Source organism: Paenibacillus sp. ACRRY (assembly GCF_022346995.1).
Taxonomy (GTDB): Bacteria; Bacillota; Bacilli; order Paenibacillales; family Paenibacillaceae; genus Paenibacillus.
In genome coordinates this window covers 1-115,343 of the sequence record NZ_JAKRNM010000002.1, presented here as the reverse complement: position 1 = coordinate 115,343, position 115,343 = coordinate 1, and the positions used below count along the sequence as shown (strand labels likewise).

General features: G+C 48.3%; 95 protein-coding genes, 5 tRNA genes and 2 riboswitches (1 of these 102 running past the window's edge). Of the genes, 16 read left to right on the top strand and 84 right to left on the bottom strand.

Annotated features, from left to right (window positions below; genetic code table 11):
• From MH144_RS09715 to MH144_RS09665, 11 genes are all read right to left on the bottom strand, one after another.
• Positions 1-705, bottom strand: partial view of a helix-turn-helix transcriptional regulator gene (locus MH144_RS09715; RefSeq protein WP_239299411.1) — the 5' portion only. It extends 261 nt beyond the left edge of the window; 705 of the gene's 966 nt are visible here — the first part of the coding sequence; its start codon is at positions 703-705; its stop codon lies beyond the left edge, outside the window.
• A gap of 272 nt (positions 706-977) precedes the next feature.
• The gene (locus MH144_RS09710; protein ID WP_239299410.1) at positions 978-1,496 is read right to left on the bottom strand and encodes a hypothetical protein; all 519 of its coding nucleotides are present in this window, start codon (positions 1,494-1,496) and stop codon (positions 978-980) included.
• 178 nt (positions 1,497-1,674) lie between these two features.
• Entirely contained in the window at positions 1,675-2,310 is a 636-nt protein-coding gene (locus tag MH144_RS09705; RefSeq protein WP_239299409.1) for a 50S ribosomal protein L25, read from the bottom strand.
• A gap of 285 nt (positions 2,311-2,595) precedes the next feature.
• Positions 2,596-5,472, bottom strand: coding sequence for a type I pullulanase (pulA, locus tag MH144_RS09700; RefSeq protein WP_239299408.1), 2,877 nt, complete (start codon positions 5,470-5,472; stop codon positions 2,596-2,598).
• 291 nt (positions 5,473-5,763) lie between these two features.
• Positions 5,764-7,833, bottom strand: a complete 2,070-nt coding sequence (pulA, locus tag MH144_RS09695) for a type I pullulanase (RefSeq protein ID WP_239299407.1) — start codon at positions 7,831-7,833, stop codon at positions 5,764-5,766.
• Between the two features lie 173 nt (positions 7,834-8,006).
• Positions 8,007-9,518, bottom strand: a complete 1,512-nt coding sequence (locus tag MH144_RS09690) for an extracellular solute-binding protein (protein WP_239299406.1) — start codon at positions 9,516-9,518, stop codon at positions 8,007-8,009.
• Positions 9,519-9,614: 96 nt separating this feature from the next.
• Positions 9,615-10,718 carry a glycoside hydrolase family 88/105 protein gene (locus MH144_RS09685; protein WP_239299405.1) on the bottom strand — a complete coding sequence of 368 codons (1,104 nt, stop codon included), beginning with the start codon at positions 10,716-10,718 and terminating at the stop codon, positions 9,615-9,617.
• A 23-nt stretch (positions 10,719-10,741) separates the two neighbouring features.
• The gene (locus MH144_RS09680) at positions 10,742-12,241 is read right to left on the bottom strand and encodes an extracellular solute-binding protein (RefSeq protein WP_239299403.1); all 1,500 of its coding nucleotides are present in this window, start codon (positions 12,239-12,241) and stop codon (positions 10,742-10,744) included.
• Between the two features lie 83 nt (positions 12,242-12,324).
• Entirely contained in the window at positions 12,325-13,197 is an 873-nt protein-coding gene (locus tag MH144_RS09675; RefSeq protein ID WP_095289558.1) for a carbohydrate ABC transporter permease, read from the bottom strand.
• Between the two features lie 44 nt (positions 13,198-13,241).
• On the bottom strand, positions 13,242-14,195 hold the full coding sequence (locus MH144_RS09670) for an ABC transporter permease (RefSeq protein ID WP_095289557.1): 954 nt from the start codon (positions 14,193-14,195) through the stop codon (positions 13,242-13,244).
• A gap of 284 nt (positions 14,196-14,479) precedes the next feature.
• Positions 14,480-16,816, bottom strand: a complete 2,337-nt coding sequence (locus tag MH144_RS09665; protein ID WP_239299401.1) for a helix-turn-helix domain-containing protein — start codon at positions 16,814-16,816, stop codon at positions 14,480-14,482.
• 557 nt (positions 16,817-17,373) lie between these two features.
• Between MH144_RS09665 and MH144_RS09660 the strand changes: the two genes are divergently transcribed.
• Both MH144_RS09660 and MH144_RS09655 read left to right on the top strand, forming a co-directional pair.
• Positions 17,374-19,383, top strand: a complete 2,010-nt coding sequence (locus tag MH144_RS09660) for an endonuclease MutS2 (RefSeq protein ID WP_239299400.1) — start codon at positions 17,374-17,376, stop codon at positions 19,381-19,383.
• A 52-nt stretch (positions 19,384-19,435) separates the two neighbouring features.
• On the top strand, positions 19,436-19,705 hold the full coding sequence (locus MH144_RS09655) for a cysteine-rich CWC family protein (protein ID WP_239299399.1): 270 nt from the start codon (positions 19,436-19,438) through the stop codon (positions 19,703-19,705).
• 67 nt (positions 19,706-19,772) lie between these two features.
• On the opposite strand, the gene MH144_RS09650 is transcribed toward MH144_RS09655, so the two are convergent.
• From MH144_RS09650 to gcvH, 5 genes are all read right to left on the bottom strand, one after another.
• Positions 19,773-20,918 carry a mannitol-1-phosphate 5-dehydrogenase gene (locus MH144_RS09650; protein ID WP_239299398.1) on the bottom strand — a complete coding sequence of 382 codons (1,146 nt, stop codon included), beginning with the start codon at positions 20,916-20,918 and terminating at the stop codon, positions 19,773-19,775.
• Entirely contained in the window at positions 20,915-21,349 is a 435-nt protein-coding gene (locus MH144_RS09645; protein ID WP_095359756.1) for a PTS mannitol transporter subunit IIA, read from the bottom strand. Before MH144_RS09645 ends, MH144_RS09650 begins: the two co-directional genes overlap by 4 nt.
• Before the next feature lie 5 nt (positions 21,350-21,354).
• Positions 21,355-23,451 carry a BglG family transcription antiterminator gene (locus MH144_RS09640; RefSeq protein ID WP_239299397.1) on the bottom strand — a complete coding sequence of 699 codons (2,097 nt, stop codon included), beginning with the start codon at positions 23,449-23,451 and terminating at the stop codon, positions 21,355-21,357.
• A gap of 39 nt (positions 23,452-23,490) precedes the next feature.
• On the bottom strand, positions 23,491-24,951 hold the full coding sequence (locus MH144_RS09635) for a PTS mannitol transporter subunit IIBC (RefSeq protein WP_239299396.1): 1,461 nt from the start codon (positions 24,949-24,951) through the stop codon (positions 23,491-23,493).
• A 429-nt stretch (positions 24,952-25,380) separates the two neighbouring features.
• On the bottom strand, positions 25,381-25,773 hold the full coding sequence (gcvH, locus tag MH144_RS09630; protein WP_095289549.1) for a glycine cleavage system protein GcvH: 393 nt from the start codon (positions 25,771-25,773) through the stop codon (positions 25,381-25,383).
• A gap of 340 nt (positions 25,774-26,113) precedes the next feature.
• Positions 26,114-26,237: riboswitch (glycine riboswitch) on the top strand.
• 3 nt (positions 26,238-26,240) lie between these two features.
• Positions 26,241-26,342: riboswitch (glycine riboswitch) on the top strand.
• 184 nt (positions 26,343-26,526) lie between these two features.
• Between gcvH and gcvT the strand changes: the two genes are divergently transcribed.
• The 3 genes from gcvT to gcvPB all read left to right on the top strand — a co-directional run bounded on the left by gcvT (position 26,527) and on the right by gcvPB (position 30,565).
• On the top strand, positions 26,527-27,663 hold the full coding sequence (gene gcvT, locus MH144_RS09625) for a glycine cleavage system aminomethyltransferase GcvT (RefSeq protein WP_239299395.1): 1,137 nt from the start codon (positions 26,527-26,529) through the stop codon (positions 27,661-27,663).
• A complete protein-coding gene (gcvPA, locus tag MH144_RS09620; protein ID WP_239299394.1) occupies positions 27,660-29,015 on the top strand; it encodes an aminomethyl-transferring glycine dehydrogenase subunit GcvPA in 1,356 nt (451 codons plus the stop codon). The genes gcvT and gcvPA overlap by 4 nt, the downstream gene beginning before the upstream one ends.
• A gap of 74 nt (positions 29,016-29,089) precedes the next feature.
• The gene (gcvPB, locus tag MH144_RS09615) at positions 29,090-30,565 is read left to right on the top strand and encodes an aminomethyl-transferring glycine dehydrogenase subunit GcvPB (protein ID WP_239300555.1); all 1,476 of its coding nucleotides are present in this window, start codon (positions 29,090-29,092) and stop codon (positions 30,563-30,565) included.
• Between the two features lie 249 nt (positions 30,566-30,814).
• Here the strand turns inward: gcvPB and ptsP are convergent, their stop codons facing one another.
• The 11 genes from ptsP to MH144_RS09560 form a co-directional block, all read right to left on the bottom strand.
• On the bottom strand, positions 30,815-32,527 hold the full coding sequence (gene ptsP, locus MH144_RS09610) for a phosphoenolpyruvate--protein phosphotransferase (protein ID WP_095289546.1): 1,713 nt from the start codon (positions 32,525-32,527) through the stop codon (positions 30,815-30,817).
• The gene (locus MH144_RS09605) at positions 32,520-32,795 is read right to left on the bottom strand and encodes an HPr family phosphocarrier protein (protein ID WP_036617010.1); all 276 of its coding nucleotides are present in this window, start codon (positions 32,793-32,795) and stop codon (positions 32,520-32,522) included. Before MH144_RS09605 ends, ptsP begins: the two co-directional genes overlap by 8 nt.
• Positions 32,796-32,873: 78 nt before the next feature.
• Positions 32,874-34,928, bottom strand: a complete 2,055-nt coding sequence (gene ptsG / locus MH144_RS09600; RefSeq protein ID WP_239299393.1) for a glucose-specific PTS transporter subunit IIBC — start codon at positions 34,926-34,928, stop codon at positions 32,874-32,876.
• A gap of 288 nt (positions 34,929-35,216) precedes the next feature.
• The gene (gene glcT / locus MH144_RS09595; protein WP_343226055.1) at positions 35,217-36,071 is read right to left on the bottom strand and encodes a glucose PTS transporter transcription antiterminator GlcT; all 855 of its coding nucleotides are present in this window, start codon (positions 36,069-36,071) and stop codon (positions 35,217-35,219) included.
• Positions 36,072-36,237: 166 nt separating this feature from the next.
• Positions 36,238-37,785 (bottom strand): flotillin family protein, encoded by a 1,548-nt coding sequence (locus MH144_RS09590; protein WP_239299389.1) that lies wholly within the window; start codon positions 37,783-37,785, stop codon positions 36,238-36,240.
• Between the two features lie 52 nt (positions 37,786-37,837).
• Complete coding sequence (locus MH144_RS09585; RefSeq protein WP_239299387.1) at positions 37,838-38,374, bottom strand: NfeD family membrane protein; 537 nt, start codon at positions 38,372-38,374, stop codon at positions 37,838-37,840.
• Between the two features lie 214 nt (positions 38,375-38,588).
• Positions 38,589-39,752, bottom strand: coding sequence for an iron-containing alcohol dehydrogenase (locus MH144_RS09580; protein ID WP_239299385.1), 1,164 nt, complete (start codon positions 39,750-39,752; stop codon positions 38,589-38,591).
• 91 nt (positions 39,753-39,843) lie between these two features.
• A complete protein-coding gene (locus MH144_RS09575; RefSeq protein ID WP_239299383.1) occupies positions 39,844-40,431 on the bottom strand; it encodes an MSMEG_1061 family FMN-dependent PPOX-type flavoprotein in 588 nt (195 codons plus the stop codon).
• A 278-nt stretch (positions 40,432-40,709) separates the two neighbouring features.
• Positions 40,710-42,308 (bottom strand): UDP-glucose--hexose-1-phosphate uridylyltransferase, encoded by a 1,599-nt coding sequence (locus tag MH144_RS09570; RefSeq protein WP_239299382.1) that lies wholly within the window; start codon positions 42,306-42,308, stop codon positions 40,710-40,712.
• A 15-nt stretch (positions 42,309-42,323) separates the two neighbouring features.
• Positions 42,324-43,313, bottom strand: a complete 990-nt coding sequence (gene galE, locus MH144_RS09565) for a UDP-glucose 4-epimerase GalE (RefSeq protein WP_095359770.1) — start codon at positions 43,311-43,313, stop codon at positions 42,324-42,326.
• Position 43,314: 1 nt separating this feature from the next.
• On the bottom strand, positions 43,315-44,496 hold the full coding sequence (locus MH144_RS09560; protein ID WP_239299381.1) for a galactokinase: 1,182 nt from the start codon (positions 44,494-44,496) through the stop codon (positions 43,315-43,317).
• 153 nt (positions 44,497-44,649) lie between these two features.
• Between MH144_RS09560 and MH144_RS09555 the strand changes: the two genes are divergently transcribed.
• Positions 44,650-45,639, top strand: a complete 990-nt coding sequence (locus tag MH144_RS09555; RefSeq protein WP_239299380.1) for an AraC family transcriptional regulator — start codon at positions 44,650-44,652, stop codon at positions 45,637-45,639.
• Positions 45,640-45,765: 126 nt separating this feature from the next.
• Here the strand turns inward: MH144_RS09555 and mgrA are convergent, their stop codons facing one another.
• The 6 genes from mgrA to MH144_RS09525 all read right to left on the bottom strand — a co-directional run bounded on the left by mgrA (position 45,766) and on the right by MH144_RS09525 (position 51,005).
• A complete protein-coding gene (mgrA, locus tag MH144_RS09550; protein ID WP_239300531.1) occupies positions 45,766-46,773 on the bottom strand; it encodes an L-glyceraldehyde 3-phosphate reductase in 1,008 nt (335 codons plus the stop codon).
• A gap of 82 nt (positions 46,774-46,855) precedes the next feature.
• Positions 46,856-47,596, bottom strand: a complete 741-nt coding sequence (locus MH144_RS09545) for an NAD-dependent protein deacylase (RefSeq protein ID WP_239299379.1) — start codon at positions 47,594-47,596, stop codon at positions 46,856-46,858.
• A 30-nt stretch (positions 47,597-47,626) separates the two neighbouring features.
• Complete coding sequence (locus tag MH144_RS09540; protein ID WP_239299378.1) at positions 47,627-48,403, bottom strand: HAD family hydrolase; 777 nt, start codon at positions 48,401-48,403, stop codon at positions 47,627-47,629.
• A gap of 29 nt (positions 48,404-48,432) precedes the next feature.
• Positions 48,433-49,197, bottom strand: a complete 765-nt coding sequence (locus MH144_RS09535; protein WP_239300529.1) for an alpha/beta fold hydrolase — start codon at positions 49,195-49,197, stop codon at positions 48,433-48,435.
• A gap of 89 nt (positions 49,198-49,286) precedes the next feature.
• Positions 49,287-49,952 carry a bifunctional 2-keto-4-hydroxyglutarate aldolase/2-keto-3-deoxy-6-phosphogluconate aldolase gene (locus MH144_RS09530; protein WP_239299377.1) on the bottom strand — a complete coding sequence of 222 codons (666 nt, stop codon included), beginning with the start codon at positions 49,950-49,952 and terminating at the stop codon, positions 49,287-49,289.
• An 87-nt stretch (positions 49,953-50,039) separates the two neighbouring features.
• Entirely contained in the window at positions 50,040-51,005 is a 966-nt protein-coding gene (locus tag MH144_RS09525; protein WP_239299376.1) for a sugar kinase, read from the bottom strand.
• A gap of 221 nt (positions 51,006-51,226) precedes the next feature.
• Between MH144_RS09525 and MH144_RS09520 the strand changes: the two genes are divergently transcribed.
• The 3 genes from MH144_RS09520 to ilvD all read left to right on the top strand — a co-directional run bounded on the left by MH144_RS09520 (position 51,227) and on the right by ilvD (position 54,638).
• Positions 51,227-52,267, top strand: a complete 1,041-nt coding sequence (locus tag MH144_RS09520; protein ID WP_239299375.1) for an acyltransferase family protein — start codon at positions 51,227-51,229, stop codon at positions 52,265-52,267.
• 122 nt (positions 52,268-52,389) lie between these two features.
• The gene (locus tag MH144_RS09515; RefSeq protein WP_095289530.1) at positions 52,390-52,641 is read left to right on the top strand and encodes a KGG domain-containing protein; all 252 of its coding nucleotides are present in this window, start codon (positions 52,390-52,392) and stop codon (positions 52,639-52,641) included.
• A gap of 311 nt (positions 52,642-52,952) precedes the next feature.
• Positions 52,953-54,638 (top strand): dihydroxy-acid dehydratase, encoded by a 1,686-nt coding sequence (gene ilvD / locus MH144_RS09510; RefSeq protein ID WP_239299373.1) that lies wholly within the window; start codon positions 52,953-52,955, stop codon positions 54,636-54,638.
• Positions 54,639-54,772: 134 nt separating this feature from the next.
• On the opposite strand, the gene MH144_RS09505 is transcribed toward ilvD, so the two are convergent.
• On the bottom strand, positions 54,773-56,197 hold the full coding sequence (locus MH144_RS09505; RefSeq protein WP_239299371.1) for a polysaccharide deacetylase family protein: 1,425 nt from the start codon (positions 56,195-56,197) through the stop codon (positions 54,773-54,775).
• 171 nt (positions 56,198-56,368) lie between these two features.
• Here MH144_RS09505 and MH144_RS09500 point away from each other — a divergent pair, with 171 nt between their 5' ends.
• The gene (locus tag MH144_RS09500) at positions 56,369-57,565 is read left to right on the top strand and encodes an AI-2E family transporter (protein ID WP_239299370.1); all 1,197 of its coding nucleotides are present in this window, start codon (positions 56,369-56,371) and stop codon (positions 57,563-57,565) included.
• Here MH144_RS09500 and MH144_RS09495 read toward each other — a convergent pair.
• The 15 genes from MH144_RS09495 to cymR form a co-directional block, all read right to left on the bottom strand.
• On the bottom strand, positions 57,544-59,352 hold the full coding sequence (locus MH144_RS09495; RefSeq protein WP_239299369.1) for a peptidoglycan D,D-transpeptidase FtsI family protein: 1,809 nt from the start codon (positions 59,350-59,352) through the stop codon (positions 57,544-57,546). The genes MH144_RS09500 and MH144_RS09495 overlap by 22 nt on opposite strands.
• 131 nt (positions 59,353-59,483) lie before the next feature.
• Positions 59,484-61,724, bottom strand: a complete 2,241-nt coding sequence (locus MH144_RS09490; protein ID WP_239299368.1) for a methyl-accepting chemotaxis protein — start codon at positions 61,722-61,724, stop codon at positions 59,484-59,486.
• Positions 61,725-61,954: 230 nt separating this feature from the next.
• Positions 61,955-63,283: a peptidase U32 family protein gene (locus tag MH144_RS09485; RefSeq protein WP_239299367.1), complete on the bottom strand. Its 1,329-nt coding sequence runs from the start codon at positions 63,281-63,283 to the stop codon at positions 61,955-61,957.
• Positions 63,284-63,300: 17 nt separating this feature from the next.
• On the bottom strand, positions 63,301-64,230 hold the full coding sequence (locus MH144_RS09480; protein ID WP_239299366.1) for a peptidase U32 family protein: 930 nt from the start codon (positions 64,228-64,230) through the stop codon (positions 63,301-63,303).
• 15 nt (positions 64,231-64,245) lie between these two features.
• On the bottom strand, positions 64,246-65,286 hold the full coding sequence (mltG, locus tag MH144_RS09475; RefSeq protein WP_239299365.1) for an endolytic transglycosylase MltG: 1,041 nt from the start codon (positions 65,284-65,286) through the stop codon (positions 64,246-64,248).
• 75 nt (positions 65,287-65,361) lie between these two features.
• Complete coding sequence (locus MH144_RS09470; protein ID WP_095289524.1) at positions 65,362-65,676, bottom strand: DUF1292 domain-containing protein; 315 nt, start codon at positions 65,674-65,676, stop codon at positions 65,362-65,364.
• Positions 65,677-65,976, bottom strand: coding sequence for a DUF1292 domain-containing protein (locus MH144_RS09465; protein WP_127538641.1), 300 nt, complete (start codon positions 65,974-65,976; stop codon positions 65,677-65,679).
• Between the two features lie 12 nt (positions 65,977-65,988).
• Positions 65,989-66,405, bottom strand: coding sequence for a Holliday junction resolvase RuvX (gene ruvX / locus MH144_RS09460; RefSeq protein WP_239299364.1), 417 nt, complete (start codon positions 66,403-66,405; stop codon positions 65,989-65,991).
• 127 nt (positions 66,406-66,532) lie between these two features.
• Positions 66,533-66,793: an IreB family regulatory phosphoprotein gene (locus tag MH144_RS09455; RefSeq protein WP_024633073.1), complete on the bottom strand. Its 261-nt coding sequence runs from the start codon at positions 66,791-66,793 to the stop codon at positions 66,533-66,535.
• 129 nt (positions 66,794-66,922) lie between these two features.
• On the bottom strand, positions 66,923-69,544 hold the full coding sequence (gene alaS, locus MH144_RS09450) for an alanine--tRNA ligase (protein WP_239299363.1): 2,622 nt from the start codon (positions 69,542-69,544) through the stop codon (positions 66,923-66,925).
• A 458-nt stretch (positions 69,545-70,002) separates the two neighbouring features.
• Positions 70,003-71,070, bottom strand: a complete 1,068-nt coding sequence (locus tag MH144_RS09445; protein WP_183522167.1) for an AI-2E family transporter — start codon at positions 71,068-71,070, stop codon at positions 70,003-70,005.
• A gap of 273 nt (positions 71,071-71,343) precedes the next feature.
• Complete coding sequence (locus tag MH144_RS09440; RefSeq protein ID WP_095289519.1) at positions 71,344-71,553, bottom strand: hypothetical protein; 210 nt, start codon at positions 71,551-71,553, stop codon at positions 71,344-71,346.
• Positions 71,554-71,563: 10 nt separating this feature from the next.
• On the bottom strand, positions 71,564-72,085 hold the full coding sequence (locus MH144_RS09435) for a PRC-barrel domain-containing protein (RefSeq protein ID WP_095289518.1): 522 nt from the start codon (positions 72,083-72,085) through the stop codon (positions 71,564-71,566).
• 165 nt (positions 72,086-72,250) lie between these two features.
• On the bottom strand, positions 72,251-73,402 hold the full coding sequence (locus MH144_RS09430) for a cysteine desulfurase family protein (RefSeq protein WP_239299361.1): 1,152 nt from the start codon (positions 73,400-73,402) through the stop codon (positions 72,251-72,253).
• A gap of 125 nt (positions 73,403-73,527) precedes the next feature.
• Complete coding sequence (gene cymR / locus MH144_RS09425; RefSeq protein WP_076287765.1) at positions 73,528-73,947, bottom strand: cysteine metabolism transcriptional regulator CymR; 420 nt, start codon at positions 73,945-73,947, stop codon at positions 73,528-73,530.
• 315 nt (positions 73,948-74,262) lie between these two features.
• On the opposite strand from cymR, the gene mnmA reads away from it, so the two are divergent.
• Positions 74,263-75,387, top strand: a complete 1,125-nt coding sequence (mnmA, locus tag MH144_RS09420; protein ID WP_141236692.1) for a tRNA 2-thiouridine(34) synthase MnmA — start codon at positions 74,263-74,265, stop codon at positions 75,385-75,387.
• 131 nt (positions 75,388-75,518) lie between these two features.
• Here the strand turns inward: mnmA and crcB (MH144_RS09415) are convergent, their stop codons facing one another.
• Genes crcB (MH144_RS09415) through MH144_RS09400 form a run of 4 tightly spaced genes read right to left on the bottom strand, consistent with a single transcriptional unit; the run spans position 75,519 to position 78,539 of the window.
• Complete coding sequence (gene crcB, locus MH144_RS09415) at positions 75,519-75,878, bottom strand: fluoride efflux transporter CrcB (protein WP_239299359.1); 360 nt, start codon at positions 75,876-75,878, stop codon at positions 75,519-75,521.
• Positions 75,875-76,273: a fluoride efflux transporter CrcB gene (gene crcB / locus MH144_RS09410; protein WP_239299357.1), complete on the bottom strand. Its 399-nt coding sequence runs from the start codon at positions 76,271-76,273 to the stop codon at positions 75,875-75,877. Before crcB (MH144_RS09410) ends, crcB (MH144_RS09415) begins: the two co-directional genes overlap by 4 nt.
• 28 nt (positions 76,274-76,301) lie before the next feature.
• Positions 76,302-77,609: an AAA family ATPase gene (locus MH144_RS09405; protein WP_183522171.1), complete on the bottom strand. Its 1,308-nt coding sequence runs from the start codon at positions 77,607-77,609 to the stop codon at positions 76,302-76,304.
• A gap of 42 nt (positions 77,610-77,651) precedes the next feature.
• On the bottom strand, positions 77,652-78,539 hold the full coding sequence (locus MH144_RS09400) for a LysR family transcriptional regulator (RefSeq protein WP_239300527.1): 888 nt from the start codon (positions 78,537-78,539) through the stop codon (positions 77,652-77,654).
• 138 nt (positions 78,540-78,677) lie between these two features.
• On the opposite strand from MH144_RS09400, the gene MH144_RS09395 reads away from it, so the two are divergent.
• Both MH144_RS09395 and MH144_RS09390 read left to right on the top strand, forming a co-directional pair.
• Complete coding sequence (locus MH144_RS09395) at positions 78,678-79,421, top strand: SDR family NAD(P)-dependent oxidoreductase (RefSeq protein WP_239299355.1); 744 nt, start codon at positions 78,678-78,680, stop codon at positions 79,419-79,421.
• A 59-nt stretch (positions 79,422-79,480) separates the two neighbouring features.
• Entirely contained in the window at positions 79,481-80,356 is an 876-nt protein-coding gene (locus tag MH144_RS09390) for a DMT family transporter (RefSeq protein ID WP_481857344.1), read from the top strand.
• A 96-nt stretch (positions 80,357-80,452) separates the two neighbouring features.
• Here MH144_RS09390 and MH144_RS09385 read toward each other — a convergent pair whose 3' ends face one another.
• The 11 genes from MH144_RS09385 to MH144_RS09335 form a co-directional block, all read right to left on the bottom strand.
• On the bottom strand, positions 80,453-82,639 hold the full coding sequence (locus MH144_RS09385) for a HelD family protein (protein WP_239299354.1): 2,187 nt from the start codon (positions 82,637-82,639) through the stop codon (positions 80,453-80,455).
• A gap of 177 nt (positions 82,640-82,816) precedes the next feature.
• Positions 82,817-84,628: an ABC transporter ATP-binding protein gene (locus tag MH144_RS09380; protein ID WP_239299353.1), complete on the bottom strand. Its 1,812-nt coding sequence runs from the start codon at positions 84,626-84,628 to the stop codon at positions 82,817-82,819.
• A 70-nt stretch (positions 84,629-84,698) separates the two neighbouring features.
• On the bottom strand, positions 84,699-85,997 hold the full coding sequence (locus tag MH144_RS09375) for an NCS2 family permease (RefSeq protein WP_239299352.1): 1,299 nt from the start codon (positions 85,995-85,997) through the stop codon (positions 84,699-84,701).
• A 167-nt stretch (positions 85,998-86,164) separates the two neighbouring features.
• A complete protein-coding gene (locus tag MH144_RS09370; RefSeq protein WP_095289508.1) occupies positions 86,165-86,923 on the bottom strand; it encodes a tRNA threonylcarbamoyladenosine dehydratase in 759 nt (252 codons plus the stop codon).
• A gap of 18 nt (positions 86,924-86,941) precedes the next feature.
• Positions 86,942-88,720: an aspartate--tRNA ligase gene (aspS, locus tag MH144_RS09365; protein WP_239299351.1), complete on the bottom strand. Its 1,779-nt coding sequence runs from the start codon at positions 88,718-88,720 to the stop codon at positions 86,942-86,944.
• Between the two features lie 214 nt (positions 88,721-88,934).
• The gene (hisS, locus tag MH144_RS09360) at positions 88,935-90,188 is read right to left on the bottom strand and encodes a histidine--tRNA ligase (RefSeq protein ID WP_095289506.1); all 1,254 of its coding nucleotides are present in this window, start codon (positions 90,186-90,188) and stop codon (positions 88,935-88,937) included.
• A gap of 725 nt (positions 90,189-90,913) precedes the next feature.
• Positions 90,914-91,360, bottom strand: a complete 447-nt coding sequence (locus MH144_RS09355; RefSeq protein WP_239299350.1) for a hypothetical protein — start codon at positions 91,358-91,360, stop codon at positions 90,914-90,916.
• 87 nt (positions 91,361-91,447) lie between these two features.
• Positions 91,448-91,954 (bottom strand): type 1 glutamine amidotransferase domain-containing protein, encoded by a 507-nt coding sequence (locus MH144_RS09350; protein WP_095289487.1) that lies wholly within the window; start codon positions 91,952-91,954, stop codon positions 91,448-91,450.
• 325 nt (positions 91,955-92,279) lie between these two features.
• Positions 92,280-92,447, bottom strand: coding sequence for a hypothetical protein (locus MH144_RS09345; protein WP_239299349.1), 168 nt, complete (start codon positions 92,445-92,447; stop codon positions 92,280-92,282).
• A 74-nt stretch (positions 92,448-92,521) separates the two neighbouring features.
• Positions 92,522-92,983 carry a D-aminoacyl-tRNA deacylase gene (dtd, locus tag MH144_RS09340; protein ID WP_095289486.1) on the bottom strand — a complete coding sequence of 154 codons (462 nt, stop codon included), beginning with the start codon at positions 92,981-92,983 and terminating at the stop codon, positions 92,522-92,524.
• Positions 92,984-92,995: 12 nt separating this feature from the next.
• Entirely contained in the window at positions 92,996-95,173 is a 2,178-nt protein-coding gene (locus MH144_RS09335) for a RelA/SpoT family protein (RefSeq protein ID WP_239300523.1), read from the bottom strand.
• A gap of 372 nt (positions 95,174-95,545) precedes the next feature.
• Here MH144_RS09335 and uraA point away from each other — a divergent pair, with 372 nt between their 5' ends.
• Positions 95,546-96,862, top strand: coding sequence for a uracil permease (gene uraA / locus MH144_RS09330; RefSeq protein ID WP_239299348.1), 1,317 nt, complete (start codon positions 95,546-95,548; stop codon positions 96,860-96,862).
• A gap of 183 nt (positions 96,863-97,045) precedes the next feature.
• On the opposite strand, the gene MH144_RS09325 is transcribed toward uraA, so the two are convergent.
• The 6 genes from MH144_RS09325 to MH144_RS09300 form a co-directional block, all read right to left on the bottom strand.
• Positions 97,046-97,558 carry an adenine phosphoribosyltransferase gene (locus MH144_RS09325; RefSeq protein WP_095289483.1) on the bottom strand — a complete coding sequence of 171 codons (513 nt, stop codon included), beginning with the start codon at positions 97,556-97,558 and terminating at the stop codon, positions 97,046-97,048.
• A gap of 36 nt (positions 97,559-97,594) precedes the next feature.
• A complete protein-coding gene (gene recJ / locus MH144_RS09320) occupies positions 97,595-100,003 on the bottom strand; it encodes a single-stranded-DNA-specific exonuclease RecJ (RefSeq protein ID WP_239299347.1) in 2,409 nt (802 codons plus the stop codon).
• A gap of 40 nt (positions 100,004-100,043) precedes the next feature.
• On the bottom strand, positions 100,044-101,009 hold the full coding sequence (locus MH144_RS09315; RefSeq protein WP_239299346.1) for a cation diffusion facilitator family transporter: 966 nt from the start codon (positions 101,007-101,009) through the stop codon (positions 100,044-100,046).
• Between the two features lie 73 nt (positions 101,010-101,082).
• Complete coding sequence (gene secF / locus MH144_RS09310; protein WP_239299345.1) at positions 101,083-101,991, bottom strand: protein translocase subunit SecF; 909 nt, start codon at positions 101,989-101,991, stop codon at positions 101,083-101,085.
• Positions 101,981-103,231 (bottom strand): protein translocase subunit SecD, encoded by a 1,251-nt coding sequence (gene secD, locus MH144_RS09305; RefSeq protein WP_095359803.1) that lies wholly within the window; start codon positions 103,229-103,231, stop codon positions 101,981-101,983. Before secD ends, secF begins: the two co-directional genes overlap by 11 nt.
• A 91-nt stretch (positions 103,232-103,322) precedes the next feature.
• Positions 103,323-103,562: a post-transcriptional regulator gene (locus tag MH144_RS09300; protein WP_095289489.1), complete on the bottom strand. Its 240-nt coding sequence runs from the start codon at positions 103,560-103,562 to the stop codon at positions 103,323-103,325.
• A gap of 227 nt (positions 103,563-103,789) precedes the next feature.
• Here MH144_RS09300 and spoVB point away from each other — a divergent pair, with 227 nt between their 5' ends.
• A complete protein-coding gene (gene spoVB / locus MH144_RS09295) occupies positions 103,790-105,400 on the top strand; it encodes a stage V sporulation protein B (RefSeq protein WP_239299343.1) in 1,611 nt (536 codons plus the stop codon).
• A gap of 11 nt (positions 105,401-105,411) precedes the next feature.
• Here spoVB and MH144_RS09290 read toward each other — a convergent pair whose 3' ends face one another.
• Entirely contained in the window at positions 105,412-106,152 is a 741-nt protein-coding gene (locus MH144_RS09290; RefSeq protein ID WP_239299341.1) for a YetF domain-containing protein, read from the bottom strand.
• 184 nt (positions 106,153-106,336) lie between these two features.
• Between MH144_RS09290 and MH144_RS09285 the strand changes: the two genes are divergently transcribed.
• A complete protein-coding gene (locus tag MH144_RS09285; RefSeq protein WP_095359806.1) occupies positions 106,337-106,729 on the top strand; it encodes a TIGR04086 family membrane protein in 393 nt (130 codons plus the stop codon).
• A gap of 88 nt (positions 106,730-106,817) precedes the next feature.
• Here the strand turns inward: MH144_RS09285 and yajC are convergent, their stop codons facing one another.
• The 13 genes from yajC to MH144_RS09220 all read right to left on the bottom strand — a co-directional run bounded on the left by yajC (position 106,818) and on the right by MH144_RS09220 (position 115,305).
• Positions 106,818-107,132 carry a preprotein translocase subunit YajC gene (gene yajC, locus MH144_RS09280; protein WP_239299339.1) on the bottom strand — a complete coding sequence of 105 codons (315 nt, stop codon included), beginning with the start codon at positions 107,130-107,132 and terminating at the stop codon, positions 106,818-106,820.
• A 65-nt stretch (positions 107,133-107,197) separates the two neighbouring features.
• Complete coding sequence (tgt, locus tag MH144_RS09275; RefSeq protein ID WP_095289474.1) at positions 107,198-108,334, bottom strand: tRNA guanosine(34) transglycosylase Tgt; 1,137 nt, start codon at positions 108,332-108,334, stop codon at positions 107,198-107,200.
• Positions 108,335-108,385: 51 nt separating this feature from the next.
• Complete coding sequence (gene queA, locus MH144_RS09270; protein WP_239299337.1) at positions 108,386-109,414, bottom strand: tRNA preQ1(34) S-adenosylmethionine ribosyltransferase-isomerase QueA; 1,029 nt, start codon at positions 109,412-109,414, stop codon at positions 108,386-108,388.
• 7 nt (positions 109,415-109,421) lie between these two features.
• Positions 109,422-111,524, bottom strand: a complete 2,103-nt coding sequence (locus MH144_RS09265) for a SpoIID/LytB domain-containing protein (protein WP_275440050.1) — start codon at positions 111,522-111,524, stop codon at positions 109,422-109,424.
• A gap of 75 nt (positions 111,525-111,599) precedes the next feature.
• Positions 111,600-112,610, bottom strand: a complete 1,011-nt coding sequence (ruvB, locus tag MH144_RS09260) for a Holliday junction branch migration DNA helicase RuvB (protein WP_110822920.1) — start codon at positions 112,608-112,610, stop codon at positions 111,600-111,602.
• A 56-nt stretch (positions 112,611-112,666) separates the two neighbouring features.
• Entirely contained in the window at positions 112,667-113,281 is a 615-nt protein-coding gene (gene ruvA / locus MH144_RS09255) for a Holliday junction branch migration protein RuvA (protein WP_095289470.1), read from the bottom strand.
• Positions 113,278-113,781 (bottom strand): crossover junction endodeoxyribonuclease RuvC, encoded by a 504-nt coding sequence (gene ruvC, locus MH144_RS09250; protein ID WP_056701196.1) that lies wholly within the window; start codon positions 113,779-113,781, stop codon positions 113,278-113,280. The genes ruvA and ruvC overlap by 4 nt, the downstream gene beginning before the upstream one ends.
• Before the next feature lie 240 nt (positions 113,782-114,021).
• Positions 114,022-114,714: a BofC C-terminal domain-containing protein gene (locus tag MH144_RS30965; protein ID WP_239299333.1), complete on the bottom strand. Its 693-nt coding sequence runs from the start codon at positions 114,712-114,714 to the stop codon at positions 114,022-114,024.
• A gap of 157 nt (positions 114,715-114,871) precedes the next feature.
• Positions 114,872-114,945, bottom strand: a tRNA-Pro gene (locus MH144_RS09240).
• Between the two features lie 8 nt (positions 114,946-114,953).
• Positions 114,954-115,032 (bottom strand) — tRNA-Leu (locus MH144_RS09235).
• Positions 115,033-115,047: 15 nt separating this feature from the next.
• Positions 115,048-115,124, bottom strand: a tRNA-Arg gene (locus tag MH144_RS09230).
• Positions 115,125-115,132: 8 nt separating this feature from the next.
• A tRNA-Gly gene (locus tag MH144_RS09225) sits at positions 115,133-115,207 on the bottom strand.
• Between the two features lie 20 nt (positions 115,208-115,227).
• A tRNA-Asp gene (locus MH144_RS09220) sits at positions 115,228-115,305 on the bottom strand.
• Between the last annotated feature and the right edge of the window lie 38 nt (positions 115,306-115,343).

Genomic DNA, 115,343 nt, shown 5'->3' with positions numbered 1-115,343 from the left:
GTCCCCTCGATCAACAGACCACGTATTTTTCATATACTGCGCTATGTTGAAATCCGCTTTGTCAAAGTGGGTTCCTGTCTGATTCACATCCATAAATCGACTCATGCGAAACAATCGCACCTTCTGTACCAGATGGCAATACCCGACGAGATAAAAGCGCTGATCGCGTGGAATAAGATAATAGGGATCAATATCACGGACCGTAATATCATTGTTGGTCAGTGTACGATACCGGGTACGTATGGTTTCCTGATTAAGAATAGCTTCTATGATCGGGATAAGCAGATTGGGGTCTTTACCTTCCTCCCGGTATGCAGGCGTTCCCATGCGTATGATACCTGCAATGTTTTCCACGATATCACTGTTTTTTGATTTTAGCTTGGTATGGACTGACATCACTTTGTCAAAAGCTGCATCGAATTCAGCCGGCAATTGAGAAGTATCCAGAACAGACGGAAGCATGGAGAAGACCATGGCCTCCTGCTCCGTGAAATCGAGTGGATACAAGGCGAAATTCCCAATAAACCGATAACCCTTGCCGTAGCCTTCGTTCATGATAGGGGCAACCCTGTCCAAAATCCGGAGATCGCGATAGATCGTGCGTACAGTTGTATCACATTTCGCAGCCAATTCCTTGGCTGAAATTCCGGGATACGCTTGTATAGCCTGAAGTATACGCAGCAGACGAATTAATTTCTCTGTCATGTAGTTTCTCCCCTTCGATATTTTATCGGCAAGGAAAACTAGTTCCTTTAGTGCATCTATAAATCTTTAGTCCCATTCATTATTTCGCAAATTCACCAATTATGTATAGTTCAATTGCACTTTTTCTCCTTTATTAATATACATTTTTTGACTACCTTGCGTAAAATATTAGATACAAGCCCTTATACCTAAGCCTGTAAGCCTATTTAACTATTCTAATAAAATGACAAAAAAGCCCCGTCTCGTGGGAAGAGACAGGGCTTTACGAATGATTAATTATGCAGTTGTACTAATTTTTTTAACACGTTCACCAAATGTTCACATAATTCCGGAATATCTCCCATCTGGTCTTCATTCACATTTCGATCAAAATACACATGACTTGAAACGTTATACCTAATAGGTTCCTCTCCGTACACAAAATGAATGTCCTGTACCAAGCGCTGATCCGGCCAGCTCACTTGAATGATGGAGCGAATTGCCGGACATAGCCTGCCTGGCTCTGGAGTCTCTTGGCTAAACCGAAGTTCAAGGCGACATCCCGGCTGGCTGCCGGGTGTCTCCAATATTTCGGCCGCCAGCGCTTCTAGAGAGCTTCGGAGTATAACTTCCCCTTTGACCTCAGGATGCTCCCTTAGAACGAACTGCAGCACGAACTCTCTGGACATACTCGCCATTTCCATGCTGTCTTTCCGGTTGGATATATGAATCATCTCATCCAGATTGTCTAGATCATACAGATAGTTTTCAAAGCCGACCTTGAGATTGTCGTACACGGTTGGATCAAACATGAAATTGCCCACTTTCCTAAGAACTTATACTGACTTGTTTGCGAATATGGTCTATGATCCGCCTCGAATCGATGTATCACTGGTATCTATTATAACCACCTCTACGATTGCAAAAAAAGCCCGGTCATCATGACCGGGCTTCATCTGGGGTAAGGGAGCAGGAACTCCCACGCCCCTATTATTCGTCTGTTGCCTTCTCTTCCTCTGCAGCCGTAGGTTCTGCCTCATCAGCAGAAGCTGTTGGTTCTTCCTCTGCCGCTTGTGGTGGCATAACGGATGCAATAATGGAATCAGGTGACGTAATAAGTGTCAGTCCCTTATCCAGTTTAATATCTTCCGCTGTCAGGCGATCACCAATGTCCAGCCCGCTGACATCCACCTCAATGGAAGTCGGCAGGTCGGCTGGAAGTCCTTCGACTTCCACCTCGGTTTCCTGCGTCTGGAACACACCACCGGCTTTGGAGCCGGCAGCCGTACCTTGGAAATCAATCGGCACACTTACGCTGATCGGTTTATTTTTGGATATTTGCAAAAAGTCTACATGCAGCAGACGTCCATTACGCTCCTGCTGATCCTTAATCAGCACAGGAACGGTTTTGCCACCCTCCAGATTGAGGTTGAACATCTCGGAACGACCTGTACGAGCGACCTTGAGCATCTCTTTTTCATCCACATGTATGGAGGCCCCTTCAAATTCAGGACCATAAACGACAGCCGGAACACGTCCGCCTTGTCTTAACAGGCGCAATGCCGCACCTTTCTTTTCAGTTCGTGGAGTTGCAGTAAGTTGAGCCATTTTTCCGTTGGATTTCATGATTGAACATCCTCCTTCAAGGGATCCCTACTTTGTATTGGTGTTGGGAAGCATTCGGCTTCTCTCATAGACCCTAATGGGCCTTTTTTTCTGTGGCCAAATTTGGGGCCATATCTATCTATACCCCAATGAACATGCTTCTCAAACATTGGCTTGTACAATTTATTCCCTTTACACCTCAAAATCCAAGCTCTATAGACCAGAAAAAAGACAGCCGGGATACCCTCCGACTGCCTGCTGCTTCTAGGTTTATCTACAGCTACTACATGGATCTCACAAGAGGATTCAGGCACTGTTACGATTATCCTCTTCATCACTCTCGCGTATAACCAGCATTTGATCTGTACCGCTCTGCACAACAATCTGCACATCCCCGTCTTCCGGCACAATATCTACATATCGGTCTCCACAAGTATCCTTGGCCTGCCACTCATTCAGACGGATAATGAGGCCCAGATGGTGCAAGCCTGGAGCTACACGAATACGGGCCTCTGCGGCATTGCCCACCCGTTCAAGGGACACCGCTCCATCTGCCATTCCTGTGCCCCATACCCAAACATCCCATCCCTCGTACTGTTGATCCTCCCGTTCATAACGAAGCGTAACCAGACGTGAGACGTGCTTGTGGACTTTGATTGTCGCTGTAGACTGTATGCTGCCAGCCATGGCTGTAATTTGCGCTGTTCCTGGGGATAAGGCACGGACGATTCCAGCTGCACTAACCGTTGCAATATCCGAATTGGAGGAATGCCAGCGTATGGCGGTCCCTTGGAGCGGCTGCCCAAATTGATCCAGCACCAATGCACGGAAGCGACTGATTCGTGTCGTATACAGAACGGTTTCACCGACAAGCTCAATTCGTTCGGCATGGCGATGATCCACCTGCAAGAGGCTTGTAGCAAAGATATGACCACATTGAACCGTGATCGTTGCTTCACCTGTCTCTTTCGCATGGATCGTTCCATCCGGGTCAATCTGAATCAGCTGCGGCTCCGAAGAACGCCACAGGACTTCGCAATTCTCTACTACATTACCGAGACGGTCGCGTACAATCGCCCGCAGCCCTGCCGTTTCACCTGGGCTATACACCTGCCTTGGAGCATTAATCTCAATTGTAGCCGGTTCTGTTCCCCCAACATGTTCGATATCATACAGAACCATTAACGACCAGCGCTCTACAGGAGCAATGCCGCTAACCATCCCCATCGAGTCTGTACCTGCCTGATGATCGTTAACGACCACATGCCAGTCACCTTCCGGTAAATGAATCTGCTGCTGGTACGCTGTCGCATTATAGGCCACGATGATTCGATTCCAGGTGTCCTGATTGGCTCCATCCTGCAGCATGAATATGACGACATTACCGTCAGCTCGTATAATGCGAAGATGATTCCGAATCTGGTCTGCGCTGATCATGCGAAAGGCGGGATGAGTACGACGCAGATGTATCAACCCCCGGTAATAGTCAAAGACAGGTCTGAAACGGGACTTGTTCGCCCACTGAATGGCATTAACCGCATCACCGCTGCGGTAACTGTTGTGATCTCCCGCTTTTGACCTCAGCATCTCATCCCCTGCATGCAGAAACGGAATCCCCTGAGAGGTAAGCAATATTCCGGAGGATAACAGCGAGCGGCGAACCATCTCATGGTTAAGCACATCATCCGCATCCACATATCGATAGGGATCTGCTGCCTTTACCGCCGATTCTGCACTCCCGCCTTCCATCGGTTGCCCGTCTCTCCACGCTGGGAAGCCCAATTCATGTCTGAGATTCATCGTGGTTGCGATTTTGTCCCACAGGTTCAGGTTGTCATGGGCCGTGACGTAATTGACGGTCTCCACAGGTGACGATGTAAAGTCATCAATTGCTCCTGAAATTCCCTTAAGCATCTCGTGCTCTAGGCCGTCTGCTCCGGTTACATACCCTTTTCCGCTGCCATCACTGTCCCCTTTGATCGCACTGCGGAAATGATCATTGAACACAGCAAATCCCTGACCTCGCTGGGTACCTTTCAAAGTTTTGCGATCTAGTGGAGAGTCTCCGCCTGTCCACGGCTCCCCATAAATTAGCATGGCTGGATCAATCTGCTCGCGCAGTTCACGGGTCAATTCGTTCATCGTATCGGTGTCAATCAGGCCCATGAGATCGAAACGGAATCCATCCACATGATATTCCTCAGCCCAGTACAGAAGAGAGTCTATAATATATTTTCGCACCATTGGGCGTTCTGTAGCCAATTCATTGCCTACACCCGACCCATTACTCAGTGTGCCGTCTGTCCGATAGCGGTAAAAATAACCGGGTACGATCCGGTCAAATGGACCTTCGTCCACACCATACGTATGATTGTAGACCACATCAAGCACAACACGTATTCCCTGGCGATGCAGGGACTGCACCAAGGATTTGAACTCGCGAATTCGCACAGCCGGATCCCGAGGATCCGTAGCATAGGAGCCTTCTGGGACGTTATAGTGCTGTGGATCATAACCCCAATTATAGGGTGCTCTGAATGTTGTGCCTTCTTCAGCCGACTCCAGTTCATTTACCGTCTGATAATCCGCCACAGGCAGAAGATGCACATGGGTAATCCCGAGTTCGGCAAGATGATCCACACCGATAGGATGACCTGCCCTGTCGGTCAGTCCGGAAGCCGTGAAGGCCAGAAATTTCCCTTTATACGGAATGTCCGCATGAGGATCGGAGGAGAAATCACGCACATGTAATTCATAAATGACGGCGTCCACCGGACGCTGAAAAACAGGCTTCACGTCCAGCTCCCAATCCGGTGGATGCGTTGTATCGAGATCAATAATGGCCGTCCGCTGACCATTGGGCGACACGGCACGGGCATAAGGATCTACCACTACTTCTGTGCGTTGATCATCGTGAGTAATGCGATACATGTAATAAAATCCTGCCCAATCGCCTGCCAGCTTCACGATCCATATACCGTCGTCATCACGGATCATGTCACTTGCCTGCCCGCCATCATGTTCCGTTACCCGTCCTCTTGCATTGTAGCTGCCCTCATCTTCATAAACCAATATAGAAACCTGCCGGGCCGTTGGGGCCCACAGCTTGAATGTACTGGAAGCACGAGTATATGTTAAGCCAAGATCGTTGCCTTCATAACGAAAAGATGTCCATTCCGGCATCGTTCCCACCGCCTTTATATCCATTGATTTCGTGTTGTCCCGATGGTACGGAGCGGGACGTCATTTGTCAACCCGGGGTTGTCTGTAATCAACATATCGGTTGAACAGAGGCATTCATGAAGTCACTCGCTGGATATTGGTCAAACACTTGCAGCAATCGCTTTCAAAATACAGCATATGTAAACAAGCGCCGTAGATTGACAGCATTTGTACCTGTCTGATAAAAAAAACAAAATAAAGCACCCTTCTATCCGCAGCGGGAAAGGGTGCTTTACTACAGTACGCAAAAAATTAATTATTGGCATACATGACCATCAGGGATATAGCCGGTACGCTGACCTCCCCTTCCTTGACGGTACGCAGCGATTCAAGACCTGCTTGTCCCTGCTCTACAACAACATTCCACATTCCGGAAGGAATAGGGAGGATTCGGCTTTCCTTTGCCGCGTTGTAGATCACGATAATTCGCTCCCAGGAATCGCCAGCAGCCGCGCCTGATAGCTCATAAGCAAGCAGGCTTTTATCTTTGTTTAACAGACTTACATGTTGATCAATATCTTTCCGGGTTCTGAACCTGAAGGCTGCATGTTCACGACGTAGACGAATCAGTCCACGGTAATAATCGAACACTGGCTTGAACTGCTGCTTTAGTCCCCAACGAATCGCATTGACTGCATCACCACTCTCGTGACTGTTGGCATCGCCGTATTTACTGCGCAAAAACTCATCCCCCGCCGCAAGCAGGGGAATTCCCTGGGATGTGAGCACAATGCCATTTGCAAGCAAGCAGCGCTTAACCGTTTCATTCTCCAACACATGATTCGGTTCAATCTGCATATACGGATTCGCATGCTGTACTGCCCGCTCTACACTGTCATATCCACGAACGTGTCCCTCATCATCATAGGAGATGAACCCAAGCTGATCTTCGAGTCCTTGCGTATGCACAACCTTGTCCCACAGATTCAGATTATCGTGAACCGTTACGTAATTCACCGTCTCGGATGGACTGGCCGTAAAATCGGTAACGGCTCCCCTTACACCCGTCCAGATATCCTCTTCCTTTCCCTCCGCACCTGTAGCGAATCCTTTCTCTGCTCCATCGCTGTCCCCTTTGATCGCTCCACGAAAATTATCGTTGAATACGGCTAGTCCATCTCTTTTCTGATCTCCCTTGAGGGTCATTCGCTCCCCTAGAGGGGAGTCCAATGCAGCCCACGGCTCACCGTACAAAAGGATGGATGGTGATACATGTTCATGCAGTTCCGCAGCTAGCTCCTTCATCGTTGTCGTATCAATCAACCCCATCAGGTCAAATCTGAACCCGTCAATATGGTATTCCTCAGCCCAGTAACGCACCGATTCCAGGATAAACTTGCGTACCATAGGACGTTCTGTGGCTACCTCATTCCCGGTCCCGGACCCGTTACTGTAAGTACCATCCGCATTCTGACGATAGTAATATCCCGGTACCAGCTTCTCAAACGAACTGCCTTTCGTATTAAACGTGTGGTTATACACCACATCCATAATCACTCCAATACCTCTCTGATGAAGTGCCAGCACCAAAGCCTTGAGCTCGCGAATGCGTGTACCAGGCTCATCTGCACGTGTGGCATAAGAGCCTTCGGGAACGTTGTAATGAAGCGGATCATACCCCCAATTATAGCTGGAATCCTCGGAATCACCGTAAGCACTGTCTCCAGCCTTGGATTCGTCCACGGTGGCAAAATCAAACACGGGCAGCAGGTGCACATGGGTAATCCCAAGCTCGATCAAATGATCAATCCCCAGTGTATTGCCTTCGGAATCGCGCAGTCCTGTTTCCGTAAAAGCCAAATACTTGCCTTTGTTCACCATGCCTGATGATGGGTGAATTGAAAAATCCCGTACATGCAGCTCGTACAATATGGCATCCACCGGACTCTTCAGCTCTGGACGAACATCCTGGCTCCATCCTGGGGGATCTGTCTCTTCCAGCCTGATAATAACTCCCATTTCACCATTCATGGTAACTGCCCTTGCATAGGGATCCACTGCTGTCTCCTGTCGTCCACCCTTGAAGGTGGCACGGTACATATACCGATAACCATTCCATTCTCCATCCAGCTTCAACAACCAGATGCCTTGCTGCTGTCTTTCCATAAGGAATTCCTTTGGCTCGGCACGTTGTTCCCCGGTTCCTCCTTGTCCTCCTGAAAGCTCGGCAGTGGATGCCGGATAGAGCAGCACGTCCATCTGAACGGCATCAGGTGCCCAAACTTTGAATTGGCAGGATTGAGCGCCAATCGTTACCCCCAGATCTTTTCCCTCGTATGTATCATTTGCAACTATTTCTTGCTTGTCATGTTCTTCAATCATGATGTCTTTCCCCTCTCGGTGAGTATAAATGGATGTGAAAAGAATGCTCTTTTCTTTTTATACCCTTTCTGCTGCCCAACCATAATCCTGGGAAAGAAAAAGAAGCCATGCTTCACGTTCATTCACGTAAAACACAGCTTCTATCGGAGCACACGTATACTCTGCGCTTTGCATTATTTCCCGTTCAGTTCGGCATAGGATGCCTCCAGTTCAGAGATTAGCTGATCTCCCCCGGCTTTTCGCCAGTTAGCCACTTCCTGCTCCCAGCCTGCATCGTCAATCTTGCCCATAATGTACTTGGTCTGTGCGTCCCAGATCATCTGATCCAGTTCCTGACCCCGCTCGGTGTAGATGGCCGATGACAGTGTCAGCGCAGGATTCGGAATAGCATACTGCTCATTCTCGCGAGCCATCTTGGTGCCCTTCATGCCAATCGGAACATCAACCAATTCAGCTACGTTGTACCCTTCAATACTTAACAAATTGTCGCGATATGGCTTCACTTCGCGCTGATAAGCGTCAAAGTCCTTGAGTTCAGTTTTACCGTCCGCTGTCTTGGTGTAGTGCACATCGAGCAGCCCACGAAGCTGCAGCGTACTCAGCTCTTCATCCATCAGCTGATCGAGGAATGTGAGCACTTTTTTCAATTGCTCCTCATCCTGTACAGCAGCCTTCGGGATTACCAGCATGCCATAGTTCCCCGGCTCTCCGGCGATGCGTGTACCATCCGTCCCCTGGAACGGAGCTACATCGATTACCCCATCCGGGGCATTAGGCGTAAGCCGCTGCTGGGACGACTTGCCGTTCTGCGCCACGCCGTTCAGCTTCATGCCAATCAAGCCAGAGTCCATTTTTTTGTCCGCATCCGAAGGGTCAAGTGCAGGGAAATCACTGTTAATCAGCCCTTCGCTAAACAGTCGCTTGAACAGCTTCATGGTGTCCACATATTCAGTGGTCAGGAATTCCGGAGTCAGTTTGCCCGCATCATCTACACCCCACTTGTTCACACCCCCAATACTCACGGCAATCCGAGTCAGCGGAGAAGACACGCCTTCGTTATACTTCTTGAAGAGCAGCGCACCATACGTATCTTCCTTGCCATTCCCATCGGGATCATCCTTGCGCATGGAACGCATCACTTCATACCAGTCATCCAGCGTCTTGGGCACATCCAGCTTCAACTTATCAAACCAATCCTTGCGGTATACAATGGCCGTTCGTCCGATATCGCGGAAGTTGGGAATGCCGTAAATTTTGCCTTCGATCTTGATATTGTTAAAATAGGCCTCGGATTGGGCAGACAGATTTTTATAATCCTTCAGGTAAGGTCCCAATTCCCAGAACAGTCCCGTTTTGGCTGCGTTGAACGTGGTCGGAACGTAATTCACGCGCATAATGGTCGGCATCTCTCCGGAAGCAACCATGACGTTCACCTTGTCATCAAAAGCCGACTGCGGAATCCACTGAACATTGACATCCGTATTTGTATACTCCTCAATCTTTTGCTCTATCCCATTTTCCTTCGCGGGCACATCGCCTACCTGCATCAAAGAGATGGAAATGGGAAACTTGCCTTCCCCGGCGGCTGGAGTTTTTTCTCCTCCACAACCTGCAAGCAGTCCGGCGGACATTGCACCAATGACAACCAAACCGCCTATACGGGACACCCGACCTTTTGGACTCATGAACCATCTCTCCCTTTTGTATTATCATTATTACCAGCATTAGGCTCGCTTGAATGAATACGCTATCATAATTCTGTCTGAAGAAAAGAACCAGCGTTAAGCCAGTTCCATCTCCACACCTGCCAGAATAAACGGGGCAACCGATTTCGGATCATTGATTCGGATCGACTCGGTTACATAATATTCGTACGACCCATCACGATACGGACTGCCTCCAAGACCTGCACCGCCATTGCACTGAGTCAGCGAAAGTACACCTTCACGATCCGTTTGAAGCAAGTGCTGCAGCAACCCCTGATATCCTTTAGCTGCTGTCTCCTTAAACTTGTCGCTCAGGTAACCTTTGCGTACACCTTTGGCAAGCGCATATACAAACATGGATGTACCCGATGCTTCCAGATAATTGCGCTCACGCCCCGGCTGATCCAGCAGATGAGGCCATAGCCCCGTCTGTTGATCCTGTACATGCACAAGTGCGTTTGCTACGCGTTCAAATATGCCGGCAATCTGGCCCCGCTGTTCATGATCTACAGGCAGATGATCCAGTGTATCCACCACGGCCATCACGTACCAACCCATGGCCCTGCTCCAAACATGGGGGGAACGGCCGGTATCACCCGAACTCCAGCGCTGCTCCCTGCTTTCATCCCAGGCATGATACAGCAAACCGCTGCGCGGATCACGTGTATGCTTCTCCACCAGCAGCAGCTGCAGAGCCGCCCGGTCAAACCACTTTTCTTCGCCCGTTACTGCCCCATACTGCGTGAGAAACGGAGTCGCCATATACAATCCATCCAGCCACATCTGAAAAGGATAGATCTTCTTGTGCCAGAAACCGCCTTCGCTGGTTCGTGGCTGGCCTTTGAGCTGAACCATGAGCAGGTCTGCTGCCTTGCGATATTTCGATTCACCTGTTTGGTCCATTAGGAAGAATAAGGATTTCCCCTGATTAATCTGGTCCAGATTGTACTCCTCAACGTTATACGAGCGTATCGTGCCATCCTCCTGAATGAAGTGATCCATCAGCTCCCGGATGTAACCGTAATACTTGGCTTCCCCCGTACGATGATACAGTTCTTCCAGCGCCTTCAGCAGGCAGCCGTTCTCATAATGCCAGGTGGTATACAGCTGATGATTGCGGTAACTTTCCATGAACTGATCGGCCATTCGTACCGGTGTGAACTGCAAGGTTTCCTTCATCGATACCCTCCGCATCCGCTCGCTTATTGAGCCTGTTTTTTGTAGTCTTCTGCGTATTCCTCGCGAATCTTGCTTCCGCCCGCATTAGCCCAGTTCTCAATCTCCTGTTTCCAACCGTTTTCATCGATCTTGCCCATGATATATTTCGTTTGCGCATCGGCAATCATCTGATCCAGATCAGCCCCGCGATCACCATAGGTCGGCGAGTATAACGTAAGCGCAGGATTCGGAACGGCATGTTCGGCCAGCTCTTTGGCAAGCTCCGTCCCTTTTACCCCCAGCTCGGTATCCTTCAAATTCGGTACATTGTAACCTTCAACGTATGGCAAATTGTCACGGTATGGCTTCACCTCACGCTGGAACGCATCGAAGTCGCTCATTTCCACTTCATCCTCGCCCACTTTGGTGTAATGTTTGTCTTCTATTCCACGCATAAGCAGCGTTGCCATCTCCGGTTCCATCAACTTATCCAAAAAGCTCAGCAGGCTTTTCAGCTCCTCTTCGGATTTTACTGTCGCTTTAGGAAAAGCCAATATGCCTGAGTTGCCTGTCTGGCCCGCAACACGGTCGCCGTTCGCTCCAAGCAAGCCTGCAATATCTACAACCCCATCCGGGTCGTTCTTGGAGAGACGCTCCTGCTGACTCTTACCGTTCTGCGCTACGCCGACACGCATGCCGACAACGCCAGAGTCGTATTTTTTCTCCGCTTCCGAGGAGTCAAACACGGCAAAGTCCTGATTCAGCAGCTTCTCATCATACAATCGTTTCAGCAGATCTAGCACCTGCATATATTCCGGCGTCATGAACTCCGGTGTGAAGCTGCCGTCATCTTCAACCTTCCACTTGTTCGGTGCACCGAAGCTTACACCAAGGCGCGTTGTGAAGGAATATTGATCTTCGTTGTATTTTTTGAACAGCATCAGACCAAACGTATTATCCTGCCCATCTCCATCCGGATCGGAAGTTGCCAAGATTTTGATCGTTTCATACCATTCATCCGGCGTGGTCGGTACTTTGAGATTCAGCTTATCGAACCAGTCTTTGCGGTAAATGACCGTCGCCCGTGCAATATCAGAGAACACGGGTACGCCATAGACTTTTCCGTCTACCTTGATGTTGTTGAAGAAGCGCTCGTTCTGAGCAGACAGATTTTTATAATCCTTGAGCAGGGGACCGATCTCCCAAAACACATCGTTGCGCATGGCACTTGTGACTGTCGGGTTGTACTGCACTTTGACGATCTTCGGCATATCGCTGGAAGCGATCATGACATTAATTTTGTCATTGTACGCCGAAGCGGGAATCCACTGAATATCCAGCTTGGTATTGGTAAAGGCTTCGATTTTTTGCTGAACCTCATTTCCTTTACTCGGCACATCACCTACCTGTGCAATCGCGATGGAGATGTTCTGTACGCCGCCCTCGGCAGCCTGACCCTCGTCTGATCCGCATCCAGCCAGCAATCCCGTTACCAGTGCAAGTGTGCTCAGAACAGCCAGAGCTTTCTTTTTCGTTCCTCTCATCAAATGAAAACCTCCCCTTTTATACATTGCTGATTCAGCATGCTGCATGTTGCGTTCTGCAACCATCCATTCAATCACCAATCTCAACCTTTCACAGACCCCAGCATCACTCCCTTGGCAAAATGCTTTTGCAGGAAAGGATACACAAGCATGATCGGAATCGTTGAGAATACAATGACAGCCATGCGAATGGTCAGCGGCTGAATCTCCGTCTCCTCAATACTCGTGTCACCAATCCGGCTCTGAGCCAGAATGACAATCTCACGAAGCCATACTTGAACCGGCCATTTCTCGCTGTCATTGATGTAGATGACGGCGTTGAAGAAGCTGTTCCAGTGCGCGACTGCATAGAACAGGGAGAACGTGGCCATCGCCGGCATCGACAAAGGCAGTACAATACGGAACAGAACGCCGACATCATTACAGCCGTCTATTTTGGCAGCATCCTCCAGTTCATCCGGAATGGCCTGAAAAAAGTTCTTGAGTACGATCAGGTTGAACGCACTGATGGCGGTAGGCAGCATCAGGGACCATAACGTGTCGGTCAGATGCAGCGATTTAACTACGAAATAGGTAGGAATCATACCTCCGCTGAACAGCATCGTGAACAATACGCCGAGCAGAATCGGCTGCCGTCCGCGCAAGTATCTTCTGGATAGTGGATACGCCATCAATGATGTGAATAACAAGTTAATCAATGTACCGACCACAGTAATGTAGATCGAGACTCCGAGACTGCGAATCAGTGTGTCTGTCGAGAAAATGTACCGATAGGCCGCCAGGGAGAATTCTTTGGGAAAAAGGATGAATCCTCCTTTCGCCACCTCATGCGGGCTGGTAAACGAGACAGCCAGAATGTAGATAAACGGAATGACGGTCACGATTCCGATCAACAGCAGCAAACCATGATTGACGATATCGAAAATTCGGTTGCCCCACGTTTTATCCTGTTGCATCTTAATGTTCACTCCTGTCTGGTGTAGACGTCTGCTTTCTCAAGTTAGTAGACGCCTTCCTCCCCGAATTTTTTGGCCAGTTTGTTGGCACCCAGTACAAGCGCCAGCCCAACAACCGACTTGAACAAACCGACAGCGGCACTGTAGCTGTACTGTGCCTGTGTCAGACCCTTGGTGTATACGTAGGTATCGAATACCTCACCCACATCCCGGTTGGTCGGCGTCAGCATCAGGAAGATCTGTTCAAATCCTGTATCCAGGAAGTTGCCCAGACGAAGAATGAGCAAAATCACGATCGTACTGCGGATGGCAGGCAGCGTAATATGCCATGTCTGGCGCCAGCGGTTGGCTCCATCAATCCGTGCAGCTTCATAGAGCTGCGTGTCTACACCGGAAAGTGCCGCAAGGAAAATAATCGTGCCCCAGCCAACCTCTTTCCAAATGGATTGTCCTACAATCATGGATCGGAACCAGCCTGGCTCCAGCAGGAAAGCAATCTTTTGCCCCGTCAGACTGTACAGCAATTCGTTGATGGCGCCGCCCTCCGTGGTAAACAGCATATAGAACACGCCGACGACAACAACCCACGATACAAAGTGCGGAACATAGACCAGCGTCTGTACAAAACGTTTGAATCGCTCACGGCGCACTTCATTTAGCATCAGTGCCAGCACGATGGGCAGCGGGAAGAAGAAGACCAGATTATAGATCGCCAGCAAAAACGTATTCCGGAACAGGGTCCAAAACTGCGGTTCCCCGAAGAAACGCTGAAAATGCTTGAGTCCTACCCAGTCACTCCCCAAAATGCCTTTGTACGGTGTGTAATCCTGAAAAGCCATCGTAATGCCATACATGGGTATATATTTGAAAATAACAAAGTAAAGCACCCCCGGTATCAACATGATGTAGAGCCACCGGTTTTTGATAACGTCCCTCCACAGCAGGTTTTTGTCACTGCGGGCAGCGGGCCGTGTCCGAGCCGTCGTTTCGGCTTTCATAGTGTTTTCCTCCCCACATTGGAAACGATTACAAAAGTTCAATTCCTGAAGTCATGCCTTCATTGTGGAGGATAAACGGATCACTGGCTATCGTCCGGTTTTAGCTTCTTGTTTTTCCTTGCCAGGCAAGGGTTTGCGACACTCCATCTGTTGAAATCTCAGATGCGAATGCACCCGTTTTAACCTCTATAATCCTGTCTTAACCCGGGAAGATGGAGTGCCCTCAGCAAGGTGTACAACCATAAAAAAGCCTGCCCGCCATGGCAGGCAGAGCAGGCTTTGTTTTACCGCTGCTGTTCGCGGTACTTGCCGGGTGTTGTTCCCGTTATTTTACGAAACGTTCGGATAAACGCAGTGGGGTTGGTGTAATTTAGTTTCTCGGCAATTTCCGATATTTTGAGGTTGGTGGTCTGGAGCCAGGTCTTGGCTTTTTCCATTCGATACTCTGCCAAATATTCAGTAAAATTCACACCAGCTTCCTTCTTGAACACCCGGCTTAAATAAACAGGATGGAAATTCAGCTCTTCCGCACAGGCTTCCAATGACAGTTCACGGTCATAGCGTTCCTCGATCAATCGGATCATCCGCCGGGCAATATTCATATACTGCGATTCTTCCTGCTCCCGCCAGAAACGAATGACGGGTACAAATAACCGTTTACGGAACCAGTTCGTCATCTCATCAAGGGTAGAGAGCTTCAGTAGGTGAGCCATAGATGCCTTCTCGCCAAGCACTTCGGCCACATCTCCTCCCTGTTCCTGAACAAGCTGGTACACACGGGACAGAAGCTGAACCATAATTACGGGATATTCACTAAAGTGAAGTTTCTTGTCGGCGAGCAGCCCCAGATACTGTGTGAAATACGCATCGGTTTTTTCCTCATCCCCTTGTTTCAAGGCCGAGGCAAGCTGATCCTCAATCATTCTGAGCTGTGTATATAAGGCTGCCTCAGTCTGACCACGCGGCTGGATATCTTCATAATGCAAAATAATACGGCTTCCAAGGCTTACCCTGCCCTGCAGTGCCTCCCGGCTCTCCTGGTACGCTCTTGGTGTATCTCCGATGGCAGAATAGGAACGGCTTATGCCGATACTTACGGGCAGATTGAGATAGGTGACCACGCGCTCCCTGATCCATTCCGCTTGGGTGTGCATCCACTCCTTGAGCTGCAGCTCATCATTCAGCCTGGAAGCCAGAACCGTCACTTGCGCATCATCGATCATAACCGGGGTGAAGCGCAATTCCGCAGGCAGAAGCTCTCCAACCATATTGTTGACGGCAAACAGCAGCAGGTCCCTGTCCTGTTCTTCGTACCTGGTTCCTTCGAGCGTATCAATCTGAAGCGTAAGCACACCCAGGCTCGACCATTCTGCCGGAAAATCATAACGTTCGCCCTGATACCTGAAATCATCTTCTGAGATTTTGCCGGTCAGCAGTTTAGTCATGAAAAATTCCTCCAGATGAACATGCTGTCCCTTCATCTGTTCCCGCAGCGTTTTTTCCGAACTGAATAGCGTGGATAAACGTTCCTCAATATAAATAAATTCATCTTGACGGCGGCCCGTCTGCAAAACCGGAGAATCCAGCCCCTTCGTAAACTGCAGCAGTCTGGAGATGGGGGAATACATCCGGCGGCTGCCATAGATCGCAAACAATCCGGTCACGCATAACATGACCAGCGTAGCTACACCGGTCACAAGTGCAATTTTCTGCGACTGGGCAGTGATCTGTCCAAGAGATACTACCGATACATACAGCCACCCATTGAGTGGTGATTTTCTGTAGCTTACAGCCACCTGGTTTCCTTCCACTTCAGCGTTAAAGAAGCCTTCTGCCTGATTGCTCATTTCTACCTTCGCCTGAATCTCCTCATTCAAGGCAGCATATTTCTCCTCTTGCCCATGATCATTCAGAAAAAAGTTCTGATCCCGGTCCAGTACATACATATCTCCGGTATTCGGATTTTGGCTTAGAAACGTACTAATCTCTGCATCTGCGATATCAATCACGAGAAATCCCTTTGGGCTATTATTCGTCGGCACCATTGGAATTTTGAATACCATACTGACCACGTCATCCGATGAAATGAGTGTGGGCATCTGTTCCTGTGAATCTTCGGTTATTCCAGCCGATGCCGGTATACTTTCCGTAGACAAATGATCATTCTGAGTCACCCAGAACAGGCTGTTCGTATAAGTGAGATAGGAACCAATGCGATCCCGAATACTGAAATCATCCAATTTTCCAAAAGACCTCATGGAGACCACCCAGTCCTGATCCAGGTTAACCAGATAGGCCTGATCTATATTTGTAACCGCTTGCAGGTTGTTGAACCCGGACGTGAGATCACGTATTTCCTGAAACTCGGAGCTGTCCAGCGGCTTCTTCATGGCTTGCAGCACCAAGGGAGAATTCACATACTGGATGGATGACAATTGCAGGCTGCGTAAAACTTGCTCTACCCGCATTTGGGTTTGATGCAAAATCTGCAGATTGCTCTCACGTACTTTTTGTTCAATGTCACGCGAAGCGATCGAATAGGAGACGGAACCGATGACGATGACTGGAAGGGCTCCGAGTATCATGGTAAAACAGAGCAAACGCAGCAAATATTTAGGCAATGTGAGCATCCTCCTTTGTATAGAATCTGCATATTTGAATGCCTGATGGAATGTAAATACATCTGTATAATATCGCTTTCATTGGATTAATTTACTATTGTTATTTTAAAACCCAATCTTATTCAAGTCCACTATTTATTCTTAAGATTGACTTTGGGGCCGTTTCCAGTTTATAGTGGGAGCATATTCCTCAATCGAAGGAGAGATTTTGATGTCGGTGAGCGTTCTTAACTAATCAAGTTTCATATTCAGGAGTTTGGCCTTTCATGTGCGCTTGTGCCTTATGGCATACGTGTATTTCTTGATGCGCCATAACCCTGTACTTAGTTAAGAACAGCGGATATCATAAATCGCCTCCGGGATTGTACTTGTCCGGGTCTATTTCCGCGCTGTGTTCAGCGTGGATTTTTTTGTATAGACCTATCATGGACTCTGCTTTCCCCTACATGAAGGGCGGAGAATGACGTTTGTTCATTCTCCGCCCTTTTTGCGTTTTCAGGAATAGATTCTGAGTTACCACCGAAGTTACAAATTCAAAATCCAAGGAGAGATCAAGCATGAATGAAAACACAATGAATACACTGGGCTATCATCAAATTCAAAACCACGTCGCTTCCTGCGCCCTTTCTTATCTGGGCAAACGTTACGCGAAAGAAATGAAACCCATGGTGGACCCCGGGCTGATCCAGATGCGCCTCGCGGAAACAGAAGAGGCCTCTGCTCTCATCCGTTATGGCGCCAGTGTTCCCATCCCTTCGCTTGACGGTATGGAGACCATTATGGATCTGCTCGGTACCGGTTATCTGTTTAGTGAACGGGACTTCACTCAACTTGCGCAGTTTCTGCGAAGCTGTGCACAATTAATGAAATACATGGAGGGTAAATCCGAAGCAGCTCCTACGGTAAGCCGGTATGCTTCATCCATGATGCGGATGGAATCCCTGTTAAGCGAGATCGAACGCTGCATTTACAGCGGCCGCATCCAGGATCAGGCGAGCAAGGAACTGACACGTATCCGGAAAAAGATGACCGTGAACGAGGAACGAATGAAGCGCAAGCTGGATTCTCTCGTGAGCAAGCACCGGTCCATTATGCAGGAGAACGTGATCAGCCAGCGCGGCGGAAGAACGGTATTGCCCATCAAGAAAGAATTCCGCAAGCAGGTGAAAGGCAGTGTCCTGGATGAATCAGGGAGCGGGCAAACCGTCTATATTGAACCCGCGGAACTGGTGGGACTGCAGATGGAACTCGCTTCACTGCAAGCCGAGGAATCCCGAGAAGAAATGAAAATCCTGGGTGATTTAACGTCGCTCGCCGAATCCTATAACCGCGAGATTGCGCTCAATACCGAGACGGTAGGTATCCTTGATTTCCTGTTTGCCAAAGCGAAATACGCGGCAACCATGGATGGACGTACGGTCCAAGTCAATACCTCGGGCCGAATTACGCTTCAGCAGGCGCATCACCCTCTGATGGGCGCCTCCATGATTCCGCTTGATTTTTCCATCGGAAGGGATTATTCCTCACTTATCATAACTGGTCCGAATACAGGCGGCAAAACGGTAGCGCTCAAGACACTGGGGTTGCTCACCCTGATGATGCAGTCCGGTCTGCTCGTTCCTGTGGGTGAAGGCGGCGAGATGGCCGTATATCACGAAGTGGCTGTCGATATCGGAGACGGACAGAGTTTGGAACAGGCACTCAGCACCTTCTCAGCACATATCCGCAACATGATCGGCATCCTTGAGCAGGCGAATTCATCCACCCTTGTCCTGATTGATGAGATGGCCTCCGGGACGGACCCTGGAGAGGGGGTTGGTCTTTCCATCGCCATGCTGGAGGAATTGCACAGCCGCGGCGCAACTGTGGTGGCTACCACTCACTTTGGGGAAATCAAGCATTTTGCTGCTGCCGCGCGAGGATTCGAAAATGCACGGATGGAATTTGACACGGCTACACTGCAGCCCCTTTACCGTCTGCGTATCGGTGAAGCAGGTGAGAGTTACGCCTATTCCATCGCCTTGAAGCTGGGGATGCCACAGCGCATTATCAATCGTTCCAAATCCATATCGGAACAGGGCGTATCGAAAAGTCCTACTGGCAGCACGAGCTCCATCATGCCGATAGTGGAACCAATACCAACGGAGAGTTCTCTCCTTGAGCCATCTCAGAACTCCACAGCCGCACAGAAGATGGAGAAGAAAGTACATTCCCCTGCAACGATTGAAGCTAGAAATCCATCCCTGCGGGCAGAAGGTATGAAGTCGGTTCCCCCAGCAAAAAACTTTCGAAAAGGGGATCGTGTATACGCAGCCTATCTGAATCAGTCAGGAATCGTCTGTGACGTGGAAGACAGTCGCGGAAACATCGGGGTCATGCTGCGCGGGCGGAAAGTCAAAATTCATAAGAAACGCCTCACACTCCATATATCCGCAGATGAGCTGTATCCAGGCGATGACTATGATCTGGATATTGTACTGGAAACGAAGGAGAACCGGAAGAAGCGCAAATTAATGGGACGCAAACATGTCGAAGGGCTGACCATTGAACTACCACCTGAAGAATAGGGCCAGCCCTGTTATACTATAGGTATGACGATATGGAGAAAGTAGGCGTGCCATGAGCGGAAGTTACCCTTCACAGGCCAAGACGACAGATACAGATGCCTCCCAGGTCAATGTGCTCTTATGCCCACTGTGTGGGGAGGCCAATGGCTGCTCCTATGCGGCTGGCCGTCCCCACGCCGAATGCTGGTGTAATCATGCCGAGTTTCCCGAAGGTGTGTTTGACCGCATTCCGGCAGAGCAGCGGCGTAAATCATGTATCTGTCAGCGATGTCTGGAGACGTATAAAGATCAGGCTGAACACAAACAAGAGCCACACAGTTAACTCCTGTGAGGCTCTTGTTTTGCGATTGGTTTCATAACATGAAACGCAAACACTATATAAGTGTTTCTTACATTTTTTGATAATGTTCTACAGCCTGCTTGAGCACGGGGTGCTGCTCATCCATAGCTGTGTAATGGCTAAGTGCTGCAGCGATGCCCTTTTGTTTGATCAAGTCCTGAAGCTCTGCTGCCTCCGGATCATCCTGCACATCGAATTTGCAGGCTGCCGCCATGCCTCTAGCCAGGTTTGTCGTGCCCATTCCGTACTCATGTGCCTGAAGTGCCGGACGGACCAGACGGTCATTGGGCGACAGCTTCCGAAGTGGTGAGCGCCCTACCCGGGTGACTTCATCGGTGAGATGTGGATTTACAAACCGCTCCAGAATTTTCGTTATATACTTCTGATGATCTTCCGGGTCGAAACCAAACCGTTTCACAAGAACATCACCCGTTTCCTGCAGTGCACCGTAGACGAGGGATTTCACTTTGTCATCCGCAATCGCCTTCTGAATCGTATCATACCCGTTCACGTAACCGAGATATGCAGCACAGCAATGTCCTGTATTGACGGTAAACAGCTTCCGCTCGATATAAGGCTCGAGGTCATCAACATAGAGTACACCTTCAATCGGAAGGAACGCAGGTGCCATCTGCGAACGATCCACGACCCACTCATAAAAAGGTTCGACCTGAACGTGAAGCGAGTCTTCGTGATGCTGGATTGGAACAATCCGGTCTACTGCGGAGTCAGGGAAATACACATATTGATCAGCAAGAGCCTTCATCGGTTCTTCCAACAGAGCATACACATGCTCTTTCAGCTGTGTGCTGGCTCCAATGGCATTCTCACATGCAATAATGTGAAGGGGTTTCTGCACCGAACCTGAATTCAACCTTGCCTCAAGACCTTTGGCAATGCCTGGTGCAATATGTTTCAGGATGCCCACTCCGACTGCGGTTGTAACGAGGTCTGCCTCTGCAACGTTCTGGGCAACCGTCTCCAGCTGCGTTCCATCAATGGCATTGACCCCTTTGACCGTTTCCATATCCTTCGTTTCGTTGGCCAGTTCGACCGTATATTGTCCACGCTCCTGTAATGCCTTAACCAGCTCCTGGTTCACATCCGAGAAGATGACATTATATCCTGCCCGTGACAGGATCAATCCGATGAACCCGCGTCCGATATTGCCTGCTCCGAAATGAAGGGCCCTCATAGTTCCATTTCACTTTCGAGAATGGTAATGATCTCTTCCGCCGTTTTGGCATAACGAAGTGCTTCCATGTTCTCATCTTCCGCACAAATGACCGCAATGCTGGTCAGAATCTCCATATGCTCACCACCCTGAGCGGCGATACCGATCACCATGTAGGCTTTTTCATCTCCAAAATCTACACCTTGCGGGAACTGAATCACCGAAATGCCTGTGGACAGAATGAACGATTTGGATTCTTTGGTTCCGTGTGGAATGGCAAGTCCATTGCCCACATAAGTCGATACGATCTCCTCGCGCTCAAGCATCTTGTCGATATAATCGGCAGTAATGTGTCCTGCGTCTTTCAGAATCTGTCCTGCCATGCGAATAGCCTCATATTTGTCCTGTGCCGTTGCGTTCATAACCACTTTATCTGTTGTAAGTATACTCATGTTTGTTAACCTCCAATTTCGGTTTTACTTCGATAAAATCCAACCAATTCCCGGGACAGGTAATGAATAAGATCATCCCGAATTCCCTTTTCCAGCAGTGTAATCATCTCATCCTGCAGCAACAATGCGCTGATCTCACTTAGAACCTCCAGGCTCTCCCGGGATAACTCCCTCGGCCCAACCATCAGAAGGATATGGCTGACTCCAACCGGGTCATCCGTCGTCACGAGCAGCGGCTCTGATAATTGAAACAGGCTGATGGACGGCCTGTAAATGCCATCACTGCGGGTATGAAACAGCGCGAGTGATGTATCCGGAATTTTCTGGCTGCCCACCTTCTCCCGAGCTTCAAGCAGCCTGGCGATTTCTTCTGGGTCCTTCAGCACCCCGGATTCCTGCAGTACCTTGCACATGGCAAATGCCGTTTCATAAAAGCCCATCTTACGGTTATCCAGTGAAAACACCTGAAACTTGCCTGTGATCCTTACAATTTCAATGAGTGTGGCATCAAGCCCCGCGGGATCAGCATGGCGGTCAGTTGTCTTTCCACTTGTTTTACTCTCTCCAAATTTAACTTGTACCCGCTGCAGCGTCGTATTCTGAATGTAGTGACGCAAACGTTCACTTTCTTCCGCTGTTAACAAGGGACTCACCTTGTAATACTGATGCGGTTCCATCGGCAGATCGACTGTCGATAAAATGAGATCATAGTCCTCTTCCGGGATCCGTGCAGCCTCATACCATGATGCACTGTCAACGATCCGGATCTCCGGAATCTCCTTGGACAACCGGCTCGAAAGCATACGGGATGAACCAATTCCGCTTGTGCACACGATAATGGCCCGAATCTCGCGCTTCAGCACACGCAACCGCTCGATCGAAGCGCCAAAATGCATGACCAGGAATCCAATTTCCTCATCTGGCACGTCCGTATCCGGCCATGCGTCATGCACCGCGTCCTTCACATCCCCGAACAACGAATCGTAATCCTTGCGAATCTGTTGAAGCAGCGGATTACGTATACTTTGCCTGCCTCCAATCCGCTCCATCACCGGCTGCATATGGGCAATCAGTCCTTCTCGCAGAAGACGATCCTCCTGGAATGCGTAACCCGTTCTCCCCTGCATCTGATCCATCAGGGAACGAACCATGTCCAGCAATACCAGATCGTCAACAGGCAGTAAGCGTGTGGAGTGAATAAGCTGCTCTGTTTCAATTAATAATTTGTGCAAATAGCTCTGTTCTTCCTTGGCAAATGAGATGCCTAGCTGATCGGAGAGCACGCTGCATAGTCTCGTAGCCATGTATTCAGGCACGCTCTGATCTCCAGTAGAAGGGTACACCGCTTTTTTATCCGGAGAAGGAATGCGTCCGACGGTAAATCCCTTGCGAATGCGCACGAGAGCAACGGATAACTGAATAAGCAATTTGGTATACTGTCGCTCCGGAATATTTTCAAGCCAGTCAATATCCGGCTGCCATAACGCATTCTCGACCGTCAGTACGTCACGATGGCCAATCATGCCCAGCAGCTTCTGATTCACCTTGGAAATTCCCTGGTCAGGTTGTCTTCCGAACAGATCAGATTCATCCAGATATTCAAGCGCAAGTCCTGCGATTGCTGCGCGATAAGCCGTCTCACTACCATTGATCTTCACTCCGTATCCTCGCCTGCGAACCAGTTTCAGACCCGCCTGACGAATCCGGGGCTCCAGTTCATCCAGATCATTGCTCACGGTCGAGACCGTTACTTTCAGTTCCGATGCGAGCGCAAGCAGTTTTACAGGCTCCGCCTCATCCAGCAAAATGCAAAGCATGAAGAGTTTACGCTCTTCGGGCGTAAACTCCACATATTCGTTCAGCTCCAGCTGCTCACGCAGTGAAGCCAAATCATCGGAACCAGGGTCTATTCGGACCCCGGTTCCTGATTTTTTTTCTAATTTCATGCCAAAGGGCTCAAGCCACTTCTCAATCATTTGCAGCTCCCGATGGACGGTTCGTGTACTGACTTTGACCGCAATTGCAATTTCGCCGGCGGTTACTTCCTGCGGATGTTCCAACAGGAACTCCACAATTTCACGCTGTCTTTTCGTAATACTCATATCTCAAGCCTCCGGCTCAGGGAAAACGATCGCAACCTGTTATTTCAGGCGTTCAACGAGCGCATCGTATTCCGGGCTTTTTAGGAAGTTGTCGATGGATATATGTTCTGCGTTCGGTGCCACGCTGCGGGCACGGTCTGTCAGTGTCTTCTGCGTAATAACAACGTCTGCGTCCTGCGGGATATCACTGATTGCCGTGTTGGTTACTGCAACGTCAATCCCTTCAGCTTTCATCTTCTTGCGAAGAATGGAAGCTCCCATCGCACTTGAACCCATACCCGCATCACAAGAGAAGACGATTTTCTTCACATCCGTTTTCGCTTTCACAGCCGAAGAAGCCATATCCGCGGCTCTATCTGCTTCACGATTATCTGCTGTAACAGCAGCATTCGCTGTATTGCCTTGGCTCTTCATGTCTTTCATGCGACTCGCTGCAGACTCCAGATCCTCTTCTTTTTGCTTACCTGTTTTCAGCAGCAGTGCTGCAACCAGGAAGGATACGATAGCAGCCACAGCCACCCCGGCGAGCATCGCCAGATATCCACCTTTTGGCGTTAACAGGGAGTACGCAATGATACTACCCGGTGAAGGCGCTGAAACCAGTCCGGCTCCGGTAAGCATGAAGGTTGCTGTACCTGCCACGCCACCTGCGATTGCCGCAAGAATCAGAATTGGTCTCATCAGAATGTAAGGGAAATAAATTTCGTGAATCCCCCCGAAGAAGTGAATGATAACGGCCCCCGGTGCAGAAGATCTTGCGGTTCCACGACCGAAGAAGCAGTAAGCCAGCAGAATACCAAGTCCAGGACCCGGGTTCGATTCAAGCATGTATAATACGGATTGACCCAATTCTCTCGCTTGATCTGTTGCAATCGGTGTTAGAATTCCGTGGTTGATTGCATTGTTCAGGAACAATACCTTCCCTGGTTCAATAATCAGGTTGACGAGTGGGAGCAATCCCAGATTCATCAGCCCCTGTACACCAGCAGACAATACGGTGCTGATCCCCTCTACAGCAGGTCCGATACCCAGCAGTGCAATGATCGCCAGGATACCACCGATAATACCGGCAGAGAAGTTGTTAACCAGCATCTCGAACCCTGCTTTGATCTTGCCTTCAACGGCTTTATCGAACTTTTTGATAATCCATGCGGCCAAAGGTCCCGCAATCATGGCACCTAAGAACATCGGAATGTCACTGCCGACGATGACCCCAAAGGTCATGATGGCACCAACGACACCACCACGCTGGCCATGCACCATAGTACCTCCGGTGTAACCAATTAGCAGTGGCAGCAAATATTTAATCATTGGATCTACTAACGCTGCAAGCGTATCGTTAGGGAACCAGCCTGTTTTGATAAACATGGCCGTAATTAATCCCCAGGCAATAAACGCACCCATATTCGGCATAACCATACCGCTTAGGAATCGGCCAAAACGCTGTACGCCTACCCGGAGACCGCCTTTGGAATTGGACGTTTGGTCCAAGTTACTCATTGTATTATCCTCCTCGGATCAAGTAGTTATCATTTATGAAAGGGGTATCATTTCTCCCCTGCTGTTATCCTAAGCCAGATTGGTCTCCGGTTCAACGAAATGAAAGCGTACTTTCGTCATGATCATTGATGACAACATTGTGTTTATGTAATCGTTTTTATGATGATGAGAGGGTTCTAACCATTGATATACTTGGTTTTTTTCGTGTGTGACTTATATCATTTACGGTGTTGATTTCAATAATATAGCTTGTGCGATTCAGCCTTATTCCATCCTGTTCAAGTACCTCATGTGGCAACAAGCCTGTCCTTGAGAACACAAAAAGCCTGCATGAGCACGAAGGCTCACACAGGCTCTGAAGACGTGCAAGAACGTCCAATTTATCAAAAAAAACATTGATTACTGAAGGTTATTTAGTGCAAATACATTTTACTCCTCGGTATGCTTACGATATGCATCAGCATTCATCAGTTTAGACAACGCTGCTGTCAAATCACCTTCAACACGAATCTCAATCATCCAGCCTTCTTCGTAAGGCGAACTGTTGACGAGTTCAGGTGCATCCTGCAGTGCTTCATTCACAGCAATAATGGAACCACTTACCGGAGAAAACAAATCCGAAACCGTCTTAACGGATTCAATCGTACCAATGCTGTCTTCCGCTTTTACATCCGATTCAAGGTCAGGCAATTCCACAAACACAATGTCACCCAGCTGATGCTGCGCGAACTCGGTAATGCCGATCCGTACAGTATCCTCCCCTACGGTTTGCACCCACTCGTGCTCTTCACTGTACAGGAAATCACTTTTCAATTCGCTCATCGATATCCGCCTCGCTTTTCATTAATGAGTGCATGCGTCCTTCGGCCAACCCTTTTTCCCAGAACATAGCGTAAGATATTTTGGATTGAAATGTCAAGATACCTTACAAATTATTTGATTTTTGATGATTATCGCCTGTAACGCAAACACCCTCACTCTACATATAATGGGTAATATTAGAATAGTAAGCGCACTCTTTCTATATATACGAACAATAAATTGAGATCAATAAATATCATTCGGTTTTTTATTAATTTCTGTGATATCGTTCTTGACATCGATAGTGGATTCACGTTTTAATGAGAGAGTAAATGTTAATCGTCGTGTGCATCACCCGCGGATGAATGTAAAGGGAGAGATTACCCGTGACGCCCAACTCTTGGATGCATGCGGTAACGCCGAAGGAGTAAACCACCCGACAAGCGGGAGGTGAATCTCTCAGGCAAAAGGACTTTTACGGGACGCAACTCTGGAGAGCATCTATTCGCCCGGTAGGGGCGTTTTGATCACCCAAGGGGAAACCTGCTGCAACCTATTGGCGGGGTAACTCTCAGGTACCAAGGACAGAGCCTAAGAATACAGCGTGCTTCTGGCATGCCGGTTCTTTGGCCTGTCCTTTTCCTTTTTCCCAAAAACAAAAGTCAGGATCGAGCCGGCGCTGTCATCAGCAGCCTTAACCATACTTATCCAAGAAAAGAATGCATCGTTCATGTTATACACTCGGCCCGGTAGCGGCCATAACGAGGTGATTTGATGTCCGATTTGCTTAGAACTCCACTCTATCCACTTTATCAGCAATATGAAGGTGTACGGTGCATCGATTTTGGAGGCTGGGAGCTTCCGGTGCAATTCAGCGGGATTCAGAAGGAACATGAAGCGGTGCGGGAACGGGCTGGTCTGTTCGATGTGTCCCACATGGGTGAATTCACGGTGCAAGGTGAACAGGCTGAAGCATTTTTGCAGAAACTGACAACCAATGACGTGACCACACTGGTTCCCGGCCAGGCACAATACACGTTAATGTGTTACCCGGACGGTGGCGTAGTCGACGATCTGCTCGTATACAAGCTGGAAGATCAGCATTATATGCTTGTTGTGAATGCCTCCAATATCGACAAGGATTGGGCATGGCTGCAAGAGCACATGGTCCCTGGAGTGAGCATGACGAATGACTCCGGCGAGACAGCTCTCCTGGCCCTACAGGGCCCGCTTGCTGCAGACATTATTGGAAAGGTTACAGATACCGACGTATCGGTAATTGAGCCTTTTCGTTTTGTACAGAATGCTGAGGTCTGTGGTGTAAAACTGCTGCTGTCCCGCACCGGTTATACCGGAGAGGACGGCTTCGAACTATACGTACAGGCAGATCAGGCCGCTGCGGTCTGGAACGGATTGATGGAGGCGGGCGCTGATCACGGACTGGTTCCGGCTGGACTTGGTGCACGGGATACACTTCGATTCGAAGCGAAGCTGCCCCTCTACGGACAGGAGCTATCGCCGACCATTTCACCGCTGGAAGCAGGCGTTGGCATGTTTGTGAAGCTGAATGCCGGACCTTTTATCGGACACGAAGCACTATTCCAGCAAAAAAATGACGGACCTGCCCGCAAACTGGTCGGCATTGAAGTACTGGAACGCGGGATTCCACGTCCCCACTATCCCATCTATGCCGAAGGCGTGCAAATCGGGGAAGTAACAACCGGTACACAGTCCCCTACGCTGAAGCGTAATCTGGGGCTCGCCCTGATTAAAAGCCAATATGCTGCACTCGGCACCCCGCTCGAGATTGAGATTCGCGGCAAAAAGCTGAAAGCCGAAGTTGTGAAGACCCCTTTTCATAAACGGACACGTACGTCAAAGACACCTACCCAAGGAGCTGAGCAAGCATGAGCAAGCACCGCTATATTCCCATGACTGAACAGGATCAGAGCGCCATGCTCGCAACCATCGGTGTGGACACGATTGAAGATCTGTTCCAGGACATTCCGCAGGCGATTCGTTATCAAGGCGAGCTGCCTGTCTCCTCCAAACTGGATGAATACGCACTGACGCGCCATATGTCCAAGCAAGCCGGCGCGAATGCCAATTTTGAGACACACGCCAGTTTCCTGGGCGCAGGCATATACGATCATCATATCCCTTCCGTGATTAATCACGTCATTTCCCGTTCCGAGTTCTATACTGCCTATACGCCATATCAGCCCGAAATCAGTCAGGGTGAGCTCCAGGCGATCTTCGAATTCCAATCGTATATCTGTGAACTGACTGGCATGGCTGTAGCTAATGCGAGCATGTATGATGGTGCAACCGCATTTGCCGAAGCAGGGAATCTGGCCGCAGCGGCAACTCGTCGCAAACAGCTGATCGTCTCCCGTACCGTTCATCCTGAAGCTCGTCAAGTGTTGAAGGCTTATGCCCACGGTCTGAATTTGGAGATTGTCGAGATTGGTTATCAGAACGGGGTGACCGATTGGGATGCCCTTCAAGCCGCCGTATCAGATGATACCGCAGCCGTCATGATCCAGAGCCCGAACTTCTTCGGTGCCGTGGAAAATGTAAAACAGGCTGCAGACCTTGCGCATGCGCACAAGGGTCTACTCGTGGTCAGCGCAAACCCGCTGGCGCTTGGTATGCTCGAAGCTCCAGGCAAGCTGGGTGCCGACATCGTTGTCGGTGATGCACAGCCGCTTGGCATCTCCGCGTCGCTCGGTGGTCCGACATGCGGATATTTCGCTGTATCCCAGGCGCATATGCGCCGGATTCCCGGCCGGATCGTTGGCCAAACAACGGATCGCAACGGCAAACGTGGTTTTGTACTTACGCTCCAAGCACGCGAACAGCATATCCGCCGCGAAAAGGCGACTTCCAACATTTGCTCCAACCAGGCATTGCTTGCCCTAAGCGCTTCGGTGTATATGTCTACCATGGGAAGACAGGGCATGATTGATGTAGCTGATCTGAATTTGCAAAAGAGTCACTATACTCTTCAAGCTCTAACTGCAATTCCTGGAGTCAGCCTGGCCTTTAATGCACCGACATTCAATGAGTTTGTCATTCAGCTGCCCGAAGGGACAGACGTCGATGCCCTTCAGTTGAAGCTGCTGGATGCCGGTTTCATCGGTGGATATGAACTTGGACGGGATTACCCAGAGCTTGCCGGACATATGCTGGTCGCCGTTACGGAACGGCGCAGCAAGGAAGAGATTGACGAATTCGCACGTGTATTGGAGGGATCGCTGTGACTCAGGAAATGACAACCATCCAAGGACAGCCGGAAACGGCAGCTCCTTCCCAAACCGAAACCAGCACGAAACAAATGACACAAGCAGCATCGCCTGCTCCAGAGCAATCGCTGATCTTTGAACTCAGCAGCCCGGGTCGTGTCGCTTACTCCCTGCCTGAATGCGATGTTCCGCGTCAAGATCCCGCGAGCTTGATTCCCCGGGAAATGCTGCGCTCGGAAGCAGCTGCACTGCCTGAGGTATTTGAAGTGGATGTCATTCGACACTATACTGCCCTTTCCCGACGGAACTTCGGGGTAGATAACGGATTCTATCCACTCGGTTCTTGTACTATGAAGTACAATCCGAAGATTAACGAAGATGTAGCTCGCTACAATGGATTTGCCAAAATCCATCCGTATCAGCCTAAATCCAGTATTCAAGGGGCACTTGAACTTCTGTATACGTTGCAAAACGACCTTGCAGGTCTAACTGGCATGGACGCGGTGACCCTGCAACCAGCTGCTGGTGCCCACGGTGAATGGACCGGCCTCATGATGATTCGTGCCTATCACGAAGGTCGTGGTGAACAGCGGACCAAAGTCATTGTCCCGGATTCTTCACATGGCACCAACCCGGCAAGTGCAACCGTGGCTGGCTTCGAGACGGTAACCATTCCATCCCGTGCGGACGGTCTGGTCGATCTGGACGCACTGTGTGCAGCCGTAGGTTCTGATACTGCGGCCTTAATGCTGACCAACCCCAACACCCTGGGATTGTTTGAAAAGGACATTCAGGAGATTGCCTCCATCGTGCATCAAGCTGGTGGCCTTCTCTATTATGACGGAGCCAACTCCAATGCTATTATGGGCATTACCCGTCCTGGGGACATGGGCTTCGATGTCGTGCATCTGAACTTGCACAAAACGATGAGCACTCCGCACGGCGGAGGTGGTCCTGGTGCGGGCCCCGTCGGCGTGAAAAGCCGTCTGATCCCGTTCCTGCCGAAACCGATGGTGATCAAGAACGATCAGGGACAATATGCTTTGGATCGCGAAGGAGATCAATCGATTGGTCGGGTCAAAGCCTATTACGGCAACTTTGGTATTTTGGTACGCGCCTATGCTTACATTCGTACGTATGGACCTGAAGGCTTGCGCCGGGTATCCGAATGTGCCGTACTCAATGCAAACTATATGATGGCACGTCTTGCACCTTATTACGAAATTCCGTACCCAGGCGTTTGTAAGCATGAATTTGTCATGTCTGGCCGGGGCCTGAAGCAATATGGTGTAAGAACTTTAGATGTAGCCAAACGGCTGCTTGATTTCGGGTATCATCCGCCAACCGTCTACTTCCCGCTCAACGTAGAGGAATGTATCATGATTGAACCAACGGAAACAGAGAGCAAAGAAACGCTGGATGGCTTCATCGATACTATGATACGTATTGCCAAAGAAGCAGAAGAAACACCTGAACTGGTACTGAATGCACCCTATGGCACACCGGTTACCCGTCTGGATGAGACCACAGCAGCACGTAAACCTGTATTGAACTGCGCTTGCAGTTAATAAACCGTCATTAGCTCAAATAAACGGCTTCTGCTGATGTTTAATCGTCAGCAGGAGCTTTTTTTATTTACTCATGTCCCTGCCTCCTTAGCGCGAACGGTCTTTTTTTATTCTATATGCCCCCACATTAGCGCCCACAAAAAAAGCCGGCATCCGCTGTTCGCAGATACCGGCAATATCGCTGCATTCCTGCAGCCATTCATCGGAAAAAGAAAAGACCTTAAAATCCAGAGGAAAACCCTCGCAAAATTACGCTTTGATGCTTTGAACCAATTCAACCACTTGCTCAGCAGTTTGCATGTCCAGAGCTTTGGCAGCCAGTTCCTGCATGTCCGCACGGGAAAGCTTGGTGATCTGACTACGAGCTGGCAGGATGGATGTTGCGCTCATGCTGAACTCATCCAGTCCGAGACCAAGCAGCAACGGAATTGCTGTTTCGTCTCCCGCCATCTCTCCACACATACCAACCCACTTACCTTCGCGATGTGCTGCATCGATGACCATTTTCACCAGACGCAGAATAGCAGGGTTGTATGGTTGGTACAGATAGGATACACGCTCGTTCATACGGTCAGCTGCCATTGTGTATTGAATCAGATCGTTCGTTCCGATACTGAAGAAATCAACCTCTTTGGCGAATTGATCTGCAAGAACTGCAGTCGAAGGAATTTCGACCATGATTCCCAGTTGGATGCTGTCCGAAACAGCAATCCCTTCAGCTACCAGCTTCTCCTTCTCTTCGAGCAGGACCGCTTTCGCTTCACGGAACTCACCCAATGTTGCGATCATTGGGAACATAACGCGCAGGTTGCCATGTACGCTTGCACGCAGCAATGCGCGCAATTGTGTACGGAAAATATCCAAACGGTCCAGACACAGACGAACTGCACGGAAACCAAGGAATGGATTCATTTCTTTTGGCAGATCCAGATATGGAAGCTCTTTGTCTCCACCGATATCGAGTGTACGAACAACAACAGGTTTGCCTTCCATTTTTTCGAGTACGGCTTTGTAAGCATTGTACTGAATATCCTCGGAAGGAAGTTTGTCTCTGCCCATATACAAGAACTCGGTACGATACAGGCCTACAGCCTCTCCACCGTTCTCCAGAACACCGGTAACGTCATTCGGCGTACCAATGTTAGCTGCCAGTTCCACATGAACGTTATCCACCGTTACGGTTGGTTCGTCACGCAGTTTTCTCCACTCAGCACGTTGTGCGTCATATTGTTCCTGTTTGGAACGATACTCAGCGATTACCTCATCTGTTGGGTTAACCAGAACATGACCGTCCAAGCCATCAACGATGATCATATCACCTTGTTTAGCTTGAGCCAGGATGTCTTTGGTTCCCACAACAGCCGGGATTTCAAGAGAACGAGCCATGATTGCAGAGTGGGAAGTACGTCCGCCAATGTTGGTTGCAAAACCTTTAACATATTGACGGTTCAATTGAGCTGTATCGGAAGGCGTCAGATCCTCAGCCAGCACAATTACTTCTTCGCTGATCTCAGCCGGACTCATGAAGTCGATACCAAGCAAGTGATTCAGCACACGTTTAGTAACGTCACGCATATCTGCAGCACGTTCCTGCAGGTAAGCACTCTTCATGTTTTCGAACATGGAGATAAATTGCGATGCCGTTTCGTTGAGTGCAAATTCTGCATTCACTTTTTCATCAGCAATTTTTGCTTTTACCGGATCAATCAGTTCCGGGTCATTCAGAATGAGCAGATGGGAAGCAAAGATTTCAGCTTTCTTCTCGCCAAGCTCTTGTAAAGTACGCTCTTTGATCGCCTCAAGCTCAGACTGGGACTTGCCCAGTGCTGAGTCGAGTTTTGCGATCTCTGCGTCAACGTCGTTGATTTGGCGTTTTTCTACAGAGTAATCAGGATGCTCCAAGATAAACGCCTTGGCGATAGCAATACCCGCCGAAGCCGCGATCCCGGAAACATTAAGCATTAATTTCGCCCAGCCCTTCGTTAACCATAACGTCAGTCAGAGCTTGAAGAGCTTCAGCTTCGCCTTCGCCTTCAACGATGATGCTGATCGTGTCGCCTTGTTCCAATCCGAGGGACAGAACGCCCAGGATGGATTTCAGTGTTACTTTTTTACCGTTAGCTTCTGCAAAGGATTCTGCACCTTTGAATTTGTTAGCTGTATTAACCAGGGCTGTCGCCGGACGTGCGTGGATACCATCTTCGTCTGTAATTCTGAATGTTTGTTGCATTACAATCATCTCACTTTCAAGTAGTTTAATTTAGGCATTGCATATATTTACACTTGCTTGCCATTGTCGGAACACTTCTTATTTTATCTCAATGATTGGCTGATCGCCAATTTTCAGAACTCCACTCTTCTTCAGGGTCACCGTGGAGCCTTCTGGCAAGTTGGTGAAAATCACTGGCGAGATGATGGATGGAGCGTTAGCTCTCACATACTCCAAATCCACTTCCATAATCGGTTGACCGGCCGATACCAGATCACCTTCCTGCACAAGCACGTTGAAACCCTGACCTTTCAATTTCACCGTGTTGACACCTATATGAACCAGTACTTCCTTGCCGCCGTCTGACATGATACCGACAGCATGTTTGCTAGGGAATACGTTAAACACTTTACCGTATACAGGCGAAGTAATCTTGCCATCATGCGGCAGTACAGCGAAACCGTCACCTGTCATTTTCTCGGCAAAGACCGGATCAGGTACGTTTGTGATATCCATCAATTCACCGTTAACCGGCATGACGATATCTTCAGCAATAATGCTTTCGCCTTCTGCTCCCGCTGCCTTCTCCTCTTCAGGAGTAGGTTTAACATCAGCAGCTGGTGCTGGTGCCGGGGTGCGTCCTGCAATGATGTCCTGCATTTGGGACTTGATTGTATCTGAACGTGTACCGAAAATGGCCTGTACATTATTACCCACTTCAAGCACGCCAGATGCACCTAATTGTTTCAAACGATCTTTATTTACATTGGATTTCTCATTTACTTCAATCCGCAAACGAGTGATACATGCATCCAGATGTTTGATATTCTGTTGTCCACCGAAGGCTTCCAGAATATTGTGTGGCAGCTCGTCAGTTGAACCTGATCCTCCACCTGAGTTTGTTTCAGGTGTTGCTTCTTCGCGACCTGGTGTTTTGAGGTTGAACTTGCGAATGATCATTCGGAATCCGAAATAGTAGATCACGGCAAGAATCAAACCGACGATAATAACGTCCCACCATGGAGTGCGGTTCGGGATGATCCCGAAAATCAGGAAGTCAATGAATCCACCGGAGAACGTCATCCCGATTTTGACACCCAGAATTTGCATTGTCATGAAAGACAAACCTGCGAAGATACAGTGTACCGCAAACAGTATTGGCGCCACAAACAGGAACGAGAATTCAAGTGGCTCTGTAATCCCTGTAAGGAACGAGGTCAGCGCAGCTGAACCCATGATCCCTGCAACATACTTTTTGTGCTCCGGTCTTGCTTCATGGTACATCGCAAGTGCCGCAGCCGGCAAACCGAACATCATGAACGGGAATTTACCCACTTGGAAGGTTCCCGCCGTAAGGTTTACACCATCACGCAATTGGTTGAAGAAGATTTGCTGGTCCCCACGAATAACGTCTCCAGCTTTGTTCACATACTCACCGAATTCAAACCAGAATGGAGAGTAGAAAATGTGATGGAGTCCAAACGGAATAAGAGACCGTTCTACAACTCCGAAAATGAATGCCGACAGCGTCGGACTCGTATCCACCATGAAGTGAGATACAGCATTCAGTCCACTTTGGATAGGTGGCCAGATAACTACCAGAAGTAACCCGAGCAAGAGGGAAACAACCGAAGTGATAATCGGAACAAAACGTTTACCTGCAAAGAACCCAAGGTAAGACGGCAGTTCGATTTTGAAGAACCGATTGTAACACAATGCTGCGGCTATACCAATAATGATACCTCCGAACACACCGGTACTCAGTGTTGGAATACCCAGAATGCTGGCATAACCCGGTACTTCACCGATCATTGCTGGTGTTACACCAACGGCTGTACCCAAAGTGACATTCATCACCAGATAACCAATAATGGCCGCAAGACCTGCCACACCTTCGCCTCCGGCTAGCCCAACGGCTACACCTACTGCAAAGAGCAATGCCAGATTGTCAAATACGATCTGACCTGCGTTCATCATGATCGTCGCGATTGAGTTCACCCAAGGAGTATCCAGCGCCGTTACATATTGCAAAAAGTCCGGATTCACCAGCATATTACCGATTCCGAGCAATAAGCCCGCTGCTGGTAGAATGGCTACAGGAAGCATAAGAGCTTTACCTACTCTTTGCAAGACGCCAAAAAGCTTTTTAAACATCGCGTCGTATTCACCCTTTCGTCTAAGTCTGTATGTCGTGATGCAAGCAAGGGAAATCAAAAAAGGCATAAGCTAATAAAGCGAATTGTGCCAACCTTCGGGTATAGCATACCCTGTATAAGGTAAGAACAATCACACTCTAGAAACTCATGCCTGATCGAGTCAGTAACACGTCGCTTATGTTTTTTTCAGTTGCTTGATTACGGACACCATTGTAGCATCACTTCCAAAACAGTGCAAGCCTTTACACTAAATTTCTCCGGATGCAAATCCAGCTGTGGGAATATTTCACTTGTTCTCTTCTTCTTTCCTTTGATTCAGACGTTGAAGATGGATAGTTAGATATCCCACCTCTGCTGGATAAACGGGAAGATTCAATCTTTTTTCCATGACTTTGGTCAGCTTCCATGCAAGCGAGTACATTTCGGGGTACTCCAACTTGAGCAAGGAATCGAGCTTATGAAGCTCTTCCACCTTGTCCCCACGACGCACACGTTCCAAAGCAAACCGAAGATGTGTAAGCAGACGTGAATAGTCCAGCGACTCCGTTTCAAACGAATAATCCAACTGATCCGAGACGATTCCTACCAGGTCAGTAATCAGCTGTGAATGTTCGCGTACTTGGGATATGTTCTGGTTGGTCATGGCACTGTAGATATGCAGCGCTATAAATCCAATTTCATCCATGCCCAAATCGACGCCGAGCTTCTCCTTAATGAGGCGAACGGCGTAATCTCCCATCCGATATTCTTCCGGATAGATCTCACGGGTTTCATATAGAAATGGATTTTGAATGACTATGCCCTGTTCTTTGCGTTTAAGCGCAAAAGAAATATGATCAGTCAATGCAATATGAATATGTTCATTAAGCGGAACATCCGTACGCTCTGCAATATACGTAATGCATTCGTTAATAATCTCGATCAATGCCTCATCCACTTGCGGAAGAAGCTGTTTGTACTGCTCTTGTTCCTGCTGGTTTTTCAAAATGAACATCTTCTCCACAGCCATCAAGGGAATGATGTCACCGGTTTTCCGGTTGAAGCCAATGCCTTTACCGATGACAACGACTTCTCCATGTTCAGGATGCTGTGCAATAATTACATTATTATTTAACGCTTTGTTTACATGCAGGCTGCTCACTGTTTGCACCTCTTTTTTCATACCATCTGGAATGTGATTTCGTCACATCCTCGTAATGAACGAAAAGACGTCCGGTGCGGGCAAACCGCGCCGAACGTCTCGCTTAAAAAGTAACAAAAAATCACGTTAAGGTCAATAGAGCTTCATGCTTCGTTCAAACGTAGTCTTAATCCTCTGCTCCAGTTCTTTCCACAATTTTATCAATCACAGATGGAGTCGTTGGAGTCTCGCTTTGCTGAATAGCGACAGGTGCTGGTGTTTTGGACTTGGTCAAACCTTTAATTAACTGCTCTACATCAATGCCCGATACGCTTTTCAGCATCTCAGGAGCTGTAGACATCAGTTCAGTCACATAGTTACTTACACGTGCTGCACCCTCACCCTTACCTGTATCTACCACGGTCAATTTATCAATGGATGAGATTGGCTCTGCAATTTTACCAGCAAGCTCAGGCAGCATTTTGACGATGATATCCAGTACCGCTGCCTCGCCAAACTTCTGGAATGCTTCCGCCAATTTTTCCTTCGCTTCGGCTTCCGCCAGACCGCGCAGACGAATGACTTCTGCATCCGCAGTACCTTTGGCCCGTTCTGCATCTGCCACAGCCTGACCTTCAAGCCGTTTTTGTTCGGCTGTTGCTTTGGCTTGGGTCTCGATGGAGTATTGTACTGCATCGGCTTCGCGCATTCTTTTTGCTTTATCCGCTTCGGCCGCCTGCTCGACAGCATAACGATCTGCTTCCGCTTTTTTCTTCACTTCCGCATCATACTGCTTCTCACGTACGGTAATTTCTTTTTCCTTCAGGTCAATCTCACGTTCTTTACGCACGAGTTCAACTTTCATCTGTTCTTCAACAACCGTCTGTTTCGCACGTGCTTCCTGGATATGGTACGCTTGGTCCGCTTCGGCCTTAGCTGTATCCTGGTCGCGCTTAAACGCTGCCACTTTCAATTCCTTCTCTTTGGCTGCTTCGGCGATATTGGTATCACGGAGCAATTCCGCCTTTTGTCCTTGCTCTTCCGCATTCGCTTTTTGAATACGTGCATCTCTCATTGCTTCGGCTTCCGCAATCTCCGCATCCCGTTTTACGGCAGCAATTCTTGGCTTACCGAGGGCGTCCAGATATCCTTGTTTGTCACGAACATCCTTGATGGTAAAAGATACGATCTGCAGACCCATCTTTTTCAGATCTCGTGCAGCCACACCTTGAACCTCTTGCGCGAATCGATCCCGGTTCCGATAAACTTCCTCCACAGTCATGGTTCCGAGAATGGCCCGCAAATGCCCTTCCAGAACTTCCTGCGCTTCGCCTCGTAACGCTTCAACGGGTTTACCAATAAATTGTTCGGCTGCTGTTGCTACATCTTCCACAGCACTACCAACTTTGATAATCGCAACACCGTCCGCAATAACCGGAACACCTTGTTCCGTATATACTTCAGGTGTAGATACATCCAGCTTGTGAGACAGCAAGGAGATAAATTCGGATTGCTGAAACACAGGCCAGATGAAAGCACCACCGCCACGTACGATTTTAATCTTGCGACCGGACTCATCTTCGGAAATATTTTTATTACCCAGGAATGAACCCGTAACGATCATCGCTTCATCGGGTCCAACCGTCTTATACCTCGCCCAGAAGGCCAAACCAAGAACCAGAATGACACCTACAACAATTGCAGGAATCAATAACACATCCATATTCCATTCCATTCCACATCTCTCCCCTTATTACGATGATGACAAACAACTTCTCTCGTTCTACTCAAACGTCTTTAAGTACATCTTCATCCCATTCCGCCACACGAAGCACACCTTCTGTTATGTCCACTACCACTACACGCGCACCCGCCGCAATAGGGCGATGTTCGAAGCTGGACGCGGTATGAATCGTGTTACCGGAAGCAACACGGATCATGACCTCACCGAAACCCTTCTCAGGTACTGGAATCGTAATTTCTCCGATTTTCCCGGATAGTTCCTTCATGGAAAATGCAATGGAAACCTCACTGTTCCGCATCGGCTTGATATAAGCAAAGAATACCAGCATGGCAGCAGCAATACCTATAAGCAGGGATAAGATAAGACCCGCAATGGCACTTACCGAGCTATAACGCGTCAACATGATACCAGCTCCGCCAAAGGCTGTAATGGAACCAGCAAGTACAACAGGTTTGAGAAAATCAATGCCTGGCATTTCAAAGGCTCCATCCAGCAATCCGTCAATCAAATCACCCAGCACCAAACTGACGACTGCAAATATGGCTCCTCCGATTAGACATCCCCAATAGATGGACTCCATTCCCCGTTCCTCCTCTCTTCTGCCGTAACACCTAACTCACTGGGCATTCCTCATGTAAATAAATACGTAGCTACCCTCAAAAAGTTTCAAATTCTTTCCTCATTTGTATTCCAGACCCGATAATGGTTATTTTACAGGACTATTCACGCAAAAAGACCGCAAATCTCCATATTGTGGAGATTTGCGGTCTTTATTAATAATTGAATGCCCTTTATTACAGAGAAGCCTTGTAAATGGACACAACATCTTCACGCTGCAGCTTCTTGAAGTTACCAAATGGGCCAAACAGCATTGCCTTGTCAGCCATGATATCAATCTGGCTGTCGTCAATGTCATAGTCAGCAAGACGACTAGGCGCGCCAATGGACGTCCAGAACTTGCGTAAAGCTTCGATGCCTTCCTCGGCTACCTGTTTGTCCGATTTGCCTTCAGGATTCACTTCAAAGACATTAATAGCCAATCGTTTGAAACGATCCACGTTTACGTCCAGATTGTGTTTCATCCAGTTCGGGAACAGAATGGCAAGGCCCCCGCCGTGCGGGATGTCATATACAGCAGATACGGCATGTTCGATATTGTGAGTTGCCCAGTCACCGGCAAGTCCCATGTTCAGTACGCCGTTCAATGCCATCGTACCGCAGTACAGAATGGTTTCGCGCAGCTCGTAGTTTTCCAGATCCTCTACCAAACGAGGTGCTGCATCCATAACGGTACGCAGAATCGTCTCACAGAAGCCAAGTTGTACTGGCGTATTGGCATCCAGGTGGAAGTAATGCTCCAATACGTGAGACATCATGTCAACCATGCCGTATACAGTCTGATCCAAAGGCACGGTATATGTATTAACCGGATCAAGGATCGAGAACGCAGGGAATGAATACGCACTGCCCCAGCCCAATTTTTCCTGTGTATCCTGATTGGTAATAACGGAACCCGAGTTCATCTCGGAACCTGTTGCTGCCATGGTCAGCACCGTACCAAGTGGAAGTGCATCCTGAGCAACCGCTTTGCGCTGAGCAAAGTCCCACATGTCGCCATCATATTTCGCACCTACGGCAATCGCCTTGGCGCAGTCGAGCACACTACCGCCACCTACGGCGAGAATCAGCTCGATGTCCTGAGTCTTGCAGATGTCTACTCCCTTATGGACAGTCGAAAGACGCGGGTTAGGCTCCACGCCTGCCAGTTCTGTAACTTCTGCTCCGATTTCCTTAAGCAATCCGATCACTTGATCATACAGACCACTTCGTTTAATGCTGCCGCCGCCATATACAAGCAATACCCGTTTGCCGTACTTCGGTACTTCAGTTTTCAACGCTTCCAGTTGTCCTTTACCGAAGATCAGACGGGTGGGGTTATAAAATTGAAAAGATTTCATAATCTATGTCGCCTCCATTGGAGTTAGAATGTTTGTGCAACTCCAATTATAGTACCCCGATTTTATAAAAACAAATCCATAGTCACTCACTTTATAACAAGCCGTTGATCTGCAGATGGGCACGGAACATATCCATCGTCGAAGGCAAACTTTCCTTGTCCACCCAAGTCTCGGAAGACCACAATCCCGCCTGCTTGAAGGCTCTCGGGCAATGGATAAAGCATTCATTCACGTCTACAATAACCGCTGCCCCTATCGTTTTCCCCGTCCAGCCCATACTATTAATAAATTCCTCATCCTTCGTAATAGAAGCAGTTCCATTGATGCGTAATACTTCGTTCATGCCTGGGATGAGGAAGAGCATGCCCACCCCAGGATTGGTTAGGATGTTTAACAGCGAGTCAATTCGGCGATTGCCTGGACGTTCGGGGTAGACCAGACGATGCGGATCAAGAACCTTCACGAAACCTGCTTCGTCTCCCCGGGGGGATGCATCACTTCTACCTTCCCCATCGGAACTGGACAGAAAAAACAGTGGTGACATGGATAAAAAATGTTCAACATGGGAGTCCACAAACGATATCGCTTTGTTTCTCACGTGCTCATGAGGCTCACCTACCATGTTTTGCAGTTCTGCTGCGTCGGTGATTAGCGGTATGTTCAGTGGCTTCTTTTCCATTTGTTCGTCCCCGTTTCCTATACTTCATTTATTTTATCAACCTGTGATAATCATTCTCATATTATACAATGAACCCCCAGTCTCTGCCATGTCCATGTGTTTATTGCTCATGATGGAAAGATACTTTTGTTATATAAGCGCTAATGACCATCGAGCCATCTACACAAGTAGTTGCAAGATTAATGATTTATGTATAGAAAAAGGATAGACGAGCATTCCTGCTCGCCTATCCTTTTTAATTATTGCGATAGCATGATAGCTACTGAAGAAGTTTCCACTTATTCAGTATATCCCATGCTTTCAACGAACCGGCGGAATGCCTGACGTCCCGCCTCATCATATTTGTAAACCCCTGCATGCTCCAAAATCTCGGAAAACTTAAGGCCTACTTCCTGCTGAATCAGAGCAACGGCCTGTTCCTTGTCCAGGCTGGAACCAAAACGTTCTTTCAGTTCTTCCGCCCAGCGAAGATGCTGGTGCAAAACATGATCAGAAGCCTGGGCAGCTTCCGCAAGCTGAGTATCCCCTGCAAGAATATCGGCGATTCCGTCCAGTTCTTCTTTTAACCGCCCTGGAAGAATCGCAAGCCCCATGACTTCGATAAGTCCGATGTTCTCTTTTTTCAAATGATGCATTTCACGGTGTGGGTGGAAAATCCCCTCCGGATGCTCTTCATTCGTACGATTGTTGCGGAGAACCAGATCCATCTCGTAACCACCGTCCGCACTACGACGAACAATCGGTGTTACCGTATTGTGAGGTACTTGCTCTCCATCCACCTCACTGAACGCCTGGATCTCTACAGAAGGGTCACTGTACAGTTTCCACGCTTCATACACGGCGTTACCCGCTTCGAGCAGCTCCGCTGGATCATGTGAAGCGAGTCGAAGAACGGACATTGGCCATTTTACCAGACTCAGGGTAAGCCCTGGTGCATCCGCATGACGGAACACCGCTTCAGGTTTTGCATTTTGAATGGCAAACGTATGGCGTCCGCCCTGGAAATGATCATGAGTCAGGATTGAACCACCCACGATTGGCAGATCTGCATTGGAACCGATAAAATAGTGCGGATACTCGCCTACGAAGGCAAGTAGTCTGCGCAACGTATCTTTTGTCAGCTTCATTGGCACATGATCATGATGGAAAATGATGCAGTGCTCGTTATAGTACACATATGGCGAGTATTGGAAGAACCATGGTTCACCGTTTAATTCCAGCGGAATAACACGCAGGTTTTGACGAGCCGGATGATTTACTCGGCCAGCATAGCCTACATTTTCCCGGCATAATTGACACTTCGGATATACCGGCGGCGGAAGCAGTTTGGCCATGGCGATTTCCTTCGGACTTTTCTCCGGCTTGGACAGGTTAATCGTAATTTCCATATCGCCATATGGCGTTTCCTGCGTCCAGTATACATTCTTCGAGATCCGGTCCATACGGATATAGTTGGAGTGAATCGACAGCTCGTAAAACTTCTGTGTGGCGGCTTCGATACCTTCTGTTTGCTCTGTGTGGCGGAACGCGCGAACCACCTCAGATGGACGGGCCATCAGCTGACCCATAATTTTCGCATCCAGCAAATCACGGTACGTATCCGTATTCTCCGGAATGAGTCCAATTGCATAACCATAGTCAATCAACGTATCCAGCAAGGATTGCGGTCCATCCGGTACAATCTCGTTCAACGCTCCATCGTAGGGCTCGGAAAATCCGAACTGTTCCAGCAGAAGGTTGCGGCTATAATCCCAATCCGCTTCTTCAATCAGTTTGTTCTGCAAGGCAAATGCAACCAGACGTTCAATGGCATGCAGTGCTTCCTGCTGCTCCGGTGTCCGGTCTGTGGTGCCTGCAGCATTATGGGTCTGTGACATATTGATGTTCGCCTCCTAGTTTTTTCCGTAGCCGTTAGGATGAGATTGGTGCCAGCTCCAGGCACTCTGAATGACATCTTCCAGATTGGTCCGTGTCGGATTCCAGCCCAGCACGGATCTTGCTTTGGCAGACGATGCGACCAGAACAGCCGGATCACCTGCACGGCGCGGCTCCTGTACAACCGGGATATCCAGTCCGGTCACTTTTTTCGCAGTTTCAATAACCTGTTTAACCGAGAACCCTTGACCGTTACCCAGGTTAAACACGTTGCTGTTCTCCCCTTTGCGGAGATAATCTACTGCACGCAGATGCGCATCTGCCAAGTCGCTCACGTGAATATAATCTCGGACACACGTTCCATCTTCTGTCGCGTAGTCATCGCCAAACACGGCGATGTGTGGACGTTGTTTCAACGCGGTTTGCAGGACCAGTGGGATCAAGTGGCTCTCCGGCTGATGGTCTTCACCAATTTTGCCGCTATCATGTGCTCCAGCTGCATTGAAGTAACGCAGGGACACATATTTAATCTCCTGTACTTTGTCAAACCAGGACATCATGCGTTCCATCATCAGTTTCGTTTCGCCATATACGTTCGTAGGTTCAGTGCGGTCGCTTTCTTCGATTGGCACTTTCTCAGGCTCGCCATAAGTGGCGGCTGTAGAAGAGAATACGATCCGGCGCACATTGGCTGCGTTCATTGCTTCCAGCAAACACAACGTACCGAACACGTTGTTGTCATAATATTTAACCGGATCCTTCATGCTCTCGCCGACCAGGGAATTGGCCGCAAAGTGAATGACTGCATCAATGGAGTTCTCAGCGAACAGTTTTGCCAGAAACGCCTTGTCACGCAGATCTCCTTCATACAACTTGCCGCCGAGCAATGCTTCCCGATGCCCAGTCTGCAAATTGTCCAGTACCACGACTTCCTCGCCGCGTTCCAACAAAGCCGCTACCGTATGCGAACCAATATATCCTGCTCCACCTGTCACCAAAATTGCCATTTTACTTCGCCTCCTTCAATTCTTTGACACCGTCGCCCACTCCGCACACATAGAAATCTCCCTTGAGACTTGTACGTGCTTCATACGCTGCTCCCACTTCGCGAACAAAGCGTTCTACATCATCCTCATGTACCAGTGACACCGTGCATCCACCGAATCCGGCTCCCGTCATACGTGCACCGAGTGTTCCTGGAATGCGCTGCGCCTCCTCTACCATTACGTCCAATTCCTCGCAGCTTACTTCATACAGATAGCGGAGCGATTCATGGGATGCATTCATCAGCTTGCCGAACGTTTCCAAATCGTTATTACGCAGCGCTTCAACCGATGCAAGCACACGTGCATTCTCTTCCACGACGTGCTCGGCACGCTGTCTTACCTTTTCATCCTTGATGTGATCCTGTAGGGTTACAAATTGCTCCGGCGTCAGTTGCGCCAGATAATCAAGTGCAGGCAGCTGTTCCTTCAAAATGGCAAGTGCCTGCTCGCACTGGGAGCGCCGCTCGTTATAGGCCGAGTCTACCAGACCGCGACGTTTGTTCGTATTGCCGATGACCAGCTTATAAGAGCCTGTGCGGAAAGGTACCTTCTCATATTCAAGCGTATCACACATCAGCAGAATGGCATGATCCTCTGCACCGTTAGCTACGGCGAACTGATCCATAATGCCGCAGTTGACGCCAACGAACTCGTTTTCTGCTTTTTGGGACAGAAGCGACAACTGTACTGTATCGATATCAGATATACCTTCCATCGACTGAATCGCATACCCGGTAAGCACCTCCAGCGATGCGGAAGAGGATAGTCCGGCACCGTTCGGAATTTCACCATGGTACAGGAAGTCATATCCTTTCGTTACCTTCACGCCTTTAGCTTGCAGTTCAACCATGACACCAACTGGATAATCTGTCCACTCCCCTGTTTTCTCCTTGCCGATCGAGGACGTGTCCAGCACGCCTTCATAGGACATATTGGTGGAAGCCAGCTGCAATTTGTCGTCCTTCCGTTCCCGGATAACAAGTGTTGTACCAAATTCAAGCGCTGCCGGAAGCACGTACCCACCATTGTAGTCAATATGTTCCCCGATTAGATTCACACGTCCAGGAGCATGGAATACACGGAGACCCGCTTCACTCTCTCCGTACTTCTCAATAAACTTTTGTTTCAATTCATGTATGTTCATTGCTGCTGCACCTCATCTCAATGTTGTTGTTTTCTTAAGGTTATTATACAAGAAAGCGGTACCTCTTGAAATGAAACCATGTGTGTTTCATATGGATAAATGTGACCTTCCGTCATATAATGGAAAGAACATCACAGAAAGAAGGAACGGCACATGATTGATCAACCCAAGGAACATTCAGCAATAGATCCGATAAAAAACACACAGGAATCCTCAGGGAAAAGTGGAGCAAAGACGTACTCGGTTGCATCCAATCCGGTCTATTATGAAAAGGGGCCATTACATGTCCTTTTTGCTGGCGCAAGCCAGACCCTTCCGGGTCATGCTCTTGGCCCAAAACTATACGATTACTATCTGCTTCATTATGTAGAAAAGGGCGCTGGTACATTCCGCACCGAACTTCATACTTACGAATTATCCGCAGGAGATTGTTTCCTCATTCATCCCGGGCAGCTGGTAAGTTACCAATCTGATGCCCGCCGCCCCTGGGAATATCGATGGATGGCCTATACAGGCAGCCAGGCTGGGAAACACACGGAAGAAGCGGGTTTTCGTCCGGAAAAATCCGTTTTTCATGCCGGGCCGTCCTGCGGGATTGCTGATTGGCTATCCGTCATGCAAAATGCATTTGCCGAGCGCAAAGAAAGCTCTCATTTTACATCCATCGGTACGTTATATATGATTCTAGCCGAAGCCCAAAATCACCTTTCTCAGGGACAAACCCTGATTCCTGGTGAATCTTCAATTAGGCGGACCGTAAAACAGATGATCCAATACATGTCTACCCAATATGCCCACCCCGTCTCCATTGAACAGATGTCAGCCAGTCTCGGCTATAACCGCGCTTATCTGTCCCGGATTTTCAAGCAGGAAACCGGTCTATCCCCGGTCACGTATCTGCTGAAGCTCCGCATAGACAAGTCACGGCAGCTGCTGCGTGAACGTCCGGATCTGTCCATTGAGCAGGTATCCGCATCCGTAGGACTGCCAGATGCCCTGTATTTCTCCAAACAGTTCAAACGTTTCCACGGAGAAGCCCCGACTCTCTATCGGGAAAATATTCTCTCCAGACCCCAAACTCCGAGGCCTGGCATGACTCAACCAAACAAAAATGATCAACTCACGTCAAGACCAAACGTATAGATCAACGTCTGTTTACTTGGGTAATATGAGTGCAAATTAGTGAAAATGAAAAGAAGATGCATCTGCCATCACGGCTGATATGCACCTTCTTTTTTTCATTTATTATAGCTTTTCTCAGTCACATGCTTATTTGTCATGATGTTCCGGACTAAGAATGGATTCAATTCGCTCAAGCTCTTCCGATGAGAAGTCCAGCTGATTAAGCGCGGCCACATTCTCCTCGATCTGCGATGTACGGCTTGCACCGATCAATGCCGACGTTACCCTCCCGTTTCGGAGAACCCAGGCGAGCGCAAACTGAGCCAGACTCTGACCACGAGCTGCAGCAATCTGATTGAGAGCACGGACTTTGCGCAGCGTCTCAGGAGAGATATTGTTCTCGTTCAAGAAGACGGATGGTCCTTTTGCACGAGAATCTTCCGGAATGCCGTTCAAATACTTGTTCGTCAGTACCCCCTGTGCTAATGGACAGAAAGCAATGCTGCCTGCACCGTACTCATCCAGCACATCCTGAAGCCCATCTTCGATCCAGCGATCCAGCATGGAATACTTCGGTTGATGGATCAGTAGAGGTGTACCCAAACCTTTCAGAATTTCAGCAGCCTGTTTCGTCTGCTCTGCCGGGTAATTGGAGATGCCCACATAGAGCGCTTTACCCGAACGAACAATATGGTCCAGAGCCATCATCGTTTCTTCCAGCGGCGTTTCAGGATCATAACGATGTGAATAGAAAATATCAACATAATCGAGCCCCATGCGCTTCAGACTCTGATTCAGGCTGGATACCAGATTTTTGCGGGAACCCCATTCGCCATACGGCCCGGGCCACATATAATATCCCGCTTTGGTGGATATCACCAGTTCATCCCGATAAGGCTTCAGATCCTGTGCCAGCACCTGACCAAACAGCTGCTCTGCAGAACCTGCGGGCGGACCGTAATTGTTGGCAAGATCGAAATGCGTAATGCCCAGATCAAAGGATCGAGTAATCATGTTTCGACCATTCTCCGCATTGTTGATGCCGCCAAAATTATGCCAAAGCCCAAGTGAAATTGCCGGAAGTTTCAGTCCAGAACGTCCAACACGGTTATATTTCATCGTTTCATAGCGTGTATCGCTGGCTAAGTAGACCATCATGAATCCCTTCTTTCCCCAGGTTCCGCTTCCTGCACTCGAGTTCGAGCGCGGGAGAAGGCGGTTATTTCAGACAAACCGTTTAACCAAGAAGCTGGTCCACCTTAATCATTACCTCGCCGATCGGCTCAGTAATCAGCAAATCTGCCTGCCGGTCATATGCCGTTGGCGTGGCATTCAGTAATACGGTATGTTTTCCCCGAAAATACGTAATCAGCTGTGCAGCAGGATGGACGGTCAGTGAGGTACCACCGACCAGCAGCAGATCGGCAGAAGAGATAGCGTCCACAGACTGGTATAGTGTGTTCTGGTCCAATTCCTCTTCATACAGCACAACGTCAGGCTTAATAACTCCATGACAAGCTGCACAGCGGGGAACCGCATCCTTCGACCGGATGATGTCATTCAGCGGGTAGAAACGCCCGCAATCCATGCAGGCATTCCGGTGAACGGACCCATGCAATTCGAGCACGTTGGTGCTGCCTGCTTTTTGATGCAGCCCGTCAATATTCTGGGTAATGACCGCCTTCAGCCGACCTTCCTGCTCCAAACGTGCAAGGAGCCTGTGACAACCGTTGGGTTCGGCATCGGGATGAAGCATTTTGCCCCGATAGAAATCATAGAAAATATCGGCATGCTGATCGAAAAAGTGACGACTCAGCAATTCCTCCGGCGGATACGGAGAATGCTGCTCTGTCTGATATAGGCCCGCGGCAGAGCGGAAGTCGGGAATCCCGCTTTCGGTCGACGTTCCTGCCCCTCCGAAAAAAACAATATTGGAACTTTCCTGAATCCAGGAAGCCAGCTGTTCTACCCCGTTCATCCTCTCTCCTCCTTAGCGGAATAATCCCGTTCAGGCACCATCCGGACTCACCCGGATTTCGTGATAATTCCCAATAACGACATCCGCATCCTGTAAATGTACTGCTTCTTTCCCAAGGGGACAGAAACCAATGACATGCGAAACTCCGGCGTTCAGTCCCATCTGCATATCCCCGTTACTATCACCTATAACGATGGCCTGATGAGGATGAATATGTAATTCATGACATGCCAGTTTGACTGTTTCGCCATTCGGCTTGCCTAAGGTAACGCGGTCACAGCCTACGATGGACGTAAAGAAGGAGCGAATCCCCATCCATTCTAAATGCTCTTCTGCTGCGGGCGTGCTGTCCGAGGTTACCACCGCCACCTTGATCGAAGCGGCTTGGCAGCTCTGCAAAAAGGAAACCAACCCAGGCATAGGCTCGGCCTGCCGTCTGGTACGCAATTCCTGCATGGCTGAATTAGAGAGCTCGCGGACTGTTGTAATCGCATCATTCCATGGCATGCCTGCCGCATACAACTGTCCGGCCATGAGCCCGGTACTCTCATCTACAGTAGCGATGGCCAGCGGACCCTGCCTGTCATAATCAACAATGTGTCCTTGGCTGTCGTGGACCGTACCAAGTACCTTGCCTTTTTCCACCGTAAAACCAGCTCCCATGCCTGACAATACGGCTTCCAATTGATTCAGCAAGGAATCGGCCCACGGTCCCCATAATTGCAAAAATTCAAGCAGTGTCCCATCCTTATCAAACAAAATGCCCTGGCAGGGAATCTGCAGACCCTTTACTTGAAGTATGGCCATAACCTAGCCGCGCCTCCTGGCAGATGTATTTATTCGATACCTTCGAGCCATTCGGTAACCGCCTTTACCGTTTGAGACAACTGCTCTTCGCCCGTAATTTCAGGTTCTCCGTCACCACTCTGGTGCCCATAGTCACCGAACTGCGAATGGTTCCCTCCTTCAATCGTGTAGTACACCGTGTCTTCCGGCAGATAGGCACGGCCGTTCTGGTATTTGGTCGCATTGACAACTTCATCATTGGTACCCAAAATGGATAGCGCCTGAATTCCCAATGATTTCACGCTGCCCTTTTGATCCGGATAGGACGCCAGGAAAAAGATACCTTGGAGGGCGTCCGGATGGGATGCTGCATAACGGGCAGCCATGGATCCACCCAGTGAGTGTCCACCCATGACAAATGATTCCTCCGGATAAGCATTACGAATATCATCTGCCAGATTTTGTTTCAGCACTGCCAGATTGACCGGCATTTTGGCAATGACGGTATGGTGTCCGGCTTCTGCCAACTCGTGAGCCAGAGGAGCATAACTTTCCGGTTTCACCAAACCACCCGGATAGAAAATAACACTAATCCCTTCAGGTTTGTCTGGCATAAAATCAATCCAGTTTTCCTGTACACTCACCGTAACCTGATCCGCTGTTTCCATAGCCTTTTGGGCCATTTCCTGCGGTCCGTACGGGGTGAATAGCTTCCAGGCAACAAACCCGCAGCCAATGACAATGAGCGCCAGAAGTACGAGCAGAAATTTTCCGATGCCCCTCTTCTTGCGCCCTGTATTATACCGGTTCCTCAACTTCAATCACCTTTCTTCACTTACCGCAGGTGCTGCGGCTGTTGGGAATAAGAGCTCTACTGAACCTGCTCTTATCCCCCGCCTTGCATCTATTCAGCTTTTGCCTTACGGTAAGTATCCATATATTGTTCCGCCTTGCGGCGAACATGACTTAAATCCCCTGTTTTCATCGCTTCGGAAGTCAGGTCGGACCCGATCCCCACGGCTACGGCTCCTCCCTTGATCCAATCGCCCAGATTGGACAAGGATACCCCGCCGGTCGGCATAAAATTCGCTTGAGGCATAGGCCCTTTCATCGTCTTGATAATGGATGGATCATACAGATTGCCTGGGAACAACTTCACAATGTCCACACCAAGCTCAAGCGCACGTTGAACATCGGCAATGGTCATGACGCCTGGCAGGATCGGAATTCGATAGAGATTGCAGATCTGTACGGTATCCGGATTCAGCGATGGTCCGACAACAAACTCAGCACCTGACATGATTGCAGCTCTTGCTGTCTGGGGCTCAAGCACTGTTCCTGCGCCTATAATGGCAAACTTTTCGGGATCCTGTGTGTTCCAGTGGTAGACACGGCTCAGTTTCTCGATGGCTTTAAGTGCACTGGGAACCGTCATGGTAATCTCAATCACTTTGATTCCGCCGGCTATGGCTTGCTCGGCCATGGCAATGACCTGATCGGCAGAGTCTGCCCGAAGTACGGCGACTACCCCGTTATCTGTTATTTTTTGCAGCAGCTGAAGCTTCTTCATTTCATTCTCTCCCTTATCAATGTGGTTGTTTATTACAAGCCTTACAATTGAAGAACGAAGATGAGACTTACATGATATCAGCAGCGACTAGCGCTCAACATGGGCAACGTTGTTCAGCTTGGCCTCGACTTGCTCCCACGTCGGAAGCGCCTCCCAATCACCAACGGCCTGTATTACCATGGAGCCGGTTAAATTACCCAACCGGGTAGCTTCCTGCGGAGAGTATCCCTTGAGCAGGCCTGATAGGAAACCTGCACAAAATCCATCACCCGCGCCAACCGTATCCAGCACATGATCCGCCTTGAAGTACGGAACTTCCGTTAGGGTACCATTCACCAATACATAGGTCAAATCCGGTCCGCCCTTTACGATTGAGATGGCATTCAGGGCTGACAAACGCTCGAATATCTTCTGCTCATCCTGTTCGTCATACAAAAGCTTCATCTCATCCAATCCTGGCAAAAAGTAGTCAGCCTGCTCTGCCAGACGAAGCAATACCGGACGAGCCTGCTCTACTGACCAGAGTTTAAGACGCAGATTCGGATCAAAACTTACTTTTACACCAGCCTGCTTGGCTATATGTATGGCAGCTTCCACCGTAGATAATCCCGAAGGGCTTATAGCGGCAGTAATACCTGTAACGTGCAAAATATGAGCCCCGGCAATATAGTCCGGATCAAGATCATCCGGAGTCATGGCACTTGCAGCGGATAGTTTCCTATAATAATGTACAGAGGATTTCCCGGAAGCGTTCTCACGAATCATCAGACCTGTCGGCTCTGCATCACTCAAGCGTGCTCTGGATACATCTACACCCTCACCACGAATGGCTTTTAAAATCATGGTGCCGATGGGATCCTGGCCCAAGCGCCCAAACCAACCACTTGTATGGCCCAAACGGGACACACCGATGGCCAGATTGCTCTCTGCGCCGCCAAACGACTTGTCCAATGAAGCCGCGTATTCAAGACCTCTTGTATCCTTGGCTGTCAGCAAACCCATACTTTCACCGAATGTAACAATTTCAGGACTTTGGCGGGTATTCGTTGACATCGTTCTTAGCCTCCTTAAATTTACAATTCCTCATCTTCTTTTCCCATTGTCATCCTCTATGCAACCGTTGTCAATCCCGCTCGTTCATTTTGTTGTCACAGCTCCGGGAAAGGATAGCGCTTTCTATTGTGAATTATATCACAATGATTACTTCATATCCGTATTACCCTTATGAAAGATACAGATGGCCTCGCCCGTGAGGTCAACAGGAGGGTTACAACATGAACAACCGGACTGGAATCCGTAGTGATCAGGAATCATTTTTTTATAACTTGCGCTTCATGCTTATTGTCTGCGTACTCGTTGGCAATGCTCTTGAACCACTCATTACACGCTTTGCGGGAGCAGAGGCTCTGTTCCTGTGGATATATACATTCCATATGCCGTTATTCGTATGGGTTACCGGATATTTTGCCAGACATGCCCCTCAGGGTGTACCCGGACGCAAAGTACTTAAACAGATTGCACTTCAATACGTTCTGTTTCAATCGTTATATGCTCTAATGGATGTTTCGGTGTTCCACACCCCGCACATGAAACTGTCCTTTTTTGCTCCTTATCTGTTGCTATGGTTTCTGGCCAGCCACTTCTGCTGGAGGCTTCTGCTTAGGGCTACCTTGTCGTGGAAGCCGATCTATCGGCTTATCGCCTCCATTCTGCTGGGAGTAGTGGCGGGTTACTTGCCTGTGGACGGATTTTGGCTCAGCTTCAGCCGAACGTTTGTGTTTCTTCCTTTCTTCATCATCGGTTATGACTATGGGGCGTCCATTCGTTCCTATGTGCGAACAGGTTGGGGGCGTCATGCCGCCGCAATATTATCTGCTGGTCTTTTGATATGGATAGGTTTGGGAGGACTTCAGATCTCCACAGGTTGGCTGATGGGCAGCATGACTTATGCTGAACTTGGTCACCATGAGTGGTATGCCGGAATATATCGTCTTGCAATTTATGCGCTGGAAATGATTTCAGGAGCACTATTTCTGGCCTGGGTACCTTCTCTCACATCCAGACTGACCGATATGGGACGGCGTACACTTTATGTATTTCTCCTGCACGGATTTCTCGTTCGCCTTTTGATCTGGTCAGGAATTTATAATTATATCGAAAGCGGGTTATACATTCCCGTAATAGTTGCCATTGCCGTAATGTTTGCTGTACTACTGGCCCAACCCGCAGTACGTCATGCCTTTCGGCCCATCATCGAACCGGATATCTCGCGGTTTTCCCTGCATCGCCGTGAAATATTCAAACGTTCTGCGTGAATGCTCATCTGTGCCTTATTCATATACTCTCTACCGTAACGGCTTGTTTCAGGCTGAAAGCAACGTGGTAAGTAGGGATACGCGCTACAAAAAACAACTTATCCCTTAAGGAGTGATTTGTAATGGCACGTTCACAGACAGCTGGACAAAAGATGAGTCGCGAGGAAGCAGGCCGATTGGGTGGCAGAGCGACCTCCAAAAATCATGATCGCAGCTTTTACCAAATGATAGGCAAAAAAGGTGGAGAGGCAACCTCGGATGCTCACGATTCCGATTTTTACAAGGAGATTGGACGCAAGGGTGGAGAAGCGACCTCCGAAACGCATACCAAAGAATTCTATCGTGAGATCGGACGCAAAGGCGGAAGCAACTAGCCTTTTGCACCATATCTTATCCGAATAATTAAGAAACGTTATATTGCTGTTAAGGAAGCCGAACTCCATGGAAATGAGTGACGGCTTCTTTCTATTGATTGTAGAAATATGACGACGGTTGTGATAGACTCTATAAAAAACCGGGTTGTTCACGGGTTTAAAGCAGCAAAGAATTTCATAAACTACGGGAAGCTCGAAGCCGACCATGTCGGTTATTTTTTAGAGTACGGATGAAATTAAACGACAGATGCACTGCCATTTATATTTCCATTCATGTTGCTCAATATTATATATTTGGGGGGAAATACACCATGTCAGCCAATAAGATGCGTTCCGATATGATCAAAAAAGGTTTTGACCGTGCACCACACCGGAGTCTGCTCCGCGCAGCGGGCGTTAAAGAAGAGGACTTCGGCAAGCCGTTTATTGCTGTATGTAACTCTTACATTGATATCGTGCCGGGCCACGTTCACCTGCAGGAATTCGGTAAAATCGTAAAGGATGCTATTCGTGAAGCGGGCGGCGTTCCATTCGAATTCAACACCATCGGAGTAGATGACGGAATCGCCATGGGACACATTGGTATGCGCTACTCGCTGCCAAGCCGTGACATTATCGCGGATTCCGTGGAAACGGTTGTATCAGCACACTGGTTCGACGGCATGGTATGTATCCCGAACTGTGACAAAATCACTCCAGGCATGATGATGGGTGCACTCCGCTGCAATATCCCAACCGTGTTTGTAAGTGGTGGCCCAATGAAAGCAGGTCGTGACAGCAATGGTAAGGCCCTGTCCCTGACTTCCGTATTTGAAGGCGTAGGTGCCTTCCAGGCTGGTAAAATCGACGATAAGAGCTTGCTCGAGCTTGAACAGTTCGGTTGCCCAACTTGTGGTTCTTGCTCCGGTATGTTTACAGCAAACTCCATGAACTGTCTGGCTGAAGCGATGGGACTGGCTATGCCAGGTAACGGTACCATTTTGGCTGTAGCTCCTGAGCGTCGTGAGTTTGTTAAACAATCCGCGAAACAATTGATGGAACTCATCAAACTGGATCTGAAACCACGCGATATCGTTACGGTTGAAGCGATCGACAATGCCTTCGCACTGGATATGGCTATGGGTGGTTCAACCAACACTGTACTGCACACTTTGGCTCTTGCTCATGAAGCAGGCATCGAATATCCAATCGAGCGTATCAATGAAGTGGCTAACCGTGTACCTCACCTGGCGAAGCTTGCACCTGCATCCGACCTGCACATCGAAGATGTACACAATGCCGGCGGCGTAAGTGCAGTTCTGAACGAATTGCTGAAGAAACCAGGCGCGATCCACGCTGATTGTATTACCGTAACAGGTAAAACGATCCGTGAGAACGTAGAGGGACAAGAGATTCAGGATACGAATGTTATCCACACGCTGGATAACCCGCACTCCGAAAGAGGTGGCCTTGCCGTATTGTTTGGTAACCTTGCACCGGAAGGCGCAATTATCAAAGTCGGTGCGGTTGATGCTTCGGTTGGCGGTTATCACAAAGGACCTGCGATCTGCTTCGATTCACAGGAAGAAGCACTCGAAGGCATCGCGAACGGCAAAGTAAAAGAAGGACACGTTGTCGTTATCCGTTACGAAGGACCAAAAGGCGGACCAGGTATGCCTGAGATGCTTGCTCCAACTTCCCAGATCGTAGGTATGGGACTTGGTGCCAAAGTCGGTCTGATCACAGACGGACGTTTCTCTGGTGCATCCCGCGGTATCAGTATCGGCCACATCTCTCCGGAAGCAGCAGAAGGCGGTCCAATCGCTTTTGTTGAAGAAGGAGATATCATTGAGCTGGATCTGAACAACCGTATCATCGAACTGCACATCAGCGATGAAGAGTTTGAACGTCGCCGCGCAGGTTGGAAAGGCTTTGAGCCGAAAGTAAAAACAGGCTTGCTGGCTCGCTATTCCAAACTCGTTACCAACGCAAGTAACGGTGGGGTTTTGAAAATTTAATCCCCTGCAATTTTTCAATTGATTTTGCTATCGGAAGCAAAATGCAAAATAAAAGGGTTGCTCCTCTGCCATGATGGCAAGGGAGCAACCCTTTTTGCATTGGTTTACATGCAATCGAATTAAACCTTCTGCTACTAACCTGTTGGTGTGTTTTTCAACTCAGCACCGGCCAGTACATCCGTTTCGGCCTCAATCAAATCTGTTTGCATCTGTTCCGTTGTTGCAGCTACAAGGGCATGTTGTCCGTAACGCTCCATTAATGTAGCCAGCGGCATGGCAATCATTTTTGGAACCAATTGCTCCGATCGCTGTTTCAGCCGCTTGGTTCCTGAAGGATGAATAACACTGAGCAATAGTTTAAGATACACCTTGGAAGCCGAACTGAAAGGTCCAGGCGGCAGATCCTTAACGGTAAATCCGAATTTCTCCGGTCCCCGATTAATCATGCTTACACCGTACACTGCTTTTGCAGAACGGAGTTCAGGGTCCGATGCAATCTGCCGAGCCAGATCGGGAAGCTGTTGTTCCATGGCCCGAATCATACGGATGGCCAGATGCATACTGGAGCGCGAGGTCATCCCAAGCTCGAATAATTTTTTATTATCAAAATGAAGTTCAATAACCGGGTCGCCGTTTCGAATGACTTGCCCTTCGCTCATTTCAACCAACGCACCGTGATATACACGGGATCGATAATGAAGCATAGGGTCTTCCGGCGAAGCTGTCCGCAGATGGTACACCCAGTGGAATAGCTTCTCCCAGCCAAGCCATAAAGCAACCACGATTCGTTTCCATGGGGATAATACGGGCTGAGCTGGACTCGTTTTCTGAGATTCACTCACTGTAATGCCTCCTCCCATCAAGGTATCGATGCGTACACTTTGCAATCCCTGCCGATCGGCCTCTTGCAGAACAACTTCCAGTGCCTGAAGCATCTGCTCGGGTGCATGTGCGTCAGCCCCAAGCGTCGTGCCCCGATCATGCAGCAGCATGACTTCTCCGCCTCTGAGCTCTTTCAGCATGCGTTCCGTCAGTTTCTTGGCTCCGACACGACTTCTCCAATCTTCGAACATGGAGGACCACAGGACAATCTGACGATCCTTTCTGCTGAAAAAATCAAACAGGTTCATAATCCCCCAAGGCGGACGGTAATAACAGGTTCTTACCCCCGTGACTTCCTCTATAATCTGACCTGTTCGCTGGATCTGATTTTTAACCGTACGCGGCCGCATTAACCAGTTTGTTTTGTGGATATAGTTATGGATTCCGATCAGATGCCCCTGCTCATGAATGTGCTGGATAAGTTCCGGGTGACTGGCCGCATGCTCCCCAACCACAAAAAAAGTCGCCTTGGCATCGTATTGCTTAAGCAAACGGAGCAACCTTGGCGTATATACCGGATCGGGACCATCATCGAAAGTTAAAGCAAACTGTGTATCGCTTTTTCCACGCCTGAACACGCGCAACCCAAAGAGCCTGCTGATCAAACTTGGAATAAAGGCGTAAAAAGATGAAATGTACAATGCCCATAAAAATAGGCTCTGAAGTAAATTTGTCATGCTCTGATTCCCCACTTCTCTTGCTGAATGACTGCTCCCATCCAATTACTATGGAAAATAAATCGCCTTTAATTTTATCACAATTTAAACTTTTCTTGAATCCTGTTTTCCAAAAAACAAGTCAATCGTGTACAATATATGGAATGAATGACGGATGAAGGAGCCCTGCCCATGCTACCGCTTTATAGAAAATATGGACGTACTGTTTTTGACATCGCTTTACTTGTGTTAACTGTATATTTGGTCATGTATGGCTTTAGCCGATTGTATCAATTGGCTGCACCTGTGTTTCTTTCATTTATCGTATACTGGATGATTGAACCACTGGCCCGTTTTTTGCATCGCCGAGGACTACCCAAAACGCTGGGAGCGGCGATATCCGTTTTGCTTTTTCTCGCACTGATTGTTGCTGCCTTTTTTGGCGTGGGTCTGATTATCATTTCTCAAATATCCAATCTGCAGGATAACTTCCCTCGATACGTGGAGCTACTGCAGAGCGAGTTCACCAATCTCGCTTACTTTCTTCAGGACAAGTGGAACGCACTTCCTCCTGGTATTATTGAAAAGATAAACGATTATTTTGCAACACTTACCGGTTTCCTGTCCAGTTGGGTGACCAGTGGTGCACAAATCATTATTGGATTTCTCAGTTCATTTTCATCATTTATCACAAACTTTGGGATTGCAATCATTCTTGCCTTCTTTCTCAGTATTGAGATTGAATCCTGGCGCAAGTTTGCCCGTGCCAAAACACCGAAAACATTGAAGCTGGCTATGGCTTTTATGCGCAACCATGTCTTCAAAACCATTCGTTCGTACTTGAAGGCACAGATGATCATGATGCTAATTACCTTTGTATTGATCTATGTTGGACTGCTCATTCTTGGAACCAATAATGCCTTTACAATCGCTGCAGTCTGTGCGGTATTTGATCTAGTGCCTCTTCTGGGGGTTCCGGTTATATTTATTCCATGGATTGTCTATCTCTTCATCGTAGGCAACAGCAGCTTGGCCATTGGTCTAGTCGTCGTTCTCGTGATTACAATGCTGACACGTCAACTGCTTGAACCAAAAATATCCGGCAACTCAATCGGAGTGTCTTCCGCATACCTGATGCTTTCATTTATGCTGATCTCACTCTCCATATTCGGCCTTGCCGGAGTTGTGCTATCTCCAGTACTGCTGATTTTGCTAAAAGAGCTGCTGCAGCAGGGCTACTTACAGCGTTGGATCCATCTGCCCAAGGATGAATTCGATTCTTCTCCATTAGTCATGGATACGCCTGTGGGTGAAGCCGCGGGCGTGAACACGGAAGCATCTGCCAAAGCCACAAAACAGACTGCAGATCAGGAAGATTCGGCCAAGTAATCCATAACACGGCGAAAGAGTTCTGTAGCCTGGTGGCGTCCGCCTGGTGTTACATTCTGGACCAGAACCGCAACCGCATATCGAGGCTGCTCTACAGGACCATACCCGATAAACCATTGATGATTGCGTTTCCGTCCTTTCTGCTCCACCTGGGCGGTACCCGACTTCCCTGCAACGTGCCACCGCGCCTGTTGCAGGGTTTTTCCCGTTCCATCCGTGACAACCTTACGCATCCATCGCAGAAGCTGATGAGAGGTTGCGGGAGAGATCTGGCCGGCTTGTGAAGGCGAATGTTGCGAGGACATCTCCAGCATCACATCACCATCAGCATATCGGATACGCTGAACAAGCCGCGGCGCTTGAACACGGCCATCATGAAGAAGGGTCACAATCAGATTAGCCGCCTGTAACGGGGATACGCGGGTATCTCGCTGACCAATGGCTGTCTGTACCCGGGCTCCTTCATCCTCCGTGGAGACTGCTGTTGTTCGTACACGCCCTGCATCTTCGTGATCAAAATGACGCAGCACCGGCATTCCGGCCACATCCTTCTTCTCCCAGCCGATGGTCCGTGCCAAGCCCAATGCATCGGCAGTTCGCTCCAATTGCTCCATACTGAGGCGGCGAGCTGTTTCGGCAAAAACAATATTACAGGATTCAGCGAAGCCCTGTTCCAGCCTCAGATCACCATGTCCATGTTCTTTCCAGCAAGATAACCCGTACTTTCCCCCTTCTCCACCACAATGAAAGGTTTCTTTGGTTGAAACAGCTTGTGATTCCAGCGCCGCTGCCGCCGTAACTATTTTGAATATCGATCCGGGGACAGCACTCTGCACAGCCCGATTCGCCCAGGAGGAGATGGCCGGATCCACATGCAGCGGATCGTAAAATGGAACAGAGACCATTCCGCGTACATCTGCATTTGCCGTATCCAATACAACAATTGCCCCCTCTTGCATACCCGCTTCCTCTGCAATCTGTTCTACTCCTTGCTGTATGTCTGAATCGACTGTGGTCTCCACCTTTAGAGGATAGTGACTATTTCTCGGGGCAATTACCCTTGGTTCGTATTCGGGAATAACCTCTCCTGAGCCGGTAACCATTCGAGTGAGCAAGGTTGGACCCATGCCCATCAATAGGGGATCAAGCGTCCTTTCCAGTCCGGCTGCGCCTGACTTCAGCGCAAAAGGTTGTTTCACTTCATCTGTATGATGATCTCTCACGCTCAGAACTTCAGGTTGTTCAGCCAAATAACCTAACCATTGCATTCCTGTAGGGCTCTTGTCATAACGTGACATCACAGGGTATACGCTGGCCCCATCTCCTTCGAAATCCTGAAGTTTCGCTAGTTGGGTCTTGTCCAATACCATGGGTTGATGTGTGCCTGCTGTCCAGAAATGGGGGGTGTCTCCCTGCTCCCACTCTTTAATTAGGTGTGTTGTATCCGTATGTAGTATAGCTGCAAGCTGCTTCAATCTGACGTTTGTTGTATTCATCATGGATTGGACATTCCCATGTCCAGAATGCGGGAAAAGCACAACCCCCCACTGCAGGCTTCCCGTCAGTGATTTTCCTTTACGGTCCGTGATTTGTCCCCGGCCTGAATCAAGCATAACCCCCCGTTCACGCTGCAAAACAGACATCTCACGAACTGTTCGCTGAAATCCCGGCATGACTCGATTCACCTGAACCATCTGAATCCACCCGAGACGAAGGATAAGGATTGCAAAAATAACGGTCAGGAAGACACAACCCATATAAATTCTTCTTTTTAGTTGTACATGCATGCTTCCTTATCCCCTTCAGCATTTTTCTGTATAGTATGCTTCTTCCCCTCTGGAATTATCCGGAAAACAGCAACAAACCTGCTCCAGGAACGGAACAGGTTTGTAGAAGATATTACGCTTTTTGTAATTGGTTAAACCGTGAAGCGGGACAGCGTATTTTTCAATTCAGTGGATACATTCTCCAGCTTGTCGGACAAGTTCACCAACTGGTTGCTGATGTTCTGCTGCTCGCTGCTCAAGGAAGCCACTTCTTCAGAGGTTGCGGAGGATTCCTCAGCTACTGCGCTTACATTACTCATCGCCTCAGACAATGTACCTTGAGACTTGCTCAGATCCCCGATAGAGTCCGTAACCATGCCCAGCTTCTCTACAAATGCACCCATTTGCTGTTGAACCGAAGCAAAGATCACATTGGTATCTTTAACAGCATCCATTTGCTCACGGAATAAAGGATTGACATTGGACAATGCGGCCACTGTTTCGTTCATCTCATGCATGATTTTATCGGTAATGTCGCCTACCATGTCAATGGACTGTCTGGATTGCTCGGCGAGTTGACGAACCTCACCAGCAACAACCATGAATCCGCGTCCGGCTGCACCGGCACGTGCTGCTTCAATTGTGGCATTCAGTGACAGAATATTGGTCTGCTTCGTAATATTCTGAAGCACGTCCAGAACCTTCAGAACGGAGGATGTGCTCTCTTTCAGGGAATCCACCTTATTCACCAGAGCACCGATCATCTCTTCGGTCCGCTGGGTCTTCGTCATTAACTGATTCAAGTGCTGCGTCCCTGTCTCACTGGATTGCTCGACATGACGGGCGGATTGTCCCATCTCCTCGTTGGCTGCAACGACGCTCTGCATTTGACGTGAGATATTATCAGTCAACTCATTACCACGCTCCGCTTCCGTAGCCAAGCTGCTTGCACCTCCTGCAATCTCTTCCGTTGCCACAGCAATCTCCGAAGCAGAAATGGCTGTCTTCTTGGAGGCATTACTTAGCTCGGAAGCGGTATCCAGCACCTCCTGTGCGGAACGATTCGTTTGCTCAACCAGCTTCGTGATCTGTTCCATCATCAGATTGAAGGCGGCTGATAATTGACCAATCTCATCCTTGGAAGTGAATGGTGTACGTACCTTCAGATTTCCTTTTGCACCTTCCTGCATAAGGTCCTTCAAACTTCCCAGCGGACGGGCAATCATGCGTACCATCCATACCCCAATCAGTACCGCAATTGCCGCATCAATTAATGCCATCCATAAGGTCAGTGTCAAAATGCCTTTGGCATCCTTCACCAACATGGAAGTAGGTACCATTCCAATCAATTTCCAATCCGACGTTTCCATCGTACTGTAAACTACAAGCATATCGGTAGATTTCCCATCAACGGCATACTCTGCATTGGTACTGCCTGTCTGTTCAGTCAATTCACCATAAAAGGCGAGTTCTGTCTCCTTACCTGTGCGGTCAGCAATCGTTGAGGCTACAACTTTTTTATCCGGAGCAATGAGCTGAATTACAGCTCCCTCTCCCAGATTAAGCGATTTCAACTGTTCCTCCAAAACTTCCAGCTTCAACTCAATGACCAAAACATAGGACTGATTTGTCCCCTGCAGGTTTTTCATAGACCGGGCAATTCGGAACGTTGACGCACTTCCGTCTTCTTTGACTTCTGTAGGAAGCCAGCGATATCCACCGGACTGTACCAATTCGTTATACCAAGCCTCGCTGCGAATATTACCCATTGAAGAGCTGCTGCTTCCCGTTCCCATAGTGGACTTGGTTTCGTCCGTTGGTACCAGATAAATCGCTTCCATAGATTTATTTGTAAAAGCAACATTGGATAACTGTTTATTGATGGAGCTTGAATTGATGAACATATCATATGCGGTCAAATCCGCATTAGACATGTTTTGCAACAAGGATTGCATTTCCGGATCAAAGAAGATCTGGGTAGACGTATCCACAAATCGTTCCAAAATGATATCCATTTTTTCTTTGGTTTGATCAATCGTTTCCTGGTTTGCCCGGGAGGCATTTTCCTCAATTGTGTTTTTGGCTTTCGAATAGGATAATAGACCCAAACTAATAACAAATATCATAATCCCCGCAAAAAAGATTAAGAATAGTTTGACCCCTACCGATTTGACCGGATTCGCCTTCCTGACCTGAGTTAATGTTGTCCCTCCCATCTTATTCCACTGGATCTTTTTCCAATCCAGCTTAAACGGCTTCTTGTTCGATGGTTTTTCCGTCTTGCTCTTGAAGAAGCTCAATTTCTTAAACTTTTGCTCTTTCGGTTTCTTTTCCTTCACTGGTTTTTTCACCTTTTCCCCATTGTCCTTCTGCTTCTTATGAACCAATCCCATTCACCTGCCATTTTGCTAGTTGTTTTTTCTTTCTCTCCCCTATAAATATGTAATATTCGACAGTTTTCCCCTTTCCCCTTTTGTTTTCAAAAAATATTTTGCAACTTTTTTCCTATTTTTCTATACAAAAAAGCCCCCCATATACCGATATACGGAGGGCTAAATCGTTAGATTCATAACAACATATTGTTAATTCATAACACAATTTTGTTGTTGGTAGGTCATTTAACCTACTTCTTTTTTCTCATCATGTCAAAATACGATACAGGTTGGTCTACCTTCATTTTGATCAACTGTAATGGATGTCGTGCTGCATCCAATACATTGCCTTCTTCATCCTGAATTTCACCAACAACCTGTTTGAAAAAGGTACCGTTTGGACCGAAAAATTCGATCTCTTGTCCAGGCTTGAAATGATTGCGCTGCTGAATCGTAGCCATTCCTGTAGCAGCATCGTAGCCCATGACCAATCCGGCGAAATCATAAGGTACAGCTTTTTCTTCCGGCTCGTAGATGTGATCCTCATGATCCGGTGTATCATAGAAAAATCCGGTGTTTAACGGACGGTTGGCAGCCTTATTCATTTCCTCGACCCATTCCGGCTTCAATACATAGTTTTCAGGATCAGCCATGTAAGCATCAATTGCTTGACGGTATACGTTCACGACAGTAGCCACATAGTGAATGGACTTCATACGGCCCTCAATTTTGAAGCTGTCCACACCCACATCAATCAACTCGGGGATATGGCCGATCATGCACAGATCCTTCGAACCCATGGAGAACGAATTGTCCTGTTCCTGGAACAGAGGCAGCTGGTTTTCTCCCAGCTTGAAGGGTGCCGGAGCCTGCATCTGCATCTCTTCCTCGCTTACCCACACCGCGTCTTCTCTGGCATCTTCAAACAAATCATATTTCCAGCGGCAGGATTGGCAGCAGCCTCCCCGGTTGGAATCCCGATCTGTAAAGTGATTGGAGAGTACACAGCGTCCCGAGTAGGAGGAACACATTGCTCCATGAATGAAGGCTTCAATCTCGATATCAACATTCGCCTTGATTTCTTCGATCTCCTCGAAGCTGGTTTCACGCCCCAGAACCACACGCGGAAGCCCCTCGTCTTTCCAGAACTTCACGGCCTGCCAGTTCAGTGTGGACTGTTGTGTACTTAAGTGCACCTCAAGGCCGGGTACAGCCCGCTGAGCGACTTCAATAATCGCCGGGTCTGCCACGATCACGGCTGCGATACCCGCATTGTACAAGTTTTGCAAATACGCCTCAATGCCCTCAATATCTTCATTGTGTGCATAAATATTGGTAGCCACAAATACTTTGGCGCCGTATTTACTCGCAAATTCCACACCTTCACGCATTTCTTCAAAGCTGAAGTTGTCCGCATTGGAACGAAGTCCATAAGCCTGACCACCAATATACACAGCGTCTGCGCCATAATGGATCGCAAATTTGAGTTTTTCCAGATTACCCGCCGGAGCAAGAAGCTCCGGTTTGTCCAGACGGTTACGTTTACCCGAGAACTTCCGCTGTACCGCCACTGTTTCCATTTCGTTCACCTCGTCTATTAATACACCTGTTCTTTGTAGAAAAAGCCAAATGACAGCTCCCGTTCAGGGTCCTGCAATTGGCGGACCTCGTCCAGCCATTCATCCGAAAACGCATATGCATCCGCATCTGCTGCATAACAATCAATAGCCGTCCGGTATGCCCGGACAACAGCCTCATTATAAACCAGCGGTTTAAGAATACCTTCAATCTTGAAGCTATGCACGCCTGCTTCCATCATCAAATGAAGGTCCTCCAGAATACATATATCCTCAGAGCTCATAATGTGCGTACCGTTGACATCTTCATAGATCGGGAATTTCTCATCCCGGCGCTCTGCTTCAATCAGAAATAATCCGCGTTCTTTACCAAGGTTCCCTTCCACTGGGCGCCCCTGATGAGCCATATAACTTTGCACCAGACTGCGTTTGGAATGATAAATATTCGTCATGCCATGCACCTGAACCTGCGCTTCAACCTTCAGAAAGGGAACCATCTCCGTCAGCTCATCCATATTCAGCTCTCTGGCGAGTACAACACGACTGGCACCTTTATTGCCCCAATAGTTGGACGTTGCATAATTCGTTGAAGTCATCTCCGCATTCCAGTGAAGCTGAATATGGGGGGCATACTCCTTAATCGCAGCCAGCACGGATGGATCGTTAAATTCCACGGCATGAACCCCGATTTTGCCCAGAGCCTGAACATATTCAGGCAGCTCCTTCAACAGCTCATTGGACATCAAATTATTCATGGATACATAGACACGAGCCTGATGTTTGGCAGCAATGGCAACCACTTCGGCTGTCTCTTCCACAGTGAAACTTCCGGGTAAACGCATGCCGAAGCGATCATCCCCAATTAACACGGCATCTGCTCCGGCCTGGAGCAATACTTCTGCTTCCTTAACATTTGCTGCCGTAACCAGCAGTTCATGTTTCTTACTCATATACATCCCCTCCGCTTATTGCGCAGCCTTACTTTTGGCTATATTTTGCTGATGTTCCTTATACGTTTTGGCAAACAGATGCCCGGATGAACCATCTTTCTTCGTAACATAGAACAGATAGTCTGAAGCTTCCGGTGCCAGAGCAGCCTCAATGGATTCCAAACTCGGGCTTGCAATCGGCCCTGGCGGCAGTCCCTTGTTGAGATATGAATTGTATGGACTTTGAACCTTCAAGTCTTTGAACAATAATCGTGCCTTGGGCTTGTCCAGCAAATATTGAACGGTCGCATCAATCTCCAGCTTCATGTCCTGCTTGATCCGGTTATCAATAACGCCTGCAACCAGAGCACGTTCCTCATCCACCACAACTTCTCGCTCCACAAGTGAAGCTATCGTAAGCAGCTCATGCAATGAGAGATTTCGTGCTTTCAGTTTGGATTCCAGATCCGGTATGGTATTGATTTTGGTCTGAAATTCTTCAAGCATTCGCTTCATGACGTCATGGGTGGAGCTGCCCTTTTTGAGCTCATAGGTTTCAGGGAACAAGTATCCCTCCAAGACGTAACGAAGTTCTTCATCCACGGGAATATCCTTAATAATATCGACATCGAAGGAAGACGGATCATTCGCCAGCTTGATGAATTCTTCACGATCGACGACACCTTCTGCAGACAATTTATCCGCCATTTGCAGCACGGTATATCCTTCAGGAATCGTAAATTTCACCATTTCTTCGGGTACCACTTCACCGCTGTTCAGCTTGCTAATAATCTCATCGTATGACACGCCAGGATTCATCGAATATGTACCTGCCATAAAACTTGATCCTTGCTTCTTCCATTTCAAATATCCCTTGAAGGCTAAACCGCTGCGAACCAGACCCTCTTGTTCAAGCTGATCCGCAATTTGGGATGTCCCTGATCCGCTTTTGATCTCGAATACGACTGGATCTGCCGAAGCCTCAACGGGACGCATCATGTTCCAGACCGCAGCACCCGCTCCTCCAGCTGCAATCACAATGATAAGCAGAACGATTATTATGACTTTCCCTTTCAAAAAAGAAACAACTCCTTTACACAACCAAAAAGAGCGGACTTCTCCGCCCTTCCGGTTTCTTCAATTTGAAGCTGGTTAATCTTCGTCAATAGGGAGGGTGCACTCATCGTACAATTCCGAGATGTTCTCCCATTCGTCGTCATCATCAATCGTAACTAACTCCGGCATGATCTGGTCTTCGCTTCCCGGCAATACTCGCAGAAGTTCAACCTCGTCATAAGGACGCAATGAACTGCGGAGTACCGCGTACTGTTGACCATGCACTTCAAACTCAGCCAACAAGTCATACGGTTGCGATTTACCGTTCTCTTCCTCGAGCTCAACATGAGCACCGAATGCCAGACGCAGTGAATCTGTCCATTTCAGGTCTTTGCGGCTATATTCCGTCATTTAGTTCGCTTCCTCTTCATCTTCAGCTAAAAATGTATTAAACGTCTCCTCGACAATATCCCATTCGGCATCATCTTGGATGACGAAAAGTTTAATATCGTCGCCATCTTCTTCATAACGGAATGCATATACATCCGTTTCGCCATCTTCAGGTTCAACCGGAGCAACCATCATATACTTGGCCTCCGACCCATCCACTTCAAACTTCATGATGACTTCGAATTCTTCTTCATTGCCCTCGTCATCCGCGATGTAAATGATCTCCGATTCTTCTTCCATACCCAGTTGATCTTCAGCCATTGTTGATCCCCCTCACCTTTTACTGTTCGCATCCAAATAATTTTGCAAAATCAAGCTTGCGGCCATTTTATCCACAACCTGCTTGCGTTTTTTCCGACTGACATCCGCTTCAATCAGCGTTCGTTCTGCTGCCATGGTTGTCAGCCGTTCATCCCAAAGGTGAACAGGTAAATTCAGTTCGCCCCGCAGGCGTTCGGCAAAAGCAATGCAAATTTCACCACGCGGCCCTACGGTGCCGTTCATGTTTTTGGGGAGCCCGACAACGATCTCGCTGATTTCGTGCTCACGCACAAGTTCAGCAATGCGACCGAACTCACCTTCATCCCGGCGGCGTTCAAGCACTTCTAATCCCTGGGCAGTCCAACCGAAGGCGTCACTAACGGCAACTCCGATTCTTCGGTCCCCATAGTCCAAACCTAATTTTTTCATCCATGCTCTCCCATCCTCAAGCCCGCGCGGGAAAGATTAGATCCTACCCTTCTCAAGCTTCAGGCTGTCTTCTGTCGGTTCATTTCCCGCTGCATGCATGGCTGCATCACAGCGGAAGCGGCATACATTACCGGTGATTGGCCAGATAGGAACGTACAAGCTCTTCAATCAGCTCGTCGCGCTCCTTTTTCCGGACCAGACTGCGTGCGTTGTTATGACGAGGAATGTATGCAGGGTCTCCCGAAATCAGATACCCGACAATCTGGTTGATTGGATTATACTCCTTATCCACCAGTGCATCATACACCGTAAGAAGAATCTCTTTGGAGGATGCTTCCTGCTCGTCAGCTTTCACATTAAATTTAACCGTCTTATCCATGGAGTCCATTGATGACACCTCGCTCCTGCATGAACATGGGGACCATGTCCTGCCGAATTGATTTCTGCTTATATAATAACATATTCTGACTGCCACGAGTAAACAAAGGAGAATGCAATTGTGTTTTTTGCTTGTCCGTTATTGACCAATGAGTGAAACTGCCAGTTTCAGCGCTTCATCCAGCTTGGACGCATCCTTACCTCCGGCTTGTGCCATGTCTGGACGTCCGCCGCCGCCACCGCCGCATACTGCTGCGACTTCCTTGACGATCTTACCAGCATGAAGACCTTGCTTCACTTTCTCAGCAGGAACAGCAACCACGAAGTTCACTTTACCATCCGCAGGAGCACCAAGAACGAGCACAGCGTCAGGCAGTTTCACTTTCAATTCGTCGGCAACGGTACGAAGCGCATCCATGTTCGGAGCGTCCACGCGGGCTGCAAGCACTTGTGTATCTCCTGCCTGTACCACTTGATCCGTCAGTGATCCTGCTTCCATGGCACTCAGCTTGCTTTGCAGCGATTCTGTTTCTCTCGCCGCTTCTTTCAGCTGTTGGTTCAGACCTTCGATCCGTTTAGGCACATCTGCAACATTCGCTTTGAGCAGAGCTGCGGATTGCTTAAGCAGTTCCAGTTGACTTTCAACGAAGAGGTATGCACCCCTACCTGTTACAGCCTCGATCCGGCGTACACCGGAACCAATGCCGCTCTCGCTGACAAGTTTGAACATGCCAATCTCTGATGTATTGTTTACGTGACAGCCGCCACAAAGTTCCAAACTGTAGTCTCCGATTTGTACGACACGTACAATATCTCCATATTTTTCACCGAACAATGCCATAGCGCCCATTTCTTTGGCTTCATCAATGGCTCTCAATTCGATGTTCACATTCAGGCGATTCCAGATCTGTTCATTCACCTGACGTTCAATCTCTGTCAATTCTTCCGGCGTAATGCTGCCGAAGTGAGAGAAGTCAAACCGGAGGCGCTGTGGCTCTACAAGTGAACCTGCCTGATTGACATGCGTACCCAGCACATCCTTAAGTGCTTTGTGCAGCAAATGGGTAGCTGTATGGTTTTTGATAATATCTCCGCGCTTGGACGCATCCACTTCCGCTTGGATCACATCACCTACACGCAATTCACCCGACTCTACGCTTACCATGTGTACGTGCTGTCCTTGTGGAGCTTTGAACAACCCTTGTACTTTGGCAGTAACGCCTGCTCCGCGCAGCAAGCCCTGATCGCTGACTTGTCCGCCACTCTCTGCATAGAACGGAGTTTTGTCGAGGATGACCTGACAGGATTGTCCCTCGCTTACTGAATCTACAAGGGCCTCGCCTGCAACGATGGCAACCACTTTTGCTTCCGTCAACAGGTCAGTATAACCAACAAACTCGCTTTTAACCTCCAGATCAGCAAGTGGTCCGCCTTGAACCTTCATGCTTTCGCTTTCCTGACGGCCTGCACGCGCACGATCACGTTGTTCCTGCATGGATGCATCGAAACCTTCGCGATCAACAGTCAAGCCATGCTCTGCCGCATAATCTTCAGTAAGGTCAAAGGGGAAGCCATATGTGTCATACAATTTGAATGCTTCCGGACCACTGATCACCGTACGACCTTCGGATTTGGCTACAGCACTGATATCTGCCAGAATCGCCAATCCGTCACTAAGTGTTTCGTGGAACCGTTCTTCTTCGGTTTTGATGACCTTCGCGATAAACTCTTGCTTATCTACCACCTCTGGGTAGTATACGCCCATGACTTCACCGACTGTTGTTGTCAGTTCATAGAGGAATGGACGATCCAATCCGAGTACTTTTCCGTAACGTACAGCACGGCGCAGCAGTCGGCGGATAACATATCCACGTCCTTCATTACTTGGCAGAACGCCATCGCCGACTGCAAAAGCAACGGTACGGATATGGTCAGCAATAACTTTTAGCGCTACGTCAATTTCAACACTGTCATTATATTTCACACCGGCAAGTGCCGCTGTTCTTTGAATCATTGGTTGGAACAGGTCCGTGTCAAAGTTGGAATCCACATTCTGTAGAATGGAAGCAAAACGTTCCAAACCTGCACCTGTATCAATATTTTTGTTAGGAAGCGGCGTATAGCTGCCATCCTTGTTGTGATTGAACTGGGAGAATACCAGGTTCCATACTTCCAGGTAACGTTCGTTTTCCCCGCCCGGGTACATTTCCGGATCGTTCATGTCACTGCCATAAGCTTCGCCGCGGTCATAGAATATTTCAGTACAAGGTCCGCATGGGCCTTCACCGATATCCCAGAAGTTCTCATCCAGTTTGATGATGCGCTCTGCCGGCAATCCCACTTTTTCGTTCCACAGTTTGAAAGCTTCTTCGTCTTCTGGATATACCGTTACCGACAGGCGCTCTGGATCGAATCCGATCCATTCCTTGCTCGTCAGGAATTCCCAAGCCCAAGTAATGGTTTCTTCTTTGAAGTAATCTCCAATGGAGAAGTTACCGAGCATTTCGAAGAACGTATGGTGACGGCGTGTTTTGCCGACATTTTCAATATCGTTGGTACGAATACATTTTTGGGAGTTCGCAAGACGCGGGTTCTCCGGTTTCTCACGTCCGTCAAAATACGGCTTAAGCGGTGCCATTCCCGCATTGATCCACAAAAGGGATGGATCGTTGTGAGGTACGAGCGATGCGCTTGGCTCGATTTTGTGACCTTTACTTGCAAAAAACTCTATCCATTTGGAACGGATTTCACTGGCTTTCATACGGACTGCCCCCAATTAATTATAATGGTCCGGTGCTATGTAGCCCCGGTTGGTTAACATTGCTACTGAAGCTCTTATTGTTGTTACTGCGAAAATAAACACAAAAAACGCCCCTGAAATATCAGGGACGATGTTATCGCGGTACCACCCTGGTTATTGCTGTCTGTCCCTTGTTCCGGGTCAATCAGCAATCTCCTCGTTGATGCGAATAACGGTCGCGCCCGGCAGGGTTGTCCTGCACTCCGAAATCAGCTTTCCGCCGCTTCAACTTTCAAGACTCTTCCAGCCATCGGAAATCAGATCTGAATCTGATCCGAAGAAGTCTATTCTCTGAGGAAAGGAACCCCCGGCGTACTTCATTTCATCATCGATTTCATTTTTCAAAACATGTGACTTTATTATATCGGTACGCCATGCGAGTGTCAATGTACCCCCAAAGACGCCTCACCCTCGTTTTCTCAATCCGTCCTTCGCTTGATGTAATAGGCAAAAAAGTGCTGCACGATGACTTTCAGAACAGCAAAAACAGGCACCGCCAAAATAAGACCTACAATCCCTGCCAGTTCTCCACCTACAAGCAGCGCAAAAATAATCGACAATGGATGCAGATGCAGCGTCCGGCCTACAACCTGTGGGGAGATGACGTTGCTCTCCAGTACCTGACATAGTGTGTTTACGATCACCACCAGCAGGACCATTTTAACAGATACGGTTGAAGCCATGACTACAGCTGGCGCCGCACCCAAGAAGGGACCAAGGTATGGCACAATATTAAATACGGCCACAATGCTTGCCAGCAGCAGCGCGTAAGGCATATCAATAACGACGTAACCGATATAGGCGAAGATGCCAACAATGACACAGACGATGAACTGTCCCCGAATATAATTACCGAGTGCCGTATCAATCTCTTTCATGACCGATACGATGGCTTTGCGGCGAGAACGCGGCAGATACGCAACGACCGTGCGTTCGAACACCTCAAAGTCTTTTAACATATAGAAAATGAGAAACGGCACGATAAATACGTTAAACAGCACATTGATCGTGGCTCCGATATTGTCCATCAGCATCGTTATACCTTGGGTAAGACGGTCTTCCATCTGGAAGAACCAGCTGTTCATGCCTGTGCGTACACTTGGTGGCATCAATTTATGATCCATGCTGTTCATTAGGCTCTGGGCACGCATCGACAATTCTGGCATATGCTCGTTCAGTTCTTCAAGCTGCTCAATCAGCACCGGAATGACATTCATGAGTATGACGCCGATACAGGTGAGAAAAAAAGCATAGATCAGCAAAACAGCGATGGAGCGTGGCACCTTCCGTCCGCCCAACATACTTACAATGGGATTAAGCACATAGGAAATAATGAGGGCCACGATAAACGGTGCCAGTACGGTCTTCAGAAATCCGTATATATGAAGCAGCAAGGGCCTCAGCAGCCATATAAAATACAGAATGATCAAGCCGAGCAGCAGCCAGATGGCATAACGGAACAGCTTGTTTTTGGTTAATTGCTCCACTTGCATCTCTCCCCTTTGGACTGGCTCTGAGAGTCAGTATATGTAGGAAAGGGAATATTTATTAACCCCGCACAGATGTGGAAAATAAGAAAACAAAAAACGTCTCCTTCCCAATGGAAGGAGACGCATGTTGAGGCCTGCCCCAGCATACATTAATGCATGCTGGCAGACTGCTATGTAACTGTCATCTATACACATCTGTCGTCACTTTGCGACATGGTCCGTGACGTTTGTTGTCACAAAACCGCATATAGAGGAAGTTTCACTGGCATTTTAAGAAGATGCGTGCAGATGCGGGAAGTCCTGTGGCAGCTCTTCCCCGAAGAACAGATCGTCAAGCGAGCTGAGCGTTCCATCTTCTTCAACTTGATATACAGACATTTTCTCACCGTTTACGTTCAATTCAATAAAGCAACCCCAGCAATAGAACTGGTGAGAACCAATTTTCCCGATATCTTTGGAACTACAATTTGGACATTTCATATACATTCACCTATCCATTAACAGAATGAATGGCATTTTCCAAGCGCTGCTCACTCAGTGGAGGCACCATAATGGCACTTTCCCCGATAGACATATCGCTTGTACATGGCAGCCATTTACGGCCCTCGATCAGATCGGACACAAAACCGTCCGTAATTTCAATCCCTATTATTGTATTTCCCAACTCTTGGTCAAAATAAACATCGGAGACTCGTCCAAGCAGCAAACCTTCTTCGGTCAGCACGGACATCTCTTTCAATTTAGACTGGCCAAGAAGATACGTGTGTTTTATGTCGTCGGCTCCCGTCTTGCGGACAGCCTGTTGATTACGGATCATGACGGCATCTTCGCCGTAGGCAACAATGTCTTGCCACTGCACGATTTTGACATGATTGGTAAACAGGCCTTTGTTCTCAAGTTCAATGCCTTCAATTTTCCAATCGTCACTAACAATGAAATCCTGGATTTTACCGACCTGTTTCCCGTCCTCGACATCAAAAACGGCTAGTCCGATCATTTCCTGAAGCTTCATCGCAGGGTCCTCCTCATCTTCTTATCATTAAATAGGCGCGGCGCTATTGCTAGGTATGCCCAAAGTTGATGAGTGGCAATCAGACGCCGATCATCAAAACCGCTTCTATCTAACCGATGAAATGGAACTTCTTCCCTCCTTTTGTTCCATGTGCAAAAGAGCCCCTTAGGGTCTATTACGCAGACGTTCAAGAATGGTTCCAATTTTTTCGGCGGTTTTCATGATTTCTTCCGTAGTATTACCCAATCCCCAGCTAAAACGAATCGCTGAATGCAAAAATGCCTCCGGCAGCATCATTGCTTTGAGTACATGAGATACTTCCAGAGAGCCTGATGTACAAGCAGAACCGCTCGCAACCGCGATGCCTTCCATATCCAGGTTCATTAACATGGTTTCTGTAGATACATCAGGAAAACTGATATTCAGAATGTTGGGAAGCGTATATTCGGGATGACCGTTCACGTGAAAATGGGCTTTGCCCACATGGATTTCCAGCTGTTTTAACAAAAGGTTCCGTAATTCCAGATCATGCTGACGATACGTCTCTGCTTGAGCTGTCGCAATGTTGAGTGCCTCTGCAAACCCGGCAATTCCTGCTATATTCTCCGTACCTGCTCGGCGCTGACGCTCTTGCAGTCCTCCATGGGATTTGGCTTCGAGTACAATGCCACGACGTACATAAAGTGCCCCTACGCCTTGGGGCCCATTAATTTTATGCGCAGAGAAACTGATCAAGTCAACCGGTAGATCTTTACAAGAGATATTTTGAGTGCCCAGAGCCTGCACTGCGTCGGTATGAAATAAAATCTGATGCTTCCGTGCCAGTTCTCCTATTTCGCGGATGGGCTGAATCGTTCCTACCTCGTTATTGGCAAGCATCATCGTAATCAGTACCGTATCCGGACGAATAGCCTCCTGAAGCTCATCCAAACTTATTCTTCCATGCTCATCTACAGGCAGATAGGTAACCTCATAACCTTGACGTTCAAGCTCCTGGCAGCTGTGAAGAACCGCATGATGTTCGATCACCGTTGTAATCACGTGTTTCCCCTGATCTTTTCGTGCAGAAACGGCGCCAAAGATTGCCAGATTATCACTTTCCGTGCCACCACTCGTAAATACAAGTTCATCCGGGAAACAGTCCAAGGAAGCCGCAATACTGTCCCTTGCTCCGCTAACCGTCCGCTTCGCATCCCGTCCAAAAGAATGTATGCTCGAAGCATTGCCATATTGACCTGTCATGACTTTCATCATCGCTTCCGCTACCTGCGGATGCATGGGCGTGGATGCAGCGTGGTCCAAATAAATTCTGTTCATTGAATTCACCCCGTTATATGTTAAAATTCCATATGATTCATTTGTATAAAATGTTGCTTTGCATGGCTAAAGCCCCCATAATGGGGGCTTTAGTGTGTGGCTGAATGTTCCGTAATCAACCTTGATCAGATATAGAACATGTAGCTGTCTTTTTGTTCCTGATCTTGGAATGTAATCAGGTCTTTGAGCGTTGTAGAATCAAGCACCTCTGCAATGCTGTCACGAATGCGCAGCCATAGATCCCGTTTGGCCGGATCATCTTCCTCGGTGAAGTCCACTGGGGAGATCGGACCCTCCAGTACACGAATCACGTCTCCTGCAGTCACTGTCGCTGGATCTCCTGCCAAGATATAACCGCCGTATGCTCCACGGATACTCTTAACGAGTCCGGCATTGCGCAGCGGTGCGATCAGCTGCTCCAGATAATGTTCCGAGAGCTGGTTGCGCTCCGCGATGCTTTTAAGGGATGTAGGGCCTTCGCCAGTTCTGGCTGCCAGCTCCATCATGATAGTTAGCCCATAACGGCCTTTTGTCGATATTTTCAAAGGAGTCACCTCTTTCAATTTTCAGAAAAACAATTAAACTATATACTTGGCGTGATTGAAGACCGTCTTTTCATGATCCGCCACAGCGGGATATGAATCATACAGATCTCATGCACGTAATCCTCCGTATTCCGATCATAACCCTCAGCTAATGTTATCATATCTGCAAGCTTTATGGAAAACAAAGATTGACGATATTCCAAATTGTGCGCCTGGAGTGGACACTATCCAAAATTGGCCGGGTGTATCGTAACTTGAGTCCGGTTATGCTAGAATAGAAACGAAACACATTTATATATAGAAATGGTGATAACGATGTCCAAAACAATTGAGAACACTCGGGTCGTCGTTGGCATGTCCGGAGGTGTCGATTCTTCCGTTACCGCCTTGCTGCTGAAAGAGCAGGGATACGATGTCATCGGCATTTTCATGAAAAACTGGGATGACACGGACGAATTCGGCCACTGTACCGCTGAGGAAGATTCAGAGGACGTTCGCCGGGTTTGTGAACAGATCGGCATTCCTTATTACACTGTCAACTTCGAGAAAGAGTACTTTGATAAAGTATTTACCTATTTCCTTGATGAATATAAGTCAGGTCGGACTCCAAATCCAGATGTCATGTGCAATCGCGAGATCAAATTTGGGGAATTCCTGAACAAGGCGCTTGATTTGGGCGCAGACTATGTTGCCACAGGGCACTATGCTCGCCTTATCGAAGAAGACGGCACGTTCAAACTGCTGCGAGGCGTGGATAGCAACAAGGACCAAACCTACTTCCTTAATGCACTAAGCCAGAACCAGCTATCCAAAGCGATGTTCCCGATCGGCCATCTTCCTAAACCGGAAGTACGGAAAATTGCTGAAGCGGCAGGTCTGTACACGGCTAAGAAAAAAGACAGCACAGGTGTATGCTTTATCGGCGAGCGCAACTTCAAGGAATTCCTGAGCAACTACCTTCCTGCCAAAGGCGGAGACATGGTTGATATTGTAACAGGTGAAGTAAAAGGCCGTCATGACGGACTGATGTATTACACCCTCGGACAGCGTCAAGGTCTGGGCATTGGCGGCTCCGGCAATGGTGAACCATGGTTCGTGGCAGATAAGGATCTGGAGAAAAACCAGCTGCTTGTGGTTCAAGGCGATGCGCACGCGAGCCTGTACTCAACAGGTTTAACGGCTACTGGCGTTAACTGGATTGCTGGTGCTGATCAAGTGCCTAACGTACCTTTCCGCTGCACCGCCAAATTCCGTTATCGTCAACCGGATCAAGGTGTTACTCTGACTTGGCAGGAAGATGGAAGCGTGGATGTACAGTTCGATCAACAACAAAAAGCGATTACGCCAGGACAAGCTGTTGTATTCTATGATGGTGATGTTTGTCTCGGCGGTGGCACGATTGATCAGGTTCAAAAAGTACCTGTACCAGCGATGCAATAATCAGGAAAGCCTCCAATATGTATAGATGATGTGGAATACCCTGTATTCCCATCATAAAAGCCATCTTTCATGTATACCATGAAGGATGGCTTTTTTCCTGCTTTTTCCTGAAAAACATTTAAAATTTTTGGTTAAGCCGTGAACCAAACGCCAGCAAAGGAGGCAGCTACACCCAGTAAAACGGAACTTACTACATATAGAATAGCTGATGGATAACGTTTCATGGTGAGCAAATGAATGGTTTCATACCCGAAGGTCGAGAACGTTGTATAGGCTCCGCAAAATCCGGTGCCCCACACAACCCAGAGTCCATCGGAGATCACTTCTGATTGATGCCATCCATATAACAAGCCCAAGAGCAGAGAACCGGTGATATTAATGATCCAGGTCCCCCATGGGATAGCTGTGCCCAATTTTCCTGAGATCCATCGCCCCAGACTGTAACGAAGGATGGCCCCTAATGTACCCGCAAGTCCAATCCAGATCATCATGCTGCACCATCCTGTGACGATTTCCCACGTATGAGCTGTCCAAGCTTGATTCCCAACGCACAGAGGAGCAAACCTGCGAGCAAACTCACCAATGTATACATAACAGCCTTCGCCCACATGCCGCCCTCGGATAGACGGACAATATCTAACGTAAACGTGGAAAACGTAGTAAATGCACCTGTAAATCCGGTGCCTATCGCAAGGCGAAGTTGTGGTGTTATTTTGTCTGGGACGGCGACGGTAAAGAACCAGCCTAAAAACAGGCTGCCTATCGCGTTAATCAGCAGTACTGCCCAAGGAAAGCCCACATTGGCAGCTGGTATCCCCAATTGAATGGCATATCGGGTCAGTGTACCCAGAAATCCGCCAGCGCCTATATACAGAAGCTCTTTCATGTTTTATGCATCTCCAGGGTCATCAATCTTACAGCTCTTTTCTCCGCTGTTGGTTCAGCCTGATTTTCGACTCATTGCCTTGCTCTGTTGCTTCATAAAATACTCTACGTGAGAGCTGTTTGGGCAGATATTCCTGCTTCACATAGTGCCCCGGATAGTTATGGGGGTATTGATAACCTTCATGTCCCAGCTTCACCGCTCCCGAATAATGGGTGTCCCTTAAATGGAGCGGTACCTCAGCCGACTTCACCTCATCGATTGCGCTCATTGCCTTCGATATGGCTGTGTATACCGCATTCGACTTCGGGCTCTCCACTGCGAATAAAATGGCCTGTGCAATATTCAGCTTCGCTTCCGGCCATCCGTTATTACGGTAGGCATCCAGCGCACCTATAGCCTGGGTCATCGCTTGTGGATTTGCCAGACCGATATCTTCGCTGCTCGCGGCAATCAGACGCCTGATAAATGTCATCGGGTCCATGCCAAGCTTCTCTACTGCGTACAAAAACCAGAATAATGCAGCATCACTGGAACCGCGAATGCTCTTGTGAAAAGCAGACAGCACATCATATTGCGTGGACTCATCTGCCTTCACAATCGGACGACGAATCGACTCCTCCGCAACGGCAAGCGTAATATGGATAGACCCATCCTTCTCAGGCGGTGTAGTCAGCGCAGCCAGCTCCAGAGCATTAAGGGCACGCCGAATGTCTCCATTGGCCATTGTCGCAATATGATCCAGGGCTTCGTCATCTGCCTGTAGTTCCATGAATCCAAGCCCTTTATCGGAATCAGCCAGCGCACGGCGCATCGCAATAAGCGAATGTGCCTTGTTCAGCGACTCGAGCTGAAAGAGGGTTGAACGGCTCATCAAGGCTCCATTTACATAGTGAAATGGATTCTCTGTCGTAGCACCGATAAATATGATGGTGCCCTTCTCCACTGCTGGCAGCAATGCATCCTGACGGGAGCTGTTGAAGCGGTGTACCTCATCCAGGAACAATATGGTTTTGGTTCCGTACAGCTGCTTGTTTGTCTGTGCCTGCTCGATCACTTCACGTACATCCTTCACCGAGGCGTCTACCGCATTCAGACGAACAAACTCCCCCTGTGTATGCTTGGAGATGATGTGGGCAAGCGTCGTCTTCCCACAGCCGGGAGGACCGTATAACAAGATTGACGAAATCTGGTCCGCTTCAATCGCACGCCGCAGCAGCTTACCTGGTCCAATAATATGTTCTTGTCCAATATATTCATCAAGATGCTCTGGTCGCATGCGATCAGCAAGCAGTCTTGCCTGGGGCTTGGAGTCCTGTTGAAACGAAAATAAATCCACTGCTTATCACTTCCTTAACGGATTACCTATCCTAAATTGGATCTAAACACCTGAATAATCTCTACTCTCTATCATATCATAATCCCGCGGCAGCATAGCCATAAATGCACCGAGCGCACTGCTGACAAACGCATCCTTGCGTGTAATAAAACGAGTCATCATCCGGCTCATGCCCGCGGGAAGTGAATGCTTGCGAAGCATGCCGCTATTCATCTGCTGACGAATAACAATCTCCGGTAACAATGAGATTCCCATCCCCGATGCTACGCCACTAATAATGGCTTCCAGCGTGCCAAATTCCATGATTATAGGGCGATTCACCCCGCAGGATAGCAACCACTCCTCTAACGTCTGGCGGTAGGAACACCCCATGCTGTAGACAAGTATCGGTTTACGAGTAAGCTCATCTTCTGGCATTACACCAGATGAAACCACAAACAGTTCTTCATCAAATACATCCAGGGACGCGATCTCGGGATGATCGCAGGCGCAACCAATAAATGCACCTTCCAATTCGTACCCGATAACTTGGTCTATTAGCGTTTGCGAATTCCCAGTAGTCAGTGACAAAGATACGTTGGGATATTGCCTATAATATTCTGCAAAAAGTTCAGGCAATCGCACCGCAGCTGCAGTCTGCGTAGAGCCTATTCGCAATGGACCCGATGGCACACTTGTCGCCCGAAGCGCCTTGGAAGCATCGTTCAGCATACCAATGATTTTATCTGCATAAGTCATTAGCATCTCTCCCGCTGGAGATAACGTCATTCCCCGGTTGTGACGAATGAACAGCTTGGTGCCCACCTCCGCTTCCAGATGTCTGATCCGGGCCGTGACGTTGGATTGCACATAGCCCAGCTTCGAAGCAGCTTTCGTCAAGTTGCCTTCCTGTGCCACACATTGAAATATTCGAAGATCTCCGCTCTCCATCTTATCCCTCACTTCTGACATCATTCAAAATGATGGCTAGTTCACTAACAATCATTATACTCCATGCGCAAACAGGACTACAATTCATGTAGATTCCAAACCAGTTCACTAGCTGGATGATGATAAGGAGTGTTCAACATGACATACTGGAACAACAGAGTAGCCTTAATTACAGGCGGCGGAACAGGCATAGGACGTGCGGTGTGTCTGCTGCTGGCTCAAAAGGGAGCGTTGGTCGCTGTCAACTACTCTCGCTCTCGGGATGCGGCAGAGGAAACGGTTCAACAGATCGTGGATGAAGGTGGTCAGGCATTCGCTGTTCAAGCCAACGTTGCTAGTGACACGGACGTCAGGCAGATGATAGCGACAGTTAACGAAATGTACGGCCCTATAACTGCCCTTGTTAACAATGCTGGAATCACCCGGCACATACCTCTGCAGGATCTGCAATCCGTTACGGAGGATGTTTGGAATGAACTGTATGATGTGAACGTGAAGGGCATGTTTTATTGCGCTCGTGCAGTAACGGAGGGAATGCAGCAGGCAGGCGGCGGCTCCATTGTGAACCTGGGCAGTATTGCGGGCAGCACAGGTTCGGGCTCCTCTCTCCCTTACGCGGTCTCCAAAGCGGCAGTTCACGGCCTGACCTTATCTCTTGCCCACGCACTCTCACCTCTCATTCGGGTGAATGCCATCGTCCCTGGCGCCGTTGCAACCCATTGGTGGGCCGGAAACGAGGAACGAATGAATCGTCTCGGTGGCTCGCTGTTATTACAGAGAATTTCCTCGCCTGAGGATATTGCGCACATGATATGTGCTGCACTTGAACAGCCATCCATGACCGGACAGCTGATTACCGTAGATGGCGGTCAGACGTTATGAGCCCTGATAATAAAGCTGGCAGCCAAGCGATGAAACCATTGAAATATACAATATGGATCTTGTTAACGACATTCATTATGGGTACTTCTTTTCCTGTCGGCAAAATCGGCATGTTGTATGCTCCACCGTTCCTGCTCATGGGCATGCGTTACGTACTGGCAGGTGGCCTGATGGCCTGGTTTCTACGGAAACGCCCTTTACCTGCAGGATGGCAAGCCTGGCTAAGAATCATTTTAATTGGCCTGTTCCAATCTGCTGGAGTGATGGGATGCGCCTACTACAGCATGAACTGGATTACATCCGGTGAATCTGCCATTCTTACCTTTACCAATCCGCTGCTGGTCATTATCATTAGTGCTTTATTGTACGGGTTAACGTATCGCTTCAGCCAATGGATGGGTGTTATCCTCGGCCTCGCGGGCATCCTGTTAACCTTTGGCTTGCAGATGAGTTTTAGTCCAGGAACCTGGATTGGAATCGGTGGTGCGGTCTGCTTCGCAGTCTCCACATTACTTATTAAACGCTGGGGTGATCGTTATGATACCTTTGTGCTTACCGCTTACCAAATGCTCGCTGGAGGCGCAGTGCTGCTCCTGCTAAGCGCATGTACTGAACAGCCTCACTTTATTGTGAACGCAGCTTCGGTCGCAGCGCTGCTCTGGTTGACGCTTGCTTGCTCCATAATCCAGTTCTCACTCTGGTTTTATTTGCTGCAGCATAGTGACCCCGCCCAAACCAGTTCTTATCTGTTTCTCACCCCGTTCTTTGGAGTATTGTCGAGCTGGATTTTACTGGGGGAACAGGTTCAGTGGTTCGTTGGTGCTGGCGGCATACTCATAGGTGTTGGTATTTTTCTGGTTAACCGTCGTTCATCTACAATGAAAACGAAAGACCATCCATCCGAACTCCATAGACATTCTTCTCCAGCAAGTTAAAGTTGTCATACAAAAATAAAAAAGGCATGCGCTTATGGGATTGGCCCATGAACGTCATGCCTTATATTTATTTATATCACAATGCTTAGCTTATACTTATTCGGTATCACTGTCCGGCCAACCCTGAATGGTTACCGGCTCGCCTTCCGAATGATGTGTTGCCGTCGCATAAGACGGCAGGTCACCTTCATGGAAGAGCCACAACTCGTGCAATGCCCTTGTACAGCCCACATACAGCAGCTTGGCATCACCCGCATTAGACAGATAATGCTGCTCATCCGCATCTGCCACAATAACCGCATCAAACTCTAGCCCCTTGGACAGATAGACAGGTAAAACGGAATGTCCTCCTGTGTACTGCTTTTTGCCGCCATCGATCAGGTTCAGGTCCCAGCCCGCATCCAGAAGTTCACGATGAAGTTCAACCGCTTCATGGAGGGTACGCGTCAGAATGGATACTGTTCGGTAGTCTTTCACCGTCAACAGCTTCAAAGCCCGATCAAGACTCTTCGTCCTTCCTTCACCCTCATAGGCTAATGTTCGAACCGGATCTCCGCTCCGGAATACAGGAATGGCTGTAATCCCGCTTCTGACCCCACGTTCCAGTATCGTATTGGCATAATCAATAATTTCCATGGTGGAACGATAGCTCCGGGTCAAGGCAAAATATGCATTCTGCTCGTCGGGGAACAGGGTGCTCATCTCTTCCCATGTATGAACCCCGCGATACTCATGAATGCCTTGGGACAAGTCACCCAGGATGGTGAAGGAATGTCCTTTGACAAACAGATCCAACAGAGCGACGTGGAATGGCGAGAAATCCTGAGCTTCATCAATCACGACATGATCGAATCGTTCCGTTCCTTCTATATCATGAATAAGTGTGTGAATATACACGAGTGCAGGCAGATCCTCTTCACGAATAACATCCTGCTTCAGATCTGCTGTCGTCTGCTTCATCACACCTTTGGGAATAAGACTGCTTAGTGAAGCAGGCACTGCGCCACCCTTAGCGGCCTTGAACAGCTGTTTATACAACGTAAGCGGTTCATATTGGGGCCACTTTTTGGCGTATGCTTTTTCACGCGTCGCTGCTTTCTTCTTGCGTTCTTTGCGCACGCTCTCGGGACAAGGCTTCTTGAGCTCCATTTCGATCCAGCGGTGGATCCGCGCCATCACGCGCTCCTTACGTTTAGCCAGTGGATAGTGCTTATATTCTTCGCTAAACCAGCTTTCGATCTCTGCCTTGCTAAGTACCGCACCGTCCCAGGGAGTGAAGTCCAGATCGGGTACCGATTCCTCCTCCATGCCTGACAGCCATTCCTGAATGAGTTTCATGAAGCGTACCGAGCCCTTATAGCGCCCAGGTACGTCATCATTCAATTCGGGACGTGCTTCCGGCGTTTCAAACCAGGTATTCAAAGTCTCCGACGTATCTGCCAGTGGCATCTCCAATCCCAGCAGATTCATCGCCCAATCCGGGAACGTGCGCTGCTGAATATCTCCAACACCGAGTTCCGGGAGTACATCCGAGATGTAATCGAGGAACATGTGGTTGGGTGCGAAGATAACCATCTTCTCCGCAGATACCTGCTCTTTGTACTGATACAGCAAAAAGGCCAGCCGGTGCAGGGCAACGGTTGTTTTTCCCGAACCCGCCACACCCTGGATGATCAAAGCCGTGTTCCTTGCGGCACGAATGATCTGATCCTGTTCTGCCTGAATGGTGGATACGATGTCACGAAGCTTGTTATCCTTGTTCTCTCCCAGCCGATAGACGAGAAACTCATCCGATACGGCCGGCTGATCGCTATCCCGGTTATATGTATCCGCAACACGCTCCAATATCCGCTGCCGGATAACCACGTTGCGTTTCAGATAGACCAGGCCTTCAATCAAACCTTCCGGTGCATCGTAGGTTGCGGAGGCTTCCCCTCCCGTAAATGAGTAAAACAGGCTCGCGACCGGAGCACGCCAATCGATGACGAGCGGATGCTCTCCCACCTCTTCGCGGTCTACGCCGACTTTGCCAATGTACAGCGGCTTCCGTTCCCCGCTGCCCTGTTCTTCGAAATCCAAGCGTCCGAAATAGGGTTGCTGCGCGCTCTTGGACAAGGCGGTGCGGCGCTCTTCGCGTCCGGCTTCCAGCACTTGTTCGGTGAAATCGTGGCCAGTATATACCGGTATATTCTTCAGCCGCTCCAGCTGACGATCCACTTCCTCCATCGTTCGCTCTAACCTGTACTCTTCTTCTTGATAGGCACTTTGAAAGCTGTCTGACATATTTCAGTTACCTCCTAAGAATTATGTTTGCTCTGCATAGCCAATCTGACGACACAAAAGGATACCCACTATATCATATTGAATGGCAAAAAGCTACAGCTAACAGGACGAAAAGACAAATGAACCGCTGTTCCCGTCCCTTTAAGACGAGAGAACAACGGTTCACATCGTTATCAATTAATACTCCTCGGGCTCTGGCTTCCCATCTTGTGCCACAAACTGTTTCTGAGCCAGCTCACGATATACCGGATGCGTGCTGATTAGCTCTGCATGTGTACCCGTCCCGGTGACATGGCCCTGCTCCAGTACCACAATCTGATCCGAATCCACGACTGTAGACAAACGATGCGCAATTACAACGGTTGTCCGTCCCTCCATCAAATTCGAAAGGGCTTGCTGCACTTCATGTTCCGAAGTACTGTCCAGACTGGACGTTGCCTCATCAAGCATGAGGATATCCGGACTGCGCAGCAGTGCCCTGGCTATGGCAATGCGCTGACGCTGACCGCCCGAAAGCTTGATTCCACGTTCCCCCACCTCGGTCTCGTAACCTTGGGGCAAGTTATCAATAAATGTGGAGGAATATGCCATGTCTGCGGCATGCCGGATCTCGTCCATACTTGCTTCTCGTCCAAGCCCATAGGTAATGTTGTCCTTGATGGTACCTGCCATTAGCGGACTCTCCTGTGAAACATATCCGATCTTGCTGCGCCAGGAAGCGAGCGTATAATCCCTTATATCCTGTCCACCGTAGGTTATGTTACCCGAACCGGGAAGGTAAAACTGCTCAAGCAGCGAGAATAGGGTTGATTTACCGCTGCCGCTCGGACCGACAATCGCCGTCACTCTACGCGCTGGAACGGTCAGTTGAATGCCATGCAGTACTTCTTCACCTGTGACATAGGAGAAATGCAGGTTATTGAATGCAATCGTCTCGTTGCCCTTTGGAGCTGACTTCACACTGTGTCTTGGTTCTTCTTCATGTGCAAGAATAGCCTGAATGCGTTCGGTTGCACCGACCACTTTTTGCAAGCGCGAATACAGTGTCGTGAACTGCCCCATCGGCATAATAACCTGAAACAGCAGCAGGATAAAGGCCACCAGTTCCCCGGGTGATAACATCCCGGATGCTACCCGCATACCGCCAACCCCCAGAATAACAACCAATACAGCGGTCATGACAAAGGTAAAGAGCGGTCCGATCAACGCCAGAATTCTTGCCTCCTGCAAACCAAAAGCGAACATTTTGCCAATTCGGGAATGTCCCGCTTCCGCCTCCTGTTTTTCGGTACCATATGCTTTTACCAATCGAATCTCGCCAATAACCTGGCTCAGCACGGAAGTGAGGCCAGCCATCTCATCCTGCTGCTTTTTGGAGATTTTGTACATTTTACGTCCAACGGGCAGCAGAATCAGCAGCGTTAACGGTACCAAGCTCAGAATGATGAGTGACATGACCCAATCCAGATAGAATAGCAGAGCCACCCCGCCCACCACCGCAACGATATTGGATACAAAGGAGACCAGATAATCGGCAATCAGCGTCATGATTTGGCTTGTATCATTAGTGATACGGCTCATCGTATCCCCTGTACGATTACGATCAAAATACGGCATTGGCAGGGATAACACTTTGTTCCACAGCTTCGTTCGCAGCGTTGCAACCACGCGTTGTCCTGCATAATTCAACATATAGATGCTGATGCCTGAAGCAATCGCCTGAATGACAAAAGCGCCAAGCAGCAGAAAAATGACGGATTTATTAAGTGCAGACATCGTTAGTCCATCAACCAGCCCTTTGGTCATCAGTGGGACAATTAACCCGGCCGTAGTCTGAATGAGGGTCAGAATCAATGCGACGATCAAAATGAGTTTGGGAGGTTCTGTGGAAGCAATCAGCTTCACGAAATCTTTAAATCCTTTTTTCCCAAGCTTCGGTTCAACCCGGTCCGTCTGTTTCGTCTGTTTCGTCAGTTCCTTCTCTTCCATTCCCCGTTCCTCCGTTCTCCACCTGTTCACTAGCCATCACACGAATGATTTCTCCGTACGTCCCAACTGATTACAATACGCCATGCAGTACAAAGTTGGCCAGAAACAGAATGGCAATGCCATACATGACCACGGGCACCTGTTTCCCCTGACCTGCGGCCAGCTTCGCCAGTGGATAGGCAATGAAACCAAACGCCATGCCGTCCACAATGCTATACGTAAAGGGAATCATCACCATAATAAGAAATGCCGGGAATGCCTCTGTAAAGTCACCAAAGTCCATATCCTTCACACCTTGCACCATCAAACCGCCAATGATGATCAAAATGGGTGCTATTGCACTGTCTGGAATATACCCTAGCAGCGGAATGAAGAAAAAAGTGGCCCCGAACAATACGGCTGTAACGAGCGGTGTCAAGCCCGTGCGTCCGCCTGCTGCAATCCCGGCCGTGGTCTCTGCCGCAGCTACAGGAGGACTGCTCCCGAATATACCTGCCAATACCGTACTGATCGACAGAGCGCGCAGGCTGCCTTTGAAACGCTGCGGGCGACCAATCATTTGCGTCTGAGCGGTAATCAATCCGATATTCTCGAATACCACAATCAGTAGCAGCAAAAAGACAGCAATCCAGAACGCCACATCTGCCAGCTTCATAAGAGACAATTCGCCAAACAACCCGCCGTATTGACGCAGCGCTTCCATCGCGGACACTGGTTCACCTGGATTCACTGCACCTAGCACATAGGCAAGTCCAGTGCCGATCAAAATACTGATGAGAAGCCCGCCCTGAATATTACGTATGAATAGAATCACGGCAAGCACCAGTGTTACACAGGCCGTAATGACATTGGGATCATTGAAATGCCCAATCGCTACAAACGTGGTCTGATGAGCGATAACAATTCCGCTTTTTTGCAAACCAATAAAGGTCAAAAACAAGCCAATTCCCACCGTAATTCCATGCTGCAGGTTCTTCGGTATGGCCTCGCTAATCAATTTATATAGTGATGTAAATGCAACGATTGCAAATAGTACACCTGTAACGGCCACCACGGCCAGTGCTTCCTGCCAGCTCAGCTTCATGGAATGTACGAGTGTGTACGTAAAAAATGCATTGATCCCCATTCCGGGTACAACCACAATAGGTGACTTACCTCCGAATGCCATCAGCAAGCAACCCGCAATAGACGTCAGCAGTGTGCCTACCATCGCTGCCTGTAAAGGCATGCCGGCATCTGCCAGAATTGTAGCATTGACCATCACGATATAAACGACAGCAAAATAGGAGATGGCTCCCGCCACAATCTCTTTTTTCCACTGGTCCCCCGGCTCCACACCGAGACGTCTGGTCATCCAACCTTGTTTCATCCGTTCTGTTCCCCTCTCTCTATGTACACTGCCATTTCTCTATATATTTATCATCATTTCGCGCAGCACCACATATCATACACGGTTTTGAGATTGAAGTACATCACGTGATGACTATAAAAAAAGCGCAGGCGCCTTGTAGGCACCTACGCTTTTTGCTCAACAGGTTACTGTTGTTTTTTCGCTGCATTTTCAATCAATTCCTTGACTGCCACACTGACCATGATCAGGCCAGCTACCGGAGGAACAAACGCGTTGCTCGCTGGAGGCTGTTTCGCCTTGCGAATTTCCGGTGCGTTCTCAGGAACGATCTTTTGAGTAACATCTTCACGCGGCTTTAATGGCTCCTCGGTAGAAAAGACCACTTTGACCCCTTTTTTGATGCCTTCTTTGCGCAGTTTTGTGCGAACCACACGGGCAATCGGGTCCATGGACGTTTTGGAAATATCCGCAACCTGGAATTTCGTAGGGTCCATTTTGTTCGCCGCACCCATGCTGGAGATCACCGGAATTTTACGTTTGAGGCATTCCTTGATGAGATGGATTTTGTAGATGATCGTGTCAGATGCATCCAGGACATAATCCAGTTCATATTTAAAGAGTTCCTCATACGTTTCTTCCGTGTAAAACATGTTCAAGGCGATGGCATCAATCTCAGGGTTAATGAGCTTGACCCGGTCCACCATCAGATCGGCTTTTTTCTGACCAACGGTCGTGGTCAACGCGTGAATCTGGCGGTTAACGTTGGTGATGTCCACCACATCCTTATCGATCAGGATGATGCGTCCAACCCCGCTGCGAGCAAGGGCTTCAACGGCTATGCCGCCCACGCCGCCAATACCAAGCACGGCAACTGTACTATTTTTCAAAGCATCCAGACCTTCAGGTCCGATTGCCAGCTCTGTTCTTGAAAATTGATGGAGCATTGAGAATCGATGCCTCCTTTATTTCTTTTCCGCCACCGGTTTACGGGCTACACGGATATGAAGTTGTTCCAACTGGGCTCCGTCCACTTCAGAAGGTGCGTTCATGAGCAGATCGGTTGCACTTGCCGTTTTCGGGAAGGCAATGGTTTCACGCAGGTTTGTACGGCCTGCCAGCAGCATAACGAGACGGTCAAGACCAAAGGCGATACCGCCATGTGGTGGAGTTCCGTATTCGAAGGCTTCAAGCAGATAACCGAATTTCTCATTGGATACTTCAGGAGAAAGTCCAAGGGCTGCAAACATTTTCTCTTGCACGTCACGTTTGTAGATACGCATTGAACCGCCACCTACTTCATAACCATTCAGAACAAGGTCATAAGCTTGAGCACGAATCGCACCCGGATCAGTATCGAACAGAGCAACATCTTCGTCTTTTGGACGAGTGAACGGGTGATGTTCTGCCACGTAACGCTTCGCATCTTCATCATATCCAAGAAGTGGGAAGTCCACAACCCAGGCAAATTTGAATTTGCTGTCATCGATCAGACAAAGTTGACGACCAATTTTCAAACGCAGTGCACCCAGAACGTCTGCAACCACTTTTTTGTTGTCGGCAGAGAAGAGCAGCAAGTCGCCTTCTTCAGCGCCAGTGCGTTCTTTCACCGCTTCAATCTCTTCCGGTGTAAAGAATTTCACGATTGGGCCTTTGAATTCGCCGTCTTTCACTTGAATCCACGCCAGACCTTTTGCACCGTAACGTGCTGCGAATGGTCCGAGATCGTCGATCTCTTTGCGGCTCCACGTGCCACACCCTTTAGCATTCAGCACTTTCACTTCTCCACCTTTTTCGATGACAGAAGCAAAGACTTTCACACCACTGTTCGCTACGATATCGTTCATTTCCACCAGCTCCATGCCAAAGCGCAGATCCGGCTTGTCTGAACCGTATTTACCCATCGCATCTGCATACGTAATCCGCTGGAATGGCAGCTCAAGCTCAATGCCTTTCGTTTCACGCAGCAATTTGGCCATCAGCTCTTCCATCATTGGCAGCAGGTCATCCTGTTCCAGGAAGGATGTCTCGATGTCGACTTGTGTGAACTCAGGTTGACGGTCTGCACGCAGATCCTCATCCCGGAAACAGCGGGCGATTTGATAATAACGCTCAAGTCCGCCGACCATCAGCAATTGTTTGTAGATTTGCGGAGATTGCGGCAGGGCGAAGAATTCACCTTCATGCACACGGCTTGGTACGAGATAGTCACGCGCACCTTCCGGGGAGCTCTTCGTAAGAATCGGTGTTTCCACTTCAACAAACTCTTCCCCATCCAGGTAGTCACGGAATACTTTGGACGCTTTGGAACGCAATTTCAGTGTTTCGTACATTTCCGGACGACGCAGATCCAGATAACGATATTTCAAGCGAAGGGACTCATCAACTTCCACACCATCTTCAATGAAGAATGGCGGTGTTTTTGCCGCGTTCAGCACTTCGATTTCCGTAATCTGAACTTCAATTTCACCTGTAGGCAGGTTTTTGTTCACGGTCTCTTCATCACGTTTAACCACTTTACCTGATACGGCGATAACATACTCACTACGTACCCGGTCAGCAATTTGCAGAGCTTCGCCGGAGTAAGCCGGGTTAAATACCACTTGTACAATACCGCTGCGGTCACGCAGATCGATAAACAGTACGCCCCCCAGGTCACGGCGGGTCTGTACCCAGCCGTTCAATGTTACGGTTTCGCCGATGTGTGCGGTCGTTAACGCGCCGCAATGATGACTTCTTTTCATAACCAAACTCCTCTTATGTGAATTTCCGTTCTGTGCAAGTAGGCCAAGACCATTACTTTCACAGCGCGGTTGCGTGAAGACGATGTATTGAAAGGCGTTGTACTTACGGGAGCTGTACCATTTTTGGGCAAAATCTAGGTTGAATGGCTTCCAGGCCCCGTAAAGCTGCCGAATCATATTGATATTAAATTTAACTTACCTGGCTTGTTCGATCTTATTTGGCTCCCTGAATGGTTGCAATCAGCTCTTCCAGTTTTACGGTTTGCTGTTCACCTGTATCCATTGCCTTGAGTGCAATCTCCCCGCGTTCGAGCTCATCATCGCCAAGAATTGCCGTATAACGGGCCTTGTAACGATCCGCTGACTTCATTTGAGCTTTCATCTTGCGCCCCAGATAATCACGTTCACCTGAGAGACCAGACTGACGAAGTTTGAACAACAGACGGTTTACTTCCCGATCTGCTGCTTCTCCAAGGGCAACAAAGTACACATCAAGCGGGGTGAGGGCACTTACATCAATGTTTTGGTGTTCCAGTATCAGTTGAATACGTTCCAGACCGATACCAAAACCGATGCCCGGTTGATCCGGTCCGCCGATGTCCCCAACGAGGCCGTTATATCTGCCACCGCCACCTACGGTATCAATGGCACCAATCCCCTGTGCCTTTAGTTCAAATGCTGTCATGGTGTAATAATCAAGTCCGCGCACAAGACGCGTGTTCACTTCATAATCCACCCCGAAATCATCCAGGAATCCTTGAACTTTGGCAAAGTGGTTCGTTGCTTCCTCGTCCAGGCTATCCAGAATGGAAGGGGCACCGACAAATTTGTCCTGATCCACCTTACAATCGAGGACGCGAAGCGGGTTGCGTTCCATGCGATTTTGGCAATCCTTGCACAAGGTATCCTTCATCGGTCTCAGGAAGCCCAGCAGCTCTTCACGATAAGCAGCACGGCTTGCCGCATTACCAACCGAGTTTACTTCAACTTTGACATCCTTCAACCCCAGTTCAACACAGAACTGATAACCAAGTGCAATAACCTCTGCATCGATTGCCGGATCTACTGCTCCGAATGCCTCTACCCCGAACTGGTGGAACTGGCGCTGGCGTCCTGCTTGCGGACGCTCATAACGAAACATGGGACCTACATAATAAAGCTTCGTGACATCTGGCTCCCCATACAGCTTATTCTCTACAAAAGCACGTACAACACCGGCGGTTCCTTCCGGGCGAAGCGTCATGCTGCGATCACCCTTGTCCTTGAACGTGTACATTTCTTTTTCAACGATGTCGGTTGTTTCACCTACCCCTCGCTCAAACAGTGAAGTCTGTTCGAAAATGGGTGTGCGGATCTCCCGATAATTAAAACGGCGACACAGATCCTTAATTTTCTCTTCGACAAACTGCCATTTCTCCACTACGCCAGGCAGCAAATCCTGTGTTCCCGTTGGTTTCTGAAAAGCCATCTTTCATCCCTCCAGCTTCTATTTTCTCTATATAACAAAAAAATCCCTCGCCCTGTCGCTGCATACAGCAAACAAAGGGACGAGAGATTGTGTTTATACATTCACCCGTGGTACCACCCACATTCCGGAACTCCTGACACTTTCGCCGTTCAGGTGATCATCTGATTATCAAGGACTGCCTTGCTGCAATCCGATCAGACCATCGTTCCGCTCTACGTGTAACGCACGTCCTGCGCAGGCCGGCTAATGGCTATCAGAATCTTCTCTGATGTGTTCGCCGTCTGTTCTCGGGGAAGTCATTCGTCCGCTCATCAAGAGAATCCTTACAGCCAAGGGATTCCTCTCTGTTCATGTGGGCACGGAGTACTTGGTCCCGTCATCAAATCAGTAATATAATTCAAGAAAACGACTGATATTGACTTTAGTCAACATATTATTTTCTGATTGTAATGAACCGCAGTACTAAAGTCAAGGGCTAACATCAAAAGACAGCAAAAAAAAGCCTGCACACGGTGTGCAGGCTCAAAGGATATATAAAAAAAGGGGGTCATGCTTGTTATTATAAACGCCCTATGTTAAAGCCTTATGTAACTAATATTACAGTAATATTACAAAAATGATAGCGCTTTAATATTATAAAAGTAAACTTATAGAGAAGAGCCCTTGCGATCGCGCTGACACGAAATGAAGTCAGGCGTCGCAGGGGCTCTTTTATGATCTACATGTTAATTCAATTCTTCCACATAGGCATTGTTGGAGCGAAGCTTATGAACAATTTCATCATAATCCTCGTCCTGGACTTTGGCTGACAAAACATAATGCAGATCATCATAATCTTCCGAGGAGACGTCCGCCGCTCTGAGCAGGTCACCATCCGTATTCACATTGTCGCGTACATCCCGGTCAGCATTACGATCCACATTACTAACCACTGGAACTACGTTTTCACTTGCAGGGACTCCAGGCGCTGTACCCACACCCATGGTTCCATTTGTACCTGCGCCACCCGCCGTATTATAAGGCACCAGCGGTAGCAAGATGCGTTTGTCTCTGCCAACCGCACTGTCCAGCTGTCCTACCTCCAAATGCTCGGTCCGAAACGTCTGAAGTGAAGTTCTAGCACCCTCCGCCTCATCTTCGGTTCGAAAATATGCCTGAATATGCTTTGCCATGTCAAACCCTCCTTTGTCGGAATAAATTACATCATGTATTGTGCAGATTAACTTGATAAACAAGTTAAATCGTTTACCCGTGACCGATTATATGACTTTTAACAGTTCACGAACAAATGCAGGCTCATCGGCTGGTGTTCTCGATGTAATGTAATTACCGTCCACTACAGCCTCATGATCCTTAAATTCAGCACCCGCATTGACCATATCATCCTTAAGTGGAGGATAGGACGTAATGGTTCGCCCTTTGAGCAGATCAGCGCTGGCCAGAATTTGCGGGCCATGGCAGATGGCTGCGATTGGCTTCTTCGCACTGTTAATCTCCGTTACAAACTTCAGAATGTTCGCATCCGTGCGCAGATTTTCAGGAGAAGATCCCCCTGGAATGACCACAGCGTCGTAATCTGATGCCGACACTTCTGCAATCGCCTTGTCTGAAGTATAGGAGGCCTTGCCGCCTTTACCTTTGAGCGTTTCTCCTGCCTTCAAACCGATGATTTCCACATCGTGTCCGGCTTTTTTCACCTCATCATATGGGACCTGCATTTCCGAATCTTCAAAATCGTTCGCCAATAAAAAAGCAACTTTACTCATAACGTATGTTCTCCTTTCCGTGTTCGAAAAATCTTTTCATATTCGGGTTTTGCAGAATTTTGTAATCTACAAATTCAGTAAATCCATGTACAAACCCTGAACCTCGGCACAATCATGTGCCTCGTGTTGTTATTACCCTAACTGCAGCTGTTTATAACAGCTTAAGCAATCGATCATTGAGTTTATTTCCAACACGGAAACGAAAACATCACATAAAAAAGCCCTGATCCGAGTATCGAATCAAGGCTTTCGGCTTTGCTGCTATACGAGTAAGCTTTCAACATATAAAAATGACTGCCTGCTTACAGCTTTTCTTTCATCATAACTAGGCACGCGGCAGGTGACTCTGTTCTCCCTTGTCCGAATCCTGGGTAGACCAGATTGTAGCCACACATTCAGAAGCTGCACGAGCTAATTTCAGTGACTCATACAGATTCCCTGGGATAAGCAGTGGTTCCGTACGGGAACGTGTTACCTTGGCAGATTGACGCATAGTGAGAGATACTCCTTTGATCAGCTTATGCTAGTGCTAGAACTATCCCTCATTATGGCCTGATCCCGGGTGAATTATGCACGTGCTTCCTGACGGAGCGGGCTCTCCAGCATTAAAGTCACGGGCCCCCAGTTGGTGAAGGACACATCCATCATGGCTCCGAATCTCCCCGTTTCCACCTGAATGCCTTTATCCCTCAATAGTTGATTAAAGGTCTCATATAACACCTCAGCGGCTTCTGGCCGGGCTGCAGCCGCAAAACTCGGGCGTTTCCCTTTGCGACAGTCGCCATATAGTGTAAATTGCGAGACCGAAAGGACTGCGCCACCCACATCCATTAGGCTAAGATTCATCTTTTCCTGATCATCCTCGAAAATTCGAAGTCCTGCCACCTTGTCTGCGAGATACACCGCATCTTTCTCCGTGTCTTCATGAGTAATACCTACGAGCAGCATGACCCCGGATTCAATCCGTCCCGTTATTTCGTCACCAACTGTAACCTGAGCCTCTTTGCAACGTTGTACAAGCACTCTCATCTGACAGGCTCCTTACTGCATAATCCGATGCACGGAATAGACATCTTTTACCCGTTTGATCCGTTCGACGACAGAATGCAGATGCTCTGTATTGCGGATCAGGATTGTAACGTGCACCAATGCTAATTTATTTTTGTCTGTCCGTCCGGTGACGGCAGATATATTTGTTTTACTTTCGGAAACGGCCTGAAGCACTTCATTGAGCAGTCCATTGCGATCATGTCCGGTAATCTCAATATCGACACTGTAGTTGGCCTCAATATTTTCTTCCCATTCCACCTCAATGACGCGTGCTGCTTCCTCTCCATCCCCGCTTGAAGGAATGTTCGGACAGTCGCTGCGGTGCACGGATACCCCACGACCGCGCGTAACGTAACCGATAATGTCATCACCCGGGACAGGATTACAACAGCGTGCAAAGCGAACGAGCAAGTTATCGATGCCTTTGACACGAATGCCGTTGGTAGGACGATTCTTGCGTTCAGGTGCAGGCTTCAGCTCCCGCATTTCGGAATTCAATTCGAGCAAGCTCGACTCTTCCTGTTCCTTGCGCAATTTCTCGGTTGCTTTGGTCACGATCTGTGCAGCAGTAATACCACCGAATCCAACCGCTGCAAGCATGTCATCAATATCGTTAAACGCGTATTTTTTGCATGCTTCCATCAATTTGTCATCCGTCATCCACGCAGAAGGATCCAGCCCCATACGTTTCAGCTCGCGTTCACAGCTTTCGCGGCCTTTTTCAACGTTTTCTTCGCGGCGTTCCTTCTTGAACCACTGCTTGATCTTGGCTCTCGCATGGGATGATTTCGCAATTTTGAGCCAATCCTGACTTGGACCATATGAATGTTTGGACGTCAGGATCTCAATGATATCTCCAGTCTTCAGATGGTAATCAAGTGGAACAATGCGACCGTTGACTTTGGCACCAATCGTACGGTTTCCCACTTCGGTATGAATTCTGTACGCAAAATCCAGCGGCACGGAGCCTGTAGGCAACTCGATGACTTCACCTTTTGGTGTAAATACAAATACCAAATCAGAGAAGAAATCCATCTTAAGGGATTCGACAAATTCAGATGCATCCTGCGCTTCATTTTGAAGCTCAAGGATCTCCCGGAAGAATGTAATTTTATCTTCAAAATTATTTCCGGTTGCTGCACCTTCCTTATAGGCCCAGTGGGCCGCAATCCCGAATTCGGCAGTACGATGCATATCCCATGTCCGAATCTGAACTTCAGTCGGCTCCCCATTCGGGCCAACCACCGTTGTATGAAGCGATTGGTACATGTTAGCCTTAGGCATTGCAATGTAATCCTTAAAACGCCCAGGCATCGGTTTCCATAATGTGTGTATAATGCCGAGGGTAGCATAACAATCTTTGATATTATCCACAATAATACGAATCGCAAGCAGATCGTAGATTTCATTAAACTGCTTGTTCTTCGTTGTCATTTTTTTGAACACACTGTAAATATGTTTCGGTCGACCAGACAGATCTGCCTGAATTCCCATCTCATCAAGCTTGGTCGTGATTCCGTCCATCACCGTATCGATGTACTGCTCACGTTCTGCACGCTTCTTGTGCATCAGATTTGCAATACGGTAGTATTGCTGCGGATTCAAATAACGGAGAGCAATGTCCTCCATTTCCCATTTGATCGCAGAGATACCCAAACGGTTGGCAATGGGACAGAAAATCTCCAGCGTCTCATAAGAAATTCTGCGCTGGCTTTCTTCCGATTGAAATTTGAGGGTCCGCATATTGTGCAGGCGGTCAGCCAATTTGATAACGATGACACGGATGTCCTGCGCCATGGCGATGAACATTTTACGATAGTTTTCGTTCTGCTGCTCTTCCTTGGAGCGGAACTGAATACGTTCCAGCTTCGTCAAGCCGTCAACAAGCATGGCACACGTATTGCCGAAGTGATTGCGGATTTCTTCAAGCGATACCGTAGTATCTTCTACAACATCATGAAGAAGCGCTGCAATAATGGAGATGGTGTCCATCTGCATGTTCACAACAATGTCGGCAACCGCAAGCGGATGCAGGATATACGGTTCTCCCGATTTACGCATCTGTCCATGGTGGGCCTGATCAGCAAATTCGTAAGCTTCACGTATGCGCACCAGATCGGGTTCTTTGATATAAGCTCCGGCCTTCTCGAGTAATTGCTCTATGCCCATTCTGATCTGTTCCGTGTCCTTTCTATACAAAATGGAACCCGTGACAAATGCATCAACACAGGTTCCCCGTAAAAGTAATTTCCTATAATTATGACGCTTCGCCCGTTTCCCGTCAACTGCTGACGAATAAGAGCGTATATCCAATTTTTTTAAAGAATTTATGACTGGTCCATCCATATCTCCCTAATCCGCTTAACGGGATTAAACCGTGCCTTTATCTTAAATATTATGGCCATTTATATACGAAATAGAATCAATATTTGCTAAAAAACGTACATTCGAAGCCAAATCGCAAAAAATGTTATTGCTTAATTAAGAGAAACTCTGTAATCTATTGAAGATTTGTGTTTCGGAAAAGGAGATGAATGTTCATTGCAACGCGAAATTCAGGTTAATCAGAAGATGCCACTAGGATCTGGCTCCCTGCTCAGTCTGCAGCATTTGTTTGCCATGTTTGGCAGCACAGTGCTTGTACCCAACCTGTTCGGGGTTGATCCAAGCATGATCCTGTTGATGAACGGTATCGGAACATTGCTTTACATATTGATGTGCAAAGGCAAAATACCAGCATACCTGGGTTCCAGCTTTGCTTTTATCGCGCCCGTTACATTTGTTATAGAATCGCATCCGGGTAACGGCTACTCCATGGCCCTCGGAGCATTTATTATAACAGGCATTGTATTCTGTCTTGTCGCTCTTATCATCAAATATGCCGGGACGGGCTGGATTAATGTTGTGTTCCCTCCGGCAGTCATGGGAGCTATCGTAGCCCTGATCGGTTTGGAACTCGTGCCTGTTGCAGCGGGCATGGCTGGGCTGATCAATTCTGACCCTGTGAACAACCCCAACTGGGTTCCTCAGGCCAAGCCTATTATTTTATCCATGGTTACTCTCGGTATCACTGTAATTGGAGCCGTAACCTTCCGTGGATTTCCCAAAATCATTCACATTCTGATCGGGATTGTATCCGGATATGTCCTTGGGTACTTTATGGATGCAGTCGAAACGGAAAAGATTGCAAGTGCTAATTTGATTTCCATGCCAACAGTCACGACGCCTACGTTTGACTGGTCCGTAATCTTCACCATTTTGCCCGTGGCTCTCGTTGTTATTGTAGAACACATCGGACATCTGCTCGTAACGAGCAGCATTGTAGGCAAGGATCTGTCCAAGGACCCTGGTCTCCATCGTTCCCTGCTCGGAAATGGGGTTTCCACTATTCTGTCCGGCTTTGTTGGATCCACGCCGAATACAACTTATGGTGAAAATATCGGTGTTATGGCACTTACAAGAGTCTATTCCACCTACGTCATTGGTGGCGCAGCGATCATTGCGATCGTGCTCTCGTTCTCAGGGACATTCTCGGCGCTTGTTGCCAACATACCAGTACCTGTTATGGGTGGTGTATCCCTGCTTCTGTTCGGGGTCATTGCAGCATCTGGTCTGCGTATTTTGGTCGAGCAAAAAGTAGACTTTGCCAAACCAACGAACCTCTTGCTGACAACACTTGTACTTGTGATTGGACTAAGTGGAACTGAGGTTTCCATCTATGGAGTACAATTGAAAGGGATGGCACTGGCTACCATTGTCGGTATCCTGCTGAGCCTGTTGTTCAAATTGTTCGAAGTACTCGGATGGTCTAATGACCAATCGGAGAAACAACCTCTGACGGAGAAAACCCCGGACTGATCCTTGCTGGATTATTTTCATCGCATTCCGGATGCTTTGCAAACATAAACACCAAAAAGCCTGCTTTCTCAATTCCCAGGAAATGAGAAAGCAGGCTTTTTAATAATCATTAATGCTGTATATTATTTCCCGGGAAACGGGAGATGCACTTTATAGTGGTGAGACAGCACGCATGCAGGGATCTTAGTAGTTCATCAACGTAAATACATCGATCTCCGGCAATTTGGCGCGTCCATTCAGGTCAGACAGCTCAATCAGGAATGCCGCACCTACAACTTTGCCTCCCAATTGTTCAATCAGGTTAACGGAAGTTGCAATCGTTCCACCTGTTGCCAGCAGATCGTCAGCAATCAGGACATTTTGTCCTTTTTCAATTGCATCGGTATGCATCGCAAGTGTATCCTTGCCATATTCGAGATCATAACCTACTTCAATCGTCTCTCCAGGCAGTTTTCCACTTTTTCGAATCGGAGCAAAGCCGACACCAAGAGCGTATGCCAGAGGGGCGCCCACAACGAAACCACGTGCTTCAGGTCCAGCAATGACATCAATTTTGAGATCAGAAACCATTACTTTCAGCTCATTGATCGCCTTGCGGTACATTTCTCCATCCTTCAACAATGTCGTAATGTCCTTGAAGCTGATTCCCGGTTGTGGAAAGTCAGGAATGACACGAATATACTCTTTAAAATCCAAAATAATCTCCTCCTAAAATAAATACACAACTTCCATCTAAGATACGCCCTTCATCCGGGATATCATCCATTGTGTCAGCTGCGGTGTAGATGCATCCAGCAGTACCTGTTCTGTCTCGGCCATGTTTTCCAGTGCCTGATAATGACGGGATGAAGCCAGATCGCGTTTGGGCGGGTTGTCCACAAACGATATTTTGCCATCCTTGCGGATGATGAACGATAATTCTTCAAACACATCCAGCATCATGGTAATCATACGCAGCGAACATCCACACTGACGACTGAGCACAGGAGTAATCTCTTGTTCCTCTACCGGTTCAGCTCTCCATTTCGACACCAGCATATAAATACGCTTGAAGAGGTCTCTGGAAGGCATCTGAAGGCGATCTCGGCGGTTGCCTGATCCGTGCAGAAGGATGATATTCTCGGCTCCGCTGAACATGGCCAGCATGGCATCAAGTTGTTCCGGGGTTTCCGGCGTATCAAACACAAATAACGTCCGGACCTGTTCCTGTCCATAATGCTGTGCAGCAGCATTATACGGAAATAACCCGACCTTTCTATCATATACCCAAAGGCACGGTTCATACAATGAATTTCCCTCAGAAACATGGATATCCTTCCGGACAATCGCACCTATTGAGCCTGACGTATACCTTAGATGTACTTCAAGTGAACCCAAGAACTGTTTCATCGCGTTCAGTGGATCGGCATTCCCACGCAAATCGAAGACTTGAGCGTGTGGAACATGGATGTCCTGAAGCATCAATTGCGGTTTGCGCATCCCGTTCCATTCATTGATGGACAATTCGCCCAATACATCAATAAGAGTACCCGCAGGTAAAAATTCTGCTAAAGCTCCCTTGCCAAAAGCAACGGTTTCGAGCTGCTGCCCGTCTTGTTCGAGAACCAGTTTCAGATGCCGTTTCTCCCTGCCCATCGTTCGTGTTTCTTTTACCATAACATTCCTCAAAACAAAACGAGGCGAAGGATTGCTCATGCCGAAAGGTTGAAGTCTGTCAATCTCCTGAATGACTTTCAGCGGCACGTCACTAATTGTACACTCGTCGTCTGCCAGTCGCTCAGGCATAAAGTCCGCTTCCGTCAGAACGTCGGCTGCAAACTCATTCAACCCCGACTCCAGCTCTTCAAGTTGATCCCGATGAAGAGTCATGCCAGCAGCTGCCGGATGTCCACCGTAGTGGTCCATTGTATGTTTACAAGCAGTTAGTGCCTCATAGATATCCAGACCATCAATGGAGCGGGCAGAGCCTTTGCATATCCCCGTCTCTGGGTCTATTCCCAAGATGAGCGTCGGACGATAATAGCGTTCCAGTATTTTGGAAGCCACGATGCCCACAACCCCCACATTCCAGCCTTCTCCCGCAAGAACGATCACATCGGGAACTTTACCGGAACGAAGCTGGATTTTTTGTTCCAACTGCGCGCTGGCTTCCTGGACTATGCCCTCGACAACCTGCTGCCGTTCCCGATTCAACAGATCGAGTTGACCTGCAAGCATATGAGCCTCATCCAGATTCTCGGTTGTAAGAAGCGAAACAGCTCTTCCTGCATGATCCAAACGACCACTGGCATTAATACGGGGAGCCATCGCAAAGGCAATGTTCACTGATGTAACCTGGCTTTGATCTACGTTACTAATCTCAAGCAGCGCACTTATGCCTGGCAGACGTGATCCCCGCATGGACTCAACGCCATAACTGACAATAACCCGGTTCTCTCCTTCAAGCGGCATGAGATCCGCGACGGTACCGATGGCAGCAATCTCCATCCATTCACCAGGTACCTCACCGATTAGGGCTTGTGCCAGTTTCAAGGCTACTCCGGCACCGGCCAAGCCTTTGAAAGGATAGGGACAATCAGGAAGTTTGGGATTAATCAAAGCAAACGCTTCTGGAAGAATCTCAGGCGGTTCATGATGGTCTGTTACGATGACTTCCATCCCGAGTGTTGCTGCATATGCAATTTGATCCACCGCGCTGATTCCTGTATCGACCGTTATAATTAGCGAAACCCCTTGCTGATGGGCCCAGTCCAGCGCATGATTGTGCAATCCATAGCCTTCATTGGACCGATGAGGGATGTAGATATCATAGGATGCCCCAAGATGCCGCATTAAATGGATCATCAGAGAAGTACTGGACACACCATCTGCATCGTAATCTCCGTAAATTAAGATATGTTCACCACGCTCGAGCGCAAGTCGGATACGCGGTACAGCTTCATTCATGCCCCGAAGCAGATAAGGATCATGCATCTGCCCCAGATCGGGATGAAGAAACCGCTCTGCCTCAGTTTCATTATGGACTCCCCGGCTAACCAGCAAACGTCCAACAAGTGCTGAAACGGAAAGCGCCTGCGAGAGTCCCGCAGCCGCCTCCAAATCGATATTCGGTGTGTTCCACCGGTATTGCGAATAAAGCAATGATAACGCTCCTTTCCTGATCTACGGGACCCGCGCTTCATTACTGAATTAATGTCGCTTCATGATCGGGCAGTTCATGATTGGATTTGTAAGGATATCCCGGATCATAAGGGATAGCCTGGATCTGTACTTCTTTTACATGACTAAAACGGGTTAACAGTAATGTCTTGGCCCGATTGGCAATTTCCTGTGCTTCCAGCACCGAAATTCTCGGATTCACACTAATGACCAGTTCAACGGTTACAGCATGTTCCTGTTCCCGGGCAGTCAGATGTTCAATCGTAATAACACCATAAACCCGTTGTACCGTTTCCTTGAAATCCATGGCCTCCTCCTGTTCCAGTTCCTGAACGAGCGAGCCATAGACGGTATCTACAATCATACGGTAACCCTTGTGAAGCACGAAGCAGGAAGCAATGAGTGCAGCCGCTGGGTCCATATACAGCAAAACATGAATCCCCATCGTTTCACCAGCCATTGAACCTGCAATGCCTACGAGTACGGTAAGCGAACAATATAACGCACGACGATGTTCCTGAGCATAGGACAGTGCCTGCGACTGATTGCGCCGGCGGTAATATCGATATTGAAATTGGAAAATAGCTTCTCTCACGGCAAGTGCAGCAAAAGCTGCGATAAGTGCATGATCGTATTTAGCCGATTCGCCAGGCTCATCCCCAGTCAATCCGGTCAGAGCAGAGATCGCAATCTGAAGGCCTCCCATAAGTATTAGGACGGACAGCAGCACCGTAATCCCAGGCCTCGCCATGCGCGAATGCTCTCTGGCCTTTTCCCGGCGTACTGTGTTCCTATCCTGTACAGACTTCGAGGGGAAGAGACCTGCCAGTGAGGAAGCAGCTTCCGAGGCAGAATACAGACCATCCGCAAGCAACGATTTGCTGTTCGCCATATAACCGACGCCAGCCTTGATCACTGCAAGTGTCATATTCCCGGCAATACCACTCCACGTTGCCGCTTGAGCAGCTGGAATACGTTCTCTGGTCATGGAAATTCCCCCTTCATTCTGTACCTAAAGTTGCAAAACCGCGCCTGACAGACGCGGCTTGCAAATAAGATGTTTAGTTGGATGCTTTGGCTGCCGTTTTCGGCTTGTCCACTTGTTTTCCTTTGAGAACCAGCCACAGTGGTGCAGCGATGAAGATGGATGAATATGCACCAAACAGTGTCCCGATTACCATCGCAAGCGAGAACATGCGAATGGACTCTCCACCGAAGATAAACAAACAGATGGATGCTGCAAACACTGTAAATGTCGTGTTCAATGAGCGCGTCATCGTTTGAGCCAAACTGCGGTTAACCACTTCACGCAAGTCTGCTTTTGTTGTTTTCTTGGCGAAACGAAGGTTCTCCCGAATACGGTCAAAAATAACAATGGTATCGTTAATGGAGAAACCGACAATCGTCAGTACAGCGGTAATAAAGGTCAGATCCACTTCCAAACGGAAGATGGAGAACACACTAATGACGACAAATGCATCATGGAAGAGCGCAATAACGGCCGCCAGTCCAAAACGCCACTCGAAACGAATCGCAACATAGATCATGATTCCGATACTTGCGATAAGGACCGCATAGATTGCGTTACGTTCGAGTTCTTTGGCCATTTCCGGATCTACGGTATTGACTTCATAAGAAGCCTCCGGGTCCAGCTTGGTGAATTCCTCTTTGAACTTGCTCTCTTGTGTCTCATCCAATACGTTGGAGAAACGAACGTTAACTCGGTCGGCACCTGGCGTAATATTTACGTCGCCTTCATTGACACCAAGGTCTTCGATAATCGGAGTAACCTGTTCTGAGGTAATCGCCTTGGAAACGGTAATGTCCACATTCGAACCTGAGCGGAAATCAACCGCATAATTTAATCCAAGGGAGAACAAACTGATAATCCCTGCCAAAGTCAAAATAATGGAGAACGTATAGGCAATTTTACTGCCTTTAATGTAATCATGGTTCCAATTAAAGCGCACGAATTTCACTCTCCTTCACTCCGAAGTACTTAGGCTTCTTCAACACGTTAGCCCGCACAAGCAGGGTCAACAGGAAGCGGGAGAAGAAAATATTCGTGATAATGCTGGTGACGATGTCAAAAATCAACACGAGCGCGAAACCTTTGACTGCGCCTGTACCCAGGAAAAACATAACGGCCGCAGCAATGATGGTTGTGATATTGGAATCGATAATAGTACGGAAGGAATGCTTGCTTCCCGCCTTAACTGAAGACAAAATCGATTTACCACTCCGCATTTCTTCCTTAATCCGCTCGTACGTAATGATGTTGGCGTCAACCGCCATCCCTATACCTAGGATAAATGCTGCGATACCCGGAAGGGTAAGCACAAATTCTCCCATATAGAAGATCGCTAGTACCAGCCACGTATGTGTGATCAAGGCAAAGCTTGCGATGATCCCCGGAATGCGATACAGCCCAATCATGAACACTAAAATAATAACGGAACCGATCAAGCCCGCTTTAATCGTTTGGTCGAGAGACAATTTACCCAGCGTTGCTCCAACGCTTTGCGAGTATTTCTCTGTAAGTTTCAGAGGAAGTGCACCCAGGTTAATGGTGTCACGCAGCTGATTCGCTTCCTCACGTGTGTAATTGCCTGTAATCTGTGCCGAACCGTCAGTCAATTGCTGTTGTACGGTTGGGGCAGACAGCAACTGATCATCCAGATAGATGGCAAGAGGTTGTCCGATGAGACGTTTGGTAACTTCCGAGAACTTCGCTTTATCTTTGACCTGGATATCAATCATTGGTTCATTCAGCTGATTGAAAGTCACTTTTGCGCCGTTCTCAACAAATTCATTTCCTCGAAGCTCAATCTTCGTATACTCGCCTTCCTTGTCATTCTCTCCTTTACTACGGAAAGTCAGGACGGCAGGTTCTTTCATTTTGGCTCTTACTTCTTCCTCGTCCGTAACGCCAGCCAATTTCAAACGAATCCGGTTGGTTCCTTCTGTAGTTACTTCCGGCTCGCTTGTTCCGAGCGCATTGGCACGGCTCTCCAGACTTCTTGCAGTTTGTACCAAAGAAGCTTTGGTAACTTGCTGCCCTTGTTCCAGCGGCTCTGCTTCATATAAGATCTCGTAGCCTCCCTTTAAATCGAGGCCCAAGCGAATATTTTTGAGCAGGCCCGGACTTGTGCCCAACATGACTCCTGTGGTCACAAGCACGACCAGAATGAAACTGACAATTCTCTTCATGCCGTTCCTAGATCCCCCTTCATTCTCAATATTCCTATTATAGCGATGCCGTAAAAAGCAGTCAATTTCCAACACAAAAAGATCCCTTTCGTTAGAAAGAGGACCCCCGGTATGCAGAAACGGTCATAAAGTTCATAAAGCTTGTTGCTTTCAGTGACAAAATGTCGTTCACCAGTTGGTGAAGCGGTGGAATGCCCTGTTTTTCATATTTATGACTAACGCAATTCCAGACATCTTTGCTGGTCACATATTCGTACCCGACAAGCCTTAATTCCTCCGCCTTGCTGCGACATAACATCTCAATGGATTCTTCCAGCTCCATATCGTTCATTTCTTCCAAGCGGGGAGCGCCTCCCTTCTTACGCACAAGCCTTTATGCGGCATCAATATTACATGATTCGACTTCATACATTCAGATTCCTGCTTGCCCAATCTGGATCTTTTTGTTAATAGAGTCCAAGTTGTCATGAGAAGACAGTGGACTGGCATAGGATGAAGAACAACGGCTTTGTCCCGTTTACGAGACCTGTTACTTTCAACCGGGAAAGAGGGGTAGTTTTGAAGAAACAGACATTTATCCAGGGAGCCATGATCCTGCTAGCCGCAGGCATAATTAATCGCATTCTCGGCTTTATCCCCCGTATTGCGCTGCCTCGCGTGATCGGAGCTGAAGGGGTTGGTTTGTATCAGCTGAGCTATCCTTTCTTCATCGTACTCGTCACATTAATTACCGGAGGCATCCCGCTTGCCGTTGCCAAACTCGTTGCTGAAGCTGATACAGGCGCCAACCGCTATTCTCCCCAGCGCATATTACAGATTAGTCTAAGCTTCACCTTGACCTTGGGCGTTGTTTTCATGTTTCTATGCATTGTCTTTGCCCCGTGGGTTACACGTTATGTTCTGACGGATGAGAGGGTGTATCATACGTTTGTAAGCATGAGTCCGATGATTGCGATCATAGCTGTATCCGCGGTGTATCGCGGGTATTTTCAGGGCAAGCAGAATATGATTCCTACTGCCGCTTCCTCCATTACGGAAACCATTGTACGGATTATATGCGTGATTTGGTTTTCCTGGCTGCTTCTCCCACAAGGTATTGCTCAGGCAGCTGCAGGAGCCATGCTCGGAGCACTCGTCGGTGAATTTGTCGGCATGCTTGTACTGCTATGGAATTATAACAGACATAAAAAGGATCCTGAGCGCTCCAATCATCTGATACCACCGAATGCAAATGTTCCTTCACCCACAATACCCGTTGATGCGAATGCTTCACAAACAGGATTGATCAGGCGCCTCTTAGCCATCTCTGTTCCCGTAACAGCAGGCCGACTTGTAGGCTCACTTTCCTACCTTGCTGAAACCATCGTCACCGCTCAGAGTCTGGCTCTTGCAGGTATATCCCGCGGACTGGCAACCGCACAATATGGTGCGTTACAAGGCATGATCATTCCGCTGCTGCTGCTGCCGGGTGCACTGACTTCATCACTTGCCACATCACTTGTTCCCTCCCTGTCTGAAGCTTCCGCGCAGGGTGATCGCGCCCTCATCCATAAACGAATGCATCAGGCACTGCGGCTTGCACTCGTCACAGGTGCCCCTTTTTCTGTTTTTATGTATGTGCTTGCCGAACCGATGTGTTTAGTACTGTATAATGATGCATCGATTGGAAGCATGCTTAAACTTATGGCTCCTTTTGCTCTGTTTATCTACATTCAGGCACCTCTTCAAGCTGCTCTACAGGCACTCGATCGTCCAGGAAAAGCTCTCCTCAATACATTTATCGGTGCGGTAATCAAAATTACTTTGATTTTGCTGCTTGCATCCAAACCCGAATACGGCATTTTCGGTGCAGTGATTGCTATCTGTGTGAACTCAACTGTGGTTACTCTATTACATGCCAGAAGTGTGCGCAATTTACTTCAGTTCCGGTTCAAAATGATGGATTGGGTCAAAACAGCAACTGGCATGGTCATCATGGGAGCAGCAACTCTTTTGGTTTACGAACATACGGCTATTTTGCTGCCCTTCTGGCTAAGAATGATTCTTGCCCCTGCTGCTGGTCTCATTGTTTATTTTATTGTGATGGGCATGACCCGCATGATTGACTTTCATGATCTCTCCCGAATGCCGATCATTGGTTCCTGGTTCCAACGGCGTTCTCGGAAATAAGGAGGCTATCGCTATTTTTTATCATCCTTCAAGCTTACGAATACTTTGCCATTATGGTCGATGGAGCATATAAACACATCCTTGAAATCGAGCACACCCTTCTGTTGAATCTGATTCTTCAGCCAAAAACGTGTTTTCTGAATCAGCTCCAGATTTTGATCTTGGACTTTACCATCCATAATTAACGGCAGGGGAAGACCCTCGTATTTAATATTTTGAAAGCCATCGACCTTGTCCTGCCTAGGCTTTTTCATGTTATTTTGCGATGAACTGTTTCCTTGACCAGAAGAAGAGTTGTTCATGGGGATAACGGTTAGCTTCCCGGTCGTTTCCAAAATGGCAAATTCGACTTCTCCAATACTGTCGATATTCTGTTCACGCAACTGCAGCAGCAGGTCATCCAAATTATATCGTTGTTTACGCATTTCATCACGATGGAGTGTGCCCTTGGAGATGAGTACCGTCGGTTTTCCATCAATCATGAGTCGTAAGCGACGGCTCTTGAGACTTAGAAAGGCCATGCCAATCTGGACAACAAGTACGGTCACCATGGGCACAATGCCGTGAGACAACGGTTTATCCGTATCCTCTATGACAAATGCCGCTATCTCAGCAAGCATAATGGACACAACCAGATCGAACATGGACAGCTTGCCTATTTCCCTTTTCCCCATAACCCGAATGGCTCCATAGACGATAAAATACATGAGAATCGTTCGAAAAATATGCGCTCCTATATCCGAAAAATTCATAACATGGTCCCTCCTTCACATCTGATTTACAAAACAGATACCTGAAGCGTAATCCCTATTTTGACCTGAACCAGGTATGCCCATGCGAATCTTGATTGTTCATTTAATGGAAAATTCAGTTCATAACTCGTGAGGCTTGACCATACAATGTAATAATTTCAAACTTGTACAAGGGGGTTGCTTCATGCAGCTGATTCGCCGAGTGATTTCGTTTCGAATGTCCAATCCGATATTATCGGGCCTCTGCCACGCATTTGTATGGATGTTACTGGGAGCGTTAATCCTCTCCCTCTTTCTCTGGATGAGCAGCATGCGGGAGCAAGAACTTTCGCTTTACACGTATGTCGTTCATGGCTTGTCTTTGCTGGTTGGAGGATTTGTAGCGGGAAAACGGTCTGGCGAAAAAGGCTGGTACCATGGAGGGCTAACCGGCATCATTTATGGACTGATCGTATTGCTTATAGGTTTCCTCGCTTTGGATGCTTCATTCAATTGGAAAGACAGTCTGCAGCTTGCAAGCGCATTTTTGATTTCTGCACTCGGAGGAATTTTCGGAGTGAATACACACAGATCGTAGAAGTTTGACTCATTGACCATACAGAGAAAAAGAAAAAGAGAACCGGATCTCCTAAGAGATCCGGTTCTCTGCAACAAACTACAATAATCTATTCAACAGCGGTTTCACGACTCACTGCACTGCTGATCGCATTACGGTCGAATGTAAGCTTGGTTACATCGTTTACACGAAGTACAACAACATCGTCCGTAATTTCAGCGATTGTACCGTGAAGGCCACCGATCGTTACAATTTTATCGCCCTTTTTCAACTGGTTCAGCATCGCATTGCGCTGCTTTTGCTTTTTGTTCTGTGGACGAATCATCAAGAAGTAGAAAATCGCAACCATGAGTACCAAAGGTACAATCAATGATACAATTCCACCGCCTGCGTTGGCTGCTGTTAAAGGCATTACCTGGAACATTCAAAACTCCCCCTTATCGACTATACTTACAGATACTGCGTGTTTCTCCGGTTCTGCAAAACCTATCAGAAACCTTTGTCATTGTCATGAAGACCATATTGATCGAAAAATTCATCACGGAAATCAAGCAAACGATCTTCCATTATGGCTTTGCGCACATTGCGCATCAAATTCTGCAAGAAATGAAGATTATGAATGGTCGTCAAACGCAAGCCAAATGTTTCATCCGCTTTGATCAAATGACGCAAGTAAGCTCTGGAGTAGTTACGACAAGTATAGCAATCGCATTCAGGATCCAGTGGACCAAAATCTGTTGCAAACTTGGCGTTACGAACAACGAGTCGTCCCTGGCTTGTCATTGTTGTTCCGTTACGGGCAATCCGGGTAGGCAGTACACAGTCGAACATGTCCACTCCACGAATCGATCCCTCAATCAATGCATCGGGCGAACCTACTCCCATCAAATAACGTGGTTTATTGGAAGGTAACAGGGGTACTGTGTAATCCAATACACCATACATCAAATGTTTCGGCTCTCCAACACTCAGTCCACCAATAGCATACCCCGGGAAATCCATGGAAGTCAAATCTGCGGCGCTCTGACGGCGCAAATCTTCGTGCATGCCTCCCTGTACGATAGCAAACAGGCCTTGATCATGCGGACGAGCATGACTTTCGAGGCAACGTTCCGCCCAGCGGCTCGTTCTCTCGAGTGATTTTTTTACATATTCATATTCAGCCGGATACGGAGGACATTCATCAAATGCCATCATAATATCGGAGCCGAGTGCGTTCTGAACTTCCATGGCCACCTCAGGTGAAAGGAACTTCTTATCCCCATTCAGGTGGGAACGGAAGTGAACGCCTTCTTCTGTAATTTTGCGCATCTCACTGAGGGAAAACACCTGAAATCCGCCGCTGTCCGTCAGAATTGGCCGATCCCAGTTCATGAACTTGTGCAGACCGCCAGCCTGGCGAACAATCTCATGTCCTGGTCTGAGGAACAGGTGATAGGTATTGCTCAGAATAATCTGTGCATCCATCTCCTTCAACTCTTCAGGGCTCATCGTTTTTACAGTCGCCTGCGTACCAACAGGCATAAAGGTTGGTGTCTCGATAATACCATGCGGTGTATGTACACGTCCCAGACGCGCACCGGATTGTTTACATGTTTTGATATGTTCATACGTAATTGCTGCCATTGGTTTTAATCATCCTCTAAAATTAATCGTTAGCCTCGGTATGCCTGTGAATCAATAGATTAACATGGCATCGCCAAAACTGAAAAAGCGGTATTTCTCTTGAATCGCCTGCTCATATGCATGCATGATATGTTCTCTGCCTGCAAGTGCACTAACTAGCATAACAAGTGTCGATTTCGGCAAATGAAAGTTTGTAAGCATGCCATCAATAACTTTGAAGGTGTAACCTGGGTAGATAAAGATTTTGGTCCAGCCGCTGCTTTCCTGAAGCACACCGTCTTCGAACTTGCTTCCTACAGTTTCAAGCGTTCGACAGCTCGTCGTACCTACTGCAAATACACGGTTACCACGTCTCTTCGTTTCATTAATCAGGTCCGCCGTTTCCTGAGACATGGAGTAATATTCTTCGTGCATCTCATGATCTTCCACAACATCAACAGACATTGGGCGGAACGTTCCGAGTCCAACATGAAGCGTAATGAAAGTAACATTGACTCCTTTGGCACGGATCTGATCCAGCAGCTCATCCGTAAAATGCAGCCCAGCCGTTGGGGCCGCTGCGGATCCTTCATGCTTTGCATATACCGTCTGGTATCTTTCGCGATCATCCAGAGTCTCTTTGATATAAGGAGGCAATGGCATCTCGCCCAAGCGATCCAGGATCTCCTGGAAGATTCCATTATAGGAGAATGTGAGCGTCCGTGCGCCCATTTCTCCCTCTTCATCAATGATAGCCTTAAGCTCATCACCGAATACAATAACGGATCCGGCTTTCAGCCTCTTCCCTGGTTTGACAAGAGCTTCCCAGCGGTCTCCTTCCACATTTTTCAGCAGGAGTACCTCTGCTTTGGCTCCGGTATCTTCTTTTGTACCAAACAGTCGTGCTGGCAATACCCGTGTGTCATTCAGTACCAATGTGTCGCCAGACTCTAGAAAATTGATGATATCCGGGAACGAGCGATGGTTAACCTCACCGTTCTCCTTGTTTAAAGTCAGCAACCGCGATGCCGTACGATCCAGCAAAGGTGTCTGTGCAATCAGCTGCTCTGGTAATTCAAAATCATATAAGTTCACATTCATTTTCAATTCATTCCTTAACAATAGTCGCATTTTGATAATAGTGTTTCAATATTGTCTGGTAATCATACCCTTCATCTGCCATACCTTTGGCTCCCCATTGTGACAAGCCCAATCCATGACCATTACCCTGACCGATAAACATGAAGGTTTGACCCTGGGTTACTGCTCTGGCTTGACCATCACCGCTCATAACGACAAGAGCATTACCCGATGAGGTTCCCGTTCCAGAAGCGGACAACACAGCAGCACCATTTGAGCCGGTTTTGCTTGAGGTTTGCCCGTCAGCGCCTAATACAGTATAACTTCCGGTCCCTGCAATATCAAATAAAGTACTCGGCAATCCTCCAAGTGCAGAACGATATGTATCTGCATATTTGACTGTCAAAGGTTGTCCATTTGCACTCACTTCAAGAGCTCTTCCTGAAGGTCCACGCTTTGTGACTTCCAAGGTTGAGATGGATGCCGGAACGGTGGTCGTTGTTTTTCCTTGTAATGCTTTAACCAACGCTGCGGAGGTAAATGGTCCTCTTACCCACGCGTAATCATTGGATTGAGCCACTTTCGCCAAAACAACAGCCTCGGTGCCCGGGTTCATTTTGGCCACCGGTTCAACCGTGGACTGAATCAGTGGAATGGGACGTACATTGGTGTTTTGGGCAGTGACGGTTATTTTGGACAAGCCCGCCTCTGTTTTAGTTGTCAATTCTTTCACATTATCCTCACGGATATATCCACTAACCCCTGAACTTAGCAGCACATGGTACCATGTATGTAAACCCGCCTGAGCTGATGCATCCCCAGGGCTGTCCACATTACTGAATACCCCTGCACCCCCGTTCCATACTTCGGACGGATGTGCCGTTTCGCCGCCAGCATTGGAAGAGAACACAGCCTCAACGATTTTACCGCCGCTTTTGATGACTTCACCAGCTGTTGCGTCTACGGCGCTTGTTACTTTATCGTTCTCCGAGCCTATTCCGTTATACGCTTGGCTGAGTGTCGTATCCACAACATTGGCGATTTTGAAACGTTCTCCCTGTTGAAGCGCGTAAGAGCGAGCTGCGACAGCCTGAACTTTCAGAGCCTCTGCCGGCCAAGAGGAATAGACTTCAGCTCCTACAACCGAGTATAAATACTGCTCTAGCGGAACAACGTTGACCAAAGCTAAATCTCCGCCTACAATACTAACTTCCATGTCTCCCCGGTATGTCCGCTCTGAGCGCTCCAACACTTTAATCCCACTTCCATCACCCTGCACATAAGCTTTTGCTTCACTGCCTGCAATCGTGTAATGGGGAGCAGTTTTCAGCGTGTCTGTGCTGAGACCCGCATCCTGTCGAATGATGAGCACATTACTGTCAGATACAGGTGTTAAGCTCACGCCCGGTGCCTTGACTTCCACCGTTTTTTTCAATGTTGCTAGTTCGGCATCCGTTACGGCTTCCCCAACCCATACTGAATATCCTTGAGACCCGCCACTGAGCTGCAATACGGTAAAGGCATTGATTCCAGCGGCTAAGAGCGATCCCTGTGCAGCCTCAGCTTCCTGAAGCGAACTATAGCTCCCTGCTGACAAATGTTTGTTTCCAGTTACCACCGGTTTTTGACCGCCAAGCCCAGCTGCTGCCACCTTTTGCACTCGTGCAACGGCTTGAGTAGCCAAAGCTTCTGTCGCATAATTTCCTGTGTATAGTTGATATGTGGCCTTACCGCTCAGCGTCGTAGTGAACAGCAATGGTTTATCACTGGTCGCCTGCAGCAATTTTGCTGCTGCTGCTGTAGTCTTGAAGTCTCCGGTTTCCAGCACTTTCACGCGGAAGCCATCTGCACTGAAGCGAATTTGACCAGCAGGAAGTGTTACTCCCGCCCCACCCTCTGATCCAATACTCCACTTACCGGTTGATTCCAGTGTAATGAGAGGTGTTGTTGACTTATATGTGCTCCCCAGATTCGCAAACATGGCTACCCGAATCATCTGCCCGTTGCTCTCTGCAGCAAAAGCGGGCACTTGCAGACATCCCACTGTTAAGAGAGCAGCAGCGAGTACCTTTAACCGCCGACTCCACTTCTTCTTTTGTAATGCTTTCCCCACGTTTAAACTCCTCTCCATGCTGTTTCTACACGTTATATCGGGAAGTTTCCGTAAAAACTTCAATTTGTTTTTTAAGAACTACAAAAACCCGGTTTACTTTCCGTCCTTCGGTGGTATAGGCAAACCAAGATGATGGTAAGCCAGATCCGTAACAACTCTGCCTCTTGGTGTACGCTGAATCATACCGATTTGCAGAAGATAAGGTTCATAGACATCCTCAATCGTCTGACTCTCTTCACCAATAGTAGCTGCAATCGTGTCCAGACCAACAGGTCCTCCGCGGAAACTGTTAATCATGGATGTAAGCATCTTGTGATCGATCTCGTCCAAGCCGCGCGGGTCAATCTGAAGCCGTTTCAATGCTTCTTCAGCCAGTGCCTGAGTAATGATTCCATCACCCCTTACCTGGGCAAAGTCACGTACCCGTTTTAGCAAACGATTGGCAATTCGCGGTGTCCCGCGGGAGCGCAGAGCAATCTCTTCTGCAGCATCACCAACAATTTCGACGCCCAAAATCTCTGTAGATCGTGAGACGATATAAGCGAGCTCATCCACGGTATAAAACTCCAGCCGACTGATTACACCAAACCGGTCTCGAAGTGGTGCAGACAGCAATCCAGCGCGCGTTGTAGCCCCGATCAGGGTGAATGGTGGAAGATCCAATCGAACGGAACGGGCACTTGGACCTTTTCCGATCATAATATCAAGGGCAGAGTCCTCCATAGCTGGATACATTACTTCTTCAACGGTACGATGCAGACGATGAATTTCGTCAATAAACAGGACATCGCCTTCCTGTAGATTCGTCAGCAACGCAGCCAGATCACCCGGTCGTTCAATTGCCGGTCCCGATGTGGTACGCAAGTTTACGCCCAATTCGTTGGCAACGATATTGGCAAGAGTCGTTTTACCAAGCCCAGGCGGACCGTAAAGCAACACATGATCCAATGCTTCATTGCGTAATTTGGCAGCTTCAATATATACTTTCAAATTTTCCTTGACCTTGTTTTGTCCGATATATTCATTCAGATACCGGGGACGAAGACTCAGTTCAACATTCTGATCCTCCATCATCAGGTTGGCGGAAATAATCCGGTCATCCATGTTCATCCCTACCTTTTTTTGTGCGGGCTACTGCTATAATATATATGCAAATTTAACTATCCCGTAAACAGCATTTGCAGCGCACGTTTCATCAACACATCAACAGAATCAGCCGATGTAACATCCTTCTTCAATTTCAGCCATACTTTATCGAGCTCACTGTCTGTATAACCGAGAGCCTTCAAACCGTCACGAGCCTCATCCCAGGCCGAACCACTTCCCGCTTCCTCAGAAGGTGGGGCAAACAAACCTGTAGCATAAGCCGCTGCGCCGAAGCCATCCAGCTTGTCTTTCAAATCCAAAATCATGCGTTGTGCTGTCTTTTTGCCGATACCCGGCAACTTCGTCAGGAAAGTCAGGTTCTCCTGATAGATCGCTGTAACGACATGGTCTGGCGTACCTCCTGCCAATATACCCAGTGCCACCTTCGGTCCGATTCCGGACACTTCAATCAGTTTGCGGAACAAACGCTGTTCTTCCCGTGTAACAAACCCAAACAGCAGCATCGCGTCTTCACGCACATGATGATGGGTATACACCGTGATCTCGCCTTCCTGCTTCGCAAACGCAAACGGATTTGGACAAAATACACGGTATCCCACGCCATGAACATCAAGCACAATATATTCATTCTCTACATGTACGAACTGTCCTCTTAGAAAATCAATCATTTTCGCAATACCTCATTCAACTTGGAATTTAATGTATATGAGTGCGCGTGACATACAGCCACAGCTAGAGCATCCGCTACGTCATCCGGCTTCGGTATAGCCTGCAAACGCAAAAACATTTTGACCATTTCCTGCACCTGCCGTTTCTCTGCCTTACCGTATCCTACAATCGCCTGTTTGATCTGCATTGGGGTATACTCCGCTATAGGCAGTCCCTTCTGAGCAGCAGCAAGCACCATAACGCCTCTTGCCTGACTGACAGACATCGCTGTAGTTACATTCCTATTAAAGAAAAGTTTCTCCAGTGCTACTGCATCTGGTTTGTATTTATCGATCAACTGCACCATGCCTTCATACACGTGAAGCAACCGTTCTTCTTCCGGTGTATGAGCTTCAGTCTGAATGCAGCCATATTGTACGGGTACCACCTTGCTACCGATCTTATCCACAAATCCAAAACCGACAATTGCAATCCCCGGGTCAATTCCCAAAAAACGCAAAACCATCTCTCCCTTACAATAAAGCGAACATATGTATCGTTCATTTCATTATAACAAAAGATAGACCCTGCGACAGGAAAAACTTTGTCTATTCTCGGTAGTGCATGGTTCGGCATAATACTTGCTTTTCTACACGATGTGCTTCTACTTGTCGACTCGTTATTTTTACTACGACAAAAAGGACATCTTTCGATGCCCCAGGATTGACCTCTCGGTATGACCACTTTGGTAGCTATCCAATCATCCACCATTTCGAAGCTCTTCTTTATGTGGCCCATCAATGGCATAATCGCTAAACGTCGAGATCACGCTATTATATTCATCTTTGTCTTGTACACGGATACCTTGCTGTAGCTGCTCCAGTACCCCTTCAGGCAGAGAACTCTCCATCGATCCAACGTCCATTTGAAAAAAAGTACGAATTACTTTTTCTTCTGCAGGTCGGCCTTCGTAAAGGTTAAGATTACCTATTGCATCCACACTTATATACGCCTGTTCCTTGCATAGTGGTGAAAGATCATCTACTTGTTTCTTAATTTGCAATGTATCCGTAGACACTACCTCAGCCTCCCACTCCGGATGCTGCTGAAGTAACACTTTTAATTGAGGTATGCCCATTTTCCCCAATTGTTCCGTTTCAATTCCGCAAATATAATGCGTCTCCATAACCACAGAAGTTAAACGATCCGTCTCGGAACCGAGCTGTCCCACTATGCTTTGTACCTCTTCTTTGGAACGTTCTTCCGTGACTGGAGCCATAGCTGTAGCGGCCTCACTGAAGTTAGTGGTTAACAACCGCTCAATATGAGATGATATCGACAACCCGCTGTATGCCAAGATAGTAATAGCCACCAATGAGGCTGCCATCCATGCCGTTCGTTTCCACCGCCGCCATCGTCTTTTAAACTGCTTTCTGAATTTGAACGTGTTCACATGAACCCCTTCTATCACTTTTTTTAAACCTAGTGTGACCGAAAGGATTATGCTTTATGCAAAATTAACCCAATGTGCAGAGCCAAAGTACTTTACTCATTATTTTAGAAAAACATAAAAATGGACTATCTATAGTAAGATAGTCCATTTCTTAAGATCGGGATGACACGATTTGAACATGCGACCCCCTGGTCCCAAACCAGGTGCTCTACCAAGCTGAGCTACATCCCGTTATGTTATACCGGCGAGAGGACTCGAACCTCCACGGTTTCCCACTCGATTTTGAGTCGAGCGCGTCTGCCATTCCGCCACGCCGGCAAATAAGTTTTATAATGGCGCGCCCTGAGAGATTCGAACTCCCGGCCTTTTGATTCGTAGTCAAACGCTCTATCCAGCTGAGCTAAGGGCGCAAAATAATTGGAGCGGACGACGGGAATCGAACCCGCGACCCTCGCCTTGGCAAGGCGATGCTCTACCGCTGAGCCACGTCCGCATGCGGTATTAAATATTAAATGGCGGAACCGACGGGATTCGAACCCGCGATCTCCTGCGTGACAGGCAGGCATGTTAGGCCAACTACACCACGGTTCCAGATCACTTTCTGTTAGGAAAGTATAATTGCGGGGGCA

What these genes read in the sequence shown, in the direction of transcription:
- MH144_RS09710 (WP_239299410.1), bottom strand. Translation starts at nt 1,496, where the DNA reads ATGTTTGATCCAACCGTGTACGACAATCTCAAGGTCGGCTTTGAAAAC.
- MH144_RS09705 (WP_239299409.1), bottom strand. Translation starts at nt 2,310, where the DNA reads ATGAAATCCAACGGAAAAATGGCTCAACTTACTGCAACTCCACGAACT.
- pulA (WP_239299408.1), bottom strand. Translation starts at nt 5,472, where the DNA reads ATGCCGGAATGGACATCTTTTCGTTATGAAGGCAACGATCTTGGCTTA.
- pulA (WP_239299407.1), bottom strand. Translation starts at nt 7,833, where the DNA reads ATGATTGAAGAACATGACAAGCAAGAAATAGTTGCAAATGATACATAC.
- MH144_RS09690 (WP_239299406.1), bottom strand. Translation starts at nt 9,518, where the DNA reads ATGAGTCCAAAAGGTCGGGTGTCCCGTATAGGCGGTTTGGTTGTCATT.
- MH144_RS09685 (WP_239299405.1), bottom strand. Translation starts at nt 10,718, where the DNA reads ATGAAGGAAACCTTGCAGTTCACACCGGTACGAATGGCCGATCAGTTC.
- MH144_RS09680 (WP_239299403.1), bottom strand. Translation starts at nt 12,241, where the DNA reads ATGAGAGGAACGAAAAAGAAAGCTCTGGCTGTTCTGAGCACACTTGCA.
- MH144_RS09675 (WP_095289558.1), bottom strand. Translation starts at nt 13,197, where the DNA reads ATGCAACAGGATAAAACGTGGGGCAACCGAATTTTCGATATCGTCAAT.
- MH144_RS09670 (WP_095289557.1), bottom strand. Translation starts at nt 14,195, where the DNA reads ATGAAAGCCGAAACGACGGCTCGGACACGGCCCGCTGCCCGCAGTGAC.
- MH144_RS09660 (WP_239299400.1), top strand. Translation starts at nt 17,374, where the DNA reads ATGAATGAAAACACAATGAATACACTGGGCTATCATCAAATTCAAAAC.
- MH144_RS09655 (WP_239299399.1), top strand. Translation starts at nt 19,436, where the DNA reads ATGAGCGGAAGTTACCCTTCACAGGCCAAGACGACAGATACAGATGCC.
- MH144_RS09650 (WP_239299398.1), bottom strand. Translation starts at nt 20,918, where the DNA reads ATGAGGGCCCTTCATTTCGGAGCAGGCAATATCGGACGCGGGTTCATC.
- MH144_RS09645 (WP_095359756.1), bottom strand. Translation starts at nt 21,349, where the DNA reads ATGAGTATACTTACAACAGATAAAGTGGTTATGAACGCAACGGCACAG.
- MH144_RS09640 (WP_239299397.1), bottom strand. Translation starts at nt 23,451, where the DNA reads ATGAGTATTACGAAAAGACAGCGTGAAATTGTGGAGTTCCTGTTGGAA.
- MH144_RS09635 (WP_239299396.1), bottom strand. Translation starts at nt 24,951, where the DNA reads ATGAGTAACTTGGACCAAACGTCCAATTCCAAAGGCGGTCTCCGGGTA.
- gcvH (WP_095289549.1), bottom strand. Translation starts at nt 25,773, where the DNA reads ATGAGCGAATTGAAAAGTGATTTCCTGTACAGTGAAGAGCACGAGTGG.
- gcvT (WP_239299395.1), top strand. Translation starts at nt 26,527, where the DNA reads ATGTCCGATTTGCTTAGAACTCCACTCTATCCACTTTATCAGCAATAT.
- gcvPA (WP_239299394.1), top strand. Translation starts at nt 27,660, where the DNA reads ATGAGCAAGCACCGCTATATTCCCATGACTGAACAGGATCAGAGCGCC.
- gcvPB (WP_239300555.1), top strand. Translation starts at nt 29,090, where the DNA reads ATGACACAAGCAGCATCGCCTGCTCCAGAGCAATCGCTGATCTTTGAA.
- ptsP (WP_095289546.1), bottom strand. Translation starts at nt 32,527, where the DNA reads ATGCTTAATGTTTCCGGGATCGCGGCTTCGGCGGGTATTGCTATCGCC.
- MH144_RS09605 (WP_036617010.1), bottom strand. Translation starts at nt 32,795, where the DNA reads ATGCAACAAACATTCAGAATTACAGACGAAGATGGTATCCACGCACGT.
- ptsG (WP_239299393.1), bottom strand. Translation starts at nt 34,928, where the DNA reads ATGTTTAAAAAGCTTTTTGGCGTCTTGCAAAGAGTAGGTAAAGCTCTT.
- MH144_RS09590 (WP_239299389.1), bottom strand. Translation starts at nt 37,785, where the DNA reads ATGGAATGGAATATGGATGTGTTATTGATTCCTGCAATTGTTGTAGGT.
- MH144_RS09585 (WP_239299387.1), bottom strand. Translation starts at nt 38,374, where the DNA reads ATGGAGTCCATCTATTGGGGATGTCTAATCGGAGGAGCCATATTTGCA.
- MH144_RS09580 (WP_239299385.1), bottom strand. Translation starts at nt 39,752, where the DNA reads ATGAAATCTTTTCAATTTTATAACCCCACCCGTCTGATCTTCGGTAAA.
- MH144_RS09575 (WP_239299383.1), bottom strand. Translation starts at nt 40,431, where the DNA reads ATGGAAAAGAAGCCACTGAACATACCGCTAATCACCGACGCAGCAGAA.
- MH144_RS09570 (WP_239299382.1), bottom strand. Translation starts at nt 42,308, where the DNA reads ATGTCACAGACCCATAATGCTGCAGGCACCACAGACCGGACACCGGAG.
- galE (WP_095359770.1), bottom strand. Translation starts at nt 43,313, where the DNA reads ATGGCAATTTTGGTGACAGGTGGAGCAGGATATATTGGTTCGCATACG.
- MH144_RS09560 (WP_239299381.1), bottom strand. Translation starts at nt 44,496, where the DNA reads ATGAACATACATGAATTGAAACAAAAGTTTATTGAGAAGTACGGAGAG.
- MH144_RS09555 (WP_239299380.1), top strand. Translation starts at nt 44,650, where the DNA reads ATGATTGATCAACCCAAGGAACATTCAGCAATAGATCCGATAAAAAAC.
- mgrA (WP_239300531.1), bottom strand. Translation starts at nt 46,773, where the DNA reads ATGGTCTACTTAGCCAGCGATACACGCTATGAAACGATGAAATATAAC.
- MH144_RS09545 (WP_239299379.1), bottom strand. Translation starts at nt 47,596, where the DNA reads ATGAACGGGGTAGAACAGCTGGCTTCCTGGATTCAGGAAAGTTCCAAT.
- MH144_RS09540 (WP_239299378.1), bottom strand. Translation starts at nt 48,403, where the DNA reads ATGGCCATACTTCAAGTAAAGGGTCTGCAGATTCCCTGCCAGGGCATT.
- MH144_RS09530 (WP_239299377.1), bottom strand. Translation starts at nt 49,952, where the DNA reads ATGAAGAAGCTTCAGCTGCTGCAAAAAATAACAGATAACGGGGTAGTC.
- MH144_RS09525 (WP_239299376.1), bottom strand. Translation starts at nt 51,005, where the DNA reads ATGTCAACGAATACCCGCCAAAGTCCTGAAATTGTTACATTCGGTGAA.
- MH144_RS09520 (WP_239299375.1), top strand. Translation starts at nt 51,227, where the DNA reads ATGAACAACCGGACTGGAATCCGTAGTGATCAGGAATCATTTTTTTAT.
- MH144_RS09515 (WP_095289530.1), top strand. Translation starts at nt 52,390, where the DNA reads ATGGCACGTTCACAGACAGCTGGACAAAAGATGAGTCGCGAGGAAGCA.
- ilvD (WP_239299373.1), top strand. Translation starts at nt 52,953, where the DNA reads ATGTCAGCCAATAAGATGCGTTCCGATATGATCAAAAAAGGTTTTGAC.
- MH144_RS09505 (WP_239299371.1), bottom strand. Translation starts at nt 56,197, where the DNA reads ATGACAAATTTACTTCAGAGCCTATTTTTATGGGCATTGTACATTTCA.
- MH144_RS09500 (WP_239299370.1), top strand. Translation starts at nt 56,369, where the DNA reads ATGCTACCGCTTTATAGAAAATATGGACGTACTGTTTTTGACATCGCT.
- MH144_RS09495 (WP_239299369.1), bottom strand. Translation starts at nt 59,352, where the DNA reads ATGCATGTACAACTAAAAAGAAGAATTTATATGGGTTGTGTCTTCCTG.
- MH144_RS09490 (WP_239299368.1), bottom strand. Translation starts at nt 61,724, where the DNA reads ATGGGATTGGTTCATAAGAAGCAGAAGGACAATGGGGAAAAGGTGAAA.
- MH144_RS09485 (WP_239299367.1), bottom strand. Translation starts at nt 63,283, where the DNA reads ATGGAAACAGTGGCGGTACAGCGGAAGTTCTCGGGTAAACGTAACCGT.
- MH144_RS09480 (WP_239299366.1), bottom strand. Translation starts at nt 64,230, where the DNA reads ATGAGTAAGAAACATGAACTGCTGGTTACGGCAGCAAATGTTAAGGAA.
- MH144_RS09470 (WP_095289524.1), bottom strand. Translation starts at nt 65,676, where the DNA reads ATGACGGAATATAGCCGCAAAGACCTGAAATGGACAGATTCACTGCGT.
- MH144_RS09465 (WP_127538641.1), bottom strand. Translation starts at nt 65,976, where the DNA reads ATGGCTGAAGATCAACTGGGTATGGAAGAAGAATCGGAGATCATTTAC.
- ruvX (WP_239299364.1), bottom strand. Translation starts at nt 66,405, where the DNA reads ATGAAAAAATTAGGTTTGGACTATGGGGACCGAAGAATCGGAGTTGCC.
- MH144_RS09455 (WP_024633073.1), bottom strand. Translation starts at nt 66,793, where the DNA reads ATGGACTCCATGGATAAGACGGTTAAATTTAATGTGAAAGCTGACGAG.
- alaS (WP_239299363.1), bottom strand. Translation starts at nt 69,544, where the DNA reads ATGAAAGCCAGTGAAATCCGTTCCAAATGGATAGAGTTTTTTGCAAGT.
- MH144_RS09440 (WP_095289519.1), bottom strand. Translation starts at nt 71,553, where the DNA reads ATGAAATGTCCAAATTGTAGTTCCAAAGATATCGGGAAAATTGGTTCT.
- MH144_RS09435 (WP_095289518.1), bottom strand. Translation starts at nt 72,085, where the DNA reads ATGAAGCTTCAGGAAATGATCGGACTAGCCGTTTTTGATGTCGAGGAC.
- MH144_RS09430 (WP_239299361.1), bottom strand. Translation starts at nt 73,402, where the DNA reads ATGAACAGAATTTATTTGGACCACGCTGCATCCACGCCCATGCATCCG.
- mnmA (WP_141236692.1), top strand. Translation starts at nt 74,263, where the DNA reads ATGTCCAAAACAATTGAGAACACTCGGGTCGTCGTTGGCATGTCCGGA.
- crcB (WP_239299359.1), bottom strand. Translation starts at nt 75,878, where the DNA reads ATGATGATCTGGATTGGACTTGCGGGTACATTAGGGGCCATCCTTCGT.
- crcB (WP_239299357.1), bottom strand. Translation starts at nt 76,273, where the DNA reads ATGAAAGAGCTTCTGTATATAGGCGCTGGCGGATTTCTGGGTACACTG.
- MH144_RS09400 (WP_239300527.1), bottom strand. Translation starts at nt 78,539, where the DNA reads ATGGAGAGCGGAGATCTTCGAATATTTCAATGTGTGGCACAGGAAGGC.
- MH144_RS09395 (WP_239299355.1), top strand. Translation starts at nt 78,678, where the DNA reads ATGACATACTGGAACAACAGAGTAGCCTTAATTACAGGCGGCGGAACA.
- MH144_RS09385 (WP_239299354.1), bottom strand. Translation starts at nt 82,639, where the DNA reads ATGTCAGACAGCTTTCAAAGTGCCTATCAAGAAGAAGAGTACAGGTTA.
- MH144_RS09380 (WP_239299353.1), bottom strand. Translation starts at nt 84,628, where the DNA reads ATGGAAGAGAAGGAACTGACGAAACAGACGAAACAGACGGACCGGGTT.
- MH144_RS09375 (WP_239299352.1), bottom strand. Translation starts at nt 85,997, where the DNA reads ATGAAACAAGGTTGGATGACCAGACGTCTCGGTGTGGAGCCGGGGGAC.
- MH144_RS09370 (WP_095289508.1), bottom strand. Translation starts at nt 86,923, where the DNA reads ATGCTCCATCAATTTTCAAGAACAGAGCTGGCAATCGGACCTGAAGGT.
- aspS (WP_239299351.1), bottom strand. Translation starts at nt 88,720, where the DNA reads ATGAAAAGAAGTCATCATTGCGGCGCGTTAACGACCGCACACATCGGC.
- hisS (WP_095289506.1), bottom strand. Translation starts at nt 90,188, where the DNA reads ATGGCTTTTCAGAAACCAACGGGAACACAGGATTTGCTGCCTGGCGTA.
- MH144_RS09355 (WP_239299350.1), bottom strand. Translation starts at nt 91,360, where the DNA reads ATGGCAAAGCATATTCAGGCATATTTTCGAACCGAAGATGAGGCGGAG.
- MH144_RS09350 (WP_095289487.1), bottom strand. Translation starts at nt 91,954, where the DNA reads ATGAGTAAAGTTGCTTTTTTATTGGCGAACGATTTTGAAGATTCGGAA.
- MH144_RS09345 (WP_239299349.1), bottom strand. Translation starts at nt 92,447, where the DNA reads ATGCGTCAATCTGCCAAGGTAACACGTTCCCGTACGGAACCACTGCTT.
- dtd (WP_095289486.1), bottom strand. Translation starts at nt 92,983, where the DNA reads ATGAGAGTGCTTGTACAACGTTGCAAAGAGGCTCAGGTTACAGTTGGT.
- MH144_RS09335 (WP_239300523.1), bottom strand. Translation starts at nt 95,173, where the DNA reads ATGGGCATAGAGCAATTACTCGAGAAGGCCGGAGCTTATATCAAAGAA.
- MH144_RS09315 (WP_239299346.1), bottom strand. Translation starts at nt 101,009, where the DNA reads ATGACCAGAGAACGTATTCCAGCTGCTCAAGCGGCAACGTGGAGTGGT.
- secD (WP_095359803.1), bottom strand. Translation starts at nt 103,231, where the DNA reads ATGAAGAGAATTGTCAGTTTCATTCTGGTCGTGCTTGTGACCACAGGA.
- MH144_RS09300 (WP_095289489.1), bottom strand. Translation starts at nt 103,562, where the DNA reads ATGAACGATATGGAGCTGGAAGAATCCATTGAGATGTTATGTCGCAGC.
- MH144_RS09290 (WP_239299341.1), bottom strand. Translation starts at nt 106,152, where the DNA reads ATGAATTTTTCGGATATAGGAGCGCATATTTTTCGAACGATTCTCATG.
- MH144_RS09285 (WP_095359806.1), top strand. Translation starts at nt 106,337, where the DNA reads ATGCAGCTGATTCGCCGAGTGATTTCGTTTCGAATGTCCAATCCGATA.
- yajC (WP_239299339.1), bottom strand. Translation starts at nt 107,132, where the DNA reads ATGTTCCAGGTAATGCCTTTAACAGCAGCCAACGCAGGCGGTGGAATT.
- tgt (WP_095289474.1), bottom strand. Translation starts at nt 108,334, where the DNA reads ATGGCAGCAATTACGTATGAACATATCAAAACATGTAAACAATCCGGT.
- queA (WP_239299337.1), bottom strand. Translation starts at nt 109,414, where the DNA reads ATGAATGTGAACTTATATGATTTTGAATTACCAGAGCAGCTGATTGCA.
- MH144_RS09265 (WP_275440050.1), bottom strand. Translation starts at nt 111,524, where the DNA reads ATGGAGAGGAGTTTAAACGTGGGGAAAGCATTACAAAAGAAGAAGTGG.
- ruvB (WP_110822920.1), bottom strand. Translation starts at nt 112,610, where the DNA reads ATGGATGACCGGATTATTTCCGCCAACCTGATGATGGAGGATCAGAAT.
- ruvA (WP_095289470.1), bottom strand. Translation starts at nt 113,281, where the DNA reads ATGATTGATTTTCTAAGAGGACAGTTCGTACATGTAGAGAATGAATAT.